General features: G+C 51.2%; 117 protein-coding genes, 2 tRNA genes and 2 other RNA genes (2 of these 121 only partly in view). 62 read left to right on the top strand and 59 right to left on the bottom strand.

All coding sequences use genetic code 11. The features are described 5' to 3' along the window. Positions 1-338, bottom strand: partial view of a porin OmpA gene (gene ompA, locus FTE26_RS19540; RefSeq protein WP_000750419.1) — the 5' end (the start) only. It extends 715 nt beyond the left edge of the window; 338 of the gene's 1053 nt are visible here — the first part of the coding sequence; it begins with the start codon at positions 336-338; its stop codon lies off the left edge, out of view. A 356-nt stretch (positions 339-694) separates the two neighbouring features. Then, positions 695-1204: an SOS-induced cell division inhibitor SulA gene (gene sulA, locus FTE26_RS19535; RefSeq protein WP_000288710.1), complete on the bottom strand. Its 510-nt coding sequence runs from the start codon at positions 1202-1204 to the stop codon at positions 695-697. 218 nt (positions 1205-1422) lie between these two features. Here sulA and sxy point away from each other — a divergent pair, with 218 nt between their 5' ends. Continuing rightward, positions 1423-2052 (top strand): CRP-S regulon transcriptional coactivator Sxy, encoded by a 630-nt coding sequence (gene sxy / locus FTE26_RS19530; RefSeq protein ID WP_000839153.1) that lies wholly within the window; start codon positions 1423-1425, stop codon positions 2050-2052. On the opposite strand, the gene yccS is transcribed toward sxy, so the two are convergent. Continuing rightward, the gene (yccS, locus tag FTE26_RS19525; RefSeq protein WP_000875015.1) at positions 2015-4177 is read right to left on the bottom strand and encodes a YccS family putative transporter; all 2163 of its coding nucleotides are present in this window, start codon (positions 4175-4177) and stop codon (positions 2015-2017) included. The two genes, sxy and yccS, sit on opposite strands and share 38 nt — an antisense overlap. A 9-nt stretch (positions 4178-4186) precedes the next feature. Further along, positions 4187-4633, bottom strand: coding sequence for a YccF domain-containing protein (locus FTE26_RS19520; RefSeq protein ID WP_001261235.1), 447 nt, complete (start codon positions 4631-4633; stop codon positions 4187-4189). Positions 4634-4755: 122 nt separating this feature from the next. On the opposite strand from FTE26_RS19520, the gene helD reads away from it, so the two are divergent. Further along, positions 4756-6810: a DNA helicase IV gene (helD, locus tag FTE26_RS19515; protein WP_001297106.1), complete on the top strand. Its 2055-nt coding sequence runs from the start codon at positions 4756-4758 to the stop codon at positions 6808-6810. 31 nt (positions 6811-6841) lie between these two features. On the opposite strand, the gene mgsA is transcribed toward helD, so the two are convergent. Next, positions 6842-7300, bottom strand: a complete 459-nt coding sequence (gene mgsA / locus FTE26_RS19510; protein ID WP_000424181.1) for a methylglyoxal synthase — start codon at positions 7298-7300, stop codon at positions 6842-6844. A gap of 95 nt (positions 7301-7395) precedes the next feature. Beyond that, entirely contained in the window at positions 7396-8058 is a 663-nt protein-coding gene (locus tag FTE26_RS19505) for a DUF2057 family protein (protein WP_000847791.1), read from the bottom strand. A 172-nt stretch (positions 8059-8230) separates the two neighbouring features. Between FTE26_RS19505 and FTE26_RS19500 the strand changes: the two genes are divergently transcribed. Continuing rightward, positions 8231-8644: a CoA-binding protein gene (locus FTE26_RS19500; RefSeq protein ID WP_000665217.1), complete on the top strand. Its 414-nt coding sequence runs from the start codon at positions 8231-8233 to the stop codon at positions 8642-8644. Between the two features lie 44 nt (positions 8645-8688). Here FTE26_RS19500 and hspQ read toward each other — a convergent pair whose 3' ends face one another. Beyond that, entirely contained in the window at positions 8689-9006 is a 318-nt protein-coding gene (hspQ, locus tag FTE26_RS19495) for a heat shock protein HspQ (protein WP_001295356.1), read from the bottom strand. Positions 9007-9063: 57 nt separating this feature from the next. Further along, the gene (rlmI, locus tag FTE26_RS19490) at positions 9064-10254 is read right to left on the bottom strand and encodes a 23S rRNA (cytosine(1962)-C(5))-methyltransferase RlmI (protein WP_000116288.1); all 1191 of its coding nucleotides are present in this window, start codon (positions 10252-10254) and stop codon (positions 9064-9066) included. A 94-nt stretch (positions 10255-10348) separates the two neighbouring features. Here rlmI and yccX point away from each other — a divergent pair, with 94 nt between their 5' ends. Further along, positions 10349-10627, top strand: coding sequence for an acylphosphatase (gene yccX / locus FTE26_RS19485; RefSeq protein WP_000048234.1), 279 nt, complete (start codon positions 10349-10351; stop codon positions 10625-10627). On the opposite strand, the gene tusE is transcribed toward yccX, so the two are convergent. The 3 genes from tusE to FTE26_RS19470 form a co-directional block, all read right to left on the bottom strand. Next, the gene (tusE, locus tag FTE26_RS19480; protein WP_000904442.1) at positions 10624-10953 is read right to left on the bottom strand and encodes a sulfurtransferase TusE; all 330 of its coding nucleotides are present in this window, start codon (positions 10951-10953) and stop codon (positions 10624-10626) included. The genes yccX and tusE overlap by 4 nt on opposite strands. A gap of 90 nt (positions 10954-11043) precedes the next feature. Further along, on the bottom strand, positions 11044-11703 hold the full coding sequence (yccA, locus tag FTE26_RS19475) for an FtsH protease modulator YccA (protein WP_000375136.1): 660 nt from the start codon (positions 11701-11703) through the stop codon (positions 11044-11046). 206 nt (positions 11704-11909) lie between these two features. After that, positions 11910-11997, bottom strand: a tRNA-Ser gene (locus FTE26_RS19470). A 426-nt stretch (positions 11998-12423) separates the two neighbouring features. Between FTE26_RS19470 and hyaA the strand changes: the two genes are divergently transcribed. From hyaA to appA, 10 genes are all read left to right on the top strand, one after another. Beyond that, on the top strand, positions 12424-13542 hold the full coding sequence (gene hyaA / locus FTE26_RS19465) for a hydrogenase 1 small subunit (RefSeq protein WP_001058323.1): 1119 nt from the start codon (positions 12424-12426) through the stop codon (positions 13540-13542). Further along, a complete protein-coding gene (gene hyaB / locus FTE26_RS19460) occupies positions 13539-15332 on the top strand; it encodes a Ni/Fe-hydrogenase large subunit (RefSeq protein WP_000107384.1) in 1794 nt (597 codons plus the stop codon). Before hyaA ends, hyaB begins: the two co-directional genes overlap by 4 nt. Positions 15333-15350: 18 nt before the next feature. Next, complete coding sequence (gene hyaC, locus FTE26_RS19455) at positions 15351-16058, top strand: Ni/Fe-hydrogenase b-type cytochrome subunit (RefSeq protein WP_001186424.1); 708 nt, start codon at positions 15351-15353, stop codon at positions 16056-16058. Beyond that, a complete protein-coding gene (gene hyaD, locus FTE26_RS19450; protein ID WP_000003664.1) occupies positions 16055-16642 on the top strand; it encodes a hydrogenase 1 maturation protease in 588 nt (195 codons plus the stop codon). Before hyaC ends, hyaD begins: the two co-directional genes overlap by 4 nt. After that, positions 16639-17037 (top strand): hydrogenase-1 operon protein HyaE, encoded by a 399-nt coding sequence (gene hyaE / locus FTE26_RS19445; protein WP_000063972.1) that lies wholly within the window; start codon positions 16639-16641, stop codon positions 17035-17037. The genes hyaD and hyaE overlap by 4 nt, the downstream gene beginning before the upstream one ends. After that, a complete protein-coding gene (locus FTE26_RS19440; protein WP_000004899.1) occupies positions 17034-17891 on the top strand; it encodes a hydrogenase expression/formation protein in 858 nt (285 codons plus the stop codon). Before hyaE ends, FTE26_RS19440 begins: the two co-directional genes overlap by 4 nt. A 133-nt stretch (positions 17892-18024) precedes the next feature. Next, a complete protein-coding gene (gene appC, locus FTE26_RS19435; RefSeq protein ID WP_000263563.1) occupies positions 18025-19569 on the top strand; it encodes a cytochrome bd-II oxidase subunit 1 in 1545 nt (514 codons plus the stop codon). A gap of 11 nt (positions 19570-19580) precedes the next feature. Continuing rightward, complete coding sequence (gene appB / locus FTE26_RS19430; protein WP_000460803.1) at positions 19581-20717, top strand: cytochrome d ubiquinol oxidase subunit II; 1137 nt, start codon at positions 19581-19583, stop codon at positions 20715-20717. Positions 20718-20729: 12 nt separating this feature from the next. Further along, positions 20730-20822 (top strand): cytochrome bd-II oxidase subunit CbdX, encoded by a 93-nt coding sequence (gene cbdX, locus FTE26_RS19425; RefSeq protein ID WP_000270305.1) that lies wholly within the window; start codon positions 20730-20732, stop codon positions 20820-20822. Positions 20823-20901: 79 nt separating this feature from the next. Beyond that, positions 20902-22200 carry a bifunctional acid phosphatase/4-phytase gene (appA, locus tag FTE26_RS19420; protein WP_001297112.1) on the top strand — a complete coding sequence of 433 codons (1299 nt, stop codon included), beginning with the start codon at positions 20902-20904 and terminating at the stop codon, positions 22198-22200. A gap of 114 nt (positions 22201-22314) precedes the next feature. On the opposite strand, the gene etk is transcribed toward appA, so the two are convergent. The 8 genes from etk to cspH all read right to left on the bottom strand — a co-directional run bounded on the left by etk (position 22315) and on the right by cspH (position 30683). Next, entirely contained in the window at positions 22315-24495 is a 2181-nt protein-coding gene (etk, locus tag FTE26_RS19415; RefSeq protein ID WP_000208650.1) for a tyrosine-protein kinase, read from the bottom strand. A 19-nt stretch (positions 24496-24514) separates the two neighbouring features. Continuing rightward, complete coding sequence (etp, locus tag FTE26_RS19410; protein WP_000057871.1) at positions 24515-24961, bottom strand: protein-tyrosine-phosphatase Etp; 447 nt, start codon at positions 24959-24961, stop codon at positions 24515-24517. Continuing rightward, a complete protein-coding gene (locus FTE26_RS19405; RefSeq protein WP_001295357.1) occupies positions 24949-26088 on the bottom strand; it encodes a polysaccharide export protein in 1140 nt (379 codons plus the stop codon). The genes etp and FTE26_RS19405 overlap by 13 nt, the downstream gene beginning before the upstream one ends. A 45-nt stretch (positions 26089-26133) precedes the next feature. Beyond that, a complete protein-coding gene (locus tag FTE26_RS19400) occupies positions 26134-28230 on the bottom strand; it encodes a YjbH domain-containing protein (RefSeq protein ID WP_000742348.1) in 2097 nt (698 codons plus the stop codon). Next, entirely contained in the window at positions 28230-28976 is a 747-nt protein-coding gene (locus tag FTE26_RS19395) for a capsule biosynthesis GfcC family protein (RefSeq protein WP_001038062.1), read from the bottom strand. Before FTE26_RS19395 ends, FTE26_RS19400 begins: the two co-directional genes overlap by 1 nt. Further along, positions 28973-29617: a lipoprotein GfcB gene (gene gfcB / locus FTE26_RS19390; protein WP_001247610.1), complete on the bottom strand. Its 645-nt coding sequence runs from the start codon at positions 29615-29617 to the stop codon at positions 28973-28975. Before gfcB ends, FTE26_RS19395 begins: the two co-directional genes overlap by 4 nt. Before the next feature lie 106 nt (positions 29618-29723). After that, the gene (locus tag FTE26_RS19385) at positions 29724-30029 is read right to left on the bottom strand and encodes a threonine-rich inner membrane protein GfcA (protein WP_001295358.1); all 306 of its coding nucleotides are present in this window, start codon (positions 30027-30029) and stop codon (positions 29724-29726) included. 441 nt (positions 30030-30470) lie between these two features. Continuing rightward, positions 30471-30683 (bottom strand): cold shock-like protein CspH, encoded by a 213-nt coding sequence (gene cspH / locus FTE26_RS19380; RefSeq protein WP_000087763.1) that lies wholly within the window; start codon positions 30681-30683, stop codon positions 30471-30473. A 285-nt stretch (positions 30684-30968) separates the two neighbouring features. Between cspH and cspG the strand changes: the two genes are divergently transcribed. From cspG to FTE26_RS19360, 4 genes are read left to right on the top strand one after another with little or no spacing between them, the layout of a single operon-like run. Beyond that, positions 30969-31181, top strand: coding sequence for a cold shock protein CspG (cspG, locus tag FTE26_RS19375; RefSeq protein ID WP_000066490.1), 213 nt, complete (start codon positions 30969-30971; stop codon positions 31179-31181). A 10-nt stretch (positions 31182-31191) separates the two neighbouring features. Further along, the gene (gene ymcF / locus FTE26_RS19370; protein ID WP_071524879.1) at positions 31192-31380 is read left to right on the top strand and encodes a cold shock small protein YmcF; all 189 of its coding nucleotides are present in this window, start codon (positions 31192-31194) and stop codon (positions 31378-31380) included. Beyond that, entirely contained in the window at positions 31355-31585 is a 231-nt protein-coding gene (ymcE, locus tag FTE26_RS19365) for a protein YmcE (RefSeq protein WP_001316982.1), read from the top strand. The genes ymcF and ymcE overlap by 26 nt, the downstream gene beginning before the upstream one ends. Next, on the top strand, positions 31575-31748 hold the full coding sequence (locus FTE26_RS19360; protein WP_001019197.1) for a GnsA/GnsB family addiction module toxin: 174 nt from the start codon (positions 31575-31577) through the stop codon (positions 31746-31748). Before ymcE ends, FTE26_RS19360 begins: the two co-directional genes overlap by 11 nt. 47 nt (positions 31749-31795) lie before the next feature. On the opposite strand, the gene FTE26_RS19355 is transcribed toward FTE26_RS19360, so the two are convergent. Both FTE26_RS19355 and torS read right to left on the bottom strand, forming a co-directional pair. Further along, positions 31796-32869: a 4Fe-4S binding protein gene (locus FTE26_RS19355; RefSeq protein WP_000829668.1), complete on the bottom strand. Its 1074-nt coding sequence runs from the start codon at positions 32867-32869 to the stop codon at positions 31796-31798. 71 nt (positions 32870-32940) lie between these two features. Continuing rightward, positions 32941-35685 carry a TMAO reductase system sensor histidine kinase/response regulator TorS gene (gene torS, locus FTE26_RS19350; RefSeq protein ID WP_071587339.1) on the bottom strand — a complete coding sequence of 915 codons (2745 nt, stop codon included), beginning with the start codon at positions 35683-35685 and terminating at the stop codon, positions 32941-32943. Positions 35686-35767: 82 nt separating this feature from the next. Between torS and torT the strand changes: the two genes are divergently transcribed. Beyond that, a complete protein-coding gene (gene torT, locus FTE26_RS19345; protein ID WP_001264955.1) occupies positions 35768-36796 on the top strand; it encodes a TMAO reductase system periplasmic protein TorT in 1029 nt (342 codons plus the stop codon). On the opposite strand, the gene torR is transcribed toward torT, so the two are convergent. After that, positions 36769-37461 (bottom strand): two-component system response regulator TorR, encoded by a 693-nt coding sequence (torR, locus tag FTE26_RS19340; protein ID WP_001120112.1) that lies wholly within the window; start codon positions 37459-37461, stop codon positions 36769-36771. The genes torT and torR overlap by 28 nt on opposite strands. A gap of 129 nt (positions 37462-37590) precedes the next feature. Here torR and torC point away from each other — a divergent pair, with 129 nt between their 5' ends. Genes torC through torD form a run of 3 tightly spaced genes read left to right on the top strand, consistent with a single transcriptional unit; the run spans position 37591 to position 41905 of the window. Next, a complete protein-coding gene (gene torC / locus FTE26_RS19335; protein WP_085674455.1) occupies positions 37591-38763 on the top strand; it encodes a pentaheme c-type cytochrome TorC in 1173 nt (390 codons plus the stop codon). Then, complete coding sequence (torA, locus tag FTE26_RS19330; RefSeq protein WP_001062099.1) at positions 38763-41309, top strand: trimethylamine-N-oxide reductase TorA; 2547 nt, start codon at positions 38763-38765, stop codon at positions 41307-41309. Before torC ends, torA begins: the two co-directional genes overlap by 1 nt. Then, complete coding sequence (torD, locus tag FTE26_RS19325) at positions 41306-41905, top strand: molecular chaperone TorD (RefSeq protein ID WP_000209869.1); 600 nt, start codon at positions 41306-41308, stop codon at positions 41903-41905. The genes torA and torD overlap by 4 nt, the downstream gene beginning before the upstream one ends. A 92-nt stretch (positions 41906-41997) precedes the next feature. Here the strand turns inward: torD and cbpM are convergent, their stop codons facing one another. Both cbpM and cbpA read right to left on the bottom strand, forming a co-directional pair. Continuing rightward, positions 41998-42303, bottom strand: a complete 306-nt coding sequence (gene cbpM, locus FTE26_RS19320) for a chaperone modulator CbpM (RefSeq protein ID WP_000024560.1) — start codon at positions 42301-42303, stop codon at positions 41998-42000. Next, entirely contained in the window at positions 42303-43223 is a 921-nt protein-coding gene (cbpA, locus tag FTE26_RS19315; protein ID WP_000420629.1) for a curved DNA-binding protein, read from the bottom strand. Before cbpA ends, cbpM begins: the two co-directional genes overlap by 1 nt. A gap of 259 nt (positions 43224-43482) precedes the next feature. Between cbpA and FTE26_RS19310 the strand changes: the two genes are divergently transcribed. Both FTE26_RS19310 and agp read left to right on the top strand, forming a co-directional pair. Beyond that, positions 43483-44742: a YccE family protein gene (locus FTE26_RS19310; RefSeq protein WP_000097599.1), complete on the top strand. Its 1260-nt coding sequence runs from the start codon at positions 43483-43485 to the stop codon at positions 44740-44742. A gap of 291 nt (positions 44743-45033) precedes the next feature. Next, positions 45034-46275, top strand: coding sequence for a bifunctional glucose-1-phosphatase/inositol phosphatase (gene agp, locus FTE26_RS19305; RefSeq protein WP_001044313.1), 1242 nt, complete (start codon positions 45034-45036; stop codon positions 46273-46275). Positions 46276-46312: 37 nt separating this feature from the next. On the opposite strand, the gene FTE26_RS19300 is transcribed toward agp, so the two are convergent. Further along, entirely contained in the window at positions 46313-46540 is a 228-nt protein-coding gene (locus FTE26_RS19300; RefSeq protein ID WP_001143120.1) for a YccJ family protein, read from the bottom strand. A 20-nt stretch (positions 46541-46560) separates the two neighbouring features. Next, positions 46561-47157: an NAD(P)H:quinone oxidoreductase gene (wrbA, locus tag FTE26_RS19295; RefSeq protein ID WP_001151437.1), complete on the bottom strand. Its 597-nt coding sequence runs from the start codon at positions 47155-47157 to the stop codon at positions 46561-46563. A 372-nt stretch (positions 47158-47529) separates the two neighbouring features. Here wrbA and FTE26_RS19290 point away from each other — a divergent pair, with 372 nt between their 5' ends. Then, the gene (locus FTE26_RS19290) at positions 47530-47703 is read left to right on the top strand and encodes a general stress protein (RefSeq protein WP_001273658.1); all 174 of its coding nucleotides are present in this window, start codon (positions 47530-47532) and stop codon (positions 47701-47703) included. Between the two features lie 82 nt (positions 47704-47785). On the opposite strand, the gene rutG is transcribed toward FTE26_RS19290, so the two are convergent. From rutG to rutA, 7 genes are read right to left on the bottom strand one after another with little or no spacing between them, the layout of a single operon-like run. Then, a complete protein-coding gene (gene rutG / locus FTE26_RS19285; protein WP_001297178.1) occupies positions 47786-49114 on the bottom strand; it encodes a pyrimidine utilization transport protein G in 1329 nt (442 codons plus the stop codon). A 20-nt stretch (positions 49115-49134) separates the two neighbouring features. Next, positions 49135-49629 (bottom strand): NADH-dependent FMN reductase RutF, encoded by a 495-nt coding sequence (gene rutF / locus FTE26_RS19280; protein ID WP_001028096.1) that lies wholly within the window; start codon positions 49627-49629, stop codon positions 49135-49137. Positions 49630-49639: 10 nt separating this feature from the next. Continuing rightward, entirely contained in the window at positions 49640-50230 is a 591-nt protein-coding gene (locus tag FTE26_RS19275; RefSeq protein WP_001001190.1) for a malonic semialdehyde reductase, read from the bottom strand. Between the two features lie 9 nt (positions 50231-50239). Further along, positions 50240-51040, bottom strand: coding sequence for a pyrimidine utilization protein D (rutD, locus tag FTE26_RS19270; protein WP_001297188.1), 801 nt, complete (start codon positions 51038-51040; stop codon positions 50240-50242). A gap of 7 nt (positions 51041-51047) precedes the next feature. Then, positions 51048-51434 (bottom strand): 3-aminoacrylate deaminase, encoded by a 387-nt coding sequence (rutC, locus tag FTE26_RS19265; protein ID WP_001126780.1) that lies wholly within the window; start codon positions 51432-51434, stop codon positions 51048-51050. Between the two features lie 11 nt (positions 51435-51445). Beyond that, positions 51446-52138, bottom strand: coding sequence for a peroxyureidoacrylate/ureidoacrylate amidohydrolase RutB (gene rutB / locus FTE26_RS19260; RefSeq protein WP_001307708.1), 693 nt, complete (start codon positions 52136-52138; stop codon positions 51446-51448). Then, entirely contained in the window at positions 52138-53229 is a 1092-nt protein-coding gene (rutA, locus tag FTE26_RS19255) for a pyrimidine utilization protein A (protein ID WP_001297176.1), read from the bottom strand. The genes rutB and rutA overlap by 1 nt, the downstream gene beginning before the upstream one ends. A gap of 287 nt (positions 53230-53516) precedes the next feature. Between rutA and rutR the strand changes: the two genes are divergently transcribed. Continuing rightward, entirely contained in the window at positions 53517-54155 is a 639-nt protein-coding gene (gene rutR / locus FTE26_RS19250) for an HTH-type transcriptional regulator RutR (protein WP_000191700.1), read from the top strand. Positions 54156-54194: 39 nt separating this feature from the next. Here rutR and putA read toward each other — a convergent pair whose 3' ends face one another. Beyond that, positions 54195-58157, bottom strand: coding sequence for a trifunctional transcriptional regulator/proline dehydrogenase/L-glutamate gamma-semialdehyde dehydrogenase (gene putA, locus FTE26_RS19245; RefSeq protein ID WP_001297173.1), 3963 nt, complete (start codon positions 58155-58157; stop codon positions 54195-54197). Between the two features lie 54 nt (positions 58158-58211). Here putA and FTE26_RS19240 point away from each other — a divergent pair, with 54 nt between their 5' ends. The 7 genes from FTE26_RS19240 (at position 58212) to FTE26_RS19210 (ending at position 66516) form a co-directional block, all read left to right on the top strand. Then, on the top strand, positions 58212-58421 hold the full coding sequence (locus tag FTE26_RS19240) for a hypothetical protein (RefSeq protein WP_000979516.1): 210 nt from the start codon (positions 58212-58214) through the stop codon (positions 58419-58421). A gap of 158 nt (positions 58422-58579) precedes the next feature. After that, positions 58580-60088, top strand: coding sequence for a sodium/proline symporter PutP (gene putP / locus FTE26_RS19235; RefSeq protein ID WP_001018484.1), 1509 nt, complete (start codon positions 58580-58582; stop codon positions 60086-60088). A 541-nt stretch (positions 60089-60629) separates the two neighbouring features. After that, positions 60630-61460, top strand: coding sequence for an iron uptake transporter permease EfeU (efeU, locus tag FTE26_RS19230; RefSeq protein WP_000497942.1), 831 nt, complete (start codon positions 60630-60632; stop codon positions 61458-61460). Between the two features lie 57 nt (positions 61461-61517). Continuing rightward, the gene (gene efeO / locus FTE26_RS19225) at positions 61518-62645 is read left to right on the top strand and encodes an iron uptake system protein EfeO (protein ID WP_000154398.1); all 1128 of its coding nucleotides are present in this window, start codon (positions 61518-61520) and stop codon (positions 62643-62645) included. Positions 62646-62650: 5 nt separating this feature from the next. Further along, positions 62651-63922 (top strand): iron uptake transporter deferrochelatase/peroxidase subunit, encoded by a 1272-nt coding sequence (efeB, locus tag FTE26_RS19220; RefSeq protein ID WP_001199458.1) that lies wholly within the window; start codon positions 62651-62653, stop codon positions 63920-63922. Positions 63923-64460: 538 nt separating this feature from the next. Next, entirely contained in the window at positions 64461-65249 is a 789-nt protein-coding gene (gene phoH, locus FTE26_RS19215) for a phosphate starvation-inducible protein PhoH (RefSeq protein WP_000533522.1), read from the top strand. 580 nt (positions 65250-65829) lie between these two features. After that, positions 65830-66516, top strand: coding sequence for a DUF2726 domain-containing protein (locus FTE26_RS19210; protein ID WP_000009226.1), 687 nt, complete (start codon positions 65830-65832; stop codon positions 66514-66516). 90 nt (positions 66517-66606) lie between these two features. Here FTE26_RS19210 and FTE26_RS19205 read toward each other — a convergent pair. The 3 genes from FTE26_RS19205 to FTE26_RS19195 form a co-directional block, all read right to left on the bottom strand. Then, positions 66607-66743: non-coding RNA, RtT sRNA (locus FTE26_RS19205), on the bottom strand. Between the two features lie 44 nt (positions 66744-66787). Then, positions 66788-66924: non-coding RNA, RtT sRNA (locus tag FTE26_RS19200), on the bottom strand. A gap of 44 nt (positions 66925-66968) precedes the next feature. Then, positions 66969-67056 (bottom strand) — tRNA-Ser (locus FTE26_RS19195). A 233-nt stretch (positions 67057-67289) separates the two neighbouring features. On the opposite strand from FTE26_RS19195, the gene ghrA reads away from it, so the two are divergent. The 4 genes from ghrA to FTE26_RS19175 all read left to right on the top strand — a co-directional run bounded on the left by ghrA (position 67290) and on the right by FTE26_RS19175 (position 70191). Next, positions 67290-68228: a glyoxylate/hydroxypyruvate reductase GhrA gene (gene ghrA / locus FTE26_RS19190; protein ID WP_000351317.1), complete on the top strand. Its 939-nt coding sequence runs from the start codon at positions 67290-67292 to the stop codon at positions 68226-68228. Positions 68229-68282: 54 nt separating this feature from the next. Then, on the top strand, positions 68283-69020 hold the full coding sequence (gene ycdX / locus FTE26_RS19185; protein WP_000283664.1) for a zinc-binding phosphatase: 738 nt from the start codon (positions 68283-68285) through the stop codon (positions 69018-69020). 23 nt (positions 69021-69043) lie between these two features. Continuing rightward, positions 69044-69598 (top strand): molecular chaperone YcdY, encoded by a 555-nt coding sequence (gene ycdY, locus FTE26_RS19180; protein WP_001001902.1) that lies wholly within the window; start codon positions 69044-69046, stop codon positions 69596-69598. Between the two features lie 101 nt (positions 69599-69699). Continuing rightward, complete coding sequence (locus tag FTE26_RS19175; protein ID WP_001297187.1) at positions 69700-70191, top strand: DUF1097 domain-containing protein; 492 nt, start codon at positions 69700-69702, stop codon at positions 70189-70191. A 63-nt stretch (positions 70192-70254) separates the two neighbouring features. Here FTE26_RS19175 and csgG read toward each other — a convergent pair whose 3' ends face one another. Genes csgG through csgD form a run of 4 tightly spaced genes read right to left on the bottom strand, consistent with a single transcriptional unit; the run spans position 70255 to position 72600 of the window. After that, on the bottom strand, positions 70255-71088 hold the full coding sequence (gene csgG / locus FTE26_RS19170) for a curli production assembly/transport protein CsgG (RefSeq protein WP_001189321.1): 834 nt from the start codon (positions 71086-71088) through the stop codon (positions 70255-70257). A 26-nt stretch (positions 71089-71114) separates the two neighbouring features. Then, positions 71115-71531 (bottom strand): curli production assembly/transport protein CsgF, encoded by a 417-nt coding sequence (gene csgF / locus FTE26_RS19165; protein WP_001264088.1) that lies wholly within the window; start codon positions 71529-71531, stop codon positions 71115-71117. 24 nt (positions 71532-71555) lie between these two features. Then, on the bottom strand, positions 71556-71945 hold the full coding sequence (gene csgE, locus FTE26_RS19160) for a curli production assembly/transport protein CsgE (protein ID WP_000833288.1): 390 nt from the start codon (positions 71943-71945) through the stop codon (positions 71556-71558). A gap of 4 nt (positions 71946-71949) precedes the next feature. Next, entirely contained in the window at positions 71950-72600 is a 651-nt protein-coding gene (gene csgD / locus FTE26_RS19155) for a biofilm master transcriptional regulator CsgD (protein ID WP_000481500.1), read from the bottom strand. Positions 72601-73353: 753 nt separating this feature from the next. Between csgD and csgB the strand changes: the two genes are divergently transcribed. From csgB to clsC, 6 genes are all read left to right on the top strand, one after another. Next, entirely contained in the window at positions 73354-73809 is a 456-nt protein-coding gene (gene csgB / locus FTE26_RS19150) for a curli minor subunit CsgB (RefSeq protein WP_000791650.1), read from the top strand. A gap of 40 nt (positions 73810-73849) precedes the next feature. Continuing rightward, positions 73850-74305, top strand: coding sequence for a curli major subunit CsgA (gene csgA, locus FTE26_RS19145; RefSeq protein WP_000771437.1), 456 nt, complete (start codon positions 73850-73852; stop codon positions 74303-74305). A gap of 58 nt (positions 74306-74363) precedes the next feature. Then, complete coding sequence (csgC, locus tag FTE26_RS19140; protein ID WP_000992834.1) at positions 74364-74696, top strand: curli assembly chaperone CsgC; 333 nt, start codon at positions 74364-74366, stop codon at positions 74694-74696. Between the two features lie 120 nt (positions 74697-74816). Continuing rightward, positions 74817-75128: a protein YmdA gene (ymdA, locus tag FTE26_RS19135; RefSeq protein ID WP_000489578.1), complete on the top strand. Its 312-nt coding sequence runs from the start codon at positions 74817-74819 to the stop codon at positions 75126-75128. 94 nt (positions 75129-75222) lie between these two features. Continuing rightward, positions 75223-75756, top strand: coding sequence for an O-acetyl-ADP-ribose deacetylase (ymdB, locus tag FTE26_RS19130; RefSeq protein WP_000857399.1), 534 nt, complete (start codon positions 75223-75225; stop codon positions 75754-75756). Beyond that, positions 75698-77179, top strand: a complete 1482-nt coding sequence (clsC, locus tag FTE26_RS19125) for a cardiolipin synthase ClsC (protein WP_072095164.1) — start codon at positions 75698-75700, stop codon at positions 77177-77179. Before ymdB ends, clsC begins: the two co-directional genes overlap by 59 nt. Positions 77180-77186: 7 nt before the next feature. On the opposite strand, the gene mdoC is transcribed toward clsC, so the two are convergent. Then, entirely contained in the window at positions 77187-78344 is a 1158-nt protein-coding gene (gene mdoC / locus FTE26_RS19120; RefSeq protein WP_001070350.1) for a glucans biosynthesis protein MdoC, read from the bottom strand. Between the two features lie 393 nt (positions 78345-78737). On the opposite strand from mdoC, the gene mdoG reads away from it, so the two are divergent. The 3 genes from mdoG to FTE26_RS19105 all read left to right on the top strand — a co-directional run bounded on the left by mdoG (position 78738) and on the right by FTE26_RS19105 (position 83209). Continuing rightward, complete coding sequence (mdoG, locus tag FTE26_RS19115) at positions 78738-80273, top strand: glucans biosynthesis protein MdoG (protein ID WP_001343212.1); 1536 nt, start codon at positions 78738-78740, stop codon at positions 80271-80273. After that, positions 80266-82809, top strand: a complete 2544-nt coding sequence (mdoH, locus tag FTE26_RS19110) for a glucans biosynthesis glucosyltransferase MdoH (protein WP_001348388.1) — start codon at positions 80266-80268, stop codon at positions 82807-82809. Before mdoG ends, mdoH begins: the two co-directional genes overlap by 8 nt. 172 nt (positions 82810-82981) lie before the next feature. Further along, positions 82982-83209: a YceK/YidQ family lipoprotein gene (locus tag FTE26_RS19105; RefSeq protein WP_001237206.1), complete on the top strand. Its 228-nt coding sequence runs from the start codon at positions 82982-82984 to the stop codon at positions 83207-83209. Here FTE26_RS19105 and FTE26_RS19100 read toward each other — a convergent pair whose 3' ends face one another. The 3 genes from FTE26_RS19100 to lpxL all read right to left on the bottom strand — a co-directional run bounded on the left by FTE26_RS19100 (position 83210) and on the right by lpxL (position 85985). After that, positions 83210-83584 carry a MysB family protein gene (locus tag FTE26_RS19100; protein WP_000180056.1) on the bottom strand — a complete coding sequence of 125 codons (375 nt, stop codon included), beginning with the start codon at positions 83582-83584 and terminating at the stop codon, positions 83210-83212. It lies immediately after the preceding gene. Between the two features lie 82 nt (positions 83585-83666). After that, a complete protein-coding gene (mdtG, locus tag FTE26_RS19095) occupies positions 83667-84893 on the bottom strand; it encodes a multidrug efflux MFS transporter MdtG (RefSeq protein ID WP_000074172.1) in 1227 nt (408 codons plus the stop codon). A 171-nt stretch (positions 84894-85064) separates the two neighbouring features. Continuing rightward, positions 85065-85985 carry a kdo(2)-lipid IV(A) lauroyltransferase gene (gene lpxL / locus FTE26_RS19090; RefSeq protein WP_000183364.1) on the bottom strand — a complete coding sequence of 307 codons (921 nt, stop codon included), beginning with the start codon at positions 85983-85985 and terminating at the stop codon, positions 85065-85067. 224 nt (positions 85986-86209) lie between these two features. On the opposite strand from lpxL, the gene trhO reads away from it, so the two are divergent. Then, positions 86210-87262, top strand: a complete 1053-nt coding sequence (gene trhO, locus FTE26_RS19085) for an oxygen-dependent tRNA uridine(34) hydroxylase TrhO (RefSeq protein ID WP_001347885.1) — start codon at positions 86210-86212, stop codon at positions 87260-87262. A gap of 41 nt (positions 87263-87303) precedes the next feature. Here trhO and FTE26_RS19080 read toward each other — a convergent pair whose 3' ends face one another. The 10 genes from FTE26_RS19080 to mdtH form a co-directional block, all read right to left on the bottom strand. Further along, positions 87304-87879 carry a YceI family protein gene (locus FTE26_RS19080; protein ID WP_000749261.1) on the bottom strand — a complete coding sequence of 192 codons (576 nt, stop codon included), beginning with the start codon at positions 87877-87879 and terminating at the stop codon, positions 87304-87306. Positions 87880-87882: 3 nt separating this feature from the next. After that, positions 87883-88449 carry a cytochrome b gene (locus FTE26_RS19075; RefSeq protein ID WP_000011108.1) on the bottom strand — a complete coding sequence of 189 codons (567 nt, stop codon included), beginning with the start codon at positions 88447-88449 and terminating at the stop codon, positions 87883-87885. Positions 88450-88709: 260 nt separating this feature from the next. Next, positions 88710-88823, bottom strand: coding sequence for a YceO family protein (locus tag FTE26_RS19070; protein WP_001253418.1), 114 nt, complete (start codon positions 88821-88823; stop codon positions 88710-88712). A 47-nt stretch (positions 88824-88870) separates the two neighbouring features. Further along, positions 88871-89989, bottom strand: coding sequence for an N-methyl-L-tryptophan oxidase (gene solA, locus FTE26_RS19065; protein WP_000872815.1), 1119 nt, complete (start codon positions 89987-89989; stop codon positions 88871-88873). A 114-nt stretch (positions 89990-90103) separates the two neighbouring features. After that, positions 90104-90358 carry a biofilm formation regulator BssS gene (bssS, locus tag FTE26_RS19060; RefSeq protein WP_000414437.1) on the bottom strand — a complete coding sequence of 85 codons (255 nt, stop codon included), beginning with the start codon at positions 90356-90358 and terminating at the stop codon, positions 90104-90106. A 289-nt stretch (positions 90359-90647) separates the two neighbouring features. Further along, positions 90648-90893: a DNA damage-inducible protein I gene (gene dinI, locus FTE26_RS19055; RefSeq protein WP_001217754.1), complete on the bottom strand. Its 246-nt coding sequence runs from the start codon at positions 90891-90893 to the stop codon at positions 90648-90650. Between the two features lie 73 nt (positions 90894-90966). Beyond that, on the bottom strand, positions 90967-92013 hold the full coding sequence (gene pyrC, locus FTE26_RS19050) for a dihydroorotase (RefSeq protein WP_000126556.1): 1047 nt from the start codon (positions 92011-92013) through the stop codon (positions 90967-90969). Positions 92014-92118: 105 nt separating this feature from the next. Then, on the bottom strand, positions 92119-92679 hold the full coding sequence (locus FTE26_RS19045) for a lipoprotein (protein WP_001295443.1): 561 nt from the start codon (positions 92677-92679) through the stop codon (positions 92119-92121). 133 nt (positions 92680-92812) lie between these two features. Further along, complete coding sequence (gene grxB, locus FTE26_RS19040; protein ID WP_000780912.1) at positions 92813-93460, bottom strand: glutaredoxin 2; 648 nt, start codon at positions 93458-93460, stop codon at positions 92813-92815. A 63-nt stretch (positions 93461-93523) separates the two neighbouring features. Then, positions 93524-94732: a multidrug efflux MFS transporter MdtH gene (gene mdtH / locus FTE26_RS19035; protein ID WP_000092206.1), complete on the bottom strand. Its 1209-nt coding sequence runs from the start codon at positions 94730-94732 to the stop codon at positions 93524-93526. Positions 94733-94967: 235 nt separating this feature from the next. Here mdtH and rimJ point away from each other — a divergent pair, with 235 nt between their 5' ends. From rimJ to murJ, 4 genes are all read left to right on the top strand, one after another. Beyond that, a complete protein-coding gene (gene rimJ / locus FTE26_RS19030; protein ID WP_000468186.1) occupies positions 94968-95552 on the top strand; it encodes a ribosomal protein S5-alanine N-acetyltransferase in 585 nt (194 codons plus the stop codon). Positions 95553-95562: 10 nt separating this feature from the next. After that, a complete protein-coding gene (locus tag FTE26_RS19025; RefSeq protein WP_000877124.1) occupies positions 95563-96210 on the top strand; it encodes a YceH family protein in 648 nt (215 codons plus the stop codon). Position 96211: 1 nt separating this feature from the next. Then, on the top strand, positions 96212-97135 hold the full coding sequence (locus FTE26_RS19020; RefSeq protein WP_000736116.1) for a Gfo/Idh/MocA family protein: 924 nt from the start codon (positions 96212-96214) through the stop codon (positions 97133-97135). Between the two features lie 109 nt (positions 97136-97244). Then, entirely contained in the window at positions 97245-98780 is a 1536-nt protein-coding gene (gene murJ, locus FTE26_RS19015) for a murein biosynthesis integral membrane protein MurJ (RefSeq protein ID WP_001050672.1), read from the top strand. A 39-nt stretch (positions 98781-98819) separates the two neighbouring features. Here the strand turns inward: murJ and flgN are convergent, their stop codons facing one another. From flgN to flgA, 3 genes are all read right to left on the bottom strand, one after another. Beyond that, positions 98820-99236, bottom strand: coding sequence for a flagella biosynthesis chaperone FlgN (gene flgN / locus FTE26_RS19010; protein ID WP_000197340.1), 417 nt, complete (start codon positions 99234-99236; stop codon positions 98820-98822). 4 nt (positions 99237-99240) lie between these two features. After that, positions 99241-99534, bottom strand: a complete 294-nt coding sequence (gene flgM / locus FTE26_RS19005) for a flagellar biosynthesis anti-sigma factor FlgM (protein WP_000020880.1) — start codon at positions 99532-99534, stop codon at positions 99241-99243. Between the two features lie 75 nt (positions 99535-99609). Continuing rightward, a complete protein-coding gene (gene flgA / locus FTE26_RS19000) occupies positions 99610-100269 on the bottom strand; it encodes a flagellar basal body P-ring formation chaperone FlgA (RefSeq protein WP_000955720.1) in 660 nt (219 codons plus the stop codon). A gap of 154 nt (positions 100270-100423) precedes the next feature. Between flgA and flgB the strand changes: the two genes are divergently transcribed. The 11 genes from flgB to flgL all read left to right on the top strand — a co-directional run bounded on the left by flgB (position 100424) and on the right by flgL (position 110355). Continuing rightward, positions 100424-100840, top strand: a complete 417-nt coding sequence (gene flgB / locus FTE26_RS18995; RefSeq protein WP_000884702.1) for a flagellar basal body rod protein FlgB — start codon at positions 100424-100426, stop codon at positions 100838-100840. Positions 100841-100843: 3 nt separating this feature from the next. Further along, positions 100844-101248, top strand: coding sequence for a flagellar basal body rod protein FlgC (gene flgC / locus FTE26_RS18990; protein ID WP_001196460.1), 405 nt, complete (start codon positions 100844-100846; stop codon positions 101246-101248). 11 nt (positions 101249-101259) lie between these two features. Beyond that, complete coding sequence (flgD, locus tag FTE26_RS18985) at positions 101260-101955, top strand: flagellar hook assembly protein FlgD (RefSeq protein ID WP_000020486.1); 696 nt, start codon at positions 101260-101262, stop codon at positions 101953-101955. Positions 101956-101979: 24 nt separating this feature from the next. After that, positions 101980-103185 (top strand): flagellar hook protein FlgE, encoded by a 1206-nt coding sequence (flgE, locus tag FTE26_RS18980; protein WP_000885878.1) that lies wholly within the window; start codon positions 101980-101982, stop codon positions 103183-103185. A gap of 19 nt (positions 103186-103204) precedes the next feature. Continuing rightward, positions 103205-103960 carry a flagellar basal-body rod protein FlgF gene (gene flgF, locus FTE26_RS18975; protein ID WP_000349303.1) on the top strand — a complete coding sequence of 252 codons (756 nt, stop codon included), beginning with the start codon at positions 103205-103207 and terminating at the stop codon, positions 103958-103960. Between the two features lie 137 nt (positions 103961-104097). After that, a complete protein-coding gene (gene flgG / locus FTE26_RS18970; RefSeq protein WP_000625837.1) occupies positions 104098-104880 on the top strand; it encodes a flagellar basal-body rod protein FlgG in 783 nt (260 codons plus the stop codon). Between the two features lie 52 nt (positions 104881-104932). Next, positions 104933-105631, top strand: coding sequence for a flagellar basal body L-ring protein FlgH (gene flgH, locus FTE26_RS18965; RefSeq protein ID WP_001297529.1), 699 nt, complete (start codon positions 104933-104935; stop codon positions 105629-105631). A gap of 11 nt (positions 105632-105642) precedes the next feature. Continuing rightward, positions 105643-106740: a flagellar basal body P-ring protein FlgI gene (gene flgI, locus FTE26_RS18960; RefSeq protein ID WP_000589326.1), complete on the top strand. Its 1098-nt coding sequence runs from the start codon at positions 105643-105645 to the stop codon at positions 106738-106740. Beyond that, a complete protein-coding gene (flgJ, locus tag FTE26_RS18955) occupies positions 106740-107681 on the top strand; it encodes a flagellar assembly peptidoglycan hydrolase FlgJ (RefSeq protein WP_001323587.1) in 942 nt (313 codons plus the stop codon). The genes flgI and flgJ overlap by 1 nt, the downstream gene beginning before the upstream one ends. 65 nt (positions 107682-107746) lie before the next feature. Further along, complete coding sequence (gene flgK / locus FTE26_RS18950; RefSeq protein WP_000096435.1) at positions 107747-109390, top strand: flagellar hook-associated protein FlgK; 1644 nt, start codon at positions 107747-107749, stop codon at positions 109388-109390. An 11-nt stretch (positions 109391-109401) separates the two neighbouring features. Further along, positions 109402-110355 (top strand): flagellar hook-associated protein FlgL, encoded by a 954-nt coding sequence (gene flgL / locus FTE26_RS18945; protein WP_001212776.1) that lies wholly within the window; start codon positions 109402-109404, stop codon positions 110353-110355. A gap of 195 nt (positions 110356-110550) precedes the next feature. Here the strand turns inward: flgL and rne are convergent, their stop codons facing one another. Beyond that, positions 110551-113442: the 3' portion of a ribonuclease E gene (gene rne, locus FTE26_RS18940; RefSeq protein ID WP_000827375.1), read on the bottom strand. 294 nt of this gene lie beyond the right edge of the window; 2892 of the gene's 3186 nt are visible here — the last part of the coding sequence; its start codon lies off the right edge, out of view; its stop codon occupies positions 110551-110553.

Here is a 113442-nt window from a genome sequence, read left to right as displayed (position 1 = left end):
TCCAGATCGTCAGTGATTGGGTAACCCAGTTTAGCAGTCAGTTGAACGCCCTGAGCTTTGTATGCTCCGTTGATGTTGTCGCCTTTGTACGGCATACGACCTAACCAGTCGTAACCCATTTCAAAACCAACATACGGGTTAACCTGGTAACCACCAAAAGCACCTGCACCCAGTTGGTTTTCGTGGGTCGGACCATTGTTAGGAATAAAACCAGTGTCATGGTACTGGGACCAGCCCAGTTTAGCACCAGTGTACCAGGTGTTATCTTTCGGAGCGGCCTGCGCTACGGTAGCGAAACCAGCCAGTGCCACTGCAATCGCGATAGCTGTCTTTTTCATTTTTTGCGCCTCGTTATCATCCAAAATACGCCATGAATATCTCCAACGAGATAACACGGTTAAATCCTTCACCGGGGGATCTGCTCAATATTAACTCTACCGATATCTTCGGCTTATGCCGAGCACCCCTGGCGATGTAAAGTCTACAACGTAGTTGAAAACTTACAAGTGTGAACTCCGTCAGGCATATGAAAAAAAAGTCTTGTATAAGGTATGTTTAATCTTTTTTGTCAGCGACAATTTACAGAAGAAAATCGCGGAAACCGCTTCAGACAAGCCTCCGCAAGGAAAATTAGTCACGACTGAAAGCATTGGCTGGGCGACAAAAAAAGTTCCAGGATTAATCCTAAATTTACTTAATGATACAAATTAGAGTGAATTTTTAGCCCGGAAAGTTGTCTCGTGGCGTGAGAGGATGCGCTTACCGGACGCATAATAAACCCCATAGCGTTACCTTCATTTGCCGCATCAACAAGTTCAGCATGCTCTTCTTCAGTCAAATCATCTGCCAACCAACCGATCACCACACTGTAATTGCCCGTGCGTAAAGCGCGAACCATTGACTCCACAGTGTGGCAAGGGGAGAGCTGGCTAATCTGCATTACTTTCGTTAAGGGTAGCCCAGATGCCTGAACCCATTCCCGACTCAGTTTTTGTTGCGGTGTTAACCAGAGTTGCCAGCGCGATTGCTGACCGAGTTGCTGTAACAATGGCAACAGTAGAAGTTGCGTCATCATGGGCTGATCTTCGCGATAGACAACTTCACTGATAAGCCCGGCTGTAGTGTTTTCCGTAGAGACACGCGCAATTTTACTTGCTGCGGATGAGAACGACGAAGAACGATGTGCATAGCCTGAAGTGTACATAATCAATCCAGCCCCTGTGAGTTACTGTATGGATATACAGTACATCCAGTGACAACAAAGATCAACCCTATTTTCGGAAAGAGCCTCGCAAATTTTGTCGTTGGTGACGGGAAAACATAAATTAATCTTGCCCCTTAAGAATAAGTTGCCTATTTTCGTAGTTAACGGATCCGTTAATGTGAATCATTCTTTTATGTTATGATTTTAAAAGGAATTTTATGAAAAGCCTCTCCTATAAGCGGATCTATAAATCACAAGAATACCTGGCAACGTTGGGCACAATTGAATACCGATCATTGTTTGGCAGTTACAGCCTGACCGTTGACGACACGGTGTTTGCGATGGTTTCTGATGGTGAGTTGTATCTTCGGGCTTGTGAGCAAAGTGCACAGTACTGTGTAAAACATCCGCCTGTCTGGCTGACATATAAAAAGTGTGGCCGATCCGTTACCCTCAATTACTATCGGGTTGATGAAAGTCTATGGCGAAATCAACTGAAGCTGGTGCGTCTGTCGAAATATTCTCTCGATGCAGCGCTGAAAGAGAAAAGCACGCGCAATACCCGGGAAAGACTGAAAGATTTGCCCAATATGTCTTTTCATCTGGAAGCGATTCTCGGGGAGGTGGGGATTAAGGATGTACGGGCGTTACGTATACTTGGGGCAAAAATGTGTTGGTTGCGACTGCGGCAGCAAAACAGTCTGGTGACAGAAAAGATTCTGTTTATGCTTGAAGGTGCCATTATCGGCATTCATGAAGCTGCGCTCCCGGTGGCACGCCGCCAGGAGCTTGCAGAATGGGCTGACTCTCTTACGCCGAAACAGGAGTTTCCTGCGGAACTTGAGTAATCTGGCGTTGCAGACGACCAATCTCAGGCAGTAATGCAATCAATAATCCAACTTGTTGTACGACCAGAGGTTCTTTGCTGTCTGCCCGTGGTTCAAGTTGCTGCATCCGCTGTTTCAGGCTAGCTAATGCCTCATTGACGCGTTCTTCATCAGCAGGTTGATGATGTAACGCGTCATCAACATAGCAAACTGCGTCATCAAGAAACGCCAGAATTTCAGGATTAGTTAACTGCTCCCGGTGAGCACCGAGGGCTGAGATATAGCTGGTAAACGTATGGTTAAGGCACAGCAACCGAAACGCGGCTTCGCGAATTTGCGGGGTAACGTTCGGCTCGCTGGACATATTTGATACCACCGACGCCAGCTCAGCATCACGGTTGTGTGCATCGCGGCGGGCAATACGATACGCCAGACGGTTATCACGCCCCTGATGGTATTGCTCCAGTATGGCATCGAGATACCGACAGTTGGCCTCTGTGGCGCGTTCGAGCATGCGCGGCAGATTGCGAAACTGCCAGTCAGGCCAGATGTAGCTCACTGCCGCCCACGCAATGGCACAACCAATCAGCGTATCGATTACGCGAGGTAACGCTACTTCAAAACCTTCACCCAGTAAGTTAAAACACAGTAGCACCAAAAGTGTGATGAACATCGTTGCATGAGCGTATTGCACGTTACGGAAGGCAAAAAAGAGCACGCCGGTAATAACCAGCAGCACCAGCTGCCCTTCCAGTGATGGCACAAACCACAGCACAGGAATGCCAATGGCGATACCTACCAGCGTACCAATAATCCTTAACTTCAGGCGGTGGCGCGTGGCGTTATAGTTTGGCTGGCAGACAAACAAACTTGTCAGCAAGATCCAATACCCGTGATGCATTCCGGTTATTTGAATGATGGCGTAGCCGAAGCACAACACCAGCGACATTCTTACCGCATGACGGAAGAGGGCGGATTCCGGCGTGAAGTGACGGCTAAGACGCAGCCAGATATCACTCAACCCGTGCGGGCTGTCATCAGCGAGCTCATTTTCGTCATTATTATGGGGTAGTGCCTGGGCCTGTTCTGATTCAATTGTTGCCAGTTGGGCATCAATGGCGCGTAAATTGTTCAGCAAAAATCCCAGTGTTTTGAGTAAATCGGCGGGTGCGCCGTTATCGCGCATCCGCTCCAGCGCAGCATCAATATGCGTAAAAGCGCGCTCAAAATGCGGATCATGTTGATAAGGCTGACGCAGCAAAATACAGCGTGACAGTTGCTGGCACGCCTGGCCCTGCATCGACATCAGCCGCTGAAAACGGAACAGCACGTCGCTGTGGCGAAAATGTTCACGCAATGTTTGATACTGAATATGAGAAGAGCTGGCACGCTCGTGAATATCCTGCGCGACAAAGTAATAATGCAGCGTGCGACGCGTTCCCCGTTGACCACGATCGCCACGTAAGCGGGTCAGCAGCGAGAGTTTCGTCTGATTCAATGTCGCCATCAGTTGTCCGTTGGCGAGAGCCAAATCGTACAGCGGTGCCTGGCTTTCATCTTCAATATCAGGATCAAACATGCGCGACTTGAGCTCAAGATAACGCGCCAGTTGTTCATAGCAACGCGCCAGGTTGTCCTGCAGCGGGCGGACCGGGAACAGCAGATGACCAATAAGTGTCAGGACGTTGTACCAGACGGCACCGGCCAGCAGATAAATCGGCTGCTGATACCAGTGCTCATAAAGTGATGTTCCCAACATAGTGTAAATGGCGATCAGCAATGCACCGAAGGCAATTGTTGCATAGCGTTGACCCAGACCGCCGAGCAAAATGAAGCCGCTGGTAGAGAGCGTTAAGCCAATCGCAAATAGCCAGGGCCAGGGAAACAGCAATTCTACTGAGGCCGAGGCGATAAAAAAGCAGAACAGCGTAATGATGAGGTTACGCAAACGTCCCGCCAGTCGGTCATCGAGATCGGTCAGCGCCGCTGCCACCATCCCCAGCGTTAGCGGAATCGTCAGTTTTACATCACCCAGCCACCACGGAAACGCTGTGGTTCCACAAAGCGCAATAAAAATACGCGCGTAATACAGCCAGGCGCTGTTCCAGGTATAGCGTTTGAGCAAAGGACTTAGCATAAAGGCCATATTAGTGGATTATTCAAAACGACGACGTGCATTGGCTTCACGCGCAGCTTGCGCTGTTTCTACCGATACCACGCGACGACCAACCGGCCATAGTGCAATAGCGGCAATTTTAAAGTTCGCAATGCCGACAGGAATGCCAATGATTGAAATACATTGTGCGATGCCCGTTGCAATGTGCATCAGGCATAACCACCAGCCAAAGAAAATCAGCCAGAAAATATTCAATACCGTACCGCCAGTATTCAGCAGTACATTTTTGCCAGCCGGGTTCAGTTCATCGACATGAATAGCTTCATTGCCATAAGGCACCAGAGACAGTTTAGTGATCTCCCAGCAGGATCGTGTCAGCGGTAAGGTAAAAATCAGCACAATACTGACCAGAGTCGCCAACAGCCAGCCCAGAGTGGTGGCAAATCCGCCAAGCACAAAGTTCAGAATGTTCAAAACGGTACGCATAAAACCTCGCTTTACTGTGGTTTTCAGTAATGGGCGGCAATTGTAACGTTTTTTTGGGCTGGAGCACGTTTTCTCTGACGGTTACACTGATAAGAAATAATTTCGTGTGGATCTACAGAGTCATGGAACTGAAAGCGACAACGCTTGGAAAACGTCTGGCACAGCACCCTTACGATCGGGCGGTGATCCTCAATGCCGGGATTAAAGTCTCCGGCGATCGCCACGAATACCTTATTCCTTTCAATCAATTACTGGCGATTCACTGTAAGCGCGGTCTGGTATGGGGCGAGCTGGAATTTGTACTGCCGGACGAAAAAGTGGTGCGTCTGCACGGCACCGAATGGGGCGAGACGCAGCGTTTTTACCATCATCTTGATGCTCACTGGCGGCGGTGGAGTGGCGAGATGAGCGAAATTGCGTCTGGTGTTTTACGCCAGCAACTGGATTTGATTGCCACGCGCACTGGAGAAAATAAATGGCTGACGCGTGAGCAAACCTCTGGCGTTCAGCAACAAATCCGCCAGGCTTTGTCGGCGTTGCCGTTGCCGGTTAACCGACTGGAAGAATTCGATAACTGCCGTGAGGCGTGGCGTAAATGTCAGGCCTGGTTGAAAGATATTGAAAGCGCTCGGTTGCAGCATAACCAGGCGTATACCGAAGCCATGCTTACCGAGTATGCGGATTTTTTCCGCCAGGTCGAGTCTTCACCGCTGAATCCGGCGCAGGCCCGGGCAGTCGTTAATGGCGAGCATTCTCTGTTAGTGCTGGCAGGTGCAGGAAGCGGAAAAACGTCGGTGCTGGTGGCCCGTGCAGGCTGGTTGCTGGCGCGTGGTGAAGCGTCCCCTGAGCAAATTTTATTGCTGGCGTTTGGTCGCAAAGCCGCTGAAGAGATGGACGAGCGTATTCGCGAACGGCTACATACCGAAGACATTACCGCACGCACGTTTCATGCGCTGGCGCTGCATATTATTCAGCAGGGCAGCAAAAAAGTTCCGATAGTCAGCAAACTGGAAAATGATACCGCTGCCCGTCATGAACTCTTTATTGCTGAGTGGCGCAAGCAATGCAGCGAAAAGAAAGCGCAGGCGAAGGGCTGGCGGCAATGGCTGACGGAAGAAATGCAGTGGTCAGTGCCAGAAGGTAACTTCTGGGATGATGAAAAATTACAGCGTCGTCTTGCATCACGCCTCGATCGTTGGGTAAGTCTGATGCGGATGCACGGTGGTGCACAGGCAGAAATGATTGCCAGTGCACCCGAAGAGATTCGCGATCTGTTCAGTAAACGTATCAAGTTGATGGCCCCGTTATTAAAAGCCTGGAAAGGTGCGCTGAAGGCAGAAAACGCTGTCGATTTTTCGGGCCTTATTCATCAGGCGATTGTGATTCTGGAGAAAGGTCGCTTTATCAGCCCGTGGAAGCATATTCTGGTTGATGAATTTCAGGATATCTCGCCGCAGCGGGCAGCGTTGTTAGCGGCATTACGCAAGCAAAACAGTCAGACGACGTTGTTCGCCGTTGGTGATGACTGGCAGGCGATTTACCGATTCAGCGGTGCGCAAATGTCGCTCACCACCGCTTTCCATGAAAACTTTGGTGAAGGCGATCGCTGTGATTTAGACACGACTTACCGTTTTAACAGTCGTATCGGTGAGGTGGCAAACCGGTTTATTCAGCAGAACCCAGGCCAGTTGAAAAAGCCGCTAAACAGCTTAACCAATGGAGACGAAAAAGCCGTCACGTTATTGGATGAGAGTCAACTTGACGCTTTGCTGGATAAGCTCTCTGGTTATGCCAAACCGGAAGAGCGCATTCTTATCCTGGCGCGTTACCATCACATGAGGCCTGCCAGCCTGGAAAAAGCGGCAACACGCTGGCCGAAGTTGCAAATCGACTTTATGACCATTCATGCCAGCAAAGGGCAACAGGCGGATTACGTCATCATCGTTGGCTTGCAGGAGGGAAGTGATGGTTTTCCGGCTGCGGCGCGGGAGTCGATTATGGAAGAGGCGCTACTGCCACCGGTTGAGGATTTCCCGGACGCTGAAGAACGGCGGTTAATGTACGTGGCGCTGACCCGGGCACGCCATCGGGTATGGGCACTGTTTAACAAAGAGAATCCCTCTCCCTTTGTGGAAATACTGAAAAATCTGGATGTGCCGGTGGCGAGAAAACCGTAAGAAACAGGTGGCGTTTGCCACCTGTGCAATATTACTTCAGACGGTCCGCGAGATAACGCTGATAATCGGGGATCAGAATATCGACCGCGTCGTTGAAATGCGGCGACTGGATTATGAAGTCTGCCGTTGCCACGTTGGTGGCGACCGGAATGTTCCATACCGTCGCCAGACGCAGCAAGGCTTTCACGTCAGGATCGTGCGGCACGGCATTTAGTGGATCCCAGAAGAAAATCAATACATCAATTTTCCCTTCTGAGATCAATGCGCCAACCTGCTGGTCACCCCCCATTGGGCCACTCAACATCGCGTTGACGTTCATGCCGGTCGCGCGGGAAATTAAGTTACCGGTAGTGCCTGTTGCATACAGTACGTGTTGTTCCAGTAACGGTTGATGCCGTTCCACCCAGCTCATCAGCATTTGTTTGCAGTGATCGTGTGCCACCAGCGCAATATGTTTCCGCGCAGGTAAAGTGCGAGTCGTCAGTTCCATAATGTACATCCGTAGTTAACTTTCCTACAGATTACTGTAAGCACTTATCGCTGCAAGATAAAGACCGAAAAAGCCTGCGCACAGGCACAAAAATCTCAGGAAGATGGTTGTTTTTCCGCCCACTGCAGGAAAGTATTTCGCGTTTGTGGGTCAGCCAGTTTAAACCAATACTTCAGCCGTTGTTCTGTGAGCACCTGAGACTGCGGTGGAATAGCATCCAGCTCGGAAACACCCGAGAGCAGCGTACTGTCATCTGCCATCATCGTGGCAAATTGCGGTAGTGAAGCGCGTTTCGCGGATTTGTTATAGCGTTCAACCTCGACCTCATAATCAATCGTTTTTGCCGTTGAGGTAATGGCGAGAATATCCAGCTTTACCGGAATCGGCGTCGCATCGCCATCCAACAATTCAAGGCGCGGCGCGGCATCAAAATGGTTAGCTTCCCGCTCATTCTCCAGGCGAGGCAGGCGAAAATTGACCTGGTTGATGAGCTGGGTATTAAAACTGACCACCAGCGGTGGGGAGATATACAGCCGTTCTTCACTATTGGAAAGATGAATCGTCTTCTCAACGCGAAACACTAACTGATGCGGTCCATTATCCAGTTCAATGCTGTCCGCACCGCGCAGCAGAGAGCTGGAAACCTTCTTGCCGTCGAGTACCAGAAGATCGACATCGGTTGAAAGCCGCAGCGTGGTGGCAAAAACGGATACCGGCAAACATAATGCAATCAAGGTGGTCACGATGCCGGTTTTCATAGGTAGCTCCTGTCAAAAGACCGCCCGAATAATAATGTGTCAAAATTTTTCTTTAATCATACTTACTAACATATAGACATATTTCCCGCTTTTGCTCTCATTCATTCGTATTAGCTGCATGGTTGGCATGTCGGCTTTGTCGTACACTTTGTTAAACAGTCTGGAGGAAATAATGAAAGAAACCGATATTGCAGGCATTTTAACGTCCACTCACACCATTGCGCTGGTGGGGGCAAGCGACAAACCCGATCGTCCCAGCTATCGCGTGATGAAATATCTACTCGACCAGGGGTATCACGTCATTCCGGTTTCGCCAAAAGTTGCCGGCAAAACGCTGCTGGGCCAGCAGGGGTATGGCACGCTGGCAGACGTTCCGGAAAAGGTCGATATGGTCGATGTTTTCCGTAATTCAGAAGCGGCGTGGGGCGTGGCACAGGAAGCTATTGCCATTGGCGCGAAAACCCTCTGGATGCAACTGGGGGTGATTAATGAGCAAGCGGCAGTACTGGCACGGGATGCCGGGTTAAATGTGGTGATGGATCGCTGCCCGGCTATTGAGATCCCTCGCCTGGGCCTGGCCAAATAAAAAATCCCCGGAAGGCAAAAACCTTCCGGGGATTCGTTCAGGGATTAGTTACGCAGACGCGGGGCCTGGAGTTGTTTGCGGATGGTCTGCGCCAGCTCATCCATGGATGGCTGTTCAGGATGTTCATCCTGCAATTCGCTACTTAGCTGGGCTTCAGCCAGGTAGGTATGAACCGGTAGGCCGTTATCGTCCTCCATCACCACGTGATACCACGGAGCGGCGCGAAGCTCGTCATTCACCGCCAGCTCATCAGGCGACGGTTCAGAGAGCGAATAAACCGGGTCGATATCCACGACCACTCCGAGATAACCTAACAGGGAATGGCGGACCTGCTGGCCGATACCGAATTTGCTGGCAATCATAGTCCCCTCCCGGGAAATCTTTACCTTTGATATAAGGGTAAAATTCCACATTTCAAGTTACATGACGCGACAGGCAAACCCTTTCAGATATAGCCCTTCCGGATAGGTAGCGATCACCGGATGATCGGCTGCCTGACGGAACTGCTCTATAAATTGTACATCACGGCCGGCATCAATTGCGGCATCCGCGATGATTTTCTGAAATAAATCGCTGGTCATCAGACCGGAACAGGAGAAAGTCAGGAGAATACCGCCTTCATTCAGCAACTGAATCGCCAGCATGTTGATATCTTTATAGCCACGACACGCGCCCATCAACTGGCTTTTATTCTCAACAAACTTCGGCGGGTCCATCACGATAACGTCAAATTTTTCACCGCGATCGCGATAAGTACGCAGCAATTTAAAGACATCATCACGGACAAACTCAGCCTTGCTCAGATCCAGTTTGTTCAGCTCAACGTTCTGCCGTGCAATATCCAGCGCTTCCTGGGAGGTATCAACGCTGACAACCTGGCTGCAACCGCCCATCAGTGCCGATACGGCGAAACCACCGGTATAGGAGAAACAGTTCAGCACACGTTTATTTTCAACGTAGCGGCGGGTAGCCAGGCGGCTGTCTCGCTGGTCCAGGTAGTAGCCCGTTTTGTGTCCGTGCTGAATATCCACCAGCAGCTTCATGCCGTGTTCTTCAATCGGCAGCAGGGCAGGCGGCAACTCGCCGGTGACGAGGCCCTGGGTCAGCTCCATCCCTTCTTTTTTACGTACCGCAACATCGCTGCGATCGTAAATCGCACATTCCGGGTACAGCGTTTGCAGGGCACTAATTAATGCCGCGCGCTGATATTCTGCCCCAGCACTCAGCAGTTGCAGCACCAGAAAATTACCGAAACGATCGATAGTAATACCCGGCAGGCCATCAGATTCTCCGGCGATTAAACGATAGCTGTCGAGGCCATCTTTTTGCGCCAGCCAGTCACGCCATTTTTGTGCTTGTTGCAAACGGCGGGAAAAAAAAGCAATGTCGATAGACTCAGACGGGTCAAACGTCCAGACGCGCGCCCGGATTTGCGAAGCTGGCGAATAAGCGCCGCGTGCTAACCATTTTCCCTGATGATCAACAATATCGATGGTTTCACCGAGGCTGGCTTTACCTTCCATGCGGGCAACGGCCCCGGAAAAGACCCACGGATGGCGACGAAGTAATGATTTTTCGCGCCCTTTGGCTAACACTAAACGTACACTCATAATTTACTTTTCTGTCGATGCAAAGAAATGGGCGTCATTGTCCGGAGTTTTCCATGGATTTGCAACGCGTCCATTAAGGATAAGGAGAGCAGCAATGTCGAAAGTCTGCATAATTGCCTGGGTTTACGGGCGAGTTCAGGGCGTAGGATTTCGCTACACCACGCAGTACGAAGCGAAAAAACTGGGCTTAACCGGGTACGCCAAAAATCTTGACGATGGCAGCGTGGAAGTGGTTGCCTGCGGTGAAGAAGGGCAGGTGGAAAAATTAATGCAGTGGTTAAAGAGTGGCGGCCCGCGTTCTGCGCGTGTGGAACGGGTGCTTAGCGAGCCGCATCATCCCTCGGGGGAATTAGCCGATTTTCGTATCCGTTAAATACATTTTACCGGTTTTGGCAGGCCAGCAATTTTGGTGGCTTGCTTAGCCGGACCTTTCGGAAACAGTCGATATAAATAGCGGCTGTTACCTTTTTCTTCGCCAAATTTATTCGCCATCGCTTTTACCAGCATACGAATCGCCGGAGAAGTATTGAATTCCAGATAGAAATCACGCACAAAACGCACCACTTCCCAGTGTTCTGGCGACAGCGAAATCCCTTCGTTCTCTGCAATCACCACAGCCAGCGGCTCACTCCACTGGCTGCTTTCTTTGAGATAGCCTTCGGTATCCGTTTCTATCTCTTTACCTTCGAAGATCAGCATAATTATTACTACCTTAATCAGACTGGCGGCAGTGTAACAAAAAACAAAGCCCCGCATAAAGCGAGGCTATGAAAGTGTTAGCGGGTGAGATTAATCGCGGCTAGCGAAGCCCAGAATACTCAGCAGGCTGACGAAGATGTTGTACAGCGAAACATACAGGCTAACCGTGGCACGAATATAGTTCGTCTCACCGCCATGAATGATGTTGCTGGTTTCAAACAAGATAGCGCCAGAGGAGATCAGAATGAAGACCGCGCTGATCGCCAGATGCAGAGCAGGCAGTTGCAGGAAGATATTAGCAACCATACCAATCAGCACCACCACAATACCCGCCATCAGCATACCGCCGAGGAACGACATATCTTTGCGGGTGGTCAGCACATATGCAGAGCAGCAGAAGAACACTAACGCCGTTCCGCCCAGTGCCATAGCGATTACGTCACCCATTCCGGCAGACAGATAGGTGTTCAGAATTGGTCCGAGGATATAACCCAGAAAACCGGTAAAGGCGAATGCGGAGATAATCCCGGTCGGCTTATTCGCCGTTTTATAGGTCAGGAACATCAAACCATACATACCCACCAGCGTCAGAATCAGACCCGGAGATGGCAGCATCAGCACCGTACTGGCAGTTGCGGTAATCGCCGAAAAGGCCAGCGTCAGGCTCAGCAGAAAATAGGTATTACGCAGCACCTTATGGGTGCTAAGCAGTGATGTACGGTCATGTGAAGAACTAACAATACGATCCATTGAGTCACTCTCTATGACAGATGTAATTAATTAAGCAGCATAATGATAATGCGTAAGGGCACCCAGAAGTTTTACCCATCTTTACGCATTTGATCTGGAACAGGTTTAACAGCGGATTATCAGGTCATTAAGCAAATATAACGCCCTGAGAATTTCGACAGGCAAAAGAAAAAGGGGTTAGCATTTAGCTAACCCCTTATCTTATTTGGCGGAAGCGCAGAGATTCGAACTCTGGAACCCTTTCGGGTCGCCGGTTTTCAAGACCGGTGCCTTCAACCGCTCGGCCACACTTCCGGAATGACGCGCACTATAAACATCCCGATGCGGCGTGTAAACCCCTAATTTGTTTGTTTGCCTGAAAAACAGCCAAAAGTGCATTGATAGCGTGAAATAACAGCAGATTGATCATTTCATCACCATGAATTCCTTCTCTTTTACTCGTTTAGCAACCGGCTAAACATCCCCACCGCCCGGCCAAAAGAAAAATAGGTCCATTTTTATCGCTAAAAGATAAATCCACACAGTTTGTATTGTTTTGTGCAAAAGTTTCACTACGCTTTATTAACAATACTTTCTGGCGACGTGTGCCAGTGCAGAAGGATGAGCTTTCGTTTTCAGCATCTCACGTGAAGCGATGGTTTGCCTTGCTACAGGGACGTCGCTTGCCGACCATAAGCGCCCGGTGTCCTGCCGGTGTCGCAAGGAGAAGAGACGTGCGATATGAATAACGAGGAAACATTTTACCAGGCCATGCGGCGTCAGGGCGTTACCCGGCGCAGCTTTCTCAAATATTGTAGTCTGGCTGCCACGTCGCTGGGATTAGGCGCGGGAATGGCACCAAAGATTGCCTGGGCGCTGGAGAACAAACCCCGCATTCCGGTGGTATGGATCCACGGTCTGGAATGCACCTGCTGTACCGAATCTTTTATCCGCTCCGCTCACCCACTGGCGAAGGACGTCATCCTTTCCCTGATTTCCCTCGATTATGACGATACTTTGATGGCTGCCGCCGGAACCCAGGCGGAAGAAGTCTTCGAAGACATCATCACGCAATACAATGGCAAATATATCCTCGCAGTAGAAGGTAATCCGCCGCTGGGCGAGCAGGGGATGTTCTGTATCAGCAGCGGTCGACCGTTTATTGAGAAACTCAAACGTGCCGCTGCCGGAGCCAGCGCGATTATCGCCTGGGGAACCTGCGCGTCCTGGGGCTGCGTGCAGGCCGCGCGGCCCAATCCGACGCAGGCAACGCCTATCGACAAAGTCATCACCGACAAACCCATTATCAAAGTACCTGGCTGCCCGCCGATCCCGGATGTGATGAGCGCCATCATTACTTACATGGTGACCTTTGATCGCTTGCCAGATGTCGACAGAATGGGCCGTCCGCTGATGTTCTATGGTCAGCGAATCCACGATAAATGCTATCGCCGCGCCCACTTCGACGCCGGAGAGTTCGTCCAGAGTTGGGATGATGACGCTGCCCGCAAAGGTTACTGCCTGTACAAAATGGGCTGCAAAGGGCCTACCACCTATAACGCCTGTTCCTCCACACGCTGGAATGATGGCGTTTCTTTCCCAATCCAGTCTGGTCACGGCTGCCTGGGCTGTGCGGAAAATGGTTTCTGGGATCGCGGTTCGTTCTACAGCCGCGTGGTCGATATTCCGCAAATGGGTACTCATTCCACCGCCGATACCGTCGGTTTAACCGCGCTTGGCGTGGTGGCAGCGGCTGTTGGTGTGCACGCAGTCGCCAGCGCCGTTGACCAGCGCAGACGTCATAACCAGCAACCTACAGAAACCGAACATCAGCCAGGCAATGAGGATAAACAGGCATGAGCACTCAGTACGAAACTCAGGGATACACCATCAATAATGCCGGACGCCGCCTGGTGGTCGACCCGATTACGCGCATCGAAGGCCACATGCGCTGCGAAGTGAATATTAACGATCAGAATGTGATCACCAATGCCGTCTCCTGCGGCACCATGTTTCGCGGGCTGGAGATCATCCTACAAGGGCGCGACCCGCGCGATGCGTGGGCGTTCGTTGAACGTATCTGCGGCGTCTGTACTGGCGTACACGCCCTGGCTTCGGTTTACGCCATCGAAGATGCTATCGGTATTAAAGTGCCGGACAACGCCAATATCATCCGCAACATTATGCTGGCAACGCTCTGGTGCCACGATCATCTGGTGCACTTCTATCAGCTTGCCGGGATGGACTGGATCGATGTGTTAGATGCGCTGAAAGCCGACCCGCGGAAAACCTCCGAACTGGCGCAAAGTCTCTCCTCTTGGCCGAAATCATCCCCTGGCTATTTCTTCGACGTACAAAACCGCCTGAAAAAATTTGTTGAAGGCGGGCAGTTGGGGATCTTCCGCAATGGCTACTGGGGGCACCCGCAGTACAAACTGCCGCCAGAAGCTAACCTGATGGGCTTTGCCCACTATCTCGAAGCTCTCGATTTCCAGCGTGAAATTGTCAAAATCCACGCGGTCTTTGGCGGTAAAAACCCGCATCCAAACTGGATTGTCGGCGGGATGCCTTGCGCCATCAACATTGACGAAAGCGGCGCGGTCGGGGCAGTCAATATGGAACGCCTGAACCTGGTGCAGTCAATTATCACCCGCACGGCGGACTTCATTAACAACGTGATGATCCCCGACGCCTTAGCCATCGGTCAGTTCAACAAACCGTGGAGCGAAATCGGCACTGGTCTTTCTGATAAATGCGTTCTCAGCTACGGCGCATTCCCGGATATTGCCAACGACTTTGGCGAGAAAAGTCTGCTGATGCCTGGCGGCGCGGTGATTAACGGCGACTTCAACAATGTGCTGCCAGTGGATTTGGTTGATCCGCAGCAGGTGCAGGAGTTTGTCGACCACGCCTGGTATCGATATCCCAACGATCAGGTCGGGCGTCATCCGTTCGATGGCATCACCGACCCGTGGTACAACCCCGGCGATGTCAAAGGCAGCGATACCAACATTCAGCAGCTGAATGAACAGGAACGCTACTCGTGGATCAAAGCGCCACGCTGGCGCGGTAACGCGATGGAAGTGGGGCCGCTGGCGCGCACGTTAATCGCTTATCACAAAGGCGATGCTGCGACCGTTGAGTCGGTCGATCGCATGATGTCGGCGTTGAACCTGCCGCTTTCCGGTATCCAGTCAACGTTAGGCCGCATTTTGTGCCGCGCGCACGAAGCGCAGTGGGCCGCAGGTAAGTTGCAGTATTTCTTCGACAAGCTGATGACCAACCTGAAAAACGGCAATCTCGCCACTGCTTCCACGGAAAAATGGGAACCTGCAACCTGGCCGACAGAGTGCCGTGGTGTCGGTTTTACCGAAGCGCCGCGCGGGGCGTTAGGCCACTGGGCCGCCATTCGCGATGGCAAGATTGATCTCTACCAGTGCGTGGTGCCGACCACCTGGAACGCCAGCCCGCGCGATCCCAAAGGGCAGATTGGCGCTTATGAAGCGGCGCTGATGAACACCAAAATGGCGATCCCCGAGCAACCGCTGGAGATCCTGCGTACTCTGCACAGCTTTGACCCGTGCCTCGCCTGTTCAACACACGTGCTGGGCGACGACGGTAGCGAGCTGATCTCCGTGCAGGTGCGTTAACAGCGAAGGAGAATCATCATGCAACAGAAAAGCGACAACGTTGTCAGCCACTATGTCTTTGAAGCGCCAGTCCGCATCTGGCACTGGTTGACGGTGTTATGCATGGCGGTGTTGATGGTCACCGGATACTTTATCGGCAAGCCGCTACCTTCCGTCAGCGGCGAGGCGACGTATCTGTTCTATATGGGCTACATCAGGTTAATTCACTTCAGCGCCGGGATGGTTTTTACCGTGGTTTTGCTGATGCGGATCTACTGGGCTTTTGTTGGCAATCGATACTCCCGCGAGCTGTTTATCGTGCCGGTATGGCGTAAAAGCTGGTGGCAGGGCGTGTGGTATGAAATCCGCTGGTATCTGTTTCTGGCAAAACGTCCGAGTGCCGATATAGGCCATAATCCCATCGCCCAGGCGGCGATGTTCGGCTATTTCCTGATGTCGGTCTTTATGATCATCACTGGTTTTGCGCTGTACAGCGAACACAGCCAGTACGCTATTTTTGCGCCGTTCCGTTATGTGGTGGAATTTTTCTACTGGACGGGTGGCAACTCAATGGACATTCACAGCTGGCATCGGCTGGGGATGTGGCTGATTGGCGCGTTTGTGATCGGTCATGTCTACATGGCGCTGCGTGAAGACATCATGTCCGACGACACGGTGATCTCCACCATGGTCAACGGCTACCGTAGCCACAAATTTGGCAAAATAAGTAACAAGGAGCGTTCATGAGCGAGCAACGCGTGGTGGTCATGGGGCTGGGCAACCTGCTGTGGGCCGATGAAGGCTTCGGCGTGCGGGTGGCGGAACGGCTGTATGCCCATTACCACTGGCCCGAGTATGTGGAGATTGTCGATGGCGGTACTCAGGGACTGAACTTGCTGGGGTATGTCGAAAGCGCCAGCCATCTGTTGATTCTCGATGCCATTGACTACGGGCTGGAACCTGGAACGCTGCGAACCTATGCCGGAGAACGCATTCCGGCTTATCTCAGCGCGAAGAAAATGAGCCTGCATCAGAACAGTTTCTCCGAAGTGCTGGCGCTGGCAGATATCCGCGGACATCTGCCAGCACATATTGCCCTCGTCGGTCTGCAACCCGCTATGCTCGACGACTACGGCGGCAGCCTGAGCGAACTGGCACGGGATCAACTGCCCGCTGCGGAACAATCGGCGTTGGCGCAACTGGCTGCGTGGGGAATTGTGCCGCAACCGGCTAATGAATCGCGCTGTCTCAATTATGACTGTCTGTCGATGGAAAATTACGAAGGCGTTCGCTTGCGCCAGTACCGGATGACACAGGAGGAGCAGGGATGAGCAACGACACGCCATTTGATGCGTTGTGGCAACGAATGCTGGCGCGCGGCTGGACGCCAGTCAGTGAATCCCGTCTTGACGACTGGCTTACGCAAGCGCCAGACGGCGTGCTGTTATTAAGCAGTGACCCGAAACGCACGCCAGAGGTCAGCGATAATCCGGTAATGATTGGCGAATTACTGCGCGAGTTTCCCGACTATACATGGCAGGTGGCGATTGCTGACCTTGAGCAGAGCGAAGCCATCGGCGATCGCTTTGGCGTCTTTCGCTTTCCTGCCACTTTAGTGTTTACCGGCGGAAACTATCGCGGCGTGCTGAATGGTATTCACCCGTGGGCGGAACTGATAAACCTGATGCGCGGGCTTGTCGAACCGCAGCAGGAGCGTGCCTCATGAGCGAAACATTTTTCCATCTGCTGGGGCCAGGAACGCAACCGAACGATGACAGTTTCAGCATGAATCCACTGCCGATCACCTGTCAGGTGAATGATGAACCGAGTATGGCGGCCCTGGAGCAATGTGCTCACAGCCCGCAGGTGATTGCGCTGTTAAACGAGTTACAACATCAACTAAGCGAACGCCAACCGCCGTTGGGCGAGGTGCTGGCAGTCGATCTGTTAAATCTCAACGCCGACGATCGTCACTTTATCAATACGCTTCTCGGGGAAGGGGAAGTGTCAGTGCGCATTCAGCAGGCTGACGACAGTGAAAGTGAAATACAGGAGGCGATCTTCTGCGGATTATGGCGGGTGCGCAGACGTCGCGGCGAAAAGTTGCTGGAGGACAAACTGGAGGCTGGCTGCGCGCCGCTGGCGTTGTGGCAGGCGGCAACGCAAAATCTCTTGCCGACAGATTCGCTGTTACCGCCGCCCATTGATGGCCTGATGAATGGCCTACCGTTGGCGCATGAGTTACTGGCACATGTACGTAACCCCGACGCGCAGCCGCACAGCATTAATCTGACGCAATTACCCATCAGCGAGGCTGATCGGCTTTTTCTCTCACGTCTCTGTGGGCCGGGAAATATTCAGATTCGTACCATTGGCTATGGCGAGAGCTATATCAACGCCACGGGGTTACGCCATGTCTGGCATTTACGCTGTACGGACACCTTAAAAGGCCCGTTACTGGAAAGTTATGAAATCTGCCCAATACCGGAAGTGGTGCTGGCAGCGCCAGAAGATTTGGTCGACTCTGCGCAGCGGCTTAGCGAGGTATGTCAGTGGCTGGCGGAAGCTGCACCGACGTAAAAAGACGGTAAGTATCGCTTTCAGTCTTATGAATATCGCAATCGGCGAATACCTCTGGTCGTAGAGTTTCAGGATAAAGAGGGAGATCTACCATTATCGGGTTATTTTTCTCTCTTCGCCTACAGGAGTGCGCATGTGGGATGTCATTGATTTATCGCGCTGGCAGTTTGCTCTGACCGCGCTGTATCACTTTTTATTTGTACCCCTTACCCTGGGGCTGATTTTTTTGCTGGCTATCATGGAAACCATTTACGTGGTCACCGGCAAAACAATCTACCGCGATATGACGCGCTTCTGGGGTAAGCTCTTCGGTATCAATTTTGCTCTTGGCGTGGCTACCGGCCTGACCATGGAGTTTCAGTTTGGTACTAACTGGTCATTCTATTCCAACTATGTGGGCGATATTTTTGGCGCACCACTGGCGATGGAAGCATTAATGGCCTTCTTCCTCGAATCCACCTTTGTCGGGCTGTTCTTCTTCGGCTGGCAACGGCTGAATAAATACCAGCACCTGCTGGTGACGTGGCTGGTGGCGTTCGGTTCAAATCTCTCTGCGTTGTGGATATTGAATGCCAACGGTTGGATGCAATACCCGACCGGTGCGCATTTTGATATCGACACCCTGCGTATGGAGATGACCAGCTTCAGCGAGCTGGTCTTTAACCCGGTCAGCCAGGTGAAATTTGTGCACACCGTAATGGCGGGCTACGTGACCGGGGCCATGTTTATTATGGCGATCAGCGCCTGGTATTTACTGCGCGGACGGGAGCGCGATGTCGCATTACGTTCGTTTGCCATCGGTTCCGTCTTCGGTACTCTGGCGATTATCGGTACCCTGCAACTCGGAGACAGTTCTGCGTATGAAGTCGCGCAAGTACAACCGGTAAAACTGGCGGCGATGGAAGGGGAGTGGCAAACGGAACCTGCACCTGCACCGTTCCATGTGGTTGCCTGGCCGGAACAGGATCAAGAGCGTAACGCCTTTGCCATCAAAATTCCCGCGCTGCTAGGGATCCTCGCCACTCACTCATTAGATAAACCCGTGCCGGGTCTGAAGAATTTGATGGCTGAAACCTACCCACGCTTGCAACGCGGACGTATGGCCTGGCTGTTAATGCAGGAAATATCGCAAGGCAATCGTGAGCCGCATGTGTTGCAGGCATTCCGGGAACTGGAAGGTGACCTGGGCTACGGCATGTTGCTCTCCCGCTATGCGCCGGATATGAATCATGTCACAGCCGCACAGTACCAGGCGGCGATGCGTGGCGCGATACCTCAGGTTGCGCCGGTATTCTGGAGTTTCCGCATCATGGTGGGCTGTGGTTCCCTGCTGCTACTGGTGATGCTGATTGCGCTTGTCCAGACGCTGCGTGGCAAAATCGACCAGCATCGCTGGGTGCTGAAAATGGCGCTCTGGAGTTTGCCGTTGCCGTGGATTGCGATTGAAGCCGGGTGGTTTATGACCGAGTTTGGTCGTCAGCCGTGGGCGATACAGGACATCTTACCGACATACTCCGCGCACTCCGCTTTAACCACAGGACAACTGGCTTTCTCACTGATCATGATCGTAGGGCTTTACACCCTGTTCTTAATCGCCGAAGTCTACCTGATGCAGAAATATGCCCGTCTGGGGCCGAGCGCGATGCAGAGTGAACAACCGACGCAGCAACAGGGGTAAAGGAGAAAATCATGTTTGATTATGAAACATTGCGCTTCATCTGGTGGCTGCTGATTGGCGTGATCCTGGTGGTCTTTATGATCTCCGACGGATTTGACATGGGGATCGGCTGTCTGCTGCCGCTGGTGGCGCGTAATGATGATGAACGCCGGATAGTGATAAACAGCGTTGGTGCACACTGGGAAGGCAACCAGGTCTGGTTGATCCTCGCTGGTGGGGCATTATTTGCCGCCTGGCCCAGAGTGTATGCAGCGGCGTTTTCCGGCTTTTATGTGGCGATGATCCTGGTGCTGTGCTCACTGTTCTTCCGCCCGCTGGCCTTTGATTATCGCGGAAAAATCGCCGATGCACGCTGGCGTAAAATGTGGGACGCCGGTCTGGTCATCGGCAGTCTGGTGCCGCCGGTAGTCTTCGGTATCGCCTTCGGCAACTTGTTGCTCGGCGTGCCGTTTGCCTTCACACCGCAATTACGCGTGGAGTATCTTGGCAGCTTCTGGCAACTGCTGACGCCATTCCCTTTATTGTGCGGATTGCTCAGCCTTGGGATGGTGATTTTGCAAGGTGGCGTCTGGTTACAACTGAAAACTGTTGGTGTGATTCATCTGCGTTCACAGCTGGCCACCAAACGCGCTGCACTGTTGGTGATGCTGTGCTTTTTGCTGGCGGGTTACTGGCTGTGGGTCGGTATTGATGGCTTTGTACTGCTCGCCCAGGATGCTAACGGTCCTTCCAATCCGTTAATGAAACTGGTGGCAGTGCTACCTGGTGCCTGGATGAATAATTTCGTCGAATCGCCCGTTTTGTGGATCTTCCCGCTGCTGGGGTTCTTCTGCCCATTGCTGACGGTGATGGCGATTTATCGTGGTCGCCCGGGTTGGGGATTTTTAATGGCGTCATTGATGCAATTTGGCGTGATTTTCACGGCAGGCATCACGCTGTTCCCCTTTGTCATGCCGTCAAGCGTGAGTCCAATCTCCAGCCTGACGTTGTGGGACAGCACTTCCAGTCAGCTGACGCTGAGCATTATGTTGGTAATCGTGCTGATATTTTTGCCCATTGTGTTGCTCTACACTCTCTGGAGCTACTACAAAATGTGGGGACGCATGACAACAGAAACTCTCCGCCGTAACGAAAACGAGTTGTACTAAGGAGCAGGAACAATGTGGTATTTACTTTGGTTCGTCGGCATTTTGTTGATGTGTTCGCTCTCCACCCTTGTGTTGGTATGGCTGGACCCGCGTCTGAAAAGTTAACGAACGTAGGCCTGATGCGGCGCATTAGCATCGCATCAGGCAATCAATAATGTCAGATATGAAAAGCGGAAACATATCGATGAAAGCGATCTTAATCCCATTTTTATCTCTTCTGATTCCGTTAACCCCGCAATCTGCATTCGCTCAGAGTGAGCCGGAGCTGAAGCTGGAAAGTGTGGTGATTGTCAGTCGTCATGGTGTGCGTGCTCCAACCAAGGCCACGCAACTGATGCAGGATGTCACCCCAGACGCATGGCCAACCTGGCCGGTAAAACTGGGTTGGCTGACACCGCGCGGTGGTGAGCTAATCGCCTATCTCGGACATTACCAACGCCAGCGTCTGGTAGCCGACGGATTGCTGGCGAAAAAGGGCTGCCCGCAGTCTGGTCAGGTCGCGATTATTGCTGATGTCGACGAGCGTACCCGTAAAACAGGCGAAGCCTTCGCCGCCGGGCTGGCACCTGACTGTGCAATAACCGTACATACCCAGGCAGATACGTCCAGTCCCGATCCGTTATTTAATCCTCTAAAAACTGGCGTTTGCCAACTGGATAACGCGAACGTGACTGACGCGATCCTCAGCAGGGCAGGAGGGTCAATTGCTGACTTTACCGGGCATCGGCAAACGGCGTTTCGCGAACTGGAACGGGTGCTTAATTTTCCGCAATCAAACTTGTGCCTTAAACGTGAGAAACAGGACGAAAGCTGTTCATTAACGCAGGCATTACCATCGGAACTCAAGGTGAGCGCCGACAATGTCTCATTAACCGGTGCGGTAAGCCTCGCATCAATGCTGACGGAGATATTTCTCCTGCAACAAGCACAGGGAATGCCGGAGCCGGGGTGGGGAAGGATCACCGATTCACACCAGTGGAACACCTTGCTAAGTTTGCATAACGCGCAATTTTATTTGCTACAACGCACGCCAGAGGTTGCCCGCAGCCGCGCCACCCCGTTATTGGATTTGATCATGGCAGCGTTGACGCCCCATCCACCGCAAAAACAGGCGTATGGTGTGACATTACCCACTTCAGTGCTGTTTATCGCCGGACACGATACTAATCTGGCAAATCTCGGCGGCGCACTGGAGCTCAACTGGACGCTTCCCGGTCAGCCGGATAACACGCCGCCAGGTGGTGAACTGGTGTTTGAACGCTGGCGTCGGCTAAGCGATAACAGCCAGTGGATTCAGGTTTCGCTGGTCTTCCAGACTTTACAGCAGATGCGTGATAAAACGCCGCTGTCATTAAATACGCCGCCCGGAGAGGTGAAACTGACCCTGGCAGGATGTGAAGAGCGAAATGCGCAGGGCATGTGTTCGTTGGCAGGTTTTACGCAAATCGTGAATGAAGCACGCATACCGGCGTGCAGTTTGTAATGCATAAAAAAGAGCATTCAGTTACCTGAATGCTCTGAGGCTGATGACAAACGAAGAACTGTCTAATGCGTAGACCGGAAAAGGCGTTCACGCCGCATCCGGCCACTTTCAGTTTTACTCTTTCTCGGAGTAACTATAACCGTAATAGTTATAGCCGTAACTGTAAGCGGTGCTGGCGCGTTTAATCACACCATTGAGGATAGCGCCTTTAATATTGACGCCTGCCTGTTCCAGACGCTGCATTGACAAACTCACCTCTTTGGCGGTGTTCAAGCCAAAACGCGCAACCAGCAGGCTGGTGCCAACAGAACGCCCCACGACCGCGGCATCACTCACCGCCAGCATCGGCGGCGTATCGACAATCACCAGATCGTAATGGTCGTTCGCCCATTCCAGTAATTGACGCATCCGATCGCGCATCAGCAGTTCAGACGGGTTAGGTGGCACCTGACCGCGAGTAATCACATCAAAGCCTCCTTTGCCAAAATGCTGGATCACTTTGTTGAGCTCATCTTTACCTGCCAGATATTCCGACAAGCCATGTTCATTACTCACGGTAAACAGGTTATGCGAATAACCACGGCGTAAGTCGGCATCAATAAATAACACTTTTTGATCGGACTGGGCGATCACCGCTGCCAGAGTTGAACTGACAAACGTTTTACCACTGTCTGGCGTCGCACCGGTGATCATCAGAATGTTATTCTCCGTCTCCATCATAGCGAAATGCAGACTGGTTCGTAGCGCACGTACGGCTTCCACAGCAGAATCCGCCGGGTTATCCACCGCCAGGAAGGGGATATTTTTAGTACGATGGCGCTGCTGATTAGAAAATAAATTTTTCTTACGCAGACGGGTGCGTTTATCCAGCCACTCGGACATTGGGATAGTGGCATAAACGCTGATGCCGTGCTCTTCCAGTTGTTCCGGGGCTTCTACACCACGACGCAACATCGCACGCGCCAGCACGGCACCCACAGAAATAAACAGGCCAAGAATAAAACCAAGCACCACATTCAACGCTTTTTTCGGTTTCACTGGCTGCGGCTGAGTGACTGCCGGGTCGATAATCCGCACGTTACCAATGGCACTGGATTTCGAAATACTCAACTCCTGCTGGCGGTTAAGTAATTGCAGATATACCGCACGGCCCGCTTCTACGTCACGACTTAAACGCAACACTTCCTGTTGGGTGGAAGGCATTGCCGATACCCGCTTATTCAGGCGTTTGCGTTCTTGCTCCAGCGTCTGGCGTTTTTCCAGCAGCGCACGATAAGTTGGGTGATCTTTCTTATACAGCTGGGAGATCTCTGCCTCGCGGAAGGTCAGCTCATTGAGTTGATTATCAACGTTCACAATCTGCTCAAGAACGGCTTTGGCTTCCAGGTTAAGGTCAACCGAATCGCGCTGCTGGCGATAAACGTTGAGTTTTTCTTCCGCCTGGTCCAGCTCGCTGCGCACTTCAGGTAACTGGCGCTGTAAGAATTCAAGGCTTTGTGAATCCTGCGCCGCCTGGCGAGCGATATTCTGTTGCAAATAGTTGTTAGCGATGCTGTTCAGAATACGAGTAATCAACTGGGGATCATCACCAGTCATGGTAAGTTCCAGCATCCCGCTTTCTTTACTGCGTTCGCTAACGGTAAAGGTTTCCTGCAATGCGTTAATCGCTTCCAGTTCGGTACGCTGGCTCAGGACAAACTGTGTTCCTGGTTTGGCCTTAATGTCCGCGATAGTCAGCGCAACGCCATCTTTTTCCAGACGCTGGCCGACCATACCATTGACGGTGAACTCTTCACCTTCCAGTGTATAGTGGCCGTTTTCCCCAACCGTGAGTGTCAGTTGCTGATCCTGACCATTCAGTTGTGGAATATGCATCCAGCTGATCGCCAGCTCACCTGGTTTTTCTTTGGTTAATCTCGCCCAGCCGCGACCCACAATCGGAAAATACTTCTGCTCAACTATGTCGCGCAGATTCAGTTCAGCAATGGTTTTACCGAGAATCATGCGCGATTGCAGCAGTTGGATCTCCGGTGCAGACTCGGGCGATGAGTTAGGGATCATATCGCTCAGGCCGCTGAGAATGGCGTTGCCCTGTTTTTGCTCAACCTGGACCAGAGTATCTGCCTGATAAATTGGTGTGCTTAACAGCGAGTAAGCGACAGCGATCAGCGTGAATAACGCGGTCACGCTGATAATAAACTTACGGTGATCCCATAACTCGCCGACCAGACGAAGCAGATCGATCTCATTTTCCTGAGTGCTGCCTGGTGGCGTATTCATATTTTTAGTTGTCATCGTATTTTATAAACTCAAATTACCGGCTGAGGCGCTTCGCCCATTCCTGACTGGCGCGCTCCAACATACCGTAGACATGTTCAAATGCGTCCTGACTTTTACGATAGGGATCCGGGATCTCTTTCTGTTCCAGCCATTGCCCAAACAGCATTGTCTTCCCGCGGACCTCGGGAGCAATTGCGGTAACCTGAGCAATATGTTCCGACTCCATTGCCAGAATCAGATCGTAATTTCGTGCCATCTCAGCAGTGAGCTTACGTCCGGCATGTCCTTCAAGAGATACGCCATGATTAGCGGCAACATCTGCCGCTGTCGCATCTGCAGGGTGTTTTACCAGACCATGAACACCTGCCGATTTGACTTTTACGCCCGGCAGACGTTTACGCAGCAAGCGCTCGCCAATGGGCGAACGGCAAATGTTGCCGGTACAAACCACCAGGATTGAGTTAAATTTTAGTTGGGCCATGTTTGAATCCACCGTGAAGTCTCTGTCAGGTCATGCACCCCGGAAATCGTCGGTACCAGCAGAGAAATCACACGGTTCCAACGAGCCAGCGGCGCGGTAGTGACATAAACAATGTCGTAAGGTTCAAGCTGGAATTCCGTTCCGAGTATCATTGCCGATGCGTCCTTCGCATTCAGCTGATAAATATTGGCGATTTTGCCATTCTGCTTGTTTTGCGTTGCACGAATAACAAAAATCCCCGTCGCATCAGCGACATCCTGATTCATACCCTCAGCGTTACCCAGCGCTTCCGCCAGGGTCATACCGCTGCGGTCCATTTTCAGCGTGCTCTGTTTACCCACTTCACCCATCACGAAGACTTTCAGATCATCGTTGCGCGGAATAAATAAAATATCGCCCGGGTGCAGCAGTTTGTTCTGGCGCAAGTCGCCACGCTGCATCAGCGCATAGAGGTTCACTTTGGTCTTTACGCCATTCTGGGTGAGCACCACGTTGCGCCAGTCTGCATCTGCGGTCAGACCGCCCGCGGCGTTAATCGCATCCATGATGGTCAGAGGAATATTGGTAATCGGCTGCTGACCCGATTTGCTGACTTCGCCGGTGACGTACGCTTTTTGCGATCGGAACGCCGCGACGCTGACATCGACTTGCGGGCTTTCAATGACTGAATCGAGACGCGCTGTAATCTCGTTGCGTACCTGGGTAAGTGTTTTCCCGGCCACTTTCAGGCGACCAATATAGGGGTAGAAAATCGCACCATCGGCGTTAACCCAGTTGCCGGTATCACTGGCGCTACGGTATTGCCCTGCGGGGGTGGTTAGTTCCGGGTGATCCCAGACCGTAACCATCAACACATCACCAATCCCGATACGATATTCATAGTTTGCGATTTGCTGCTCCAGCTCCGGGTTAGCCTGCGACATAATCGGTTTGGCGCGCAACTGATCAATCAATCCTGGCGTGACGGGATAGATATTGACCATTTTGTCCAGGTCATACTGATTGTCAGGTAGTTCAATGACATCCTTGTTACTGGTCGATAAATTCTGACCAGGAACAAGGGTACATGCTGTCAAAGACAGAACAGCCAATGTCAGTACCGAAAACTTAAAAATGTTCTTTTTCATTGGTTTATATTTATCAGTCAATGTAATGTTATGAATTACGTCAGGTTATTGTCCAACCGGTACTTCTCGCTCTGCCGTCATTGGATAGAGCTGGTATTTGCGTGACAGCATTTGTCCACCATCACGCGTCAATGGTGTCCACGAAACCACCGCGCGGTTGCGGTTAGGTCCAATGGTCATCAAGTCGAATGGAATCGAGATATAAAAACCTTTACTAAAGCCGCCTTCGCCGTAGTCATCTTTAGATACGTTACTGATTGCCGCCCATACCCCTACCGCCACGCCGCTGTCAAAGCGTTTGGCGACGTCGATCGTTGCGCCTTTATCTTTTGCCAGATATTGCCCAACGCTAAGTTTCATCAGTACGCCATTGAGCGTCGGCGGGTTCCAGTAAGCCGTCACGAAACCTGTTGGCGTGGAATAATCGGTGAAACGCATCATGTTGTCCCAGTCACGCTGCTTCACGTAGTTAACGTCCACACCCAGCGCCCAGCTGGCATCTAGCGGGCGATAAAGCAGCTCGGAACCGACACCGGCATACATCGTTTCCAGATAACCGCCATACACCTGGCCATAGAAACCATTGCCTAAGTCAGCAAAATAGTTCGCCTGCAAGTTGTTGAGATAAACGTCATTGCGAACGTAGTCACGGATATGCGTGCGCACGCGGGGCAGGGTAGAGTCCGCGGGCAACAGCGAAGACTTAAACTTGTCGTAGTTGTTGTAAATATTGGTGAAAATACCGCCATCAAGCAGCAGGTGGTCGGTAAACCAGTAGCGGGCACTGGACATCAGCCCCAGCTGGAACATATAGAAATCTTCCGGGCCGCCCAGCGACTGTGAAAGTGTTGGGTTGAAAGAGTAGCTAAAGCGATCTTCACGAATACGGTAGCCCCGACCAAAGGCAGAAAGATCTTCTGCTTCAACACGTTGTTGTTGAAGTTGCTCTGATTGACCAGGCGCTGTACCAGCCAGCTGTTTGCGCAGGCTGGCTACGTCGGTTTCGGTAGTCACCATCGCCATATGCTCGCGCTTTTGCGTCACGCTAATCTTCTCAACGCCTTGCGGCAGGTTATTCACCAGAATCCGGTTGGCACGATCGACCGCTTCGCGAGAATCACGGTATTTGTATTGTTGACCAGACATATACAGCGTCTTATCGCGCAGCTGAATTTCCGGTGCTTCAAAACCTGCGTTGTACTTCAGCGCGGTAAGTTGGTTCGCTACTGTGGTGTACTGCAATCCTTCAGATTCAGGCGCAGGTTGATATGCCGGTTTTGGCGTATCGCGCAGGGCAGGGCGCAGATCGTTGAAATTGGTCCGTAACGTGAAGCCAAACATCAACGTGTTACCGCGTTCATAACTCAGGTTGAGATCTGCCCAGCTGGCAGCGCGATAAACTGCGCCGACGTTGAAATGGCTTGCCTGAGGCAGTTTGCCAGCGAAATCATTCTGGTAATTGTTGCCATCGTATTCGAGTTTCAGACGCAGGGGATTCCACGGCGTTTGATACTCAATGCCGCCAAAGATGGAAGCCGGGCCACGAAAGATATCGCTAAAGCTGATATCGCCCGCATCGTGAGACTCTGCGCGATGACAATATTTATCGCTCACCCGGCAAAACGGGTTGGTAATATTGCCCGCATTACCGGCGTAGCCCCATGCCATCCCGAGGGTGAAATCAAATGGCCCCGCTTGCTTGCTGGCCACCAGATACTCACCGTCAAACAGACCCGTACCAGCAATATCACGTTTGCCAAACGCCACTTGCGGTAGCCAGTAACCTTCTTCCCACAGGCGAAGTTTAAAATCGAATGATTTGTCTTTGTATGACTGATCGCCGCTGAAATCTTCCCACTGGCTATATTTGCGTGTGCGCACATCCGTATAACGAATGGTGCCTTCCAGCCATGGGAACAGCGCCACGGAGGTGGAGTAGAACCGGTATTGATCGTTATCCCGGTAGTTGACGCTGAATTCACCTTCCGGTGCGATGCGCGCATTTGGCATCTGCAACAATCCTGTGCCGCCAAAGTCTGATTGCGACGAACCCAGCGGATCCGGGTAGGTTAATACTTCAGCATGACAGGCACTGGAGACGGCAATGGCCAGGCAGCTTAAAAGATAAGAATTCTTCTTCATCAGTCAGGAACACGTTGCGTTAAAACAGACACAATCTGGTCATTTAAATCAGCATATTTTTCGGGCAGTACATGCGCAGAAAAGCCCAACCAAAGCTGGCTGCCAGGCGGTGGTTCCACATGTCTTTTATTCCACAGGGCAACAGGGGCGACGACAGTCTCACCCTCAGGCGTAATCACCATAACGTTATTCTTGTCCGCGCCTGCAAGGCGGGGGTGATCTTGCAGATAATCGGTAACGCTACGGCCTGCCTGCCAAGGCAATTGCCCAGCCCCAGAAACCGCACCCAGCAGAGTAATAGTCACCGGACGCTGTACGGTATAGAGCGTATAGTCCCCGACCAACGGGGGATTGCTGTTCTCATCCACTCGTACAAAATCAGGGTCCAGTTTGACCGGTAAGCGACCAGTGATATTGAGATTGAGTAACTGCTGGCGCACGGATTTAATCGTTGCCGCCACATCGTCGTCAGCTTCTGCTTCCCAGGAAGCAAGCTGTGCCATGACATGTTGGTAGTCTTTAAGCGCTTTAGCTTTCGCCGCAGAGTCGGTCAGCAAGGCACCAGGCCACCAGAGGCGATCGCGCAGTTGCGGTTGTGTCACCAACTGGACAACATTTTCCATGGGGCCAACGGAAAGTGTCTGTTGTTCGCCAGGCAGATAAATAGTCACCGTTCCTTGCGCAAAGGCATGGGGTGTCATTACGTAAAGTACGCTGGCAATGAAATACGACTGTAATTTATTCATGGTGCGGGTTTAAGAAACGTCATTTCTACGGGAATAACCCCTGCGCCTAACATTTGCCGACTTTGACGAACCTGGCCAGTAGCCGAATCGACCCAGAATGTGTTTTGCCACTGTTTTTCTGGCCGCGTGGAAGTCACCTCTTCCTGCCAGACATTACACAGCACATTGCGACCCGCAATATTCAGCGTCTCTAATCCAGCAAAGGAAAAAGTAGAACTCAGGGTCGCAGAGCGAAAATGGTTGTCTTCACTCCAGAGAATATCGCGCGTCCAGCGGCTGCCATCTTTTATTGCCAGCGCGTTACGCAGAGGGTCCTGCCCGGAATTTGTCACTTCCAGCAGATTATTATTAAGTTTGACGGTTTTTAAAAGACGTCCATTGTGGGTAACCAGCATGGCGTTATCCTGGGATAACCATTTGCTTTGTTCTTGTTCTATATATCCCAGTACCACAAAGATTCGTTGCCCTTCATTAAGGCGTAAATACATCGTGGAATAAGGCAACGCCTGGATCTGCTGATCCGCTACGGTGATATCCTGATTATCGAAAAGGCTGGCGCGAAATGTATCGACCATACTTTGCTGGCTGTGCGTACATCCCGCAAGAAATAGTGCGAAAATCGATAAAATAAGAGGGCGCACCTTTAATCCTTGAAAGGTTAATTAAAAAAATGCAAATCTCTAAAGCCCGGTACGAATATCGCAACCGGGTATCATTTAACTTTAATTTCGACGCGTTAAAGCAGTATTAGCGTGTAGTGGACGTGGTGGTTGAGGTGTTATGAGAACCGCCATCGCCACTGTCATTTGCTGCAACAACTGCCAACGTCGCCACACCAACAGCCGTTGCCACACCGACAACTGTCGCCGTGCCGACAGCGCCAGCAGCCACGCCACCAGTGGTAGTAGCAGTCGTGGTTGCGCCGGTAGTGGTCGTTGTGGTGCCAGTAGTACCCGTCGTTGCCTCGGTCCCGTTTGTTGCTTCAGGGGCAGCAAACGCAGCTGGCGTCGTCAACATGAAGGCCATAAGGATTGCAGAAAGCTTGTGTTTCATAACTTTTCCTTTATTCATCGCATGGACAATACGTACGCTTGAGATCAGGATTGTCTACTTTGAGTATAACATCCTTGTGAAATCTCCCTTTCCTCATACCGCTTGCACTATATACTGCGGGTAGGAAAGGCGCGCAGAGGGAAATATAAGATTGTTAACTATCCCCCTCTGGAAATACGACTTGTGAGCATAAGATAAATCTTAGCAAAATACAAATTAAAGATAAGGAAATTGTTACGAAAGCTATTAATTATTGTTGGTAATATAGTTTCAAGTGGTACTATAACTGGCTGTTAAATGGCATTTATAACTATTAGGTGCAGAGATATTCGCTTAAATGGATTAGTTTCTTTGTGGAAAAGTAACTGATGTTATAATGTATGATGTTGACTATTGCACTATTCCAATAAAACCAGTCAGCTTTAAACAAGCAGCGTCATATTAAGAGAGATAAACATTTGCCGCTGTTGGTCCTCGCAGGCCATTTACGCGGCAAAATTCCACACGTAATCCTGGTATAAGCACTTCTGCGTCGCGGGGAGTGAATGCGGAAATATGGACCTGAACTTCTTTACGACCGTCGGAGGGGATAATGAATCCTTTGCCGCTTTTGCGATCAAAGGTTTTGACAATTCCTGTCATTTTACGGGACAAACAAATTCCTTACTGAAAATACTGCGCTGCACTATACGGGGTTAATAAAATAAAGCCAGCGATATTTAAGACCGCCGGACGGCTAAAATAAAATTTGCTTAATCTCAATTATCATGCGTTAATAGCTGCGTCGGTTTGAAAGACAGACAGCATACAAAGTAGTTTACTAAAGCAGTTCTCATTATCAGGCATTATCCCCTTCTTTTGAGTCTCTCTCCTGAACACTAAGTAGTTTCTGTATTAAAGCCCTGTTTGCCGAAAGGCCCAAAATGAAGGAAGTAAAATATGTCTAATAAAATGACTGGTTTAGTAAAATGGTTTAACGCAGATAAAGGTTTTGGCTTTATCACTCCTGATGATGGCAGCAAAGACGTTTTCGTCCATTTCACTGCCATCCAGAGCAATGAATTCCGCACGCTGAACGAAAATCAGAAAGTTGAATTTTCTATTGAGCAGGGGCAACGTGGCCCCGCGGCAGCGAACGTTGTTACGCTCTAAGGTTGCCGTTATTACTCAACATCTCCATTTCCGCTGTCCATGTTGTCATGGTTCACAGTACCGTACATCGGCATTCGATGTGACGGAGCGAAACCCTTTGGGCGCTAAGTGTATTTTTTGTAAATCGACGATGATCACCTTTGATAACGTCGCGCTGCAAATACGCACGGACCATGCGCCGCTGGATTTCACAAAATAATATCAGGCTCCCTCGTGGAGCCTTTTTTATATCTGCCTTATTTTTCTTCAACGCTGTATGTATAGTAAGCGATAACCTGTTGATTATTGAATCTTTCGGGGAGATGGCTTATAACATTTCTTACCTGACCAGGGTACCGGGAACCAACACCTTACTGGCGTGTTGCTGTCTTTCAAGACCAGAAGAGGTTAACAGTGAATATTGAAGAGTTAAAAAAACAAGCCGAAACGGAAATCGCCGACTTTATCGCGCAAAAAATCGCCGAGCTGAACAAGAATACAGGGAAAGAAGTCTCTGAAATTCGCTTCACCGCACGAGAAAAAATGACCGGGCTTGAAAGTTATGATGTCAAAATCAAAATAATGTGATTTTGTGAACATCACCCGTGCGAGGTGATGTTCCGCTTGTTGCTAATTTAGTGACCAATCATTGGCGCTTGTGGAATTAAGCGTCGGTACAATTCATCCGGTACCGGGCTTTGCCATACTCCCGCATACATTGCGTAACCAATCACCGCAAACATAATCCCCAGAACCAGTAGCGTCATTAACCAGCCAGACAACGCAAAGGCTTTTTTATTTGCCGCAGGTTTTTGCAGTGAAAAGGTCAATGTTGAGGCTACCGGACATGACTCTACGCAAGTCATACAGCCGGTACATTCCACTGTTCGTACCTGAATTAATTTATCGACCGGGATCCGTGATGGGCAATTTTTTGCGCATTTGCCACAGTCGATACAACTTTCGGCATTGCGACGAATCTTAAACGGCGACAATAGCGAAACCACGCCCATCAGCGCGCCATATGGGCAAAGATAACGACACCAGGCATGGCGAATAAACAGGCTGGCAATCAGCAAAACGGTCACGCTGATTAATGTCGCGGTCCCCATATGACGAAAGAAATCGAGCATTTTAACGTCCATCACCACGCTGTAGGGCGACAACATAAAATAGTGAATCGCCTGAGCGGGCATCAATAACGCGATATAGAGAAAAAAACTCAACAGCAAATACTTCACGCCGCGCAGAGGAATATCCAGCCAGCGGGGAAGGACACATTGCCGACCAAACAGTTTGTTACCGAGATCGCCGATTAATTCAGAAAGCGTACCAACCGGGCATAACCATGAGCAAAAGGCCTTTTTGAGTAATAGACTGATGACGATAAAAGCGACCAATAACAGCATCGCGGCGGCGTGGACGGACGGTAACTGACCTGTTACAAGGCTATATTTCAGATTCATCAGCCCGGCAATCGGTAGCCAGCCTTCGATACCTCCCGGTCTGGCGACAAATGTCGTGCTACTTGCCGTTTCGTAATAGCGCACCCAATACCAGAACGTGATGGCAATATAAATATTCATTGCCAACAGTAATAATTGCGTCGCTTTACGCCAGGTCGTGGCATTACGCCAGTCATTCCACGGTAATTTGCCGCCCGTCGTGCCTGGCCGCCGCTGCCAGCGGGTTCTTTTATTCTCTGCCATGATTTTGCCAGTCCGTTAAGTTGTATACCAAATGCCACTATTCTAGTTGTTCTTAACTGGCTGATATTGATTCAAATCGCGTTCAGGTCTTTCTTATGCAACCATGCTTCCAGAGCGGCAACACTGCATGTAATTTCTTCGTGTGGAAGGGGGGCAGATAATGGCTGCTGCTCCAGTTGTGCGCATAGCTGGCTGGCGATACGCATTCCCAGACTCGAGCAACTGCTTTTTAGCTGATGCGCGGCACGCTTTATTTTCTCGCTATCCTGACTGGCGCGGGCAATGTCGATTTCATCGAGAAGCGGCAGGGCATGTTGTGTAAATAATACCAGCCATTCGTGGATCTTCTCCGTCCCCATTAACTGAGCATCTTCATTGAGTTGCGATACATCCAGCGATTGATCGTTATTGACTTGCAGTTGGAGATAGTGCGCCAGTAACTGACCGAGCACTTCACGCGGCACCGGTTTAGGGATAATCCCGCGGAATAATGAACTGGTACGCTGGCGCAGCGTTTCGTCAATGACATGGGCGCTAAAGCCAATCAAAACCAGCGACGGATATTGCTGTGCCAGTTGTCGGGCAAGCGTAATGCCGTCGACATCCGGCAGATCAAAATCCACCAGTGCGGCAGCAAACGGTTCGCTATTTTGCAGTGTCTCTAAAGCCTGCGCGGCATTGCCAACAGCAACAACCTGCGCACCACTGGTGTTCAGCATCTCAACGGTAATTCGCTGGGTTAGCGGGTTATCTTCAATTAACAGCAAACGTAAACCGTCAAGACGCACCGCCTGATTGACTGTTTTTGGCACGGGTGCCGTGGCAACACGTAACGGCAAGCGTAAACAAAAACAGCTTCCAACCTCCGGCGTGCTGGTGGCGCTCAGTTCGCCGCCCATCGCCTGGGCCAGACGGCTACTGATAGTCAGCCCCAGCCCGGTGCCGCCGCGTTTGCCGCTTACCTGCACAAATGGCTGGAAGATTTCTGCCAGTTTCGCGGGATCAATACCGCAGCCGCTGTCTTCCACTTCGACCAGCCATTGCTCGCCATCAGTGCGACTACGCAGGATAATGTACCCTTCGTCAGTAAAACGCAGGGCGTTGCTCAACAGGTTGGTTATAACCTGACGAATACGTCGTGGATCGCCCATTAACGCGCACGGCATATCATCGGCAATTGCCGTTGCCAGGCGAATCGGGCGACCTTTCACCCGTCCGCTCATTAATTGCAGGGTACTTTCCAGCAGCGGGCGCGGTTCAAAGGGCTCATCGCTGACCGAAACATTCTTGCCACCTGCTTCGATAGCGGAATAATCGAGAATATCGTTGAGGATGGTCAGCAACGATTCACCAGAGTCAGTAATTGCCCGCAAATCATCACGCTGGGCGTTAAGTGCGGGGTTATCTGCCAGCAGTTGAGCAGTGCCGAGAATACCGTACAGCGGTGTGCGGATCTCATGGCTCATCGCCGCCAGAAACGCCGATTTTGCCTGGCTGGCTTTTTCTGCTTCCGCCCGTGCCTGTCGGTGTTCTATCACCAGTTCCTGCAATTCAGCTGTACGCGCTTTGACCTGCGCCGCCAGCTGTTCGCGGTGGCGATTCAGTGCATGAACATTGCTGCGAAACGCATCCATCAGCCGCCCGATGGTATCCAGCTCCCGTACGCCAGCGGTTTCCGGGAAAGGGGAGTCAATATCACCGTCCAGCAGCCGTTGCAGCGCCTGCGTTTGTTCGGCAAGTGGACGCGTGACTGAGCGATAAACCACGCGCCAGAGGATCAGAATCAGTGCGCAAAGAGAAACTATTCCCAGCAATAACAGGCTGTATTGCCCGCGTGCACTCGCTTTTTCCAGATGCGCCAGTCCGTGCTGATTACGCAGCTCAATGGTATCGACCAGCTGACTGACTTCGCTACTAAACTGCGCGAACTGGGCGATGTTATTTTGGGCGAGAGTTTGCAGGTGAGTGCTGATTTCACTGTCCTGCTGATACAGCGCCAGTAGATCGCTATATTGGCTAACGGTAGTTAACGTTGTTGCGACCTGCGCACGAACTCCCGGATCTTCAATGCGTATTTGCCGACGTTGCAGAATTTTCACCGCATTATTGAGCTGCTTTTCCAGCGTTGGTGCATTTTTCTGGATCTGCTCCAGCCCCAGATTCATCACCATTTGCTGCACCCGCAGAGCGCTAAGGCGCAGTTCATTCATCTGGTTAACATACTCAAGATCGATATCAATCAGCCGATCGAGTGCACTTTCAGCAGCCTGACGCTGATCTTGTTCGATCAAATCGTAAATCCCGGCCTGGGTCGCTCCAGCGGAAGTTGTCGCATTATTCGCCTGACCTTGCGCCAGGCGTGCGATCTCATCGGCGGCAGCGACTATCTGCTGACTGAGTTGCCGTTGTTGCTGGCGTAGTTGCAGACGCCGCCCCACCAGTTCCCCTTGCTGACGTAATGAACGGGAGATCTCCTGCTCCTGTTGTTCAATAGCGGTGGTATCAAAACCTTGTTCCCGTAACGCTTGCAGCAACGCATTAATCTTCAGGCTTTGTGCGGTGAGCATTCGCCCCTGCGCCTGCCACATCTTTTCGTTATCGGCACTGGTCAGGTTCTGCGCGGCGAAAAGTTCCCAGGCGCTGGCTTCGCTCAACTGGCGCGCCATATTCATGGTAGGAATCAATGCCTGAGTGTTGTCTTTTTCCACCTGGCTAATAAAGCGCAGGTTGTACCATCCCACCAGGGTACTGGTCAGGGTTAACAGCGCCATCAGGGCAAAGCCCATCCAGAGTCTTCGGGTCAGGGTTAAATTCACGGTCGGTGCACTTAAGGTGAAAAAGGTTGAGTCGCAAAGCGGAATGCATCTAGCATAAAGCCTTATTATTGATGAGGCTATCATGCGCGTACTGCTATTTTTACTTCTTTCCCTTTTCATGTTATCGGCATTTTCGGCTGATAACCTGTTGCGCTGGCATGATGCGCAGCATTACACGGTGCAAGCCTCTACGCCGCTTAAAGCCAAACGCGCATGGAAACTGTGCGCGCTTTATCCCAGCCTGAAAGATTCATACTGGTTATCGTTGAACTATGGTATGCAGGAGGCAGCTCGCCGCTATGGTGTGGATTTAAAAGTGCTGGAGGCAGGCGGCTACAGCCAGTTGGCTACCCAGCAAGCACAAATCGACCAGTGTAAACAGTGGGGCGCAGAGGCCATTTTGCTCGGTAGTAGCACTACGTCATTTCCCGACCTGCAAAAGCAGGTAGCAAATCTGCCGGTGATCGAACTGGTAAATGCTCTTGATGATCCCCTGGTGAAAAGCCGCGTTGGTGTACCCTGGTTTCAGATGGGCTATCAACCTGGGCGATATTTGGTGCAATGGGCGCACGGTAAACCACTGAACGTGCTGTTGATGCCCGGACCCGATAATGCCGGGGGCAGTAAAGAGATGGTCGAGGGTTTTCGCGCAGCCATTGCCGGAAGCCCGGTGCGTATTGTTGATATTGCGCTTGGTGATAACGATATTGAAATCCAGCGTAACCTGTTGCAGGAGATGCTGGAACGCCACCCAGAAATCGACGTCGTTGCCGGAACGGCCATTGCGGCAGAGGCGGCAATGGGTGAAGGGCGTAACCTGAAAACGCCGCTTACCGTGGTGTCGTTTTATCTTTCACATCAGGTGTATCGCGGGCTGAAGCGGGGAAGAGTGATTATGGCTGCCAGCGATCAAATGGTCTGGCAGGGGGAACTGGCGGTTGAGCAGGCCATCAGGCAATTACAGGGGCAATCGGTGTCTGATAATGTCAGCCCACCGATTTTAGTTCTGACGCCGAAAAATGCCGACCGTGAACATATTCGCCGCTCGCTGTCACCAGGGGGATTTCGTCCGGTCTATTTTTATCAGCACACATCAGCGGCTAAGAAATAACCTTCACCATGTTGCGTCACCAGTAAATCCGCGCTGAGTTTATGACGTAAACGACGAATTAACACATCGACGGTGCGCAGGTCAGGGTTTTCCACCCGACGCGCAGAAAGCATACGTAGCAGACGTTCACGGCTGAGAATTTCGCCCGGATTCGTCACAAATGCCACCAACATTTCATACTCTGCGCGGGTCAGTTTAATCGGCTCGCCATCCCGCTCCAGCGTATGGCGCGACACATTCAGGCAATAACCGGCAAAGCGATAGCAGTTGTCCTGAGTGTGCGGTTGAGCTTGTCGCGCGAGGTCGATTCGCCAGAGCAGATTTTTCACCCGTACTACCAGTTCGCGCAGTTCCAGCGGTTTGGTGACGTAATCGTCTGCGCCCATTTCCAGCCCAACAATACGGTCAATCCGATCGCTGCGTCCGGTAACCAGAATAATCCCCACCGTTGAGCGTTCTCGCAGGGCGCGGGTTAACATCAGGCCATTTTCATCGGGTAAGTTGATATCCAGCAGAATTAAATCTACCGGCTGATTCTGCATAATTTCCCGCAGCCCGGCACCGCTCGCTGTAACGGAAACGGTATACCCCTCCTGAGTGAAGTAAGATTGTAATCGCGCCTGGGTAACCGGCTCATCTTCAACAATAACAATGTGATGTGGCATCAGAGGGTTTTACTCATTCTGTTCATATCTGTTCATATTCTGCCGTAAGCCGTTCATCCTGACCAGTGCCGCTGTTCATATTTGCTCATTAAGATCGCTTCACTAAACCATAATTTTACAGGGGCTATTATGCGGAAACTCTGGAACGCGCTACGCCGACCCAGTGCTCGTTGGTCGGTACTGGCGCTGGTCGCAATTGGGATTGTGATTGGCATTGCGCTGATTGTATTGCCACACGTTGGAATCAAAGTCACCAGCACAACCGAATTTTGTGTCAGTTGCCACAGTATGCAACCGGTGTATGAAGAATATAAACAGTCGGTGCATTTCCAGAACGCCTCCGGCGTGCGAGCTGAATGCCATGACTGTCATATCCCGCCGGATATTCCAGGCATGGTGAAGCGCAAACTGGAAGCGAGCAATGATATCTACCAGACCTTTATTGCTCACTCCATTGATACACCTGAAAAATTCGAAGCCAAACGCGCGGAACTTGCCGAGCGTGAATGGGCGCGAATGAAAGAAAACAACTCGGCAACCTGCCGCTCCTGCCATAACTACGATGCGATGGATCATGCGAAGCAGCATCCTGAAGCGGCACGTCAGATGAAGGTGGTAGCGAAAGATAATCAATCCTGCATCGACTGTCATAAAGGTATTGCCCACCAGTTACCGGATATGAGTAGCGGCTTCCGTAAGCAGTTCGATGAGCTGCGCGCCAGTGCTAATGACAGTGGTGACACGCTGTACTCTATTGATATTAAGCCAATTTATGCGGCGAAAGGCGATAAAGAAGCCTCTGGTTCTCTGCTGCCTGCTTCGGAAGTGAAAGTCCTTAAACGTGACGGCGACTGGCTGCAAATTGAAATTACCGGCTGGACGGAAAGCGCCGGACGTCAGCGTGTACTCACCCAATTCCCAGGTAAACGCATCTTTGTTGCCTCGATTCGTGGTGATGTGCAGCAGCAGGTAAAAACGCTGGAGAAAACCACCGTTGCCGACACCAATACCGAGTGGAGCAAGTTGCAGGCCACTGCGTGGATGAAGAAAGGCGACATGGTGAACGATATCAAACCGATCTGGGCTTATGCGGATTCGTTGTACAACGGCACCTGTAACCAGTGCCACGGCGCACCGGAAATCGCCCACTTTGACGCTAACGGTTGGATCGGCACGCTCAACGGCATGATTGGCTTTACCAGTCTCGATAAACGTGAAGAACGCACCTTGTTGAAATATCTGCAAATGAATGCGTCTGACACCGCAGGTAAGGCTCACGGCGATAAGAAGGAAGAAAAATAATGAACAATAACGATCTCTTTCAGGCATCACGTCGGCGTTTTCTGGCACAACTCGGCGGCTTAACCGTCGCCGGGATGCTGGGGCCGTCATTGTTAACGCCGCGCCGTGCGACTGCGGCGCAAGCGGCGACTGACGCTGTCATCTCGAAAGAGGGCATTCTTACCGGGTCGCACTGGGGGGCTATCCGCGCGACGGTGAAGGATGGTCGCTTTGTGGCGGCAAAACCGTTCGAACTGGATAAATATCCGTCGAAAATGATTGCCGGATTGCCGGATCACGTACACAACGCGGCGCGTATTCGTTATCCGATGGTACGCGTGGACTGGCTGCGTAAGCGCCATCTCAGCGATACCTCCCAGCGCGGTGATAACCGTTTTGTGCGCGTGAGCTGGGATGAAGCCCTCGACATGTTCTATGAAGAACTGGAACGCGTGCAGAAAACTCACGGGCCGAGTGCCTTGCTGACCGCCAGTGGTTGGCAATCGACGGGGATGTTCCATAACGCTTCGGGGATGCTGGCGAAAGCTATTGCCTTGCATGGTAATAGCGTTGGTACGGGCGGAGATTACTCTACCGGTGCTGCGCAGGTGATCCTGCCGCGCGTGGTTGGCTCAATGGAAGTGTATGAACAGCAAACCTCCTGGCCGCTGGTATTGCAGAACAGCAAAACCATTGTGCTGTGGGGCTCTGATTTGCTGAAAAACCAGCAAGCGAACTGGTGGTGCCCGGATCACGATGTTTATGAATATTACGCGCAGCTAAAAGCGAAAGTCGCCGCCGGTGAAATTGAGGTCATCAGCATCGATCCGGTTGTCACATCCACCCATGAGTATCTGGGGCGCGAGCATGTGAAGCACATTGCGGTTAACCCGCAAACTGATGTGCCGCTGCAACTGGCGCTGGCGTATACGCTGTACAGTGAAAACCTGTACGACAAAAACTTCCTCGCTAACTACTGTGTGGGTTTTGAGCAGTTCCTGCCGTACCTGCTGGGTGAGAAAGACGGTCAGCCGAAAGATGCCGCATGGGCTGAAAAACTGACCGGCATTGATGCCGAAAGCATTCGTGGGCTGGCGCGGCAGATGGCGGCGAACAGAACGCAAATTATTGCTGGCTGGTGCGTGCAGCGTATGCAGCACGGTGAACAGTGGGCGTGGATGATTGTGGTTCTGGCGGCGATGCTGGGGCAAATTGGCCTGCCAGGTGGTGGCTTTGGTTTTGGCTGGCACTATAACGGCGCAGGCACGCCGGGGCGTAAAGGCGTTATTCTGAGTGGTTTCTCCGGCTCTACGTCGATTCCGCCTGTTCACGACAACAGTGATTACAAAGGCTACAGCAGCACCATTCCGATTGCCCGTTTTATCGATGCGATCCTCGAACCGGGGAAAGTGATCAACTGGAACGGTAAATCGGTAAAACTGCCGCCGCTGAAAATGTGTATTTTTGTCGGAACTAACCCATTCCATCGCCATCAGCAGATCAACCGCATTATTGAAGGCTGGCGCAAGCTGGAAACGGTTATCGCCATAGATAACCAGTGGACCTCAACCTGCCGCTTTGCCGATATCGTGCTGCCTGCGACCACGCAGTTTGAGCGTAACGATCTCGACCAGTACGGCAACCACTCCAACCGTGGCATTATCGCCATGAAACAGGTGGTGCCGCCGCAGTTCGAGGCGCGCAACGACTTTGATATTTTCCGCGAGCTGTGCCGTCGCTTTAATCGCGAAGAAGCCTTTACCGAAGGGCTGGACGAAATGGGCTGGCTGAAACGCATCTGGCAGGAAGGTGTACAACAAGGCAAAGGACGCGGCGTTCATCTGCCAGCGTTTGATGACTTCTGGAATAACAAAGAGTACGTCGAGTTTGACCATCCGCAGATGTTTGTTCGCCACCAGGCATTCCGCGAAGATCCGGATCTCGAACCGCTGGGCACGCCGAGTGGCCTGATTGAGATCTACTCGAAAACCATCGCCGATATGAACTACGACGATTGTCAGGGGCATCCGATGTGGTTTGAGAAAATCGAACGCTCCCACGGTGGGCCCGGCTCGCAGAAGTATCCGTTGCATCTGCAATCTGTGCATCCGGATTTCCGACTTCACTCGCAGTTATGTGAGTCGGAAACTCTGCGTCAGCAATATACGGTAGCGGGTAAAGAGCCAGTGTTCATTAACCCGCAGGATGCCAGCGCGCGCGGTATTCGTAACGGTGATGTGGTACGCGTCTTTAACGCTCGCGGTCAGGTGTTGGCAGGGGCAGTAGTTTCTGACCGCTATGCACCCGGCGTGGCACGAATTCACGAAGGGGCATGGTACGATCCAGATAAAGGCGGCGAGCCTGGTGCGCTGTGCAAATACGGTAACCCCAACGTGCTGACCATCGACATCGGTACTTCGCAGCTGGCGCAGGCGACCAGTGCGCACACTACGCTGGTGGAAATTGAGAAGTACAATGGAGCAGTGGAGCAGGTGACGGCGTTTAACGGCCCTGTGGAGATGGTGGCGCAGTGCGAATATGTTCCCGCGTCGCAGGTGAAATCATGACCACGCTGACAGCACAACAGATTGCCTGTGTTTACGCCTGGCTGGCGCAGTTGTTCTCCCGTGAACTGGACGATGAACAACTGACGCAAATCGCCAGTGCGCAGATGGCTGAATGGTTTTCGTTGCTGAAAAGCGAACCGCCGCTGGCTGCGGCGGTGAATGAGCTGGAAAACTGTATTGCCACGCTGACAGTACGTGACGATGCCCGTCTGGAACTGGCCGCTGACTTTTGCGGCCTGTTTCTGATGACCGACAAACAAGCGGCGCTGCCGTATGCATCGGCCTACAAACAGGACGAGCAAGAGATTAAACGCTTGTTAGTTGAGGCAGGGATGGAAACCAGCGGCAATTTCAACGAACCGGCAGATCATCTGGCGATCTATCTCGAATTGCTCAGCCATCTGCATTTTTCGCTGGGAGAGGGGACCGTTCCTGCGCGAAGAATCGACAGTTTGCGGCAAAAAACACTGACGGCGCTGTGGCAATGGTTACCAGAGTTTGTTGTGCGTTGTCGTCAGTATGACAGCTTTGGTTTTTACGCGGCACTAAGCCAGTTATTGCTGGTGTTAGTGGAGAGCGACCACCAAAACAGATAACGTCGTTTGTGCGCCTGAAAAGACGCGTTTAGCGTCGCATCAGGCATTATGGGGCAGTTGCCGGATGCGTCATCACATCCGGCAAACACACATCACGGATGAGCTACAAACCGGGAAAGTCGCTGGCGCAGCAGGCGGTTTTCCTGCTTCAGGTGCGCAATATCATCCATTAACGTCAGCGCCACCGCGATCCCCGGCCAGTCCAGAGCCAGTTCATGACGCAGGCGTACTGCGCGTTGCACCACGATGGCGGCATGGTCGTCAAATACCCAGGTTGTTTCCTGGATCTCACGCGGTTCAACCACCCCCAAACCGACAATTTCATTCAACTCCTCTTCAGAGATGCCGGTATGCAGGCAAAATTCGGTAATAGTAAAAGTCACCGTAACATTAGCCATTATGCTTTCCCCCAATCTTTACGTGGATCAAAAGACGACTGGGCGTCTGCCAGTTGCTGCCACAGCGCGGCAGTGTTTTCATCCGGTTTCGGCGGCATCACGATTTTCAGTACCGCATACAGATCGCCGGTCTGTTTTTTGCTCACCAGACCTTTGCCTTTAACGCGCAATCGTTGCCCGGCCTGGCTGCCTGGCGGGATAGTCAGCAAAATGCTTTCTTTCAGTGTTGGAACGGTGACTTTAGCACCCAGCGCCGCTTCCCACGGGCTAACCGGCACTACAATTTCCAGATCATGGCCGACAATATCGAACAGCGGATGTGGCGCAATATGAATCACCAGCCACAAATCGCCATTTGGACCGCCGTTTTCGCCCGGCGTCCCCTGGCCTTTCAGACGGATGCGTTGACCATTGCCGACGCCCGCCGGGATCTTGACATTCAGCGTTTTCGGAATTTCCTGTTCGATCATGCCAAAGGCGTTATAAACCGGCAGGTTATAGCTGATGGTACGCTTATGCTCAGTAAGCGTTTCTTCGAGGAATACCGCCACTTCGATTTCAATATCGTGGCCGCGTGTGGCGGGGCGTTGACGGCTCTGGCGGGCATGCTGACCGAAAATTGACGAGAAGATATCGTCAAAATCTTCGGCGTTAAAACTCTGACCGTCGCTATGATGGAACTGACGGTTAAATTGCGGATCGTTGCGATGTTGCCACATCTGATCATACTCAGCGCGACGTTGTTCATCACTTAACACTTCCCAGGCTTCAGCGACCTCTTTGAAGCGGGCTTCGGCATCCGGTTCTTTGCTGACATCAGGATGGTATTTGCGGGCCAGTCGACGATAGGCGGTCTTGATTGTCTTGAGATCGTCCGTCGGTTTCACGCCCATGATGGCGTAATAATCCTTTAATTCCATAGCGTTATCTCGCGTAAATCAACACAAATTGAAGGAACCCCTGTAAGGTAACTCCTATAAGTGTAGGGTAATCCTCAAAATTTCATATGCCAACACAGAATATGTTATTGAAATCATCGCGGAGAGGAGGTCGCCTCAAGGTGGGGTGCTGAACATATTTTAAACAGGTGAAAAAGGGTGAGCGATTTTTGATAGTGGAACCAGGCACTTTAAGTTTAACTGGGGCGTCATTATTTATTAAATTTTATAGGCGCTATATATGAGTAGTAATATACATGGAATTAGTTGCACTGCAAATAATTATTTGAAACAAGCCTGGAACAATATAAAAAATGAGCACGAAAAAAATCAAAAATATTCAATCACGCTTTTTGAAAACACACTGGTGTGTTTTATGCGGTTGTATAAAGAAATCAGACGTCAAAAAGCTGAAGACTACATTCCATGCCTGGAATGCGATTCACTAGAAAAAGAATTTGAGGAAATGCAGAATGATAATGATTTATCATTATTTTTGAGAACATTGCGTACTAATGATACAGAAACTTATTCAGGGGTTTCAGAAGGTATTACATATACTATACAATATGTTCGAGATATTGATATTGTTAGAGTGTCCTTGCCGGGCAGAGGTTCAGAGTCTATCACAGATTTTAAAGGTTATTATTGGTATGGCTTTATGGAATATATTGAAAACATTAATGCGTGTGATGATGTTTTTTCTGAGTATTGTTTAGATGATGAAAATATGAGTATCCAGCCAGAATGGATAAATACGCCGGGAATATCTGATTTAGATACTGGTATTGATTTGTCTGGTATATCTTTTATTCTGAGTGAAATTAATAAAACTTATGGATTAAAATACGCTCCAGTAGATGGCGATGGCTATTGTCTGTTAAGGGCCATACTGGTTTTAAAAGAACATGAGTATTCATGGGCGCTGGGCAGCCATAAGACGCAAAAGCAAGTATACGAAGAGTTTATTAAAATTGTTGATAAACAAACGATCGAGGCTCTTGTTGATACGGCATTCAATGATCTCAGGGAAGATGTAAAGACATTATTCGGCGTTAATCTACAATCTGACAACAAAATTCAGGGGCAGGGTGGTTTTTTATCATGGAGTTTTTTGTCTTTTAAAAAAGAATTTATTGATAGTTGCTTGAATGACAAAAAATGCATACTGCATTTACCCGAGTTTATATTTAATGATAATAAGGCACGCCTTGTTTTAGACACCGACCCAGAGCAGAAGGTTAATGAGGTGAAAAATTTCCTCACTGCTCTTTCAGATAGCATTTGCTCATTATTTATTGTTAATAGTAATGTGGCATCAATCTCCTTAGGGAATGAATCCTTTTCAACAGATGACGACCTTGAGTATGGGTATTTAATAAACACTGGCAATCATTATGACGTTTACCTCCCTCCTGAACTTTTTGCTCAGGCTTACGAGTTAAACAATAAGGAAAGGAATGCGCAAATTGATTTTTTAACTCGTTATGCAATTTACTGACAAAGGCATGTGCTAAAAACCATTGTTATTAGCCTCACTTCTCTTATTATTGGTACTATTGCCTCTGTATTAGTAACGCCGCTGATATTCTGTTTAGCCACAGGTGTAATCATCAGCGGCGTACGCGAGGCAGGGAGCTAATCAGGCATAGTTTGCGTCAAACCTTGCCTGTTTTTAAAGATGTATATAGAAAAACAGGCATTCAACAAGCCATTTTGCGAACCTGTTCCCGGAAAAATGTCATATTTCTGTCACACTCTTTAGTGATTGATAACAAAAGAGGTGCCAGGAATGAACAAAACGCTAATCGCCGCAACTGTGGCAGGGATAGTTTTACTCGCTTCAAATGCTCAGGCACAAACCGTACCGGAAGGCTATCAGCTACAGCAAGTGCTCATGATGAGCCGCCATAACTTACGTGCGCCGCTGGCGAACAATGGCAGTGTGCTGGAGCAGTCGACGCCGAATAAATGGCCCGAATGGGACGTCCCCGGTGGGCAACTCACCACCAAAGGTGGCGTGCTCGAAGTGTATATGGGCCATTACATGCGTGAATGGCTGGCACAGCAGGGGATGGTGAAATCGGGGGAATGCCCGCCGCCGGACACCGTTTATGCCTATGCCAATAGTCTGCAACGTACCGTTGCGACCGCACAGTTCTTTATTACCGGCGCATTCCCGGGGTGTGATATTCCTGTGCATCACCAGGAAAAAATGGGCACTATGGACCCAACCTTTAACCCGGTGATCACCGATGATTCCGCCGCATTCAGTGAACAGGCGGTGGCGGCAATGGAGAAAGAGCTCAGCAAACTCCAGCTTACCGACAGCTACCAACTACTGGAAAAAATCGTTAACTATAAAGATTCCCCTGCCTGTAAAGAGAAACAACAGTGTTCGCTGGTGGATGGCAAAAATACCTTTAGCGCCAAGTATCAACAAGAACCAGGTGTTTCCGGGCCGCTGAAAGTCGGCAACTCGCTGGTAGATGCGTTTACTTTGCAATATTACGAAGGTTTTCCGATGGATCAGGTGGCCTGGGGAGAAATCAAATCTGACCAGCAGTGGAAGGTGTTGTCGAAGCTTAAAAACGGCTACCAGGACAGCCTGTTTACCTCACCGGAAGTGGCGCGCAATGTTGCGAAACCGCTGGTCAGTTATATCGACAAAGCTCTGGTCACCGATCGCACCAGCGCACCGAAAATTACAGTGTTGGTTGGGCACGACTCCAACATTGCCTCTCTGTTAACGGCGCTGGATTTCAAACCGTATCAGTTGCATGACCAGAACGAACGCACGCCGATTGGCGGCAAAATCGTTTTCCAGCGTTGGCATGACAGCAAAGCCAATCGCGATTTGATGAAAATTGAATATGTGTATCAGAGTGCGGAACAGTTACGTAATGCCGATGCGTTAACCCTGCAGGCACCTGCTCAGCGTGTGACGCTGGAATTAAGCGGTTGCCCGATAGATGCCAACGGTTTCTGCCCAATGGATAAGTTTGATAGCGTGTTGAATGAGGCGGTGAAATAACAGAAAACTCCCCCGCGAGAAGTGGGGGAGTCGCTGGTTAAACGTTTTTACGTTCGATGGTCTGTTCGCCCCAAAAAAGCGAATCTTTATCGGTCTTAGCAAAGGCTTTGACTAACACTTCATCGCTACCTTCTTCCCAAATCTTTTCCGCCATTTTTTCGTCGTACCCGGCGACTTCGAAAATGGCCTCGGCTATTTCCGGCGACGTATTGCGCAGAGATGCCCATTCACCGACGTGATGAGCTTTCGCTTCTTGAGTTGGCATGCGTATCCTCCTGTTGAAGATTAGCCGTTAAGTTTAACTGCCAGACCTGCGACATATTCCCCTTGATAACGAGCAATAGACAGTTCTTCCTGGCTTGGCTGGCGTGAGCCGTCACCGCCTGCGATGGTGGTTGCGCCGTACGGCGTACCGCCGCGAACCTGTGAAACGTCAAATAATTCCTGCGCTGCGTAGCCAATGGGGACAATTACCATGCCGTGATGCGCAAGGGTCGTCCAGGTTGAAGTAATAGTTTGTTCCTGACCGCCGCCAGTACCGGTGGAACTAAAGACGCTCGCCAGTTTTCCGTATAGTGCGCCGGAAGCCCACAGGCCGCCCGTCTGGTCGAGGAAGGTACGCATTTGACCGGACATGTTGCCAAAGCGGGTAGGTGTACCAAAAATAATGGCGTCGTAATCGGCCAGTTCTTGCGGGGTTGCAACCGGTGCAGTTTGCGTTTTACCGCCTGCTTTTTCAAATAATTGCGGCGGCATGGTTTCCGGTACACGCTTAACGACAACTTCTGCGCCATCGACTTTGCTTGCACCCTCAGCGACTGCGCGTGCCATCGTTTCAATATGTCCGTACATGGAATAATAAAGCACCAGAACTTTAGCCATTTCTAACCACTCCTCGTGTTATCTCTATTCCGTAGCGATTCGCTACCACTTATTTAAAGATAAGACGTCCTTTTCAGAGTGCAAATTTCACAACCACTTATTTGATTTATAACAACTTTCACAAGCACGTAATTTTGTCGCAAAATGACACATTTTTATCTCATCGCGTTTTTTTAATCATAAGAGCGGCTTATGGATAATTATTTGAGATGATATCTATTCTCGCTAAGAAGCTGTTGCAGGATATTACCAAACGCGGGTCTGCCCGCGTCAGTTCACTAAGCTTAGTCCCACGTAGCGAAAATATGGCAGCCGCCATACGCCGCGTTAATTCTATGCAATATGATGTCTATACCCAGACGGAGGTCAGTAATGGCAAACCATCGAGGCGGTTCCGGCAATTTTGCAGAAGACCGCGAAAGAGCATCAGAAGCAGGTAAAAAAGGTGGACAGCACAGCGGGGGTAATTTCAAGAATGACCCGCAGCGCGCATCTGAAGCAGGTAAAAAAGGTGGCAAGAGCAGTCACGGCAAAAGCGACAACTAGCCGGGCTAATCAATGACGAATGCATTTTTTTCTTAGGCTCGTCAAAAAGTCATCACCGCCGGTAATCCCGGCGGTTTTCTGTTTATGGCTCCTGATGAACAACTTCTGGCGGTGGAACGTCAACCAACTTTCTGCTTAACAACGCATTGAGTAAAATCGCGCCAAAGGTTGCTGTACCAATCCCTCCCAACGTAAAACCGCCCAGCGTGAGAGCAAAATCACCCGCGCCCAGCACTAAGGTTACTGCGACCATAATCAAATTACCGTTCTGGCTTAAATCGACACGGTTTTGTACCCATATCCTTGCGCCTGCGACGGCAATCAGCCCGAACACAACAATTGATGCACCACCAATCACCGCGGCCGGAATGGTATGAATCAGCGCGCCAAATTTCGGTGAAAAGCCCAACAGCATGGCGATGACGGCAGCAGCGACAAACACCAGCGTCGAGTAGACTTTTGTCACGGCCATTACACCGATATTCTCGGCGTAGGTGGTTACGCCGCTGCCACCGACAGAACCAGAAAGCATCGTCGCCAGCCCATCACCGACGAATGCCCGCCCCATATACGGGTCCATATTGCGTCCGGTCATCCCGGCGACCGCCTTGAGATGACCTAAGTTTTCCGCCACCAGAATCACCGCCACGGGCGCAATCAGCATCATTGCCTGACTATTAAAAGCAGGAGTGGAAAAATGTGGCAAACCGAACCAGGCAGCATGGCTGACGAGAGTAAAATCGACGGCTTTTCCCAGCCCTAAAAGGTTGGTCATCACGCCATACAGCAGACAGGCGACAATTAAACCTACGAGAATCAATAACCGCTGGATCATGCCACGGGTAAACACCGCCACCAGCCCAATACACAGCACCGTCATTACCGCCATCCAGCTATCAAAGGCCGAAGCCGATACACTTTTCACTGCGATAGGCGCTAAGTTCAGGCCAATCGCCATCACCACCGCACCCGTCACCACCGGCGGCATCAGTCGTTCAATCCAGCGCGTACCGATTTTCATCACCACCAGGCCAATGACGGTATAAACCAGCCCACAGGCGATAATCCCGCCCAGCGCAATGCTGATATTCGGGTTAATGCCCTGACCGTTAAAGCCCGTCGCGGCGATCACCACGCCGACAAAAGCCGCGCTGGAGCCGAGATAACTGGGGACGCGCCCGCCGGTAATAAAGAAAAACAGTAACGTGCCGATCCCCGACATTAAAATGGAAAGATTGGGATCCAGCCCCATCAGAATCGGCATTAACACCGTCGCGCCAAACATCGCCACCGCGTGTTGAACGCCCATTACTGCCGTCTGAGCAAACGGCAATCGTTCATCCGGCGCGACCACGCCGCTCTCTGTAGAGGTCGATTTTAACTGCCAGTGAGGAAAACCGAACATTGCCATCAGCAGTCTCCTTAAGGAGGTTAACAAGCAGGGCGCATCAGCGCGTGATAACTGCGATCGAACCACACCAGCCCGTAGGGTGTGGTGTGACGATGAATCGCTTCGATGGCGCAAAACAGAATGTCGTGGGTGCCGACGCTCACCACCTGGCTGATACGGCAGTCAAACGAAACCAGAGCCTCTTCCAGTTGCGGGCATCCGGTCACCCCCGTCTGCCAGCGGGCGGCGGCAAAGCGGTGTTCCATGGGCGTTTTGCCGCCAAAAAGGTTTGAAAGCGGCTCCTGCCCGGCGCTAAGTGTATTTACACACAGCGTTCGATTTTCATTGAATACCGGCCAGACGGACGCCCCACGATTCAGGCACACCAGTAATGTGGGCGGCGTATCGGTCACGCTGCAGACGGCGCTGGCGGTGAACCCGGCGCGCCCGGCTGGACCGTCCGTGGTGATGATATTGACCGCCGCGCCCATGCAGGACATCGCATCGCGAAAAGTTTGTTGATCGACAATGTTCATAGTTTGCTCCTTACAACAGCCCGCAGGCTTCTTCAAAGGACAGACGTGGCAGGCGCGCAAAAAGTTTGCTTCTATCGCCATAGCCGATATTAATCAGCAGATTGCTCTTCAGCGTGCTGCCCGCAAAAAAGGCGTCGTCAACGTGTTGACGGTCAAAACCCGACATCGGGCCGGTATCCAGTCCCAGCGCACGGCAGGCGACGATCAGATAGGCCGCCTGCATGGAACTGTTGCGAAACGCTGTTTCTTCCGCAAGTTGTGGGCTGGAGGTAAACCAACTGCGGGCATCGCCGTGAGGAAACAGTTGTGGTAACCGTTCATAAAATTCACTGTCCCAGGCAACGATAGCGGTGACGGGCGCGGTCAGGGTTTTTTGTAGATTGCCGCTGGAAAGCGCCGGGCGCAGACGTTCTTTTCCTTCTGCAGTGCGGATAAACACGATCCGTGCCGGAGAACAGTTAGCTGATGTCGGCCCCCATTTCATCAGGGCATAAAGCTCCCGTAACGTCTCATCGCTGACGGGTGTCTCCCGCCAGCCGTTGTGAGTGCGGGCATCGGTGAACAGGGTGCTAAGCGCACCTGGGCTAACGGCTTCGTTCATAGCAATTCCTTACAGGGCGGCTTCACGGTGATGTAACAGGCTGGCAAGCCCGTTGAGTAACAGAGCATTAAACGTTTCGGGATCGGTCACGTTGCAGGCGTGTCCGCCATAGCGCATCACCATTTTCTGGCTATCGGGCAGGGCGGCATGAAGTTCACTGGAACATGCGGATGGCACCAGCAGATCATCACTGGCGCAGATGATTTGCACCGGGCAGCAGATGCGATCCGCATGGTGACTAAAGTCAGCGCGTTTGAGGGCGTTAAGTCGACGCAGTAAATTATTTTTGCCCTGAAAATGCGCCAGTGCCAGCGCGTCTTCTGCCTCCAGGCGAGGTGCGCGGGCCGCCATCCAGTCGGCGGGATAGAGGAACAACGGCTGCGCTTCCACCCATGCCTGCGCGCCGCCGCTATACAGTAATCGTTCGCGAACCTGAAAACAGCGGCGCGTATGGGCGTTTATTCGTAGCCAGCCGTTAACGCTGATCAGCACAGTTACCGACGCGGGATAATCCAGCGCCAGCTGCATTCCCACCAGCGCACCGAGCGCATGGCCGACCACCGCGTAATGCTCAATCCCTGCGGCTACCAGCGCCTGATGCAGTTCCGCTGCCATCTGGGCGATACTGTAATCTTCTGCCAGTGTGTCGGGATTATTGCCGGTGCCGCGCTGGTCGTAACAGACTACCTGATACTCCTGCTCCAGCACCGCCAGTTGCGGTAACCAGTAACTGCCGCTACCGCCAAGACCCGAAATCAACACCACTACGGGCGCATCAGCATAAGGGGGAGGTGAGAGTGAAAGTTTCATCGCGGCCTCACTTGGCGATATGCGCAATTGTGGCGATTTCCACCAGCGCGTCAGGTTTTACCAGTCCGCACTGAATGCAGAATCGCGCCGGTTTATCACCCGGAAAAAACTCGGCGTAGATTTCGTTAATCGCGGCGTAATTTTTCCAGTCGGTAATAAAGATGCTGTTGAAGGTCACATCCGCCATCGTGCCACCCGCCGTCTCGATCACCTTGCGGATAGTTTCCAGAACGTGGCGGGTTTGCGCCTTTGGGTCATCGGCAAACAGCACGTTATTATGTTGATCAAAAGCCAGCGTACCGGAGACATACACCACGCCATCAGCCAGCGTGCCGGGAACGAAGGGGGCCAGCGGTGCGCTGCTGCCAGCGGGAATAATTACGGATTTTGGCATCGTTAAACTCCTTAAGCGATACGAGCAAAGGACGTGGGAGAAAGCGCGTCGCAGAACGTTTCGACGTCGCTGACCCAGCCAAAAAAGGTTTCGATATTGAACAACGCGGCTTTCTGTGCAAATTCCGGCCCCGCCTGGTGTGTTGCGTCTTCCAGCACCACGCCGAAATACTCCAGAAAAAAGCCATCGCGTAGCGTCGATTCGACGCAGACGTTGGTAGCGATACCGGTGAAAACCAGATGGCGTATTCCACGGCTGCGCAAAATGCTGTCCAGCGGTGTATTGAAGAAACCGCTGTAGCGCGGCTTCGGCAGCACAATATCGCCAGGCTGCGGCACCAGTTCATCCACCAGTTGATAATCCCAGGAGCCTTTCGCCAGCAATTTCCCCTGCAGCTGCGGCTGCTTACGCATGGTTTTCAGGGCGTTCGATTTATGAAAATTCGGTGAGCCGGGGCCGCCAGCTTCGACATACTGTTCATCCCAGCCATTTTGAAACCAGATGATCAGCATCCCTGCCGCTCGCGCTGCGGTCACGGCGGTTTGAATGTTGGCAATGACCGGGCGAGTGGTTGAGACATCAAACCCGGCGAGATCTAAGTAGCCGCCTGGCGTGGCATAAGCGTTTTGCATATCCACCACGATCAGCGCACTTTGCTGCGGATCGAAGGTAATGGCTTCCGGTCGAGCGGTTAAGGTTGTCATCATGCCACCTCCTGAGTCAGCGCAGGTAGATGGGCGCGGCACTGCATCAGTGGTTGAATGCGCTCGCCGAAGGTTTCGATTCCCGACAGAAAATCATCGAAGGTCAACAGCACGCCTTCGGCACCAGGCACGCTTGCGACTTCATCTAACATGCGCGCGACACTGGCGTAAGAACCGACTAACGTCCCCATATTGATGTTTACCGCCGAAGTGGGATCGGCCATCTGACGGACGTTGGTATCAGTACCGGAGCGGGTATCTTTCTGACTTTGTTCGGTTAGCCAGCTTAACGCCTCTTCATCCGCGCCCGCTTTGTAGTGTTCCCATTTGGCGCGAGCGGCATCGTCGGTTTCATCGGCAATCACCATAAACAACACATAAGAACCAACGTCGCGCCCGGTTTGCTCTGCGGCCTGTTTCATCCGCGCAGCGGTCGGGGCGAAAGCCGTGGGCGTATTTACGCCTTTGCCGAAACAGAAGTTGAAATCGGCATACTGGGCGGAGAACGCCATGCCAGCGTCGCTTTGCCCGGCGCAGATCACTTTCATGGGGACACTCGGTTGCGGACTGACGCGACAATCATTCATGGTGAAAAAATCGCCTTTAAAATCGCTTTTCCCCGTGCCCCACAGGTCGCGCAGCACCTGAACATATTCGGTGAGATAGTCGTAACGACGGGAGAAATAGTCATCGCCAGGCCAGATACCCATCTGCTCATACTCGGGCTTTTGCCAGCCAGTCACGAGGTTGACGCCAAAACGCCCGCCAGAGATGGAGTCGATGGTTGCGGCCATACGGGCGACGATTGCCGGAGGTAACGTTAAGGTGGCAGCAGTGGCGTAAATCTGAATGCGCGAGGTGACGGCCGCCAGCCCCGCCATCAAGGTGAACGACTCAAGGTTGTGATCCCAGAACTCAGTTTTGCCGCCAAAGCCACGCAGTTTGATCATCGACAGGGCGAAATCGAAATGGTAGTGCTCCGCTTTTTGCACAATGGCTTTATTCAGTTCAAAGGTCGGCATGTACTGCGGCGCGTGGGTCGAAATGAGCCAGCCGTTGTTGCCAATAGGTACGAATACGCCAATTTTCATCATCAACCTCTCTTCGTCTCGTAAAGTGAAAGTCAGACGGGGCGCTGCATCCTGCATATCCTTTTCAGCCGCGTAATGGCTTGTTTGCAAAGCGGATGCCAGTTTTTAAAAAGTGAATGTTGTTAATGTGTTAACATTGTGTTGTCTAAAATATCTGGTAAAAAGTGGACTAAACGGTCAAAACAGTTGCACATAAAACATGCATCTGTGCGCGATGAGAGTGCAGAAGGTCGAGGCCGGGCGGGGGTTTTGCTATCCTGTTGCCAATCTACAAGAGGGGAGAGCGCATGACGCAAGGCGCAGTGAAAACAACGGGTAAACGTTCGCGCGCAGTAAGCGCGAAGAAAAAAGCGATTCTTAGCGCAGCACTGGACACTTTTTCACAATTCGGTTTTCACGGCACAAGGCTGGAGCAGATCGCAGAGTTGGCGGGTGTTTCAAAAACCAATCTGCTGTATTACTTTCCGTCAAAAGAGGCGCTGTATATTGCCGTGCTGCGGCAGATTCTCGATATCTGGCTGGCACCGTTAAAAGCGTTTCGTGAAGATTTCGCTCCGCTGGCGGCGATAAAAGAGTACATCCGTCTGAAGCTGGAAGTCTCCCGCGATTATCCGCAGGCTTCGCGCCTGTTCTGTATGGAGATGCTGGCAGGCGCGCCGCTGTTAATGGATGAACTGACGGGCGATTTGAAGGCATTAATTGATGAGAAATCGGCGCTGATTGCCGGTTGGGTCAAAAGCGGCAAACTCGCGCCGATTGATCCGCAGCATTTGATTTTCATGATTTGGGCTTCCACTCAACATTACGCCGATTTCGCCCCTCAGGTGGAGGCGGTGACAGGCGCGACGTTGCGCGATGAGATATTTTTCAATCAAACGGTTGAAAACGTGCAGCGGATTATTATTGAGGGGATTCGACCACGTTAAAGATGCCGGAGGAGGTTGTAACATCCTCCGGCTACCTGTTTAACCTATAGTCATTAAACTGGCGTTACCGCCAGCGGCAGCGGTATTCACACTCAGCGAACGTTCGATATACAGCCGTTCCAGAAGGATATTGCTTTCGCCACGGGCAAAACCCTGCACCGAAACAATTGCGCCATCCCGCGCAGCAACGGCTTCACACAATGCGCGAAGCTGATCCGAATCACCGTGGAAGATCACCGCATCAAAGGGTTGAGCGGTTATATTTTCCGCTTTCGCCAGTTGAATACGTTCGCTGACTGCCGATGGCAATGCCTTTACTAGCTGACGATGCAGCGCGTCATCCGGCCACAGTACCTGGCTGCCCACCGCCAGCACGGCGGCGAGCTGAGTCAGCGCATCCTGCTCATCATCGGCAATACACAACACGCGCTCACGCGGCAGCAGCGTCCAGGTGTTGCGTTCACCCGTCGGCCCCGGCAGCAATCGTTGTGTTCCTGCCTGCGCCAGCTCGCCATATTGCGTACATAACGCCTGCAATTCTGGACGATTTGCTGCCCATTCCCGCAGTGCATTTAGCGGCTGAGTCAATGCGGCTTTCAACTGTGCATCGACCGGATACTCTGCATCCTGACGCGCGAGCGTCACTGCCAGCGCACTTTCCGGGCGATTCGCCAGCAGACGGTAGAGATAGAGCGGACCGCCTGCTTTCGGCCCGGTACCGGACAACCCTTCGCCGCCGAATGGCTGCACACCCACCACTGCGCCCACCATATTACGGTTAACATACAGGTTACCAACATGGGCCGAGCCAGTGACCTGGGCGATGGTTTCATCAATACGCGTATGGACACCAAGCGTCAGACCATAGCCGGAAGCGTTAATCTGCTCGATCAGCTCTGGTAGCTGGTTACGGTTGTAACGCACCACATGCAGCACCGGACCAAAGACCTCTTTTTGCAATTCGGCAAAGTCATCCAGTTCGATCAGCGTCGGGGCGACAAAGGTGCCGCTTTGCCATTCACGGGCATCTTCGCTGTTTTCCCGCACCGCCTGGAACACCGGACGGCCTTTGCTACGCATGGTCTGAATATGGCGCTCAATATTGGCTTTCGCTTCGCTATCAATCACCGGACCGATATCGGTGGTCAGGCGACCCGGATTACCCATCCGGCATTCGGCCATTGCGCCGCGCAGCATTTTCAACGTGTGGTCGGCAATCTCATCTTGCAGGCACAGCACGCGCAGCGCCGAACAACGCTGACCCGCACTGTCGAACGCCGAGGCCAGTACATCCACGACGACCTGTTCGGTCAGTGCTGAAGAATCGACAATCATCGCGTTCATGCCGCCGGTTTCAGCGATGAGCGGAATAGGGCGACCCTGAGCGTCCAGGCGGCTGGCGATATTGCGCTGCAGTAACGTAGCGACTTCGGTTGAACCGGTAAACATCACCCCGCGTACGCGATCATCACCCGTCAGTTGCGCGCCCACGGTTTCCCCCTGACCTGGCAGCAACTGCACCACGCCTGGCGGTACACCCGCTTCCAGCAAAATGGCGATCCCTTGCGCGGCAATCAGCGGCGTTTGTTCTGCCGGTTTTGCCAGCACGCTGTTACCTGCCGCCAGTGCGGCAGCAATCTGCCCGGTGAAAATAGCCAGCGGGAAGTTCCACGGACTGATACACACCACAGGCCCTAATGGACGGTGGGTTTCGTTAGCGAAATCATCCCGCACCTGTCCGGCATAGTAGTGGAGAAAATCGACCGCTTCGCGCACTTCGGCAATGGCGTTACTGAAGGTTTTTCCGGCTTCACGCACCAGAATACCAATCAGTTGCTGCATCTGGCTTTCCATTAGCACGGCAGCGCGATGCAAAATCGCCGCGCGTTCAACCGGAGGAGTGGCAAACCAGATTGGCGCGTTATTAACCGCACTTTCCAGCGCCTGTTCTACCTCACGCGGCGTGGCTTCACGCACAAAGCCCACAATATCTTTCGGTTCCGCAGGGTTAATAACGGGCGACATCTCACCTGCCGCTACCGGTTGTTCCAGCATTGGCAAGGCCTGCCATTTTTGCAGTGCACTATTGAGCAGGGCAGAAGAGAGCGAGGCCAGCCGGTGTTCGTTAGCGAGATCCAGCCCTGCCGAGTTGTCGCGCCCGTGACCGTAAAGATCGCGCGGCAGGGGAATTTTCGGATGCGGTAATCCAGTTTGCCCTTCCTGTTGCGCCAGTTTTTCTACAGCAGTGACCGGATCGGCGACCAGTTCATCCAGTGGCAAAGAGGTGTCGGCAATACGGTTAACAAACGAGGTGTTAGCACCGTTTTCCAGCAGGCGACGCACCAGATACGCCAACAGCGTTTCATGGGTACCGACCGGAGCATAAATACGACACGGACGGTTAAGTTTGCCGTCGGCAACTTTCCCGGTGACCTGCTCATACAGTGGCTCGCCCATACCATGCAGGCACTGGAACTCGTACTGACCCGGATAGTAGTTCTGACCTGCCAGTTGATAAATCGCTGCCAGCGTATGGGCGTTGTGCGTCGCGAACTGCGGGTAGATTAGATTCGGCACCGCCAGCAGCTTTTTCGCACAGGCGAGATATGAAACGTCGGTATACACCTTGCGGGTATAAACCGGATAGCCTTCAAGGCCGTCCATCTGCGCACGCTTAATTTCACTATCCCAGTACGCGCCTTTCACCAGACGAATCATCAGACGGCGACGGCTACGGGTGGCGAGATCAATCAGGTAATCAATCACCAACGGGCAGCGTTTTTGATAAGCCTGAATAACAAAACCGATGCCGTTCCAGCCTGCCAGTTCCGGCTCGAAACAGAGTTTTTCCAGCAGATCGAGGGAGATCTCCAGACGATCGGCCTCTTCGGCATCGATGTTAATACCAATATCATACTGACGCGCCAGCAGGGTGAGTGATTTCAGACGCGGGTAAAGTTCTTCCATTACCCGGTCATACTGGGCGCGGCTATAACGCGGATGCAGCGCCGACAGTTTGATTGAAATGCCCGGCCCTTCATAGATGCCACGACCGTTAGACGCTTTACCGATGGCGTGAATCGCCTGCTGATAGGAAACCATATACGCCTGTGCGTCTGCGGCAGTCAGTGCAGCTTCGCCCAGCATATCGTAAGAGTAACGGAAACCTTTCTCTTCCAGCTTGCGGGCATTGGCTAACGCTTCCGCGATGGTTTCACCCGTGACGAACTGCTCGCCCATCAGGCGCATCGCCATATCCACACCTTTGCGGATCAGCGGTTCACCGCTTTTACCGATAATGCGGTTCAGCGAGCGGGAGAGGATGGCTTCGTTATGGGTGGAAACCAGTTTGCCAGTAAACAGCAGCCCCCAGGTGGCGGCATTAACAAACAGTGACGGGCTACGACCAATGTGTGACTGCCAGTTACCGTTGCTGATTTTGTCGCGAATTAACGCGTCGCGGGTGGCTTTGTCGGGAATACGCAACAACGCTTCTGCCAGACACATCAGCGCCACGCCTTCCTGCGATGACAGCGAAAACTCCTGCAATAACCCCTGGACCATACCTGCGCGACCACTGGCATTTTTTTGATTACGCAGTTTATCGGCCAGTTGATACGCCAGTTTGTGCGCCTGTTCAGCAACTGGCTGCGGCAGGCGGGCTTGTTCCAGCAGCATAGAAACCGCTTCGGTTTCCGGGCGACGATAGGCCGCGGTGATCGCGGCGCGGGAAACCGACTGGGGCAAAATTTGCTCGGCAAAGTCGAGGAATGGCTGGTGTGGTTCCTCTGCCGGAGTCGGTGCTTCATCGCTCTCATTGGCAGCGCCAGAAAGCAGCGCAGGTAGCTCTGGCAGAGTATCGCTGTTTTCCAGTTGTTCGAGATAAGAAAAAATCGCCTGCTTAATTAACCAGTGTGGTGTGCGATCGATACGTGTCGCGGCAGACTTAATACGCTCACGCGTCGCGTCGTCCAGCTTAACCCCCATGGTGGTGGTTCCCATGCCATTACTCCTGTTGTTCTGAAAGGTGCAACTTAACGTTATCGTGAAATATCCATGATGTTGCAACTTTGTGCAACCATGTTAAATGTGACCTGCGTAGCAAGCTTAAAAATGAATGAAATGTTAATAAAAGAAATCGATATGACAGGGATTAAAAAAATAACTCAGACTTTTTCTCTGCGGCAGTTAACATTTTTGAAAGGTGCAACCGCAAAAAATGTGAGAGAGTGCAACCTGATGAAAAATAGTGTCGCTGAGCACTAAAATTTAATGTAAATGGTGTGTTAAATCGATTGTGAATAACCAGCGCTTCCGGCAGGATACGGTCGCCCTGGTAAAACATAAACTCTGTTACCCCGTTCCGGTGGCAGATATAACGGCAAGTTTCGACATTGCCGATAATAATTTTTTGGAGACTTTAGATGGCTATTAGCACACCGATGTTGGTGACATTTTGTGTCTATATCTTTGGCATGATATTGATTGGGTTTATCGCCTGGCGATCAACGAAAAACTTTGACGACTATATTCTGGGCGGTCGTAGTCTTGGGCCATTCGTGACGGCATTATCGGCGGGTGCGTCGGATATGAGCGGCTGGCTGTTAATGGGGTTGCCGGGCGCGGTTTTTCTTTCCGGGATTTCCGAAAGCTGGATCGCCATTGGCCTGACATTAGGCGCGTGGATCAACTGGAAGCTGGTGGCCGGGCGGTTGCGTGTGCATACCGAATACAACAATAACGCCTTAACCCTGCCGGATTATTTCACCGGGCGCTTTGAAGATAAAAGCCGCATTTTGCGCATTATCTCCGCGCTGGTTATTTTGCTGTTCTTCACCATTTATTGCGCTTCGGGCATTGTGGCAGGCGCGCGTCTGTTTGAAAGTACCTTTGGCATGAGCTACGAAACGGCTCTGTGGGCGGGAGCTGCGGCGACGATCCTTTACACCTTTATTGGCGGTTTCCTCGCGGTGAGCTGGACTGATACTGTACAGGCCAGCCTGATGATTTTTGCCCTGATCCTGACGCCGGTTATCGTCATTATCAGTGTCGGTGGCTTTGGTGACTCGCTGGAAGTGATCAAACAAAAGAGCATCGAAAACGTTGATATGCTCAAAGGGCTGAACTTTGTCGCCATTATCTCACTGATGGGTTGGGGGCTGGGTTACTTCGGGCAGCCGCACATCCTGGCGCGTTTTATGGCGGCAGACTCTCACCACAGCATTGTCCATGCGCGTCGTATCAGTATGACCTGGATGATCCTCTGCCTGGCAGGGGCGGTAGCTGTCGGCTTCTTTGGTATTGCTTACTTTAATGAGCACCCGGCGGAAGCAGGTGCGGTAAACCAGAATGCTGAGCGCGTGTTTATCGAACTGGCGCAAATTCTGTTTAACCCGTGGATTGCCGGGATTCTGCTGTCGGCAATTCTGGCGGCGGTAATGTCAACCTTAAGTTGCCAGCTGCTGGTGTGCTCCAGTGCGATTACCGAAGATTTATACAAAGCGTTTCTGCGTAAACATGCCAGCCAGAAAGAGCTGGTGTGGGTAGGGCGTGTGATGGTGCTGGTGGTGGCGCTGGTGGCGATTGCGCTGGCGGCAAACCCGGAAAACCGCGTGCTGGGCTTAGTGAGCTACGCGTGGGCAGGCTTTGGCGCGGCGTTTGGTCCGGTGGTGCTGTTCTCGGTGATGTGGTCACGCATGACGCGCAACGGTGCGCTGGCGGGGATGATCATCGGTGCGCTGACGGTTATCGTCTGGAAGCAGTTCGGCTGGCTGGGACTCTACGAAATTATTCCGGGCTTCATCTTCGGCAGTATCGGGATTGTAGTGTTTAGTTTGCTGGGTAAAGCGCCGTCAGCGGCGATGCAAAAACGCTTTGCCGAGGCCGATGCGCACTATCATTCGGCTCCGCCGTCACGGTTGCAGGAAAGCTAAGGGACTTAGCCTGCGGCGGTTTTGTTTGGCTTCAGCAGCGGGTTGCGCTCCCTTAATGTGCCTCGCCATATAAATTGAATGGTGCAGGGAGCGCGCAGGGGGCGGCCAATCGCCGCGGCCCCCTGCTGTCCCGGCCTTCGGGGAACGCTTCAGCGATTTTGACGCCACCAACACCCGAGCTGTTATTATGTTCCGGGCAAAAAGTTAGATTTGATAATCGCGGATGGACGAAATTGCTTGATACACCCGCTTATCAGTTTTACATGGAAGTTTTGATGTATTGAGTCAGGACGGTTTTGTCGGCTGGATACGGCGTTTACGCGGCATCCGGCAAGAACACATGGCTCGTTGTAAACAATCCCATCTTTATACCTGGAATAATCGTTTATATCCCCTGGCATTACCTCTCTTTGTTTACATTTCAACATCATTTTATAAACATTCCGCTTGTATTTTTCTTTACCGTAATGATAATCGCTATCACTGCGATTTACTTTTCTTTGCATAGATTGACTCAGAAAAACGTTTAAGGGTGGGTGGCATGTTTGTTCCGTTTCTCATTATGTTGCGCGAAGGACTTGAAGCCGCGCTGATTGTCAGTTTGATTGCCAGCTATCTTAAGCGTACCCAGCGAGGCCGATGGATTGGTGTGATGTGGATTGGCGTGTTGCTTGCCGCTGCGTTGTGCCTGGGCTTGGGGATCTTCATTAACGAAACCACCGGCGAATTTCCGCAAAAAGAGCAGGAACTGTTTGAAGGTATCGTGGCGGTGATCGCCGTGGTGATCCTTACCTGGATGGTTTTCTGGATGCGCAAAGTGTCGCGCAACGTCAAAGTACAACTGGAGCAGGCAGTCGATAGCGCATTGCAGCGTGGAAATCATCATGGCTGGGCGCTGGTGATGATGGTCTTTTTTGCCGTTGCAAGGGAAGGGCTGGAGTCGGTCTTTTTCCTGCTGGCGGCATTTCAACAAGATGTCGGGATCTGGCCGCCGCTGGGTGCAATGCTCGGTCTTGCTACTGCCGTGGTGCTAGGCTTCCTGCTCTACTGGGGCGGTATTCGCCTCAATCTTGGTGCATTTTTTAAATGGACCAGCCTGTTTATTCTCTTCGTCGCCGCAGGGCTGGCAGCTGGTGCCATTCGCGCATTTCATGAAGCCGGATTGTGGAACCACTTTCAGGAAATCGCCTTCGATATGAGTGCGGTGCTCTCAACTCACTCGCTGTTTGGCACGCTGATGGAAGGGATTTTTGGCTATCAGGAAGCGCCGAGCGTCAGCGAAGTCGCCGTCTGGTTTATTTATCTCATCCCGGCGCTGGTGGCATTTGCTCTGCCACCACGCGCAGGGGCGACAGCGTCTCGCTCCGCGTAACAAATACGACGCAAACTCTTGTTTAGTTACAACATACTTTAAAGGGATAGTCTCGTCATGACCATTAACTTCCGCCGTAACGCATTGCAGTTGAGCGTGGCTGCGCTGTTTTCTTCTGCTTTTATGGCTAACGCCGCTGATGTGCCGCAGGTCAAAGTGACCGTGACGGATAAGCAGTGCGAACCGATGACCATTACGGTTAACGCCGGGAAAACACAGTTCATTATTCAGAACCATAGCCAGAAGGCGCTGGAGTGGGAGATCCTCAAAGGCGTGATGGTGGTGGAAGAGCGGGAAAATATCGCCCCTGGTTTTAGCCAGAAAATGACGGCGAATTTACAGCCTGGCGAATACGATATGACCTGCGGTCTGCTGACTAACCCGAAAGGGAAGTTGATCGTCAAAGGTGAGGCAACGGCGGATGCGGCGCAAAGTGATGCGCTGTTAAGTCTTGGTGGTGCAATTACTGCATATAAAGCGTATGTCATGGCGGAAACCACGCAGCTGGTGACCGACACCAAAGCCTTTACCGACGCGATTAAAGCTGGCGATATCGAAAAAGCGAAAGCACTGTATGCGCCGACGCGCCAGCACTATGAGCGCATTGAACCGATTGCTGAACTGTTCTCCGATCTGGATGGCAGCATTGACGCCCGTGAAGATGATTACGAGCAAAAAGCCGCCGACCCAAAATTCACTGGTTTCCACCGCCTGGAAAAAGCATTGTTTGGCGACAACACCACCAAAGGGATGGATCAGTACGCTGAGCAGCTTTATACAGATGTGGTCGATTTGCAAAAACGCATCAGTGAACTGGCTTTCCCACCTTCAAAAGTGGTCGGCGGCGCAGCCGGACTGATTGAGGAAGTGGCAGCCAGCAAAATCAGCGGTGAAGAAGATCGCTACAGCCACACCGATCTGTGGGATTTCCAGGCTAACGTTGAAGGCTCGCAGAAAATTGTCGATCTGCTGCGTCCACAACTGCAAAAAGCCAACCCGGAACTGTTGGCAAAAGTCGATGCCAACTTTAAAAAGGTCGATACCATTCTGGCGAAATACCGTACTAAAGACGGTTTTGAAACCTACGACAAATTGACCGATGCCGACCGGAATGCGCTGAAAGGGCCGATTACTGCGCTGGCGGAAGATCTGGCGCAACTTCGCGGTGTGCTGGGACTGGATTAAGCGTTATGCAGTATAAAGATGAAAACGGGGTGAATGAACCGTCACGCCGACGTTTACTGAAAGGGATTGGTGCGCTGGCGCTGGCGGGAAGTTGTCCGGTCGCTCATGCACAAAAAACGCAAAGTGCACCGGGCACGCTTTCACCGGATGCTCGCAATGAGAAACAGCCGTTTTATGGTGAGCATCAGGCAGGGATCCTGACGCCACAACAGGCCGCAATGATGCTGGTGGCGTTTGATGTGCTTGCCAGCGATAAAGCCGATCTTGAACGGTTGTTTCGCTTGTTGACTCAGCGTTTTGCTTTTCTGACTCAGGGCGGAGCGGCACCAGAAACGCCAAATCCGCGCCTGCCACCACTCGATTCCGGCATTCTTGGCGGCTACATTGCGCCCGATAATCTCACCATCACGTTATCGGTGGGTCACTCATTGTTTGATGAGCGCTTTGGCCTTGCGCCACAGATGCCGAAAAAGTTGCAGAAGATGACGCGTTTTCCCAACGACTCGCTGGATGCGGCGTTATGTCATGGTGATGTGTTGCTACAAATTTGCGCCAACACCCAGGACACGGTGATCCATGCACTGCGCGATATCATCAAACATACGCCGGATTTGCTCAGCGTGCGCTGGAAGCGGGAAGGGTTTATTTCCGATCACGCGGCGCGTAGTAAAGGCAAAGAGACGCCGATTAATTTGCTGGGTTTCAAAGACGGCACTGCCAATCCCGATAGCCAGAATGATAAGTTGATGCAAAAAGTGGTGTGGGTAACGGCAGATCAGCAGGAGCCAGCGTGGACAATCGGTGGCAGCTATCAGGCAGTACGCTTGATTCAGTTTCGAGTGGAATTTTGGGACAGAACTCCGCTGAAAGAACAGCAGACGATTTTTGGTCGTGATAAGCAAACCGGTGCGCCGCTGGGAATGCAGCATGAGCATGATGTTCCCGATTACGCCAGCGATCCGGAAGGGAAGGTGATTGCGCTGGACAGCCATATCCGGCTGGCGAATCCCCGCACGGCGGAGAGTGAGTCCAGCCTGATGCTGCGTCGTGGCTACAGTTATTCACTGGGCGTCACCAACTCCGGGCAACTGGATATGGGGCTACTGTTTGTCTGTTACCAACACGATCTGGAAAAAGGCTTCCTGACAGTACAAAAAAGGCTCAATGGCGAAGCGCTGGAGGAATACGTTAAACCTATCGGCGGCGGTTATTTTTTTGCGCTGCCGGGAGTGAAGGACGCGAACGATTATCTCGGAAGCGCGTTATTGCGGGTTTAATGTTTATAGACGGATAAGGCGTTCACGCCGCATCCGGCGTTCGTGCGCAGATGCCTGATGCGAATCCTGCTGAAAGCACACAGCTTTTTTCATATCTGTCATCACTCTGTCATCTTTCCAGTAGAAACTAATGTCACTGAAATGGTGTTTTATAGTTAAATATAAGTAAATATATTGTTGCAATAAATGCGAGATCTGTTGTACTTATTAAGTAGCAGCGGAAGTTCCCGGCAGTGATAGTCAGTCACTATGGAGATCGCGGATGGTAACGTCCTGTACTGGACATGTTTTAGATAATCAACGCGCCACCACTCGCGGAGTTTTCTCCTCCGGTAGTCATCTCGTCACTTTGCATTTTCAACCTCATCCTTTCTTTTCATGTGTTACCGACGCCGTAAACGGTGCGCGTAGCCGTTTTTCGGCATTTTATCCAAAAGCAAACTATGGCTTACAAGGAAGCCAACCCTCTGATGTTCGTGCGCATAATCGCGCTGCCAACGGCGCGTGTGATGAATACAAACAACTCAAGGTGCTCTCCATGGGAAGACAAAAAGCAGTGATCAAAGCTCGTCGCGAGGCAAAACGTGTGCTGAGACGGGATTCGCGCAGCCATAAGCAGCGTGAAGAAGAATCGGTCACCTCGCTTGTGCAGATGGGCGGCGTAGAAGCCATTGGTATGGCCCGCGACAGTCGCGATACTTCGCCCATCCTCGCGCGAAATGAAGCGCAATTGCACTATCTGAAGGCTATTGAGAGTAAGCAGCTGATATTCGCCACGGGCGAAGCCGGGTGCGGAAAAACCTGGATCAGCGCAGCAAAAGCGGCAGAAGCCCTGATACATAAGGATGTCGACAGGATTATCGTCACCCGTCCAGTTCTGCAAGCCGATGAAGATCTTGGCTTCTTACCTGGAGATATCGCAGAAAAGTTTGCTCCCTATTTTCGCCCGGTCTACGACGTGCTGGTCCGGCGCTTAGGGGCTTCCTTTATGCAGTACTGCCTGCGACCGGAAATAGGGAAGGTGGAAATTGCGCCGTTCGCCTATATGCGTGGACGTACCTTTGAAAATGCAGTCGTCATTCTTGACGAGGCGCAGAATGTGACTGCCGCGCAAATGAAAATGTTTTTAACCCGCCTCGGGGAGAACGTGACGGTTATCGTCAACGGTGATATCACGCAATGCGATTTGCCTCGCGGCGTGTGCTCCGGATTAAGTGACGCGCTGGAACGTTTCGAAGAAGATGAAATGGTTGGGATCGTCCGGTTCGGTAAAGAGGACTGCGTACGTTCGGCACTTTGCCAACGTACGCTGCATGCCTACAGTTAAGTGTATTATCGGTGCAGAGCCCGGGCGAACCGGGCTTTGTTTTATTTCAACAGATTTTCACTTCAGGTTAGCGTTCAGGGGGGCGACTTTGAGCGTGTTGATAAGCTGAACTGGAGTCTGGTTTAGATACTCTTACCAGGCATTTTTCGTCATAGCATCAGACCAGTGTAATACTGCCAGCGCGGAGAGTTTTTCTTCCAGAAGCCAAAAAAATGAGCATCTGCCTATCTTTTTTCGGCCATTCAACCTGTACAGGAGATCTGGTGCCAATTTTGCTTATGAGGTTTAATCAACAATGGGCTATACTTTGACTGACTGTTTAACACCGAATATATTCCTCTGATTTATTCTTTAGGGATAATATTATAAATGTAAGGTTAATCTTAATTAATTCTTTGCTAATATTGTGTGTTGTTATTTTTTTGTGGAAGGCAAGCCGCAATGGCTAAATAGGGATGGTTGTAATAATCAAAACATGATACTAACTATATATTGATCGTTGCATTGTTGGCATGTAACACGCTGCAGCGAGTAACATTGGTAATGAAATATAATCAACATGGATAGGTGAAAATTAATTATGAGCTTTATGGCTTTTGTAACTTGTTTGACAATTGCATTTATCGCCGGTTTTGCTGTTGCCAGAAAATTGACACTCCGAAAAGTTGCCTCATCGGTAATCATCGCTAAATCGCAACCCGTCCCTTCATCTGCAACTTCCCCTGCCGCTAAGGCGTCGACAAGGAGCTATATACCGCAGAAAACCTATCGTGACTCTCGTTGGCAAGAGCGAGATGAGTTATTTCAGGGAATGGTTGCCGAAGGTATTTTATTGGAAAGAAAAGAGTGGTTAATCACGCGTTGTGAAAAAATGTATTTCGATAATCTGGAAAAATGGTTTGGACATTATTGTCATATCCATTGCCAGGTCTCTCTGGGGCGCTTGATCAACTTTCCAGAACAACCTGAGTTTAGCGAAGAAGAAAGAAAGCGTTTCTTTGCAATTTATAATGGCATGGCAATGGATTATGTTCTGGTTTCAAAGAAGAACAATAAAATAGTCTGTGTTATTGAGCTGGATGACCCGAGTCATGAAAGGGCGGATCGCATTATTCGTGACCGTTGGTTGGATACAATTATGACTCTTGCACGGGTGCCTTTTGTACGAGCTTCTGTCACTAAATTGGAGGAAATTCCTCCGGTCTGGGAGACTCGTGACAAAATTCGCCCATTAGTCGCGGCGACAAAGAGTGAACCGGTGCATTAACTAAGTATCCCGGTCGGGGCTTCTCATCCCCCCGGTGTGTGCAATATACGAAAAAAAGCCCGTACCTTCGTACGAGCTCTTCTTTAAAGATGGCGGTGAGGGGGGGATTGACTCGCTTCGCTCGCCCTGCGGGCAGCCCGCTCACTGCGTTCACGGTCTGTCCAACTGGCTGTCGCCAGTTGTCGAACCCCGGTCGGGGCTTCTCATCCCCCCGGTGTGTGCAATATACGAAAAAAAAGCCCGTACTTTCGTACGGGCTCTTCTTTAAATATGGCGGTGAGGGGGGGATTGACTCGCTTCGCTCGCCCTGCGGGCAGCCCGCTCACTGCGTTCACGGTCTGTCCAACTGGCTGTCGCCAGTTGTCGAACCCCGGTCGGGGCTTCTCATCCCCCCGGTGTGTGCAATATACGAAAAAAAAGCCCGTACTTTCGTACGAGCTCTTCTTTAAATATGGCGGTGAGGGGGGGATTCGAACCCCCGATACGTTGCCGTATACACACTTTCCAGGCGTGCTCCTTCAGCCACTCGGACACCTCACCAAATTGTCGTTCCTGTCTTGCTGGAACGGGCGCTAATTTAGGGAAATCATGACCTGAGGTCAACAAACTTTTTGAAAAAATCGCGCGTTTATTCAAACTTCAATCAATGTGTGGTTTTAATAAGCGAAATCTGCTTTTTTTGCCACCGACCACGGATTTGTTATGCTGGTGGCCTTTGTAGATCATAACGATAAGTGCGAATAAATTTCGCACAACGCTTTTCGGGAGTCAGTATGGATATCATCTTTTATCACCCAACGTTCGATACCCAATGGTGGATTGAGGCACTGCGCAAAGCTATTCCTCAGGCAAGAGTCAGAGCGTGGAAAAGCGGAGATAATGACTCTGCTGATTATGCTTTAGTCTGGCATCCTCCTGTTGAAATGCTGGCAGGGCGCGATCTTAAAGCGGTGTTCGCACTCGGGGCCGGTGTTGATTCTATTTTGAGCAAGCTACAGGCACACCCTGAAATGCTGAACCCTTCTGTTCCACTTTTTCGCCTGGAAGATACCGGTATGGGCGAGCAAATGCAGGAATATGCTGTCAGTCAGGTGCTGCATTGGTTTCGACGTTTTGACGATTATCGCATCCAGCAAAATAGTTCGCATTGGCAACCGCTGCCTGAATATCATCGGGAAGATTTTACCATCGGCATTTTGGGCGCAGGCGTACTGGGCAGTAAAGTTGCTCAGAGTCTGCAAACCTGGCGCTTTCCGCTGCGTTGCTGGAGTCGAACCCGTAAATCGTGGCCTGGCGTGCAAAGCTTTGCCGGACGGGAAGAACTGTCTGCATTTCTGAGCCAATGTCGGGTATTGATTAATTTGTTACCGAATACCCCTGAAACCGTCGGCATTATTAATCAACAATTACTCGAAAAATTACCGGATGGCGCGTATCTCCTCAACCTGGCGCGTGGTGTTCATGTTGTGGAAGATGACCTGCTCGCGGCGCTGGATAGCGGCAAAGTTAAAGGCGCAATGTTGGATGTTTTTAATCGTGAACCCTTACCGCCTGAAAGTCCGCTCTGGCAACATCCACGCGTGACGATAACACCACATGTCGCCGCGATTACCCGTCCCGCTGAAGCTGTGGAGTACATTTCTCGCACCATTGCCCAGCTCGAAAAAGGGGAGAGGGTCTGCGGGCAAGTCGACCGCGCACGCGGCTACTAATAAAGCATCAGGATTCCTGCTATCCTTGGCGGGAATTGAATACAGGAGAGAGTTATGTATCCCGTCGACCTTCATATGCATACCGTTGCCAGCACACATGCATATAGCACATTGAGTGATTACATTGCCCAGGCCAAACAAAAGGGCATTAAACTTTTTGCGATCACCGATCATGGCCCGGATATGGAAGATGCTCCGCATCACTGGCACTTCATTAACATGCGTATCTGGCCGCGAGTGGTTGATGGGGTAGGGATCCTGCGCGGCATCGAAGCTAACATTAAAAATGTTGATGGTGAAATTGATTGCAGCGGTAAAATGTTTGACTCGCTGGATCTGATTATTGCCGGTTTTCATGAGCCGGTTTTTGCACCACATGACAAAGCGACCAATACACAAGCGATGATCGCCACTATCGCCAGCGGCAATGTGCATATAATAAGCCATCCCGGAAATCCCAAATATGAAATAGATGTGAAAGCCGTTGCTGAAGCAGCCGCGAAACATCAGGTGGCGCTGGAAATCAATAATTCTTCATTTTTACACTCACGTAAGGGCAGTGAAGACAACTGTCGTGCGGTAGCCGCAGCGGTACGTGATGCTGGAGGTTGGGTGGCATTAGGCTCGGATTCTCACACCGCGTTTACCATGGGGGAATTTGAAGAGTGTCTTAAAATCCTCGACGCGGTAGATTTTCCGCCAGAGCGCATTTTGAATGTTTCGCCGCGCCGCTTACTGAACTTCCTTGAATCTCGCGGTATGGCACCGATTGCGGAATTTGCAGACCTTTAATTACTAGTAATGGAAATATATTAATGAACGAGTTTTCTATCCTCTGTCGTGTGCTGGGTTCGCTCTATTACCGCCAACCGCAAGATCCTTTACTGGTGCCGCTGTTTACCCTGATTCGTGAGGGGAAACTGGCTGCGAACTGGCCACTGGAGCAGGATGAGTTACTGACGCGTTTACAGAAAAGCTGTGATATGGCGCAAGTCTCTGCCGATTACAATGCGTTGTTTATCGGCGATGAATGTGCCGTGCCGCCATATCGTAGCGCATGGGTTGAGGACGCAACGGAAGCGGAAGTGCGCGCTTTTCTTTCCGAACGAGGGATGCCACTGGCGGATACGCCAGCCGATCACATCGGCACATTGCTGCTTGCGGCTTCCTGGCTGGAAGATCAGTCAACGGAAGATGAGAGCGAAGCACTGGAAACACTGTTCAGTGAGTATCTGTTACCCTGGTGTGGTGCGTTCCTCGGCAAAGTGGAGGCCCATGCAACCACGCCTTTCTGGCGCACCATGGCACCGCTAACCCGTGATGCCATTAGTGCAATGTGGGACGAGCTGGAAGAAGATTCTGAAGAGTAAATGTGATCATCGTCACTCATGACTGCAACAGATAATTTGTTGTTGCATAAAATGTGTGCTCGATCTCATTCATGGCCGCGTTTTCTGCTATCATGCGCGGCATGAACATACTTCTCTCTATTGCAATCACAACAGGCATTCTCTCCGGTATCTGGGGATGGGTGGCTGTTTCCCTGGGCTTACTAAGCTGGGCGGGCTTCCTGGGCTGTACGGCCTACTTTGCCTGCCCGCAAGGTGGGCTGAAAGGGCTGGCGATCTCCGCTGCAACCCTGCTTAGTGGCGTGGTGTGGGCGATGGTCATTATTTACGGTAGTGCACTGGCACCACATCTGGAAATTCTCGGTTATGTCATAACCGGTATTGTCGCGTTTCTGATGTGTATTCAGGCCAAACAGCTGCTGCTTTCATTTGTTCCGGGGACGTTTATAGGCGCATGCGCGACGTTTGCCGGGCAGGGTGACTGGAAACTGGTGTTACCTTCGCTGGCGCTTGGGCTGGTATTTGGTTACGCAATGAAAAACAGCGGCCTGTGGCTGGCGGCGCGTAGTGCAAAGACGGCTCACCGTGAGCAGGAAATCAAAAATAAAGCGTGAGGGGCACTCACGCTTTCGCTTAAACAGTAAAATGCCGGATGATAATTCCGGCTTTTTTATCTGTCAGGATTCCGGTGGAACCGACATATGGCGGTATTTCACCAGAATGTCGTTCTGCCGTTCTGCTTTGTTCTGCAAATCCCACAGACCACGGTCGATACCATCATTAATCAGGAAAATGACCCCTGTTTCGATAGCCGACATCAGACACAGCATAACGGGTTCGTTTGAGGTGTAACCCACTTCCCCTTCCAGCAAGCGCTGGTAGTCAATAAAGCGGAAAACCCCGGCCTGAACTTCATAGGAAAGTATCGTCTTACTGGTGTTCACCGAGGAGAGGATCTCACCAGTACTCACATTGACGACGCGCAGGTTCACGGCAATCTGATCGAGCTGGTATTGCGTGTCTGCACCGATCCCAAAATATCTTGCCCCAACACCGCCCGATTTAACGTTGCTTTCATAACCGATAATCGAACCTTCAACCATAATATTTGCCGCCGTTAAAGATTGCAGCGGGATTCGGTTATTAATGGCAACCGTGCCGTTTTCTTGTGCCGCACGAATAATCTTGCGCTCGTTAAGCAGGTTTTGTAAGCCCTGGCGCTCCAGCGGTATAAACCAGCGAGAATCTTTCAATGCCGTGACCAGCATTGCCGTGGCGCTTTGCGGAACAGCAGTGGAGAAGTTACTTGCCGGGTAGGGTTTAAATTGCCCGGTTTCGTCCTGAATGTTGTATACCGAAACAAAGATCTTACCCGTCGGCGCTGGCAGATGGGTCAAATCTTTGTAGCTCTGAGCTCGAGGCATTAATGTCGGTCTGGCGGCTTCTTTAGGCGGGGCGGTTAAGCATCCGCTCAGTAACATGACGGCAACCAAAAGAAATAAGCGCTGCATGATTATTTTCCTTATGAAGCTGGGGCTTAAAAATCGGTTGAGTTATTTTGTAAACCCGAAACCTGGATGGTCGAGGTTTGTCCGGTTTTACGATCTGTCACGTTCAACTGCAATTGACCATCGCGGTTAGCAATATCAACAATATAATCGTTGGTCACCATGCGGCCCGGTTTACCGGTATTAATATTCGACAGTAGCCCACCTAAAATTTGTGACTGGATGGCCTGAGTAAAGTTATCTAACGCTGAGGGTGTTTCAATACCAAAGTCATCGTTATAGCTCGGATCTTTATAAGAGTTTTGGGCCTGAGCGCTATTTAATAAAAAAGCGCCATTATTTGGGTTACCACCAAAGTTTGGATTACGGAACTGGAAAGTCATGGTTCCAGCCCAACTTAATGGCGAAATAAGCATGAGTAGAACTACTGCATGTTTGACACGCATTGCAGCCTCCGAACAATTTTTTATTTAGAATTCATCATGCGCCAAATCGCCCGTACTTAATAACGCCTGATTTATCTGGCGACGATTTAGTGCTTCTTCAGTTTGAATCAGTGCAAAGACGACAGTTTTCTCGAAGTCTCTTTTCAACGGAAATAAAAAAGTCTGGAAAATAACGTCCTGATTGACCGTTATAGTGATCCAGCTTCCCCATCGTGCACTGGGCCTTTCATTAATCGTTAAGTTACCCGTATAGTCACTTTCCCATTTATCACTAAAGGCTCGGTAAAAATCATGGCCAATAGATGAAACAGTATGGTCAGTTAACAATCCCGGGACTTCTACCTCAACGGCGTGAAGATTCCCTGCGGCGAACAGAAATTCTGCCGCCACAATCCAGCGTAAATAACGTTTCATGGCTTTATCGCCTGAGGTTATCGTTTGCCCAGGAAACCGCTTGTGTCCGGTTTTTTACGGCTATCTTCTTGAAAAGATTATAAAGATGCGTTTTAACCGTATTTTCGCTGATGAACAACGAACGAGCGATCTCGTTATTAGACGCGCCGATACGCAGCTTATTCAGGATCTCTTTTTCCCGATGAGTAAGGAGGGCTGATTCCGTGCTGTTATAACGATAATTACCAGAATGTGTAATCAGGTAACTGGCAAGCTTTTGCGTAAAGTAGCATTCGCCGCGCAGGACGCCTTGCAACCCATTGACAACACGTTCTTGATCCTCCATGGCATAAAAAACGCCGTTGATATGAGGCCAGTTTTCAATGTCGCGGTACGGGTAATCTTCAGGCGTATTTAGCAACAATATTTTGATATTGTTGTTTTTCCTGCTCAAAGTATCCTGCCAATAATGGATAAGCTTTTTATCTGCTTCCATCATATCCAGAAGAATAATAGAGCCTGAAGATATATCGTCCAGAGAACGTTGAATATTATGTAATTTTCCTGTAATTGCCAGCGATTGTTTAAGGTGCTGCAAGAGAGCTGTCGCTTGCAAAGACGGTTTAGTGATCAACAATAATGTATGACCATGAATACTATGGACTTCATTAAACATGATGAAACCCCGCTTTTTTTATTGATCGCACACCTGACAGCTGCCTCTAAAATAGAAGCACCAGAAGTACTGACAGATGTTGCACTGCTGTGTGTAGTAATAAATCAGCCCTAAATGGGTAAAATATAAAACTAATGGATTACATCTGATTTCAATCTAGCCATTACAAATCTTAAATCAAGTGTTAAACATGTAACTAAATGTAACTCGTTATATTAAAATGTTAATCTTAAGGTTTTATTAAGTTTAGAAATGATAGAAAAGTTGTACATTTGGTTTTTATTGCACAATTTTAAAAAATCATACAAATGGTGATAACTTACTAATAATACATATAAAAAATATTTCGGTGTAGTCCTTTCGTCATGTGAAACGTTCTTGTTTTTTCTCCGCACCTCCGTGGACAATTTTTTACTGCAAAAAGACGAGGTTTGTCACGGCTTGTGCGCAAGACATATCGCAGCAATCAGCGACGGGCAAGAAAAATGACTGTCTGGTGATTTTTGATAGCGGAAAACGGAGATTTAAAAGAAAACAAAATATTTTTTGCGTAGATAACAGCGTATTTACGTGGGTTTTAATACTTTGGTATGAACAAAAAAAGAAAAATACAACGCGCGGGTGAGTTATTAAAAATATTTCCGCAGACATACTTTCCATCGTAACGCAGCGTTAACAAAATACAGGTTGCGTTAACAACCAAGTTGAAATGATTTAATTTCTTAAATGTACGACCAGGTCCAGGGTGACAACATGAAAAACAAATTGTTATTTATGATGTTAACAATACTGGGTGCGCCTGGGATTGCAGCCGCAGCAGGTTATGATTTAGCTAATTCAGAATATAACTTCGCGGTAAATGAATTGAGTAAGTCTTCATTTAATCAGGCAGCCATAATTGGTCAAGCTGGGACGAATAATAGTGCTCAGTTACGGCAGGGAGGCTCAAAACTTTTGGCGGTTGTTGCGCAAGAAGGTAGTAGCAACCGGGCAAAGATTGACCAGACAGGAGATTATAACCTTGCATATATTGATCAGGCGGGCAGTGCCAACGATGCCAGTATTTCGCAAGGTGCTTATGGTAATACTGCGATGATTATCCAGAAAGGTTCTGGTAATAAAGCAAATATTACACAGTATGGTACTCAAAAAACGGCAATTGTAGTGCAGAGACAGTCGCAAATGGCTATTCGCGTGACACAACGTTAATTTCCATTCGACTTTTAAATCAATCCGATGGGGGTTTTACATGAAACTTTTAAAAGTAGCAGCAATTGCAGCAATCGTATTCTCCGGTAGCGCTCTGGCAGGTGTTGTTCCTCAGTACGGCGGCGGCGGTAACCACGGTGGTGGCGGTAATAATAGCGGCCCAAATTCAGAGCTGAACATTTACCAGTACGGTGGCGGTAACTCTGCACTTGCTCTGCAAACTGATGCCCGTAACTCTGACTTGACTATTACCCAGCATGGCGGTGGTAATGGTGCAGATGTAGGTCAGGGCTCAGATGACAGCTCAATCGATCTGACCCAACGTGGCTTCGGTAACAGCGCCACTCTTGATCAGTGGAACGGCAAAAATTCTGAAATGACTGTTAAACAGTTCGGTGGTGGCAACGGTGCTGCAGTTGACCAGACTGCATCTAACTCCTCCGTCAACGTGACTCAGGTTGGCTTTGGTAACAACGCGACCGCTCATCAGTACTAATACATCATTTGTATTACAGAAACAGGGCGCAAGCCCTGTTTTTTTTCGGGAGAAGAATATGAATGCGTTATTACTCCTTGCGGCACTTTCCAGCCAGATAACCTTTAATACGACCCAGCAAGGGGATGTGTATACCATTATTCCTGAAGTCACTCTTACTCAATCTTGTCTGTGCAGAGTACAAATATTGTCCCTGCGCGAAGGCAGTTCAGGGCAAAGTCAGACGAAGCAAGAAAAGACCCTCTCATTGCCTGCTAATCAACCTATTGCTTTGACGAAGTTGAGTTTAAATATTTCCCCGGAAGATCGGGTGAAAATAGTTGTTACTGTTTCTGATGGACAGTCACTTCATTTATCACAACAATGGCCGCCCTCTTCAGAAAAGTCTTAATTTGTTGAAATATCGAGCATAAGATGAATCTGGAGAGAATGGTCTGCTGCGAATCAGCCAACCTGAAAGTATGGATAACACAACCCTCAAGGATGACTAATCATTGAGGAAATAAAATAAATGTTCAGACCTTTTTTAAACTCTCTTATGCTCGGCAGTTTGTTTTTTCCTTTTATTGCCATCGCAGGAAGCACCGCGCAAGGGGGGGTGATCCATTTTTATGGCCAAATTGTGGAACCGGCATGTGACGTCAGCACCCAGTCATCACCCGTAGAAATGAACTGCCCACAGAATGGTTCTGTTCCGGGCAAAACCTATTCCAGCAAAGCGTTAATGAGCGGTAATGTTAAAAACGCGCAAATAGCCTCAGTAAAAGTGCAGTATCTTGATAAACAGAAAAAGCTGGCTGTAATGAACATCGAATATAACTAAGTTTCTGAACAACGCACGTTGCTGAGCAGAAAAATGCGATTTAACCAAAAAGCCTGCTGTACACTTAAGAAACAAGAAGGTGTAAGGAGGCGTTATGAAAACGCGTATTCATGTTGTGCAGGGTGATATTACCAAACTGGCCGTTGATGTGATTGTGAATGCGGCTAATCCGTCATTAATGGGAGGCGGCGGCGTCGATGGGGCCATTCATCGCGCAGCGGGTCCGGCCCTGCTGGATGCCTGTTTAAAAGTCAGGCAACAGCAGGGCGATTGCCCTACGGGGCATGCCGTTATTACGCTTGCAGGCGCTCTTCCCGCTAAAGCCGTAGTGCACACCGTCGGGCCAGTCTGGCGTGGTGGTGAACAAAACGAAGACCAGCTTTTGCAGGATGCCTATCTCAATAGCCTACGACTGGTGGCGGCAAACAGCTATACGTCAGTGGCTTTTCCTGCAATCAGTACTGGGGTTTATGGTTACCCTCGTGCGGCAGCGGCTGAAATCGCAGTTAAAACCGTTTCAGAATTTATTACCCGTCACGCTTTACCCGAACAGGTATACTTTGTCTGTTATGATGAAGAAAACGCCCACCTCTACGAAAGACTCCTTACCCAACAAGGAGATGAATGATTTGCCCCGGCTGGCGAGCGCGGTGCTGCCACTGTGTTCGCAACATCCCGGTCAGTGTGGTCTTTTCCCTCTGGAGAAAAGTCTGGATGCGTTTGCCGCCCGGTATCGTCTGGCCGAAATGGCAGAGCATACGCTGGATGTTCAGTATTACATCTGGCAGGACGATATGTCGGGTCGGTTACTGTTTTCCGCCCTGTTAGCCGCAGCAAAGCGTGGCGTTCGCGTCCGTTTGTTGCTGGACGACAACAATACGCCCGGACTTGACGACATTTTACGCTTGCTTGACAGCCATCCCCGCATTGAAGTCCGGCTTTTTAATCCTTTCTCGTTTCGCTTGCTGCGTCCGCTTGGTTATATCACCGACTTTTCCCGTCTCAATCGCCGTATGCACAATAAAAGTTTCACTGTCGATGGCGTGGTGACGCTGGTAGGGGGGCGAAATATTGGTGATGCCTATTTTGGGGCAGGGGAAGAGCCACTTTTTTCGGATTTAGATGTTATGGCAATAGGGCCCGTGGTAGAGAACGTTGCCGATGATTTCGCCCGCTACTGGTATTGCAAATCGGTTTCACCCTTACAGCAGGTGCTGGATGTCCCGGAAGGTGAAATGGCGGATCGCATCGAGTTACCCGCCTCCTGGCATAACGATGCCATGACGCATCGTTACTTACGCCAAATGGAATCCAGTCCGTTTATAAATCATCTGGTTGATGGAACGTTGCCGCTTATCTGGGCGAAAACACGTTTATTAAGTGATGATCCGGCGAAAGGGGAGGGCAAGGCAAAACGGCATTCACTGTTACCGCAGCGCCTGTTCGATATCATGGGCTCACCCAGTGAACGCATCGATATTATCTCTTCCTATTTTGTACCGACACGCGCAGGTGTGGCGCAACTCTTACGGATGGTGAGAAAAGGGGTAAAGATTGCGATCCTAACCAATTCTCTTGCCGCTAACGATGTTGCTGTCGTCCATGCCGGATACGCGCGCTGGCGCAAAAAATTGCTCCGCTATGGCGTGGAATTATATGAACTCAAGCCGACGCGTGAACAAAGTAGTACGTTACACGATCGCGGCATAACCGGTAATTCCGGAGCCAGCCTGCATGCTAAAACCTTTAGCATCGATGGTAAAACGGTGTTTATCGGCTCTTTCAATTTCGATCCGCGTTCAACATTGCTCAATACTGAAATGGGCTTCGTGATAGAGAGCGAAACGCTGGCACAGTTAATTGATAAACGCTTTATTCAGAGCCAGTATGATGCGGCCTGGCAGCTCCGTCTGGACAGGTGGGGACGGATCAACTGGGTTGATCGTCATGCAAAGAAAGAGATTATTCTCAAAAAAGAACCCGCCACCAGTTTCTGGAAGCGGGTTATGGTCAGACTGGCGTCGATATTGCCCGTGGAATGGTTATTGTAAATGTGGCTTAACGGGCTGGTGCTTTATCGTTCTCACGCTTAACAACCGGTTTACCAGAAAACAAAAACTTCAGTAACGGGATGCGTAAATGAATTTCATACAGAATTATCGCAATCCCTACTACGAATATCAGGCCACAGAGAAAACCAAGCCAGTTGGAGGTGATGTGCGGTGTAATGTATGCGCCGAAAAACAGCGTTAACGGGTGGTGAACCAGATAGATAAACAGCGATGCGTTAACAAAATAAGTCACCCGCGCTGACTGGAAGTTAAGCAAACGGTGGCCAAAGGAGAAGACCACATTCACCATCCACAGACCGAGGACCATGGTGATCACCGACTCGGTTTCGTACATCCAGGCATCGCCACTGCCATAGCGCTGGTTGAGTAAATAAGCGACAAACGCCAATGCTGCTGCAAGGGTACAGCCACGAGACGGCGTGGTAAACAAGGCTTTAAGATGAGGGAAAATGAAAGCCAGTGCGCCGAGGATAAAGAACGGCAAATAAAATAGCGTTTGCATGACAATAAAATTGAACATGCCATTACTCAGAATGGGCGGATACACAATAAAAATCGTTCTTCTTATTACCGCATAACCGATGCCGAGGCACAAAAAAATCACCGATAGTTTTACCATCGAGAATTTTTTATTCGTTTTATCAGAATTTTCTAAATTATTTCTGATGCGTTTAAATATCCATACGCACAGCGTCGTCATGACCACTAACACCAGTAAAAACCACAGATGTGATATTAATTCCCAGGCCAACGTATTATATTTGTCATACAATGACAGCCCAGGCCAACTTTCCGCTTTCCCTTTGACGTATTGCAGCATAATAAATTGCGGCAATGTCAGTAAGGGGATGGCTGTTAACATCGGGATACCTACACGTTCGACACGTACTTTCCACCATTTTTTCAAGGGATAGCGTAAAAAAAGCATGTAGGAAAAGTAGCCGGATATAACGAAAAATACCTGCATGCGGAACGAGTGGATGAAGTCATTAAAAAGGGTCAGCCACAATGACGGTTCGGCGCTATTCACATGCCATGTATGGCTCGAATAGATTAAAGAAATATGAAAAGGGATCCCTAACAACATCAGCCAGGCGCGGATGGAGTCGAGGAAATATTCACGTTGCGCGGGTACTGGATTCATATATGGTTAACTAATCTCGGATTTTTCGTCTTATCCCTGTCGGGTTATGCCTTTAGGCTTGTTGCCATAGCGACACCGACCTGACCGCGCCAGGCGCAGGCTTCAAGGTTTTTATGCATAGCATCATCGCTACCACTAACCAGAATGGAAGCGTCTGTAAGACGGTTGATAAATAAAATTGCTGGCAAACCCTACACGAAGTCGATGCTTCTGTCTTTAGGAGAAGCACGGAAAGTGAAAACGGTTGCAATCAGGTGCTTAATCCATGAGCCAGCGTGCTGAACGATACCGGGATTCTGTTGTCGGAATGGCTGGTTATCCATTAAAATAGATCGGATCGATATAAGCACACAAAGGGGGAAGTGCTTACTAATTATGAAACATAAACTACAAATGATGAAAATGCGTTGGTTGAGTGCTGCAGTAATGTTAACCCTGTATACATCTTCAAGCTGGGCTTTCAGTATTGATGATGTCGCAAAGCAAGCTCAATCTTTAGCCGGGAAAGGCTACGAGACGCCCAAAAGCAACTTGCCCTCCGTTTTCCGCGATATGAAATACGCGGACTATCAGCAGATCCAGTTTAATCATGACAAAGCGTACTGGAACAATCTGAAGACCCCATTCAAACTCGAGTTCTACCATCAGGGTATGTACTTCGATACCCCGGTCAAAATAAATGAAGTGACTGCCACCGCAGTCAAACGAATCAAATACAGCCCGGATTATTTCACTTTCGGCGATGTTCAGCATGACAAAGACACGGTAAAAGACCTTGGTTTTGCCGGTTTTAAAGTGCTTTACCCGATCAACAGCAAAGATAAAAACGATGAAATCGTCAGCATGCTCGGGGCCAGCTATTTCCGCGTGATTGGTGCAGGTCAGGTTTATGGCCTTTCTGCCCGCGGCCTGGCAATTGATACCGCCTTGCCATCGGGTGAAGAATTTCCACGCTTCAAAGAGTTCTGGATCGAGCGTCCAAAACCGACTGATAAACGTTTAACCATTTATGCATTGCTTGACTCGCCGCGCGCGACAGGTGCTTACAAATTCGTAGTTATGCCAGGGCGTGACACGGTTGTGGATGTGCAGTCGAAAATCTATCTGCGCGATAAAGTCGGCAAACTGGGGGTTGCACCGTTAACCAGTATGTTCCTGTTTGGGCCGAACCAACCGTCGCCTGCAAATAACTATCGTCCGGAGTTGCACGACTCTAACGGTCTCTCTATCCATGCCGGTAATGGCGAATGGATCTGGCGTCCGTTGAATAACCCGAAACATTTAGCGGTCAGCAGCTTCTCTATGGAAAACCCGCAAGGCTTCGGTCTGTTGCAGCGCGGTCGTGATTTCTCCCGCTTTGAAGATCTCGATGATCGTTACGATCTTCGTCCAAGCGCATGGGTGACTCCGAAAGGGGAGTGGGGTAAAGGCAGCGTTGAGCTGGTAGAAATTCCAACCAACGATGAAACCAACGATAACATCGTCGCTTACTGGACGCCGGATCAGCTGCCGGAGCCGGGTAAAGAGATGAACTTTAAATACACCATCACCTTCAGCCGTGATGAAGACAAACTGCATGCGCCAGATAACGCATGGGTGCAACAAACGCGTCGTTCAACGGGGGATGTGAAGCAGTCGAACCTGATTCGCCAGCCTGACGGTACTATCGCCTTTGTGGTCGATTTTACCGGCGCAGAGATGAAAAAACTGCCAGAGGATACCCCGGTCACAGCGCAAACCAGCATTGGTGATAATGGTGAGATAGTTGAAAGCACGGTGCGCTATAACCCGGTTACCAAAGGCTGGCGTCTGGTGATGCGTGTGAAAGTGAAAGATGCCAAGAAAACCACTGAAATGCGTGCTGCGCTGGTGAATGCCGATCAGACGTTGAGTGAAACCTGGAGCTACCAGTTACCTGCCAATGAATAAGACAACTGAGTACATTGACGCAATGCCCATCGCCGCAAGCGAGAAAGCGGCATTGCCGAAGACTGATATCCGCGCCGTTCATCAGGCGCTGGATGCCGAACACCGCACCTGGGCGCGGGAGGATGATTCCCCGCAAGGCTCGGTAAAGGCGCGTCTGGAACAAGCCTGGCCAGATTCACTTGCTGATGGACAGTTAATTAAAGACGACGAAGGGCGCGATCAGCTGAAGGCGATGCCAGAAGCAAAACGCTCCTCGATGTTTCCCGACCCGTGGCGTACCAACCCGGTAGGCCGTTTCTGGGATCGCCTGCGTGGACGCGATGTCACGCCGCGCTATCTGGCTCGTTTGACCAAAGAAGAGCAGGAGAGCGAGCAAAAGTGGCGTACCGTCGGTACCATCCGCCGTTACATTCTGTTGATCCTGACGCTCGCGCAAACTGTCGTCGCGACCTGGTATATGAAGACCATTCTTCCTTATCAGGGTTGGGCGCTGATTAATCCTATGGATATGGTTGGTCAGGATTTGTGGGTTTCCTTTATGCAGCTTCTGCCTTATATGCTGCAAACCGGTATCCTGATCCTCTTTGCGGTACTGTTCTGTTGGGTGTCCGCCGGATTCTGGACGGCGTTAATGGGCTTCCTGCAACTGCTTATTGGTCGCGATAAATACAGTATATCTGCGTCAACAGTTGGCGATGAACCATTAAACCCGGAGCATCGCACGGCGTTGATCATGCCTATCTGTAACGAAGACGTGAACCGTGTTTTTGCTGGCCTGCGTGCAACGTGGGAATCAGTAAAAGCCACCGGGAATGCCAAACACTTTGATGTCTACATTCTTAGTGACAGTTATAACCCGGATATCTGCGTCGCAGAGCAAAAAGCCTGGATGGAGCTTATCGCTGAAGTCGGTGGCGAAGGTCAGATTTTCTATCGCCGCCGCCGTCGCCGCGTGAAGCGTAAAAGCGGTAATATCGATGACTTCTGCCGTCGCTGGGGCAGCCAGTACAGCTACATGGTGGTGCTGGATGCTGACTCGGTAATGACCGGTGATTGTTTATGCGGCCTGGTGCGCCTGATGGAAGCCAACCCGAACGCCGGGATCATTCAGTCGTCGCCGAAAGCGTCCGGTATGGATACGCTGTATGCGCGCTGTCAGCAGTTCGCGACCCGCGTGTATGGGCCACTGTTTACAGCCGGTTTGCACTTCTGGCAACTTGGCGAGTCGCACTACTGGGGACATAACGCGATTATCCGCGTGAAACCGTTTATCGAGCACTGCGCACTGGCTCCGCTGCCGGGCGAAGGTTCCTTTGCCGGTTCAATCCTGTCACATGACTTCGTGGAAGCGGCGTTGATGCGCCGTGCAGGTTGGGGGGTCTGGATTGCTTACGATCTCCCGGGTTCTTATGAAGAATTGCCGCCTAACTTGCTTGATGAGCTAAAACGTGACCGCCGCTGGTGCCACGGTAACCTGATGAACTTCCGTCTGTTCCTGGTGAAGGGTATGCACCCGGTTCACCGTGCGGTATTCCTGACGGGCGTGATGTCTTATCTCTCCGCTCCGCTGTGGTTTATGTTCCTCGCGCTCTCTACTGCATTGCAGGTAGTACATGCGTTGACCGAACCGCAATACTTCCTGCAACCACGGCAGTTGTTCCCGGTGTGGCCGCAGTGGCGTCCTGAGCTGGCGATTGCACTTTTTGCTTCGACCATGGTGCTGTTGTTCCTGCCGAAGTTATTGAGCATTTTGCTTATCTGGTGCAAAGGAACGAAAGAATACGGCGGCTTCTGGCGCGTTACATTATCGTTGCTGCTGGAAGTGCTGTTTTCCGTGCTGCTGGCTCCGGTACGCATGCTGTTCCATACGGTCTTCGTCGTCAGCGCGTTCCTTGGCTGGGAAGTGGTGTGGAATTCACCGCAGCGTGATGATGACTCCACTTCCTGGGGTGAAGCGTTCAAACGCCACGGCTCACAGCTGCTGTTAGGGTTAGTGTGGGCTGTTGGGATGGCGTGGCTGGATCTGCGTTTCCTGTTCTGGCTGGCACCGATTGTCTTCTCGTTGATCCTGTCACCGTTTGTTTCGGTGATTTCCAGCCGTGCCTCCGTTGGTCTGCGCACCAAACGCTGGAAACTGTTCCTGATCCCGGAAGAGTATTCGCCGCCGCAGGTGCTGGTTGATACCGATCGGTTCCTTGAGATGAATCGTCAACGCTCCCTTGATGATGGCTTTATGCACGCAGTGTTTAACCCGTCATTTAACGCTCTGGCAACCGCAATGGCGACCGCGCGTCACCGCGCCAGTAAGGTGCTGGAAATCGCCCGTGACCGCCACGTTGAACAGGCGCTGAACGAGACGCCAGAGAAGCTGAATCGCGATCGTCGCCTGGTGCTGCTAAGCGATCCGGTGACGATGGCCCGTCTGCATTTCCGCGTCTGGAATTCCCCGGAGAGATATTCTTCATGGGTGAGTTATTACGAAGGGATAAAGCTCAATCCACTGGCATTGCGTAAACCGGATGCGGCTTCGCAATAAAAACGTAGTTGCCTGATGCGCTACGCTTATCAGGCCTACATCGTTCCTGCAATTTATTGATTTTACAAGATTTTGTGGGTCGGATAAGGCGTTCACGCCGCATCCGGCAAAAACAACGAGCCAATAAAAATACCGGCGTTATGCCGGTATTTTTTTACGAAAGAGGTATCAAATGCGTTTAATTGTGGTGAGCATCATGGTGACCTTGCTGAGTGGCTGTGGCAGCATTATTAGTCGCACTATACCGGGGCAGGGGCATGGCAACCAATATTATCCCGGTGTGCAATGGGATGTGCGTGACTCCGCCTGGCGTTATGTCACGATCCTTGATCTGCCATTCTCTCTGGTTTTTGATACTTTACTGCTGCCGATCGACACTCATCATGGCCCGTATGAGTGATTAACGTTCATCCCACTCATCAGCTGCTGCGCGTCCTTCCTCGGTATCCAGCGGTGGCTCAAGCTGAAATTCCCCCTCGTCCCATTCATGTAATGTATTCTCTTCCTGCCACTCCTGGCGTATCTCTATCTCATCATAGTCGCCATCAAAAACACTTTGCGCGGCTTCACCGCTAAGCATAGGTAAACATTCACCTTCTTCCCCTTCGTCGGCAAAAAACTCAACTTGCCACATGATGTCGCCGTCCTGCAAAACGTATTTTTGGGCATTGAACTGTTGCACATTCGCATCTTCGGCGTCGATGCCGGGGTTGTCTGCAAGAAATTCTTCGCGTGCAGCGTCAATGGCTTCTTCAAGCGTTGCGTACATGGTCATCACGATTCTCCCTTTGAGTTGATGAGGTTTCAGGGAAAAGGATAGCTGATTCTCCGCTTTTGCAAGTATGAAAGGCGAAAAATCAGTTCGATACCTGGGGTATTCGACGACGACGTAGACTGTTCCATGAATAGACTGCGTTGAATAACACTACGCCAGCGGTGACGAGAAATACCGCTCTGAAACCGTAGTTCGCTGAAATCGCTGCTCCCATCAATGGTCCGGTAACGTTGCCAATATCACGAAACGATTGGTTATAGCTGAAGATACGCCCGGCGATCTGGTTGCTCGAGTTGTAAACCAACAGTGTCTGTACGGCGGGGAGTAGTGCACCATCGGCGGCACCGAGCAAAAAACGTAAAATCCCAAGTTGCAATGGCGTCTGAACGTAAGACATTGGGATCAACAGCAGTACAGAAAAGATCAGCGCTGTAATCAGGATCTTTTCGGGTCCGATTCGATCGCCAAGTTTGCCGAGTCGTGGTGCGCTTAGCAGAGCCGCCACGCCTGGCACCGAGGCGATCATGCCACTGATAAAGGCGACGTTACTGACGTTACCCGCCAGTTCGCGGACATACAGCGTCAGAATGGGGGCAATTGAGCCTGTCGCCACCTGGATGATTAACGTGGTGACAAACAGGCTGAGTACCAGTTTCGGGTTTTTAAGTGATGTCACCACTTCCCGCATGTGCAGCATCTCTTTTTTGCTGACCGGCTGGAATTTTTCTCTGATGCAGAACAGGGTGACGAAAAAGCAGAGTATGAGCACACTGGCGGTAATAAAGAATACCGGACGTAAGCCGTAGCTATCGGCGAGCAGGCCGCCAGCCATTGGGCCGAGCAACGCACCACTAACGCCGCCTGTGGAGAGCGTACCCAGCGCCCAGCCGCTTTTATTACGCGGTACTTGTGTGGCGATAAGAGCATTAGCGTTGGGGACAAATCCGCCAAGTAACCCAAGAAGCGCCCGTAGGATCAAAAACTGCCAGATATTTTGTGCCAGTCCCATCAACACCATCACGATGCCCATGCCGAGGGCAGAGCGTAATAGCATGAGTTTTCGGCCTTTACGGTCGGCGAGTCCACCCCAAAACGGTGAGGCGATGGCCGAAAATAAAAATGTAATGCTGAAGACAATACCGGACCACATATTCAGGGCGGAGTGACCGGTAACGCCAAGCTGCTCAACGTAGAGGGGTAAGAAGGGCATTACCAGACTGAAGGCGGCACCGGTAAGAAAACAGCCTAGCCAGGCGACGATCAGGTTTCGTTTCCAGTTTATAGGGGTGTCATTTTCACAGGGTGACATAGCAATCCGCTGTTGGTGCGCCAGGCGCGGTGAACATAAGAAGAAAAGATAAGCACACTAATTATGCGCCCGACTTCCAGGGGGCGCAATCCAGAGAGCTTTTATCGCTAAATCAGGGGGATTTGCTGTGGTAATGCCGGATGCCATTCTGAAGCATCCGGCAGGGGAGATTTAATAGCGTGAAGGAACGCCTTCCGGGCGTGTTTTAAAGCGACGGTGTAACCACATATACTGCTCTGGTGCCATCATGATGCATTTTTCGACCACTTTGTTCATCCACGCGGCGGTAGTTTCGGCATCATCCAGTGGCGGAGAACACTCTGGCGGCAGCATAATCAATTGATACCCTTTGCCATCTGGCTTACGGCGTGGAACGAAGGGCACCAGACATGCGCCGGACATCCGTGCCAGCATCCAGGTTCCGGTCGTGGTCGCAGCCTGCTCAACGGCAAATAACGGGACGAAAACGCTTGAGCGCGGGCCGTAATCATGATCCGGTGCGTACCAGACCACTTCGCCTTTTTTCAGGGCTTTAATCATGCCTTTTAAATCTTTGCGGTCGAGCATCGATTTATTTGAGCGCAAACGGCCCCAGGTTTGTAGCCAGTCAATCAGTGGATTATCGTTCGGGCGGTAAACGCCAATCCCCGGTTCCTGCATACCAAACTGCCGCGCGCCCAGTTCCAGTGTCAGAAAATGGATGCCAACTAACAGGATGCCGCGTTTTTGCGCCTGCACGTCACGAATGTGTTCCATGCCGATCACTTCCGTCCAGCGGGCGATTCGGCGGTCCGGCCAGAACCACGCCATGCCGGTTTCCATCAGGCCCATGCCAACGGATTCGAAATTCTTCACCACCATTTTACGGCGTTCTTGTTCGCTCATTTCCGGGAAGCACAGTTCCAGGTTGCGATGCACAATTTTTGCGCGTCGTTTCATAAAACGTAACGCCAGTTTTCCTAATCCACAACCGAGGCGGTAGATAACCGGGTAGGGCAATTGCACGACTAACCAAAGTACGCCAATACCCAACCAGGTTAACCAATAACGCGGATGAAGCAGTGCGGTGGAGAACTTGGGTAGATTCGTCATATCAATCCTGTTTTTCAACCTATTCGGGCAATTGTATGTATTGTCGCATTTTTTCGCCCGCAACCAAAATTTGTGGCTGAAGACTGGGCGAAATTGCCGCGCTTGTAAATAACAAATAATTTTTAATGCGCAAATGTAGCGTAAAATGTGTGGATGTTAATTATCGATAATTGCTATATCATGCCGCGGATTTTTACTTTCCCATCTCGCAGGAACCGTACACCATGCCAGTGTTACACAACCGCATTTCCAACGACGCGCTAAAAGCCAAAATGTTGGCTGAGAGCGAACCGCGAACCACCATTTCGTTTTACAAGTATTTCCACATCGCCGATCCTAAGGCGACCCGTGACGCTTTATATCAGCTGTTTACCGCGCTGAATGTTTTTGGGCGAGTGTATCTGGCGCATGAGGGCATTAACGCGCAAATCAGCGTACCTGCGAGCAATGTTGAAACATTTCGCGCGCAGCTCTATGCCTTCGACCCGGCTTTAGAGGGTTTACGCCTGAATATCGCGTTGGATGATGACGGGAAATCCTTCTGGGTACTGCGCATGAAGGTACGCGATCGCATTGTTGCCGACGGTATTGACGATCCTCACTTTGATGCCAGCAATGTTGGTGAGTATCTGCAAGCGGCGGAAGTGAACGCCATGCTTGACGATCCCGATGTACTATTTATCGACATGCGTAACCACTATGAGTATGAAGTGGGGCACTTTGAAAACGCGCTCGAAATTCCGGCAGATACCTTCCGTGAGCAGCTGCCAAAAGCAGTCGAGATGATGCAGGCACATAAAGATAAAAAAATCGTCATGTACTGCACCGGCGGCATTCGTTGTGAAAAGGCCAGTGCCTGGATGAAACATAACGGATTCAACAAAGTCTGGCATATCGAGGGCGGAATTATTGAATACGCCCGTAAGGCGCGCGAGCAGGGCTTGCCGGTGCGTTTTATTGGCAAAAATTTTGTTTTTGACGAGCGGATGGGCGAACGTATATCGGATGAGATTATCGCGCATTGCCACCAGTGCGGCGCGCCGTGCGACAGCCATACCAACTGTAAAAATGATGGCTGCCACCTGCTGTTTATTCAGTGTCCAGTATGCGCGGAAAAATACAAAGGTTGTTGTAGTGAGATTTGCTGCGAAGAAAGCGCGTTACCGCCAGAAGAACAGCGACGCCGTCGGGCAGGACGTGAAAATGGCAATAAGATCTTTAATAAGTCTCGTGGACGTCTGAATACAACACTGGGCATTCCTGATCCAACAGAATAAATATCATTGCCGGATGCGTGCCATCCGGCAACATTTCACGCTTACTTCTGCTGTACGCCTTCCACTGAAATAATCAGATCCACTTCCTGAGAAGCTGGACCTAAATCTGTCTTGATATTGAAGTCCTTGAGCTTAATTTTGCCTTCGGCCTCGAAGCCTGCACGTTTACCACCCCATGGGTCGTCGCCCTGACCAATTAATTTCGCTTCCAGCGTGACGGGTTTGGTTACGCCATTCAGCGTCAGATCGCCGGTAATATCCAGTTCGTCACCGTCTTTCTTCACGCTGGTGGAGGTGAATGTTGCCTGTGGATATTTTGCGGTATTGAGGAAATCTGCACTGCGAAGATGTTTATCGCGTTCGGCGTGATTAGTATCGACGCTGGTGGTGTTAATTGTCACATTCACTTTATCGGCAGCCGGATTTTTTTCGTCAAAGGTAAAAGTACCGTCGAAATCTTTAAAGGTGCCGTATAACCAGCTATAGCCAAGGTGCTGGATGCGGAAATTAACAAAGGCGTGCTGACCTTCTTTGTCAATTTTGTAATCGGCGGCAACCGCTGAACCGGCAGAGAACATCAGGGACGCGAAGGTTAAACCAAGCAGGCTTTTTTTCATTTTTTATACTCCATAGTCAGATGACGACTTTCCCAGCATGCGCTTCAGAGTGTCGTCTTTATCGATGAAATGATGCTTCAGGGCCATAAATCCGTGCATAACGGACAGTACTACGACGCTCCACGCGAGCCAAAAATGCAGGGCACCGGCAAAGTCTGCCTGTGCGCCAGCGTCGGCAAGGGTCGCGGGGACGTCAAACCAGCCAAAAACGCTGATCGGTTTACCATCGGCAGTTGAGATCAGATAGCCGCTGATGCCGATGGCGAACAGCAATAGGTACAATGCGAGATGTCCAGCTTTTGCGGCAAGACGAGTCATGGGCGAATAACTCGGCAGCGGACCCGGCGGTGGAGATATGACACGCCACAGAACGCGAATAACCAGCCCCATCATTAACAAAATACCGATGCTTTTATGCAGTTCGGGTGCTTTGTGATACCAGCCATCGTAATAACTGAGCGTGACCATCCACAGACCTAAAGCAAACATGCCGTAGACAATAATTGCGCTTAGCCAATGGAAGGCCGCAGATATAACACCATAGCGTTCAGGGGTATTTGTGAATGACATAAGTGCATCCAAAACGAATTTGCGAGAGAAAGAAAATGGCGTGTCGGAGAATGAATTGCAACACAAAAATACCAAATTGAATGATATTTATTTTTATTTCAATAATTTTGAATTAATAATGAAAGAATCTTCATAAGTTTAGTGGGTTCAGCATCAGAGATGTCTGGTGAGTGCTGTAGAAGCAGGAATAATCTCATTCAATTTTTCACGCTAAATGAAAGGGAGATTAAATATTTGTCAGTTTATGTCAGTGCGGAAAACTAAAAATAAAACACATAGATCAGATCCATAATTGCCAACAATCCCCAGAGAAAAAGATAAAGCATCAGATGCTCGCGAATATTATTGATGAGATAGTGCAACAGCCGACGCATTAAATACTCCTGTAAAAACGGCCTCATTCTGGAGGCCGTAATGATGATTATTGGAAGCGGGAAAGCCTGAATGGCGTCAAATCAAAATCGCTTTTTTTGTCTTGCGCAAAATCGGCAGCTATTTCCCCTAAAACTGACGCAAATTTAAAACCGTGCCCACTCAGGCCGGTAATGAGCAGTGTATTATCGTGGCCGGGTAGGGTATCGATAATAAAATCTTCGTCAGGCGAATTATCATAGGTGCAGGCAGCGCCGTACAGGCAGCAACCGATACCCGGCAATACATTGCGCAAGAACGGGAAGGCTTCCGAACCATCGCTGACCACTTCCGCAAACGGAACACGTTCATCCGCTGAATGGATAACCTGGCCTCCGTTATGTTTGCCAATCTTCAACGCGTCGTTTTCTGCCGGAAAACCATAATATTGATCGCCATTGGGCAGTTCACCGGTAAACGCCGGGAATTTATTCTTCACGCTATAGCGGCCATCGGCCTGATACCAGGCAAATACTTTACGTACGGGCTGGACAGGCAGCTCCGGGAGCAGGTCTTTTACCCATGTTCCCGCGCAGACAATCGCTTTTTTCGCCTGATACTCACCGTCAACGGTTTCAATAGTTACGCCATCATCGTCATGACGAATTGCGGTGACCGGGCAGTTGAACAGTTGCGCACAGCCCGCTTCCTTCGCCAGTTGGATCCAGGTTTTAATCGCCAGTTCGCTGCGCAAAAAACCGGAATCAGTCTCAAATAAGCCGATGTAGTTGTCCGGGACGCGTATTTCTGGCCAGCGGGCCATAATCCCTTGCGCATCGAGCTTTTCAACGTTGAGTTGCCACTGTTCGGCGCTGTGGGCGACGTTGGCGAGAAATGCGGAGTCAGCCGGGCCGAGGTTAATGACACCAGAGCGTACAAAAATGGGATCATCTTCGTTGTGGCGGGAAAGTTCATCCCACAGCGTTTGCGCGCGGAGGACCAACGGGACATACTTTTCGCCTTCACCATAAGCATGGCGAATTAATCGCGTATCGCCGTGGTGGCTGCCGTGTTGATGCGGTGGCATATGGGCGTCGGTCATTAGCACGTTTAAACCGGCGCGGGTTGCATAATACCCGGCGGCAGCGCCTACGGAACCGCTGCCAATAATGATGAGATCGTATTTCATTTTTTTCTCTCTGCTCTCATGGTTTAAGCAGAGTAATTAACTGAATGCAGATATACAACCCAGAAATGGTAAAGGCACCGGTGAGGTGCCTTTTGGGTGGATGGTCATGTCATGTTAATGACGCCGATACTCGTTTACCGGGAAATCACCGGATTCAATTTTGGCGATTCCTGCTTCTAATATCGAAATAAATTGTCTGGCAACATCAGTGGTTAACCAGAGCGTCTGACCAACTTCAGTCCCTTCCTGCTCGGACTTATTTGGGGTCTGGTAGTGCAAACGCAACATCAGCGCATCATAGCTATCAACGGTGCTGATGTCCCACCCTACGAGCGGATGAGTCTGAATGACTTCATTATTTTTTTCCATCATGGCCCCCTAATTCGTGTTACTAGACAACGTTATTCGAGGTTCAATGCGTTTTTATCTGAAGCAACTTCAGTATACCAATAAGTAAGGGTATTCACCGAATTTTTAAAGGGGGGAACAGATAAATTTCTGCTTTTAAGATTTATATGAACAATAAAACAGCATGTCATTCATATTTTTTTAGCATATTGTGCAATTATTTTGAGGAAGTGTAGAAATTTTGTACTCAAAATTTGTAAGTAAAATAAAAAAGCCGGGGCGACCCGGCAAAAACAAAAATCACTGCATATTATTCGCTGACAAACCAGTCATCGGCGCTTTCCCACGTTTCCTGGAGAATTTCGCTAATGCGCTGTTTATCTTCTTTTGTTGCGCCAATAACCGATAAATTATTCGCTGCGGCATAACGTACCGATACGTGGCCTTCATTATCAGGAAACGCATACTGAATACGGCGGGAAAGTTCGCCAGCCAGGGCGTCAATAGCCCCAGCTGGCAATGGAGAAGTTTTCGCTATGGTGACTTCAATTCGCATAATAGCCCCCTGTTGAATATACTGGTTATTTATACAGGTAAAATAACCTAATGACAACAGGAAGCTACGATTTTTATTGTTTAACGGACCAGCGTACCGTTTCCCCGGCGAGGAATGGCACCAGGGTGTCATCAGTCAGTGCGATGCTTTCAGCAACCTGTTGCTCTTCACGTACCAGTTCGATGAATGTGTCGTTGACCGGCAAGCCATAGAACTGCGGGCCGTTTACAGAACAGAATGCTTCAAAGTGCTGCAGAGCATTCATCTCTTCAAAGACGGTAGCGTAACTGCCCAGCGCGGTTGGGGCGTTGAAGCAGCCCGCGCAGCCGCAACTGCTCTCTTTGCGATGACGTGCATGTGGCGCAGAATCCGTACCGAGGAATACTCGATTAAAACCGCTGGCGACCAGTTCACGCAATGCCTGTTGGTGAATATTGCGTTTGAGGATGGGTAAACAATACAGGTGCGGACGCACGCCACCAACCAGCATATGGTTGCGGTTAAACATCAGATGCTGCGGAGTGATGGTGGCAGCCAGCCGTTCATTTCCGTCACGGACATAGTCGGCAGCATCTTTGGTGGTGATGTGCTCAAAAACGACTTTCAGCGCAGTCAGGCGCTGGCGCAGAGGTTCCATCACGCTTTCTATAAAGCGCGCTTCACGATCAAAAATGTCGATATCTGCATGTGTCACTTCACCATGCACCAGTAGCGGCATACCGATTTTTTCCATGCGCTCAAGTACCGGCATGATTGCGTCAATTGACGTCACGCCGTGGCTGGAGTTAGTGGTTGCGTTTGCCGGATAAAGTTTTGCAGCGGTGAACACGCCTTCGTTAAATCCGCGCTCCAGCTCATTAGGATCCAGCGAATCTGTTAAATAACAGGTCATCAATGGGGTGAAATTGTGCCCGGCAGGTACGGCATCAAGAATACGTTGGCGATACGCCACGGCAGCCTCAACTGTGGTCACGGGCGGAGCCAGATTGGGCATTACGATAGCCCGTCCATAAATTTCGCTGGTATACGGCACGACAGTTTTTAACATGTCGCCATCGCGGAGGTGAAGGTGCCAGTCGTCTGGGCGGCGGATCTTTAATACCTGGGATGGTGCAGTCATTAATCTCTATGCTCCGGCTGAAGGGATGTTTTTGCCGGACACAAAGGATAAGCGGAAACGTTTTCCTTTGCACGAAAAATAAAGGGCGCGAATGCGCCCTCGTCATTAATCCGTAAACGGAATGACAATTTCGCCTGGCTTCACTTCAATGCCTTTCGCCAGTTTTTTCGCCATTGCTTCGCCCTGACTGCCATCTTCGCGCAGGACGTAAGCAGGTTGCTGGTTAAAGTAATTGCGTAATGCCTGGTTCAAATAGGGAAGCAACGTTTGCATCACCGTTTGCATTTTTTCCGGTTGTACCGTCGCATCGACCACTTCCATCTCTTTCAGGAAGATCGCACCTTTTTCTTTATCAAACACGGGCAGCGCTTTCAGCTTCAGTTTCATGGTCGCTTTCTGACTACCGAACAGGGAGTTCATGTCCAGATTGGCGTCTCCGGTTAGGGTAACCTTATTCGGCTCTTCGCGACCAATTTGGCTGGTCAAGTTTGTCAGAACAATATGGGCGTCAGCCACGCCGGGTAAACCGATATCTTTTGAGAAATTATTATGTTTCGCAAGCGACTGGTTAATTTCTTGTTCGGTGATGGTGTATTGGGTGAGTTGATTACAGCCAACGAGCAGGCCACTGACGATCAATGCAGCGGCAAATAAAAACTTGTTCATGGTAGTCCTCGACATGAAATCTGCGTCAATATCCTGACACAACGCAGCATGTGTCACCAGCGATAAACTCGCCAGCAGAAAAAACTGAAAACGGCGGCAACCCGCGAATACAGGCTGCCGCGGCGGGTCAGGATTAAATCGCCATTGATGATAACAAATTGATTTGTGTCTGTTTCGCCATATTATCGCGGTAATCAGCAACGCGGCTTGGCCAGTTGATTCCGGCTACCAGCGTCAGATTACGCAGTAGCGGAAATAGCTGAATATCATCTTCCGAAAGTTCGCCATTCACGGCGTTCGGTTTGACGATCAGTTTGTCCAGCGCACGTAAATCATCGCTGATATTCTTAATCAGACCGTCAGAGTGGGCCAGCAGGTCGGCAAAATTACCCGCGCTGGCCTCTTTCTTGTCGACGAAATATTTGCGCGCGGCGGGAGTAGAAAACTCATCGAATGCCGATTTGGCAAAACGCGGCAACAGCAGTTTGTTTGCGTAGCCATTGACCTTGCGCAGCCACTCTTCAATGGCAGGGGAACGTTTGCCGGTCAGTAACGGTTTGCCGTCGAGTTTATCGACATAGTGAACGATGTCCATGCTTTCTGGCATATAGCGGCTGTCATCTTTTTGCAGAATGGGAACCTGTTTTTGACCGACCATCCGGGTGGGTGTTTCTGCGTCGTCGTTGAGCAGAACATGTAATTCGACGGGGATATTTTTCAGGCCGAAAATCATGCGGGCTTTGAGGCAGTAAGGGCAGTGATCGTAAATGTATAGCTTCACGTGACTCCTCCATTTGGCTGTCAGTTCACTTTCAGTATGGAGGAGTCAGGGGGGAGTATCAAATCAGGCGTCGCGTTCAAGCAAACGACGCGCGGCGCGTTTCTGACTAAACTGCCAACCCAGCGCAAGGAAAGTGAAGATGCCAATAATTCCCAGCATCATCCACGGAAGCTCTGGCTGGTGCGCCGATTTGCCCAGGTCAAACAGCCAGCCACCACCGATATAACCAATAGCGCCGCCAATCGCCAGACCCAGACGGCTAAACCCCATATAGCTGCCGCGAGCTCTTGCGTCCGCCAGCGAAGCACTTAAGGTTTCACGCGCAGGCTCGGCAATGATCGACCCGATATAAAACAGACAAATCAGGGTGAAAAGTTGTTGCAGGCCGCTGACCATGCCCACCGGCATCATGCTTAATGACATTATCAACAGCCCAGCCATCAACCGGTGTTCCAGACGAAAATGCTTTTCACTCCAGCGGGCGATAGGGTAGAGCAACGTTAACGACAGACACGCTTCAATGGCATACATCCATTTAACGGCAGAGGGTGCGCCAGCCACGTCGTTGACCATAATTGGCAGCATCAGCATCACTTGTACAGCCAGCATGTAGTAACCCGCCAGCGTCAGGACATAGGTGACAAAACGCTTGTCACGCATCACGCGGGTCATGCCTTCGCGAACGGGCGTGCGTACGGTGGAGAGTTTCCATGCCGGTAACAACCACGCATTGAACGCCGCACACAGCACAAACAAAACGGCCCCTGTGGCGCAGACCAGGCGAAAGTCGTATTGCAACAGCCAGCTCCCCAACAATGCGCCAATGACCGCACCTGCACTGTCCTGCATCATCAACAGCGAGAAAAAACGACCACGTTGTTGTGGACGGATTAGTTTCACCACCAGCGCCGAACGCGGCGGATCAAACAACGTGCCGCCGAGTCCCGAGAGCAGGCATGAAAACCACAATAGCCACGGTTCGTGGGCGATACCCATTGTGGCGAATCCGGCGGCGCGCATCAGCATACCGGTAACAATCATCGGTTTGGCACCAAAGCGGTCGGCAATTGCGCCGCCGAAAATACCCAGACCTTGCTGAATAAACTGGCGTAGACCGAGAGCAATACCGACCATGACGGCGGCCCAGCCCATTTGATCAACGAAGCGGATAGAGATCAGCGGGAAGACAACAAAGAACCCCAGCACGACCAGCATATTATCGATGAGCAGGAAATATTTACCCAGGTTCCTCGCCTGCGATACGCGGGACATTTCCCCTCCCGGGAAATAAAAGATGAGCACTTTCTATTCTGCATTGCCGCTAAGACTTTTCCCATCACTTAGGGGACAATATTTTTTTATCAAAACGTCGCTTTGATAGAGAGTTTTTATCAAATATGTGAATAATGCAGAAAATGGCATTTTGGACTTTTCACAGGGTCTGGTTGCGCAGGTATAGTAATACTTACAGCGTATTAAAGACGTTACGGGAAGGAGTAGGTATAGAATGTTTGGCTATCGCAGTAACGTGCCAAAAGTGCGCTTAACCACAGACCGACTGGTCGTGCGTCTGGTGCATGATCGTGATGCCTGGCGTCTTGCGGATTATTACGCAGAGAATCGCCATTTCCTCAAGCCCTGGGAGCCAGTGCGCGATGAAAGCCACTGTTATCCATCAGGCTGGCAGGCCAGGCTGGGGATGATTAACGAATTTCATAAACAAGGTTCAGCTTTCTACTTTGGCTTATTCGACCCGGACGAAAAAGAGATTATTGGCGTTGCCAATTTTTCCAATGTTGTTCGTGGCTCTTTTCATGCCTGCTATCTCGGTTATTCGATTGGGCAAAAATGGCAGGGCAAAGGACTCATGTTTGAAGCCCTGACCGCAGCCATTCGTTATATGCAGCGCACCCAACATATTCATCGCATTATGGCTAATTATATGCCGCACAATAAACGCAGCGGTGATTTACTGGCGCGACTGGGTTTTGAAAAAGAAGGCTATGCGAAAGACTATCTGTTGATTGATGGACAATGGCGCGATCACGTACTGACGGCATTAACTACCCCAGACTGGACGCCCGGCCGCTAAGGAGAATCTCATGAAATATCAACTTACTGCCCTTGAAGCTCGCGTGATTGGTTGCTTGCTGGAAAAGCAGGTGACCACGCCGGAGCAATACCCGCTCTCAGTCAATGGTGTAGTCACGGCCTGTAATCAGAAAACGAACCGTGAACCGGTCATGAATCTGAGTGAATCCGAAGTGCAGGAACAGCTGGATAATCTGGTCAAACGTCATTATCTACGCACAGTGAGCGGTTTTGGTAATCGGGTCACCAAATATGAGCAACGTTTTTGTAATTCAGAATTTGGCGATCTGAAACTGAGCGCAGCGGAAGTGGCGTTAATCACCACGTTGTTATTGCGTGGTGCCCAGACGCCAGGTGAACTGCGCAGCCGCGCCGCGCGAATGTATGAATTCAGCGATATGGCGGAAGTGGAGTCGACGCTGGAACAACTGGCAAATCGCGAAGATGGTCCTTTTGTGGTGCGTCTGGCCCGCGAACCGGGTAAACGCGAAAGCCGCTACATGCATCTTTTCAGTGGTGAGGTAAAGGATCAGCCGGCGGTAACGGATATGTCGAACGCGGTTGATGGTGATTTACAGGCCCGCGTCGAAGCCCTGGAAATCGAAGTGGCAGAACTGAAACAGCGTCTTGATTCGTTGCTGGCCCATCTGGGAGATTAAAGTGAAAAAATTACGTATCGGCGTTGTGGGATTAGGCGGCATTGCGCAAAAAGCGTGGTTACCGGTGCTGGCGGCAGCGTCTGACTGGATGTTACAAGGAGCCTGGTCGCCTACGCGCGCGAAAGCCCTGCTAATTTGTGAAAGCTGGCGCATTCCTTATGCCGATTCGTTATCCAGCCTTGCCGCCAGTTGCGATGCGGTTTTTGTGCATTCCAGCACCGCCAGCCACTTTGACGTGGTCAGTACGTTACTCAATGCGGGTGTACATGTCTGTGTCGATAAACCGCTGGCAGAAAATCTGCGCGATGCTGAACGGCTGGTGGAACTGGCGGCGCGTAAAAAACTGACGTTGATGGTCGGTTTTAACCGTCGTTTCGCACCACTCTACGGTGAGTTAAAAACGCAACTCGCTACCGCAGCTTCGCTAAGAATGGATAAACATCGTAGCAATAGTGTCGGGCCACACGATCTTTATTTCACGTTGCTGGATGATTATCTGCATGTGGTGGATACCGCGCTGTGGTTGTCGGGCGGCAAAGCCTCTCTGGATGGCGGTACGCTACTGACTAACGACGCTGGCGAAATGCTGTTTGCCGAGCACCATTTTTCGGCCGGTCCTTTGCAGATCACCACCTGTATGCATCGCCGTGCCGGAAGTCAGCGTGAAACCGTGCAGGCCGTGACTGACGGTGCGCTCATCGACATTACGGATATGCGCGAATGGCGTGAGGAGCGCGGGCAGGGCGTAGTGCATAAACCGATTCCTGGTTGGCAGAGCACTCTTGAGCAACGTGGATTTGTCGGCTGTGCGCGGCACTTCATTGAATGTGTGCAAAATCAGACAGTTCCGCAAACCGCCGGCGAACAGGCAGTGCTGGCGCAACGTATCGTTGACAAGATCTGGCGCGATGCGATGAGTGAATAAACCCTGTAACATCTGGCGGTAGCAATTCACCATAATCCAGGTAGACTATTCGCCTCTTTCAGCGCCTGCCTTGCAGGCGTTTTGCCCGTGGGTCTGGATTAGAACACCGATGAATTTATTAAAATCGCTGGCCGCCGTCAGCTCGATGACCATGTTTTCGCGTGTGCTTGGCTTCGCACGAGACGCAATTGTCGCCAGAATCTTTGGCGCAGGGATGGCAACCGACGCCTTTTTCGTCGCTTTTAAACTTCCTAACTTGTTACGCCGTATCTTTGCCGAAGGGGCATTTTCCCAGGCATTTGTACCGATTCTGGCGGAATATAAAAGTAAGCAGGGTGAAGACGCCACGCGGGTCTTTGTCTCTTATGTTTCTGGCCTGCTGACACTCGCGCTGGCGGTTGTGACGGTCGCTGGCATGCTCGCCGCACCGTGGGTGATCATGGTGACCGCGCCAGGCTTCGCTGACACAGCTGACAAATTTGCCCTGACCAGCCAGCTACTAAAGATTACCTTTCCCTATATCTTGCTGATCTCCCTGGCGTCGCTGGTGGGAGCGATTCTGAATACGTGGAACCGCTTCTCGATTCCGGCGTTTGCTCCAACACTGCTTAACATCAGCATGATTGGTTTCGCGCTGTTTGCCGCACCGTACTTTAACCCACCGGTGCTGGCGCTGGCGTGGGCTGTTACGGTCGGCGGCATCCTGCAGCTGGTGTATCAGCTACCGCACCTGAAGAAGATCGGCATGCTGGTCCTGCCGCGCATTAACTTCCACGATGCCGGAGCAATGCGCGTGGTGAAACAGATGGGACCGGCGATCCTTGGCGTCTCTGTGAGCCAGATCTCCTTAATCATCAACACCATTTTTGCCTCGTTTCTTGCTTCCGGTTCGGTGTCTTGGATGTATTACGCCGACCGCTTAATGGAGTTTCCGTCCGGTGTGCTGGGCGTGGCGCTTGGCACCATTTTGCTGCCGTCGCTGTCGAAAAGTTTTGCCAGTGGCAATCATGATGAATACAACCGTTTGATGGACTGGGGATTGCGTCTTTGTTTCCTGTTGGCGCTGCCGAGTGCGGTTGCGTTGGGCATTCTTTCAGGTCCGTTAACCGTTTCGCTGTTCCAGTACGGTAAATTTACCGCGTTTGATGCGCTGATGACCCAGCGGGCGTTAATTGCCTACTCGGTGGGTTTGATTGGCCTGATTGTAGTGAAAGTGTTGGCTCCTGGCTTTTATTCCCGCCAGGACATTAAAACGCCAGTGAAAATTGCCATCGTTACGCTGATTTTAACGCAATTGATGAACCTGGCGTTTATTGGTCCGTTGAAACATGCCGGGCTGTCACTTTCTATTGGTCTGGCGGCGTGTCTGAATGCTTCGCTGCTTTACTGGCAGTTGCGTAAGCAGAAAATCTTTACTCCGCAACCCGGCTGGATGGCGTTTCTGTTGCGTCTGGTGGTGGCGGTACTGGTGATGTCTGGCGTGCTTTTAGGTATGTTACATATCATGCCGGAGTGGTCATTGGGTACCATGCCCTGGCGCTTACTGCGTTTAATGGCGGTCGTGCTGGCGGGGATTGCCGCGTACTTCGCTGCACTGGCGGTACTGGGCTTCAAAGTTAAAGAATTTGCCCGCCGGACGGTGTAACAATGCATTCCGGCCTGCAGTGCAGGCCGGAGATAATATTCAGATCGAAATCTTTTTACCGCCGCGATGGGTTGTTGAGGTCTGACCGTTCGCCCCATATAGCGTCGGTTCCTGATGCGGTTTCAACATTTCCAGCGCCTGTTGATTGCGCTCAATCTGTCCTTCCAGTAACCAGCCGTTATGTTGATTCATTTGGCGTAGTTGCTGCGTTTTCACAGTAATTTCCTGCCAGCGTTGACTAATATCAACGCTATTTGCTGTATTGGGTTCTTTCTTGCGTAACTGTTCGAGGTAATCCAGCGTCGCCAGCAGTGAGCTTTTTTGTTCTGTAATCCATTGCAACTGGCTGCCGTTGATCTGCCCCATAGAGAGATGTTGCTGCTCTTGATCCATTACCGTTTTGAGATCGTTAAGCACAGCGGACATCTGGTCGAGGATCTCTGCAAGACGTGTCATACGATCAGTTACTCTGCAAGTCTTGCTGCGCTTCGTTGATCAGCGCATCGGCAATTTTGCCGGTGTCCATTTTTAGTTCACCGTTACGAATCGCCAGTTTTAACGCTTCGACACGTTCAAGATTGATATCACTGCTGCCGGGTTGCATCAGTTTTGCTTGCGCGTCGCTTAACGTCACACTGGTGCTGGTGGAGGCGGTTGTTTTTGCCGCCCGGCTGTTCGTTACCGGCGCGTCAGTGGTTTCGCGCGGTTGAACGGTGCTTACAGGCTTCAGAGGCGAAGTGCGATCAATACTCATGGTTTATTCCTCATTGAGGGCGCTTTTATCATGTGTTGCTTATTTATCGGCAAGGGACGGGTAATCTTTAACAGCTTACAGGTTTATAAGAATATTCCCATCTGCATCAACAACGCCGCTGACTACCTGTCCCGATACCATGCGCACCCGCGCATTCTGTGCGACGGCTGCATTGTTCAGCGCCTGACCTTCTGCGTTGGCGCTAAACCCATCACCGCTGGCGATCACATTGACGCGTTGTCCCGCTTTTACCCGCCATGCCTGGCGAAACTGGGTTAACTGGATAGGTTGATCGGGTGATAGATCGCGCAGGCTAATGGCATCAACAAGTTGATTGATATCCAGCACCGTACGCGGTGGCAGGGTATCCAGCCGTCCGCGTTTTAGTTTGACATTGCCAGCTTCCAGCTTTCCTCCCCGCACAATGGGCATCGCGGCAACCACATAATTTCCTGTGGCCTGCACATTAACCTGTAAATATCGTTTGTCGTTACCGCAGCGTGCCAACACATTCACATTGCCCCACAGGCGGGAATTATTGCTCATCGAAAGCAATGGCTGCTCGCATGGCGGTAGTAGATTGGGCGCTGTACGAATAGAAACACGAACCTCATCACTTACCCCCGCGAGTTGGGCGCTAAAAAAGTTGTGCAATTGCGATGTGAGATTGCTCGCCGTACTTAACGGACTGAACAGTATCGCGATGATCGCCACGCTACGTTTTATTGTCAGCATTTTCGCCCCCAGCCATTTCTACAACGTGAATTGTACCTGTCCGCAATGACCATCAACGGCATAAATAGCGACCCATTTTGCGTTTATTCCGCCGATAACGCGCGCGTAAAGGCATTTAAGCTGATGGCAGAATTTTGATACCTGCGGAGGAGATATGCTCGATAAGCTCGACGCCGCCTTACGTTTTCAACAAGAGGCGCTCAATCTGCGCGCCCAGCGTCAGGAAGTACTGGCAGCAAACATCGCCAATGCCGATACCCCTGGTTATCAGGCGCGCGATATCGATTTTGCCAGTGAACTTAAAAAAGTCATGCAACGTGGACGGGATGCAACCAGTGTGGTTGCACTGACGATGACCTCAACGCAACACATCCCGGCGCAGGCGCTGACGCCTCCTACCGCAGAACTGCAATACCGTATTCCGGACCAGCCTTCGCTTGACGGTAATACCGTCGATATGGATCGCGAACGCACCCAGTTTGCCGATAACAGCCTGCAATACCAGATGAGCCTTAGCGCGTTGAGCGGGCAAATCAAAGGCATGATGAACGTTTTACAGAGCGGAAATTAACGGATGGCACTGCTGAATATTTTTGATATCGCCGGGTCGGCGTTAACTGCCCAGTCCCAGCGCCTGAACGTGGCGGCCAGTAATCTGGCAAATGCTGATAGCGTGACCGGTCCTGATGGACAGCCATATCGGGCAAAACAGGTGGTATTCCAGGTTAACGCTGCACCAGGTGCTGCGACAGGCGGCGTAAAGGTTGCCGATGTTATAGAAAGTCAGGCCCCGGACAAACTGGTTTATGAACCGGGTAATCCGCTGGCAGATGCAAAGGGCTACGTAAAAATGCCGAACGTTGATGTCGTCGGGGAGATGGTTAACACCATGTCGGCGTCACGCAGCTATCAGGCCAACGTTGAAGTGCTCAACACGGTGAAAAGTATGATGCTGAAAACCCTTACGCTCGGTCAATAAAGGAGAAAGCTATGTCCATTGCGGTAACCACCACCGATCCGACAAATACCGGCGTCAGTACCACCAGCAGTAGTTCGCTCACGGGCAGCAACGCCGCAGATTTACAAAGCAGTTTTCTGACTTTGCTGGTGGCGCAGCTGAAAAACCAGGACCCGACCAATCCAATGGAAAACAACGAGCTGACGTCGCAATTGGCACAAATCAGCACGGTCAGCGGGATTGAAAAACTCAATACCACGCTCGGATCTATTTCCGGACAGATTGATAACAGCCAGTCGTTACAGGCCAGTAACCTGATCGGTCACGGCGTGATGATCCCCGGCACAACTGTTCTTGCGGGAACCGGCAGTGAAGAAGGGGCTGTGACCACGACCACGCCGTTTGGTGTTGAGCTGCAACAGGCGGCAGACAAAGTTACGGCCACCATCACCGATAAAAATGGCGCGGTTGTGCGCACCATTGATATTGGTGAACTGACCGCTGGAGTTCACAGTTTCACCTGGGACGGTACGTTGACTGATGGCAGCACTGCGCCGAACGGTTCTTACAATGTAGCGATTAGCGCCAGTAACGGTGGTACACAACTGGTTGCCCAGCCGCTGCAGTTTGCTCTGGTGCAGGGTGTGATCCGCGGCAACAGCGGTAATACGCTGGATCTCGGCACTTACGGCACCACCACCCTCGACGAAGTACGGCAGATAATTTAAGCCTTCACATTTCAGGAGTCAGTCATGGCCTTTTCTCAAGCGGTTAGCGGATTAAACGCTGCCGCCACCAACCTCGATGTTATTGGCAACAATATCGCCAACTCCGCCACCTACGGCTTTAAATCAGGCACGGCCTCTTTTGCCGATATGTTTGCCGGTTCGAAAGTGGGACTGGGGGTAAAAGTTGCCGGTATCACTCAGGACTTTACCGATGGCACGACCACCAACACCGGGCGAGGTCTGGACGTTGCTATCAGCCAGAACGGTTTTTTCCGTCTGGTAGACAGCAACGGTTCGGTGTTCTACAGCCGTAACGGACAATTTAAGCTGGATGAAAACCGTAACCTGGTGAATATGCAAGGTTTACAGCTGACGGGTTACCCGGCAACCGGTACGCCGCCGACTATTCAGCAAGGGGCGAATCCGACCAATATTTCGATCCCGAATACCCTGATGGCAGCGAAAACTACCACCACGGCATCGATGCAGATCAACCTGAATTCCAGTGATCCGCTTCCTACTGTTACGCCATTCAGCGCCAGCAATGCGGATAGCTATAACAAAAAAGGTTCGGTGACTGTTTTCGACAGTCAGGGTAATGCTCATGACATGAGCGTCTACTTTGTGAAGACCGGGGATAATAACTGGCAGGTCTACACCCAGGATAGCAGTGATCCAACAGGTACAGCCGAGCCTGCAATGAAGCTGGTGTTTAATGCCAATGGCGTTCTGACCTCAAATCCAACAGAGAATATTACCACTGGCGCAATTAACGGCGCAGATCCCGCCACGTTTAGCCTGAGCTTCCTCAACTCCATGCAGCAAAATACCGGCGCTAACAATATTGTGGCAACCACCCAGAATGGCTACAAACCGGGCGATCTGGTGAGTTATCAAATCAATGATGACGGTACGGTTGTCGGCAACTATTCCAACGAACAAACACAACTGCTGGGGCAGATTGTACTGGCGAACTTTGCCAACAACGAAGGTCTGGCATCCGAAGGCGACAACGTCTGGTCTGCGACGCAATCTTCTGGCGTGGCGCTGTTGGGGACAGCCGGGACGGGCAACTTTGGCACCCTGACCAACGGTGCGTTGGAAGCGTCCAACGTCGATCTCAGTAAAGAACTGGTCAATATGATCGTTGCCCAGCGTAACTATCAGTCTAACGCCCAGACCATCAAAACCCAGGACCAGATCCTCAACACGCTGGTTAACTTACGCTAATCGCTGACGGGATAGCTCAATGGATCACGCAATTTATACCGCGATGGGAGCAGCCAGCCAGACGCTGAATCAACAGGCGGTAACCGCCAGTAATCTGGCCAATGCCTCTACGCCCGGTTTTCGCGCGCAGTTAAACGCCTTGCGTGCAGTGCCGGTGGAAGGGCTTTCACTGCCCACGCGCACGCTGGTAACGGCGTCAACACCGGGTGCAGACATGACGCCCGGCAAGATGGATTACACCTCGCGCCCGCTGGACGTTGCATTGCAGCAGGATGGCTGGCTGGCCGTGCAGTCCGCTGACGGCAGCGAAGGGTATACGCGTAATGGCAGCATTCAGGTTGATCCCACCGGGCAACTGACAATTCAGGGGCATCCGGTGATAGGCGAGGCTGGGCCAATTGCTGTGCCGGAAGGGGGGGAAATCACTATTGCTGCCGATGGCACAATCTCGGCGCTCAATCCGGGCGATCCGGCAAATACGGTTGCGCCAGTGGGGCGTCTGAAACTGGTGAAAGCCACGGGCAGCGAAGTGCAACGCGGTGACGACGGCATTTTTCGTTTAAGCGCAGAAAGCCAGGCCACGCGTGGGCCGATACTGCAGGCAGATCCAACCTTGCGTGTGATGTCGGGGGTTCTGGAAGGCAGTAACGTCAATGCCGTTGCGGCAATGAGCGACATGATTGCCAGCGCGCGGCGTTTTGAAATGCAGATGAAGGTGATCAGCAGCGTCGATGATAACGCAGGCCGTGCCAACCAACTGCTGTCGATGAGTTAATTGAACGATTGATGACATTGCAATAAAAGCGCGCGGACTATTCCCTCGCCCCTTTGGGGAGAGGGTTAGGGTGAGGGGAAATTCACACTGTCGCGTGCTTCTGCTCTGCTTGTCACTAATCCACTACAGGACATTTTATGATCAGTTCATTATGGATCGCCAAAACGGGCCTTGACGCCCAGCAAACCAATATGGACGTCATTGCCAACAACCTGGCAAACGTCAGTACTAACGGTTTTAAGCGTCAGCGCGCGGTGTTTGAAGATCTGCTTTATCAAACCATTCGCCAGCCGGGGGCACAGTCTTCCGAACAAACCACCTTACCCTCCGGATTACAAATCGGCACGGGGGTACGCCCGGTCGCCACTGAACGCTTACACAGCCAGGGAAACCTGTCGCAGACCAACAACAGCAAAGATGTCGCGATTAAAGGGCAGGGCTTTTTCCAGGTGATGTTGCCAGATGGTTCATCAGCCTATACCCGTGACGGCTCTTTCCAGGTGGATCAGAACGGGCAGCTGGTGACGGCTGGTGGTTTTCAGGTGCAGCCAGCGATCACCATTCCGGCGAATGCGTTAAGTATCACCATCGGTCGTGATGGCGTGGTCAGCGTAACCCAACAAGGCCAGGCAGCTCCGGTTCAGGTTGGGCAGCTCAATCTCACCACCTTTATGAATGACACCGGGCTGGAGAGCATTGGCGAAAACCTCTACACCGAAACGCAATCCTCTGGTGCACCGAACGAAAGCACGCCGGGCCTGAACGGCGCGGGACTGCTGTATCAAGGGTATGTTGAAACGTCTAACGTCAACGTGGCGGAAGAACTGGTCAATATGATTCAGGTGCAACGCGCTTACGAAATCAACAGTAAAGCGGTGTCCACCACCGATCAGATGCTGCAAAAACTGACGCAACTCTAAGGCTTAACCGGTGGCAGGTTCACCGGTTTACTGATTTTTGAAGATGATAGCCATGCAAAAAAACGCTGCGCATACTTATGCCATTTCCAGCTTGTTGGTGCTTTCACTAACCGGCTGCGCCTGGATACCCTCCACGCCGCTGGTGCAGGGGGCGACCAGTGCACAACCGGTTCCCGGTCCGACGCCCGTCGCCAACGGTTCTATTTTCCAGTCTGCTCAGCCGATTAACTATGGCTATCAACCGCTGTTTGAAGATCGTCGACCACGCAATATTGGCGATACGCTGACCATCGTGTTGCAGGAGAACGTCAGCGCCAGCAAAAGCTCCTCTGCGAATGCCAGCCGTGACGGTAAAACTAATTTTGGCTTTGATACTGTGCCGCGCTATTTGCAGGGGCTGTTTGGTAACGCTCGTGCCGATGTCGAAGCCTCCGGTGGTAACACGTTCAACGGAAAGGGCGGGGCTAATGCCAGCAATACCTTTAACGGCACGTTGACGGTGACGGTTGACCAGGTACTGGTCAACGGCAACCTGCATGTGGTGGGTGAAAAACAGATTGCCATTAATCAGGGTACCGAATTTATTCGCTTCTCTGGCGTGGTTAATCCACGCACTATCAGCGGCAGCAATACCGTACCGTCTACTCAGGTGGCGGATGCGCGCATTGAATACGTAGGCAATGGCTACATTAACGAAGCGCAAAATATGGGCTGGTTGCAGCGTTTCTTCCTTAACCTGTCGCCAATGTAAGTGAGGCTGTGGTGATTAAATTTCTCTCTGCATTAATTCTTCTACTGGTTACGACGGCGGCTCAGGCTGAGCGTATTCGCGATCTCACCAGTGTTCAGGGGGTAAGGCAAAACTCACTGATTGGCTATGGTCTGGTGGTGGGGCTGGATGGCACCGGTGACCAGACAACCCAGACGCCGTTTACCACACAAACGCTTAATAACATGCTCTCACAGCTGGGAATTACCGTTCCGACGGGCACCAATATGCAGCTAAAAAACGTCGCTGCGGTAATGGTGACAGCGTCACTTCCTCCGTTTGGACGTCAGGGGCAAACCATCGATGTGGTGGTTTCTTCCATGGGAAATGCCAAAAGCTTGCGTGGAGGTACGTTGTTGATGACACCGCTTAAGGGCGTTGACAGTCAGGTGTATGCGCTGGCGCAGGGCAATATTCTGGTTGGCGGCGCAGGAGCCTCCGCTGGCGGTAGCAGTGTTCAGGTTAACCAACTGAACGGTGGACGGATCACCAATGGTGCGGTTATTGAACGTGAATTGCCCAGCCAGTTTGGCGTCGGGAATACCCTTAATTTGCAACTTAACGACGAAGATTTCAGCATGGCGCAGCAAATCGCTGACACCATCAACCGCGTGCGTGGATATGGCAGCGCCACCGCGTTAGATGCGCGGACTATTCAGGTGCGCGTACCAAGTGGCAACAGTTCCCAGGTCCGTTTCCTTGCAGATATCCAGAATATGCAGGTTAATGTCACCCCGCAGGACGCTAAAGTAGTGATTAACTCGCGCACCGGTTCGGTGGTGATGAATCGCGAAGTGACCCTCGACAGCTGCGCGGTAGCGCAGGGAAATCTCTCAGTAACAGTTAATCGTCAGGCCAATGTCAGCCAGCCAGATACACCGTTTGGTGGTGGACAGACTGTGGTTACTCCACAAACGCAGATCGATTTACGCCAGAGCGGCGGTTCGCTGCAAAGCGTACGTTCCAGCGCCAGCCTCAATAACGTGGTGCGCGCGCTCAATGCGCTGGGCGCTACGCCGATGGATCTGATGTCTATTTTGCAATCAATGCAAAGTGCGGGATGTCTGCGGGCAAAACTGGAAATCATCTGATGATCAGCGACAGCAAACTACTGGCAAGTGCGGCCTGGGATGCGCAATCACTCAACGAACTAAAGGCGAAAGCGGGCGAAGACCCGGCGGCAAATATCCGTCCGGTGGCCCGTCAGGTGGAAGGGATGTTCGTGCAGATGATGTTGAAAAGCATGCGCGACGCTTTACCAAAAGATGGCCTGTTCAGCAGCGAGCACACTCGCCTGTATACCAGTATGTATGACCAGCAGATTGCCCAACAGATGACGGCGGGCAAAGGTCTGGGGCTTGCAGAGATGATGGTTAAACAGATGACGCCAGAACAACCATTGCCAGAGGAGCCCACGCCAGCAGCACCGATGAAATTCCCGCTCGAAACCGTGGTGCGTTATCAAAATCAGGCGCTTTCGCAGCTGGTGCAAAAGGCCGTGCCACGTAACTACGATGATTCGCTGCCGGGTGACAGTAAAGCATTCCTCGCGCAACTCTCGCTGCCCGCCCAACTGGCAAGCCAGCAAAGCGGTGTGCCACATCATTTGATCCTCGCTCAGGCGGCGCTTGAATCTGGTTGGGGGCAACGGCAAATCCGCCGCGAAAACGGCGAGCCAAGCTATAACCTGTTTGGTGTCAAAGCCTCTGGCAACTGGAAAGGGCCAGTTACTGAAATCACCACGACTGAATATGAAAACGGCGAAGCGAAGAAAGTAAAAGCGAAGTTTCGGGTCTACAGCTCGTATCTGGAAGCATTGTCGGATTACGTTGGGTTGTTAACACGTAACCCGCGCTACGCTGCCGTGACGACCGCCGCGAGTGCGGAACAGGGGGCGCAGGCCCTACAGGACGCGGGCTATGCCACCGATCCTCACTATGCCCGTAAACTCACCAACATGATCCAGCAGATGAAATCGATAAGCGACAAGGTGAGCAAAACCTACAGTATGAACATTGATAATCTGTTCTGAATAACTCAAGTCCGGCGGGTCGCTGCCGATAATACTCTGTAATTGAAGGCTTATAAGGAACCTCCATGTCCAGCTTGATCAATAACGCCATGAGCGGACTGAACGCGGCCCAGGCGGCGTTAAATACGGCAAGTAATAATATCTCCAGCTATAACGTTGCTGGATATACCCGCCAAACCACTATTATGGCGCAGGCCAATAGCACGTTGGGCGCTGGCGGCTGGGTTGGCAATGGCGTCAACGTTTCTGGTGTGCAGCGTGAGTATGATGCGTTTATTACCAACCAGTTACGTGCGGCGCAGACGCAAAGTAGCGGCCTGACTGCCCGCTATGAGCAGATGTCGAAAATCGACAATATGCTCTCCACCAGTACCTCTTCGCTGGCAACACAGATGCAGGATTTCTTCACCAGCCTGCAAACGCTGGTGAGTAACGCGGAAGACCCGGCAGCGCGCCAGGCGCTGATTGGGAAATCAGAAGGGTTGGTGAATCAGTTTAAAACCACCGATCAGTATCTTCGCGACCAGGACAAACAGGTCAATATCGCGATAGGTGCCAGCGTTGATCAGATCAACAATTACGCTAAACAAATTGCCAGCCTGAACGATCAAATCTCGCGCCTGACAGGCGTGGGGGCAGGGGCGTCACCTAACAATCTGCTGGATCAACGCGATCAACTGGTGAGCGAATTAAACCAGATTGTTGGTGTAGAAGTCAGCGTTCAGGATGGCGGCACTTATAACATCACGATGGCCAATGGTTACTCACTGGTTCAGGGAAGTACGGCTCGGCAACTGGCGGCAGTTCCTTCCAGCGCTGACCCTTCTCGTACGACTGTCGCTTACGTTGATGGGACGGCAGGCAATATTGAGATCCCGGAGAAATTGCTGAATACCGGGTCGCTGGGCGGCATTCTGACATTCCGTTCTCAGGATCTGGACCAGACGCGTAATACGCTTGGACAACTGGCGCTGGCATTTGCCGAGGCTTTCAACACCCAACACAAAGCCGGATTTGATGCCAACGGCGATGCTGGTGAAGATTTCTTTGCTATCGGTAAGCCCGCGATTCTGCAAAACACGAAAAACAAAGGTGACGTTGCGATCGGTGCCACGGTAACTGATGCCTCCGGGGTACTGGCGACAGATTACAAAATCTCGTTCGATAATAATCAGTGGCAGGTCACCCGCCTTGCCAGCAATACCACTTTTACGGTGACGCCGGATGCCAACGGTAAAGTGGCATTTGATGGTCTGGAGTTGACGTTTACAGGAACGCCTGCCGTTAACGACAGCTTCACGCTGAAACCAGTAAGTGACGCCATCGTCAACATGGATGTATTAATCACCGACGAAGCGAAAATCGCGATGGCGAGCGAAGAAGATGCGGGTGATAGCGACAACCGCAACGGTCAGGCCCTGCTGGATCTGCAAAGCAACAGTAAAACGGTGGGCGGTGCGAAATCCTTTAACGACGCTTATGCCTCGTTAGTGAGTGATATCGGTAATAAAACCGCGACGTTGAAAACCAGTAGCACCACGCAAGGTAATGTGGTGACGCAGCTTTCCAATCAGCAGCAGTCGATTTCCGGTGTCAATCTCGATGAGGAGTACGGAAATCTGCAACGTTTTCAGCAGTATTACCTGGCGAATGCGCAGGTTCTGCAGACGGCAAACGCGATTTTTGATGCGCTGATTAACATTCGCTAAGGGGAGATAAGATGCGTTTCAGTACCCAGATGATGTACCAGCAAAACATGCGTGGCATCACCAATTCTCAGGCAGAATGGATGAAGTACGGCGAACAGATGTCGACGGGTAAGCGAGTCGTTAACCCTTCAGATGATCCCATTGCTGCATCACAAGCGGTTGTTCTCTCCCAGGCACAGGCGCAAAACAGCCAGTACACGCTGGCGCGTACTTTCGCCACTCAAAAAGTGTCACTGGAAGAGAGTGTACTTAGCCAGGTCACCACTGCTATCCAGAATGCTCAGGAAAAAATTGTCTACGCCAGCAATGGCACCTTGAGTGACGATGACCGGGCCTCGCTGGCTACGGATATTCAGGGGCTTCGTGACCAGTTGCTGAATCTGGCGAACACCACTGACGGTAACGGGCGCTACATTTTTGCCGGTTATAAAACAGAGACTGCGCCGTTTAGTGAGGCTAACGGTGATTATGTCGGCGGAACAGAAAGTATTAAGCAACAGGTCGATGCTTCGCGTTCGATGGTGATAGGACATACGGGCGACAAAATTTTCGACAGTATTACCAGTAACGCGGTAGCGGAACCAGACGGTAGCGCTTCTGAAACAAATCTTTTTGCCATGCTGGATAGCGCCATCGCAGCCCTGAAAACGCCGGTCGCGGATAGCGAAGCGGATAAAGAAACCGCTGCTGCGGCGTTAGATAAAACCAACCGTGGACTGAAAAACTCGCTGAACAATGTGCTGACCGTTCGCGCGGAATTAGGCACGCAGCTGAACGAACTGGAGTCGCTGGATTCATTAGGTAGCGATCGCGCATTAGGGCAAACGCAGCAGATGAGCGATCTGGTTGATGTGGACTGGAATGCAACTATTTCATCTTACATCATGCAGCAAACGGCATTGCAGGCATCGTATAAAGCATTTACCGATATGCAGGGATTGTCGCTCTTCCAGCTCAACAAATAAGCTCGCTTTAAAACATATCATGAAACTGGGTATGTTTTGTCTGCCTGCTCTGGGATCGCCGGGGCGGGCATTTTTTTGCCTATTTTGCATTGTTGGTTAGCAAGGATGCCATTTGATGAATTTTAATATGTTGATTCAAAGATGAAATAAAAAAAGCCCTGGCAGTTACCAGGGCTTGATTACTTGAGCTAATTATTACTCAACAGGTTGCGGACGCGCAGGAGCGGCAGAGGCATGATGCGTTGCCGTATGACCACCTGCGGCACCTTTACCTTCGAAGGCAAAAGTAGGGCGCTGCCAGTCACTGTGACGCGGTGCCTCCGGAACATATTCCGGTGCTGGAGCGCGCGTCATTGGCGCGGTAGCGTGGTTATGCTCAACGGTGACCTCAGGTTCGACCGCAGCTACCGTTTCAACTTCTGCTGCGACTTCAGCGACTACTGGCGCGGCAGGTTGAGCAACAACTTCAGGTTCAGCAACTACAACCTCAGCAGTTTCGACAACTTCTTCAATATCTGCCGTCTCTTCCTGCGGTTCAACCACCGGTTCTGCTTGTTCTGCAACTTCCTGGGCTACGGCAACATCAGACTCGGTAATCACCTGCGGCTGTTCAGTTACCGCGGCAGCGATCACTTCAGGATGCGTCGTTTCAACCACTTCCGGTTGCGGTTCGGCAACCTGAACGGGGGCTTCTACGACACCGGCCACTTCTTCAACAACTGGCGCGCTAACAACCGGTTCGATAGCGGCGGCGACAGGGACCTCAGTCACCATCGGCTGCACATGTACTTCTTCCTGTTCGCGCTGCTCTTCAACCTGTACATCTTGCGGACGTACAATTGGATAGCGGATCCAGACTTTGCCAGAGGCCAGTTCCGGAGACGCGCACGCTACGGTCAACGGCATTGGCGACTGGGTTGGATAACGCTCGTCACGATAGCGACGACGACGCTGACCACTTACGCGCAGGTGACGAGGCGAGCGGCGAGAACGACGCGGCATGCCACCGTTGTCACGGTTATCAGCATTGTTCTCTTCTTGCTGTTCTGGTGCAGTTTGCGCTACGACTGGCAGCGGGACTTTCACCAGTTCTGTGCGTGGAGCTGGAGCTTCCTGAACAATTGGTTCGGCAGCGGCAGTTTCTTCAACCACCGGTGCGACTACCGCTTCTTCGGCTACGCTTTGCTCGTAACGCACTTTCTGATTGAGCTGACGCTGTTTACGACGCGGCTGAACCGGACGTACACGTTCTTCCTGTTCGGTTTCCTGAACAGATTGCTCTTCAACATTCAGCGCCTTCGCTTCTTGTTGCGCCTGACGTTTATCATCGTTACGGCGGCGGCTACGTTCACGACGCGGCGCTTGCTGCTCGTCGGTGGTACGTGCTTTTTCCGTTACCTCAGCTTGCTGACGGCTCTCACGCGTCTCGGCAGTCTGCTGCTGTGCCTGGCGACGATTACGACGGTTTTCTTCGCGATTATCGCTGCCTTCAGTACGTTCACTACGGGTGTCGCGGCGCTCATTACGGTCACGGCGGTTGTTCTGACGAGGCTTGCGACGATCCTGTTGACGTTCCGGTTTCGCTTCTGCTTTCGGTGCTGGTTGCTCGGTCGGTTTGGTTTCTTCACTACCGCTGAACAGCGCTTTCAGTGCGCCGAAGAAGCGGCTCAACAGCCCAGGTTGTGCAGGAGTTGCTGGTGTTGCCGGTGCAGCTTTCGGTGCTGGGGCTACAACAGGCGCGGCAGGTTCAGCTGGCGTTGGCGCTGGCGGCACATCCGGCATGGCAAAGGTTGCCAGCGCAGGTTGTTCCGGACGCTTACGTTCAGCGAACTCTTCTTCAGACGGCAGCGCCATCGCTTCTTCATGCAGCTTCGGCAGCATGTAGCTTAAGGTTGGGGTTTCTTCCCCTTTACGCACGCGCAGCACGTGGTAGTGCGGGGTTTCCATCTGATCGTTTGGCACAATTACACAGCGCACACCGTCCTGACGAGTTTCAATGGCATTTACCGCAGAACGTTTTTCATTCAGCAGGTAAGAAGCGATTGGCACAGGAACAATGGCGTGAACTTCCTGGGTGTTCTCTTTCAGCGCTTCTTCTTCGATCAGACGCAGAATAGAGAGCGACAGCGATTCGTTGTCACGCACGGTGCCAGTACCAGAACAACGCGGACAAACGTGATGACTGGATTCACCCAGTGATGGGCTCAGGCGCTGACGGGACATTTCCAGCAGGCCAAAGCGAGAAATATGGCTGATTTGAATACGCGCACGGTCCTGACGCACCGCTTCACGCAGACGGTTTTCTACCGCACGCTGGTGGCGTACAGGCGTCATGTCGATGAAGTCGATAACAATCAGGCCGCCGAGGTCACGCAGGCGCAGCTGACGAGCAATCTCATCGGCAGCTTCGAGGTTGGTGTTAAACGCAGTTTCTTCGATATCGCCGCCGCGGGTCGCGCGTGCGGAGTTGATGTCGATGGCGGTTAACGCTTCGGTGCTGTCGATAACAATGGAACCACCGGACGGCAGACGGACTTCACGCTGGAAGGCGGATTCGATCTGCGACTCGATCTGGTAGTGGCTGAACAGCGGGATCTCGCCGGTGTACAGTTTGATTTTGCTGCTGAAATCCGGGCGACCTAATGCAGCGATATGCTGACGTGCCAGTTCGAGCACTTTCGGGTTATCGATAAGGATTTCGCCGATGTCCTGACGTAAGTAATCGCGGAATGCGCGAACGATTACGTTGCTCTCCTGATGAATCAGGAACGGAGCCGGGCGGCTTTCAGCGGCTTTTTTGATGGCTTCCCAGTGTTTCAGACGGAAGCTTAAATCCCATTGCAGCGCCTCAGCAGATTTGCCGACGCCAGCGGTGCGCACGATAAGCCCCATGCCTTCCGGCAGTTCAAGGCTCGCCAGTGCTTCTTTTAATTCGGTACGGTCGTCGCCTTCGATACGGCGAGAAATGCCACCCGCGCGCGGGTTGTTCGGCATCAGAACCAGATAGCTACCCGCCAGACTGATAAAGGTGGTTAATGCCGCGCCTTTGTTGCCGCGCTCTTCTTTATCGATCTGAACAATGACTTC

Source organism: Escherichia sp. S10b (genome assembly GCF_028421345.1).
Classification (GTDB): Bacteria; Pseudomonadota; Gammaproteobacteria; order Enterobacterales; family Enterobacteriaceae; genus ECMA0423.
This window is presented reverse-complemented; position numbering and strand designations above follow the sequence as displayed.

Excerpts from the sequence above, each read along its gene's own strand:
- flgE (WP_000885878.1), top strand. The coding sequence starts at position 101,980 with ATGGCCTTTTCTCAAGCGGTTAGCGGATTAAACGCTGCCGCCACCAAC.
- phoH (WP_000533522.1), top strand. The coding sequence starts at position 64,461 with ATGGGAAGACAAAAAGCAGTGATCAAAGCTCGTCGCGAGGCAAAACGT.
- rutR (WP_000191700.1), top strand. The coding sequence starts at position 53,517 with ATGACGCAAGGCGCAGTGAAAACAACGGGTAAACGTTCGCGCGCAGTA.
- ymdA (WP_000489578.1), top strand. The coding sequence starts at position 74,817 with ATGTTCAGACCTTTTTTAAACTCTCTTATGCTCGGCAGTTTGTTTTTT.
- hyaC (WP_001186424.1), top strand. The coding sequence starts at position 15,351 with ATGCAACAGAAAAGCGACAACGTTGTCAGCCACTATGTCTTTGAAGCG.
- FTE26_RS19210 (WP_000009226.1), top strand. The coding sequence starts at position 65,830 with ATGAGCTTTATGGCTTTTGTAACTTGTTTGACAATTGCATTTATCGCC.
- csgC (WP_000992834.1), top strand. The coding sequence starts at position 74,364 with ATGAATGCGTTATTACTCCTTGCGGCACTTTCCAGCCAGATAACCTTT.
- torR (WP_001120112.1), bottom strand. The coding sequence starts at position 37,461 with ATGCCACATCACATTGTTATTGTTGAAGATGAGCCGGTTACCCAGGCG.
- rutC (WP_001126780.1), bottom strand. The coding sequence starts at position 51,434 with ATGCCAAAATCCGTAATTATTCCCGCTGGCAGCAGCGCACCGCTGGCC.
- appA (WP_001297112.1), top strand. The coding sequence starts at position 20,902 with ATGAAAGCGATCTTAATCCCATTTTTATCTCTTCTGATTCCGTTAACC.
- rlmI (WP_000116288.1), bottom strand. The coding sequence starts at position 10,254 with ATGAGTGTACGTTTAGTGTTAGCCAAAGGGCGCGAAAAATCATTACTT.
- FTE26_RS19105 (WP_001237206.1), top strand. The coding sequence starts at position 82,982 with ATGCGTTTAATTGTGGTGAGCATCATGGTGACCTTGCTGAGTGGCTGT.
- solA (WP_000872815.1), bottom strand. The coding sequence starts at position 89,989 with ATGAAATACGATCTCATCATTATTGGCAGCGGTTCCGTAGGCGCTGCC.
- dinI (WP_001217754.1), bottom strand. The coding sequence starts at position 90,893 with ATGCGAATTGAAGTCACCATAGCGAAAACTTCTCCATTGCCAGCTGGG.
- lpxL (WP_000183364.1), bottom strand. The coding sequence starts at position 85,985 with ATGACGAATCTACCCAAGTTCTCCACCGCACTGCTTCATCCGCGTTAT.
- bssS (WP_000414437.1), bottom strand. The coding sequence starts at position 90,358 with ATGGAAAAAAATAATGAAGTCATTCAGACTCATCCGCTCGTAGGGTGG.
- FTE26_RS19310 (WP_000097599.1), top strand. The coding sequence starts at position 43,483 with ATGAGTAGTAATATACATGGAATTAGTTGCACTGCAAATAATTATTTG.
- putP (WP_001018484.1), top strand. The coding sequence starts at position 58,580 with ATGGCTATTAGCACACCGATGTTGGTGACATTTTGTGTCTATATCTTT.
- flgH (WP_001297529.1), top strand. The coding sequence starts at position 104,933 with ATGCAAAAAAACGCTGCGCATACTTATGCCATTTCCAGCTTGTTGGTG.
- hyaA (WP_001058323.1), top strand. The coding sequence starts at position 12,424 with ATGAATAACGAGGAAACATTTTACCAGGCCATGCGGCGTCAGGGCGTT.
- sulA (WP_000288710.1), bottom strand. The coding sequence starts at position 1,204 with ATGTACACTTCAGGCTATGCACATCGTTCTTCGTCGTTCTCATCCGCA.
- FTE26_RS19075 (WP_000011108.1), bottom strand. The coding sequence starts at position 88,449 with ATGTCATTCACAAATACCCCTGAACGCTATGGTGTTATATCTGCGGCC.
- flgA (WP_000955720.1), bottom strand. The coding sequence starts at position 100,269 with ATGCTGACAATAAAACGTAGCGTGGCGATCATCGCGATACTGTTCAGT.
- flgG (WP_000625837.1), top strand. The coding sequence starts at position 104,098 with ATGATCAGTTCATTATGGATCGCCAAAACGGGCCTTGACGCCCAGCAA.
- agp (WP_001044313.1), top strand. The coding sequence starts at position 45,034 with ATGAACAAAACGCTAATCGCCGCAACTGTGGCAGGGATAGTTTTACTC.
- cbpA (WP_000420629.1), bottom strand. The coding sequence starts at position 43,223 with ATGGAATTAAAGGATTATTACGCCATCATGGGCGTGAAACCGACGGAC.
- tusE (WP_000904442.1), bottom strand. The coding sequence starts at position 10,953 with ATGCTGATCTTCGAAGGTAAAGAGATAGAAACGGATACCGAAGGCTAT.
- FTE26_RS19175 (WP_001297187.1), top strand. The coding sequence starts at position 69,700 with ATGAACATACTTCTCTCTATTGCAATCACAACAGGCATTCTCTCCGGT.
- flgD (WP_000020486.1), top strand. The coding sequence starts at position 101,260 with ATGTCCATTGCGGTAACCACCACCGATCCGACAAATACCGGCGTCAGT.
- FTE26_RS19070 (WP_001253418.1), bottom strand. The coding sequence starts at position 88,823 with ATGCGTCGGCTGTTGCACTATCTCATCAATAATATTCGCGAGCATCTG.
- appC (WP_000263563.1), top strand. The coding sequence starts at position 18,025 with ATGTGGGATGTCATTGATTTATCGCGCTGGCAGTTTGCTCTGACCGCG.
- FTE26_RS19500 (WP_000665217.1), top strand. The coding sequence starts at position 8,231 with ATGAAAGAAACCGATATTGCAGGCATTTTAACGTCCACTCACACCATT.
- mdtH (WP_000092206.1), bottom strand. The coding sequence starts at position 94,732 with ATGTCCCGCGTATCGCAGGCGAGGAACCTGGGTAAATATTTCCTGCTC.
- efeU (WP_000497942.1), top strand. The coding sequence starts at position 60,630 with ATGTTTGTTCCGTTTCTCATTATGTTGCGCGAAGGACTTGAAGCCGCG.
- mgsA (WP_000424181.1), bottom strand. The coding sequence starts at position 7,300 with ATGGAACTGACGACTCGCACTTTACCTGCGCGGAAACATATTGCGCTG.
- rimJ (WP_000468186.1), top strand. The coding sequence starts at position 94,968 with ATGTTTGGCTATCGCAGTAACGTGCCAAAAGTGCGCTTAACCACAGAC.
- etk (WP_000208650.1), bottom strand. The coding sequence starts at position 24,495 with ATGACAACTAAAAATATGAATACGCCACCAGGCAGCACTCAGGAAAAT.
- csgE (WP_000833288.1), bottom strand. The coding sequence starts at position 71,945 with ATGAAACGTTATTTACGCTGGATTGTGGCGGCAGAATTTCTGTTCGCC.
- helD (WP_001297106.1), top strand. The coding sequence starts at position 4,756 with ATGGAACTGAAAGCGACAACGCTTGGAAAACGTCTGGCACAGCACCCT.
- cbpM (WP_000024560.1), bottom strand. The coding sequence starts at position 42,303 with ATGGCTAATGTTACGGTGACTTTTACTATTACCGAATTTTGCCTGCAT.
- FTE26_RS19080 (WP_000749261.1), bottom strand. The coding sequence starts at position 87,879 with ATGAAAAAAAGCCTGCTTGGTTTAACCTTCGCGTCCCTGATGTTCTCT.
- ycdX (WP_000283664.1), top strand. The coding sequence starts at position 68,283 with ATGTATCCCGTCGACCTTCATATGCATACCGTTGCCAGCACACATGCA.
- torC (WP_085674455.1), top strand. The coding sequence starts at position 37,591 with ATGCGGAAACTCTGGAACGCGCTACGCCGACCCAGTGCTCGTTGGTCG.
- FTE26_RS19440 (WP_000004899.1), top strand. The coding sequence starts at position 17,034 with ATGAGCGAAACATTTTTCCATCTGCTGGGGCCAGGAACGCAACCGAAC.
- sxy (WP_000839153.1), top strand. The coding sequence starts at position 1,423 with ATGAAAAGCCTCTCCTATAAGCGGATCTATAAATCACAAGAATACCTG.
- rutA (WP_001297176.1), bottom strand. The coding sequence starts at position 53,229 with ATGAAAATTGGCGTATTCGTACCTATTGGCAACAACGGCTGGCTCATT.
- trhO (WP_001347885.1), top strand. The coding sequence starts at position 86,210 with ATGCCAGTGTTACACAACCGCATTTCCAACGACGCGCTAAAAGCCAAA.
- ycdY (WP_001001902.1), top strand. The coding sequence starts at position 69,044 with ATGAACGAGTTTTCTATCCTCTGTCGTGTGCTGGGTTCGCTCTATTAC.
- pyrC (WP_000126556.1), bottom strand. The coding sequence starts at position 92,013 with ATGACTGCACCATCCCAGGTATTAAAGATCCGCCGCCCAGACGACTGG.
- hyaB (WP_000107384.1), top strand. The coding sequence starts at position 13,539 with ATGAGCACTCAGTACGAAACTCAGGGATACACCATCAATAATGCCGGA.
- putA (WP_001297173.1), bottom strand. The coding sequence starts at position 58,157 with ATGGGAACCACCACCATGGGGGTTAAGCTGGACGACGCGACGCGTGAG.
- hyaD (WP_000003664.1), top strand. The coding sequence starts at position 16,055 with ATGAGCGAGCAACGCGTGGTGGTCATGGGGCTGGGCAACCTGCTGTGG.
- cspG (WP_000066490.1), top strand. The coding sequence starts at position 30,969 with ATGTCTAATAAAATGACTGGTTTAGTAAAATGGTTTAACGCAGATAAA.
- csgA (WP_000771437.1), top strand. The coding sequence starts at position 73,850 with ATGAAACTTTTAAAAGTAGCAGCAATTGCAGCAATCGTATTCTCCGGT.
- FTE26_RS19240 (WP_000979516.1), top strand. The coding sequence starts at position 58,212 with ATGATGTTGCAACTTTGTGCAACCATGTTAAATGTGACCTGCGTAGCA.
- hspQ (WP_001295356.1), bottom strand. The coding sequence starts at position 9,006 with ATGATTGCCAGCAAATTCGGTATCGGCCAGCAGGTCCGCCATTCCCTG.
- flgB (WP_000884702.1), top strand. The coding sequence starts at position 100,424 with ATGCTCGATAAGCTCGACGCCGCCTTACGTTTTCAACAAGAGGCGCTC.
- FTE26_RS19100 (WP_000180056.1), bottom strand. The coding sequence starts at position 83,584 with ATGACCATGTACGCAACGCTTGAAGAAGCCATTGACGCTGCACGCGAA.
- appB (WP_000460803.1), top strand. The coding sequence starts at position 19,581 with ATGTTTGATTATGAAACATTGCGCTTCATCTGGTGGCTGCTGATTGGC.
- FTE26_RS19355 (WP_000829668.1), bottom strand. The coding sequence starts at position 32,869 with ATGGCAGAGAATAAAAGAACCCGCTGGCAGCGGCGGCCAGGCACGACG.
- FTE26_RS19505 (WP_000847791.1), bottom strand. The coding sequence starts at position 8,058 with ATGAAAACCGGCATCGTGACCACCTTGATTGCATTATGTTTGCCGGTA.
- FTE26_RS19045 (WP_001295443.1), bottom strand. The coding sequence starts at position 92,679 with ATGAACAAGTTTTTATTTGCCGCTGCATTGATCGTCAGTGGCCTGCTC.
- yccA (WP_000375136.1), bottom strand. The coding sequence starts at position 11,703 with ATGGATCGTATTGTTAGTTCTTCACATGACCGTACATCACTGCTTAGC.
- yccS (WP_000875015.1), bottom strand. The coding sequence starts at position 4,177 with ATGGCCTTTATGCTAAGTCCTTTGCTCAAACGCTATACCTGGAACAGC.
- ymcE (WP_001316982.1), top strand. The coding sequence starts at position 31,355 with ATGCGCCGCTGGATTTCACAAAATAATATCAGGCTCCCTCGTGGAGCC.
- flgF (WP_000349303.1), top strand. The coding sequence starts at position 103,205 with ATGGATCACGCAATTTATACCGCGATGGGAGCAGCCAGCCAGACGCTG.
- etp (WP_000057871.1), bottom strand. The coding sequence starts at position 24,961 with ATGGCCCAACTAAAATTTAACTCAATCCTGGTGGTTTGTACCGGCAAC.
- rutG (WP_001297178.1), bottom strand. The coding sequence starts at position 49,114 with ATGGCAATGTTCGGTTTTCCTCACTGGCAGTTAAAATCGACCTCTACA.
- csgG (WP_001189321.1), bottom strand. The coding sequence starts at position 71,088 with ATGCAGCGCTTATTTCTTTTGGTTGCCGTCATGTTACTGAGCGGATGC.
- FTE26_RS19520 (WP_001261235.1), bottom strand. The coding sequence starts at position 4,633 with ATGCGTACCGTTTTGAACATTCTGAACTTTGTGCTTGGCGGATTTGCC.
- FTE26_RS19405 (WP_001295357.1), bottom strand. The coding sequence starts at position 26,088 with ATGAAAAAGAACATTTTTAAGTTTTCGGTACTGACATTGGCTGTTCTG.
- rutD (WP_001297188.1), bottom strand. The coding sequence starts at position 51,040 with ATGAAACTTTCACTCTCACCTCCCCCTTATGCTGATGCGCCCGTAGTG.
- FTE26_RS19300 (WP_001143120.1), bottom strand. The coding sequence starts at position 46,540 with ATGCCAACTCAAGAAGCGAAAGCTCATCACGTCGGTGAATGGGCATCT.
- FTE26_RS19395 (WP_001038062.1), bottom strand. The coding sequence starts at position 28,976 with ATGAATAAATTACAGTCGTATTTCATTGCCAGCGTACTTTACGTAATG.
- flgL (WP_001212776.1), top strand. The coding sequence starts at position 109,402 with ATGCGTTTCAGTACCCAGATGATGTACCAGCAAAACATGCGTGGCATC.
- ymdB (WP_000857399.1), top strand. The coding sequence starts at position 75,223 with ATGAAAACGCGTATTCATGTTGTGCAGGGTGATATTACCAAACTGGCC.
- efeB (WP_001199458.1), top strand. The coding sequence starts at position 62,651 with ATGCAGTATAAAGATGAAAACGGGGTGAATGAACCGTCACGCCGACGT.
- flgC (WP_001196460.1), top strand. The coding sequence starts at position 100,844 with ATGGCACTGCTGAATATTTTTGATATCGCCGGGTCGGCGTTAACTGCC.
- ghrA (WP_000351317.1), top strand. The coding sequence starts at position 67,290 with ATGGATATCATCTTTTATCACCCAACGTTCGATACCCAATGGTGGATT.
- flgM (WP_000020880.1), bottom strand. The coding sequence starts at position 99,534 with ATGAGTATTGATCGCACTTCGCCTCTGAAGCCTGTAAGCACCGTTCAA.
- csgF (WP_001264088.1), bottom strand. The coding sequence starts at position 71,531 with ATGCGTGTCAAACATGCAGTAGTTCTACTCATGCTTATTTCGCCATTA.
- rutF (WP_001028096.1), bottom strand. The coding sequence starts at position 49,629 with ATGAACATTGTCGATCAACAAACTTTTCGCGATGCGATGTCCTGCATG.
- wrbA (WP_001151437.1), bottom strand. The coding sequence starts at position 47,157 with ATGGCTAAAGTTCTGGTGCTTTATTATTCCATGTACGGACATATTGAA.
- flgJ (WP_001323587.1), top strand. The coding sequence starts at position 106,740 with ATGATCAGCGACAGCAAACTACTGGCAAGTGCGGCCTGGGATGCGCAA.
- clsC (WP_072095164.1), top strand. The coding sequence starts at position 75,698 with ATGATGAAGAAAACGCCCACCTCTACGAAAGACTCCTTACCCAACAAG.
- rutB (WP_001307708.1), bottom strand. The coding sequence starts at position 52,138 with ATGACAACCTTAACCGCTCGACCGGAAGCCATTACCTTCGATCCGCAG.
- FTE26_RS19290 (WP_001273658.1), top strand. The coding sequence starts at position 47,530 with ATGGCAAACCATCGAGGCGGTTCCGGCAATTTTGCAGAAGACCGCGAA.
- torT (WP_001264955.1), top strand. The coding sequence starts at position 35,768 with ATGCGCGTACTGCTATTTTTACTTCTTTCCCTTTTCATGTTATCGGCA.
- efeO (WP_000154398.1), top strand. The coding sequence starts at position 61,518 with ATGACCATTAACTTCCGCCGTAACGCATTGCAGTTGAGCGTGGCTGCG.
- mdoC (WP_001070350.1), bottom strand. The coding sequence starts at position 78,344 with ATGAATCCAGTACCCGCGCAACGTGAATATTTCCTCGACTCCATCCGC.
- torA (WP_001062099.1), top strand. The coding sequence starts at position 38,763 with ATGAACAATAACGATCTCTTTCAGGCATCACGTCGGCGTTTTCTGGCA.
- yccX (WP_000048234.1), top strand. The coding sequence starts at position 10,349 with ATGTCGAAAGTCTGCATAATTGCCTGGGTTTACGGGCGAGTTCAGGGC.
- mdoG (WP_001343212.1), top strand. The coding sequence starts at position 78,738 with ATGATGAAAATGCGTTGGTTGAGTGCTGCAGTAATGTTAACCCTGTAT.
- torD (WP_000209869.1), top strand. The coding sequence starts at position 41,306 with ATGACCACGCTGACAGCACAACAGATTGCCTGTGTTTACGCCTGGCTG.
- mdtG (WP_000074172.1), bottom strand. The coding sequence starts at position 84,893 with ATGTCACCCTGTGAAAATGACACCCCTATAAACTGGAAACGAAACCTG.
- FTE26_RS19275 (WP_001001190.1), bottom strand. The coding sequence starts at position 50,230 with ATGAACGAAGCCGTTAGCCCAGGTGCGCTTAGCACCCTGTTCACCGAT.
- cbdX (WP_000270305.1), top strand. The coding sequence starts at position 20,730 with ATGTGGTATTTACTTTGGTTCGTCGGCATTTTGTTGATGTGTTCGCTC.
- murJ (WP_001050672.1), top strand. The coding sequence starts at position 97,245 with ATGAATTTATTAAAATCGCTGGCCGCCGTCAGCTCGATGACCATGTTT.
- csgD (WP_000481500.1), bottom strand. The coding sequence starts at position 72,600 with ATGTTTAATGAAGTCCATAGTATTCATGGTCATACATTATTGTTGATC.
- hyaE (WP_000063972.1), top strand. The coding sequence starts at position 16,639 with ATGAGCAACGACACGCCATTTGATGCGTTGTGGCAACGAATGCTGGCG.
- csgB (WP_000791650.1), top strand. The coding sequence starts at position 73,354 with ATGAAAAACAAATTGTTATTTATGATGTTAACAATACTGGGTGCGCCT.
- flgK (WP_000096435.1), top strand. The coding sequence starts at position 107,747 with ATGTCCAGCTTGATCAATAACGCCATGAGCGGACTGAACGCGGCCCAG.
- FTE26_RS19025 (WP_000877124.1), top strand. The coding sequence starts at position 95,563 with ATGAAATATCAACTTACTGCCCTTGAAGCTCGCGTGATTGGTTGCTTG.
- FTE26_RS19385 (WP_001295358.1), bottom strand. The coding sequence starts at position 30,029 with ATGAAACACAAGCTTTCTGCAATCCTTATGGCCTTCATGTTGACGACG.
- flgN (WP_000197340.1), bottom strand. The coding sequence starts at position 99,236 with ATGACACGTCTTGCAGAGATCCTCGACCAGATGTCCGCTGTGCTTAAC.
- FTE26_RS19400 (WP_000742348.1), bottom strand. The coding sequence starts at position 28,230 with ATGAAGAAGAATTCTTATCTTTTAAGCTGCCTGGCCATTGCCGTCTCC.
- mdoH (WP_001348388.1), top strand. The coding sequence starts at position 80,266 with ATGAATAAGACAACTGAGTACATTGACGCAATGCCCATCGCCGCAAGC.